The 115,343-nt window shown below is 63.8% G+C and carries 94 protein-coding genes and 1 pseudogene (2 of these 95 cut by a window edge); 49 read left to right on the top strand and 46 right to left on the bottom strand.

Going from position 1 to position 115,343, the window contains the following annotated elements; genetic code table 11:
* Positions 1-182 carry the 3' portion of a GntR family transcriptional regulator gene (locus HUK73_RS21855; protein ID WP_218036680.1) on the top strand. It extends 577 nt beyond the left edge of the window, so 182 of the gene's 759 nt are visible here — the last part of the coding sequence; its start codon lies beyond the left edge, outside the window; it ends in the stop codon at positions 180-182.
* 7 nt (positions 183-189) lie between these two features.
* Here HUK73_RS21855 and HUK73_RS21850 read toward each other — a convergent pair whose 3' ends face one another.
* From HUK73_RS21850 to HUK73_RS21825, 6 genes are all read right to left on the bottom strand, one after another.
* Positions 190-1,278, bottom strand: a complete 1,089-nt coding sequence (locus HUK73_RS21850; protein WP_176593919.1) for a CaiB/BaiF CoA-transferase family protein — start codon at positions 1,276-1,278, stop codon at positions 190-192.
* Between the two features lie 4 nt (positions 1,279-1,282).
* Positions 1,283-2,476: a CaiB/BaiF CoA transferase family protein gene (locus HUK73_RS21845; protein WP_369805594.1), complete on the bottom strand. Its 1,194-nt coding sequence runs from the start codon at positions 2,474-2,476 to the stop codon at positions 1,283-1,285.
* Entirely contained in the window at positions 2,473-3,642 is a 1,170-nt protein-coding gene (locus HUK73_RS21840) for an acyl-CoA dehydrogenase family protein (protein ID WP_176593917.1), read from the bottom strand. The genes HUK73_RS21845 and HUK73_RS21840 overlap by 4 nt, the downstream gene beginning before the upstream one ends.
* A 12-nt stretch (positions 3,643-3,654) precedes the next feature.
* A complete protein-coding gene (locus HUK73_RS21835; protein ID WP_176593916.1) occupies positions 3,655-4,164 on the bottom strand; it encodes a MaoC family dehydratase in 510 nt (169 codons plus the stop codon).
* Positions 4,157-4,987 (bottom strand): CoA ester lyase, encoded by an 831-nt coding sequence (locus tag HUK73_RS21830; protein ID WP_176594763.1) that lies wholly within the window; start codon positions 4,985-4,987, stop codon positions 4,157-4,159. The genes HUK73_RS21835 and HUK73_RS21830 overlap by 8 nt, the downstream gene beginning before the upstream one ends.
* An 86-nt stretch (positions 4,988-5,073) precedes the next feature.
* A complete protein-coding gene (locus tag HUK73_RS21825) occupies positions 5,074-5,754 on the bottom strand; it encodes a hypothetical protein (RefSeq protein WP_176593915.1) in 681 nt (226 codons plus the stop codon).
* Positions 5,755-5,886: 132 nt separating this feature from the next.
* Here HUK73_RS21825 and HUK73_RS21820 point away from each other — a divergent pair, with 132 nt between their 5' ends.
* The 7 genes from HUK73_RS21820 to HUK73_RS21790 all read left to right on the top strand — a co-directional run bounded on the left by HUK73_RS21820 (position 5,887) and on the right by HUK73_RS21790 (position 14,642).
* On the top strand, positions 5,887-8,376 hold the full coding sequence (locus tag HUK73_RS21820; RefSeq protein ID WP_176593914.1) for a TonB-dependent receptor: 2,490 nt from the start codon (positions 5,887-5,889) through the stop codon (positions 8,374-8,376).
* 108 nt (positions 8,377-8,484) lie between these two features.
* Complete coding sequence (locus HUK73_RS21815; RefSeq protein WP_218036678.1) at positions 8,485-9,732, top strand: MFS transporter; 1,248 nt, start codon at positions 8,485-8,487, stop codon at positions 9,730-9,732.
* A 1-nt stretch (position 9,733) separates the two neighbouring features.
* Positions 9,734-11,293, top strand: a complete 1,560-nt coding sequence (locus HUK73_RS21810) for an FAD-binding oxidoreductase (RefSeq protein ID WP_176593913.1) — start codon at positions 9,734-9,736, stop codon at positions 11,291-11,293.
* 4 nt (positions 11,294-11,297) lie between these two features.
* The gene (locus HUK73_RS21805) at positions 11,298-12,353 is read left to right on the top strand and encodes a nitrilase-related carbon-nitrogen hydrolase (RefSeq protein ID WP_176593912.1); all 1,056 of its coding nucleotides are present in this window, start codon (positions 11,298-11,300) and stop codon (positions 12,351-12,353) included.
* Positions 12,350-13,549, top strand: coding sequence for a class I SAM-dependent methyltransferase (locus HUK73_RS21800; RefSeq protein ID WP_176593911.1), 1,200 nt, complete (start codon positions 12,350-12,352; stop codon positions 13,547-13,549). The genes HUK73_RS21805 and HUK73_RS21800 overlap by 4 nt, the downstream gene beginning before the upstream one ends.
* Positions 13,546-13,911 carry a hypothetical protein gene (locus HUK73_RS21795; RefSeq protein WP_255326490.1) on the top strand — a complete coding sequence of 122 codons (366 nt, stop codon included), beginning with the start codon at positions 13,546-13,548 and terminating at the stop codon, positions 13,909-13,911. Before HUK73_RS21800 ends, HUK73_RS21795 begins: the two co-directional genes overlap by 4 nt.
* Entirely contained in the window at positions 13,911-14,642 is a 732-nt protein-coding gene (locus HUK73_RS21790; protein ID WP_176593910.1) for a hypothetical protein, read from the top strand. The genes HUK73_RS21795 and HUK73_RS21790 overlap by 1 nt, the downstream gene beginning before the upstream one ends.
* 62 nt (positions 14,643-14,704) lie before the next feature.
* On the opposite strand, the gene HUK73_RS21785 is transcribed toward HUK73_RS21790, so the two are convergent.
* Complete coding sequence (locus HUK73_RS21785; RefSeq protein WP_176593909.1) at positions 14,705-16,138, bottom strand: aldehyde dehydrogenase family protein; 1,434 nt, start codon at positions 16,136-16,138, stop codon at positions 14,705-14,707.
* The gene (locus HUK73_RS26960; RefSeq protein WP_255326487.1) at positions 16,135-16,269 is read right to left on the bottom strand and encodes a hypothetical protein; all 135 of its coding nucleotides are present in this window, start codon (positions 16,267-16,269) and stop codon (positions 16,135-16,137) included. The genes HUK73_RS21785 and HUK73_RS26960 overlap by 4 nt, the downstream gene beginning before the upstream one ends.
* An 85-nt stretch (positions 16,270-16,354) precedes the next feature.
* Between HUK73_RS26960 and HUK73_RS21780 the strand changes: the two genes are divergently transcribed.
* From HUK73_RS21780 to HUK73_RS21745, 8 genes are all read left to right on the top strand, one after another.
* Positions 16,355-17,908, top strand: a complete 1,554-nt coding sequence (locus tag HUK73_RS21780; RefSeq protein ID WP_176593908.1) for an alpha/beta fold hydrolase — start codon at positions 16,355-16,357, stop codon at positions 17,906-17,908.
* Between the two features lie 13 nt (positions 17,909-17,921).
* Positions 17,922-18,422 (top strand): DUF3598 domain-containing protein, encoded by a 501-nt coding sequence (locus HUK73_RS21775; protein WP_176593907.1) that lies wholly within the window; start codon positions 17,922-17,924, stop codon positions 18,420-18,422.
* A gap of 120 nt (positions 18,423-18,542) precedes the next feature.
* On the top strand, positions 18,543-19,058 hold the full coding sequence (locus tag HUK73_RS21770) for an RNA polymerase sigma factor (RefSeq protein WP_176593906.1): 516 nt from the start codon (positions 18,543-18,545) through the stop codon (positions 19,056-19,058).
* A complete protein-coding gene (locus HUK73_RS21765) occupies positions 19,036-19,974 on the top strand; it encodes a FecR domain-containing protein (RefSeq protein WP_176593905.1) in 939 nt (312 codons plus the stop codon). Before HUK73_RS21770 ends, HUK73_RS21765 begins: the two co-directional genes overlap by 23 nt.
* A 118-nt stretch (positions 19,975-20,092) precedes the next feature.
* Positions 20,093-23,302 carry a TonB-dependent receptor gene (locus tag HUK73_RS21760; RefSeq protein ID WP_255326604.1) on the top strand — a complete coding sequence of 1,070 codons (3,210 nt, stop codon included), beginning with the start codon at positions 20,093-20,095 and terminating at the stop codon, positions 23,300-23,302.
* Positions 23,303-23,442: 140 nt separating this feature from the next.
* Positions 23,443-26,430, top strand: coding sequence for a TonB-dependent receptor domain-containing protein (locus HUK73_RS21755; protein ID WP_176593903.1), 2,988 nt, complete (start codon positions 23,443-23,445; stop codon positions 26,428-26,430).
* Between the two features lie 72 nt (positions 26,431-26,502).
* On the top strand, positions 26,503-27,393 hold the full coding sequence (locus tag HUK73_RS21750; RefSeq protein ID WP_176593902.1) for a glycerophosphodiester phosphodiesterase family protein: 891 nt from the start codon (positions 26,503-26,505) through the stop codon (positions 27,391-27,393).
* A gap of 84 nt (positions 27,394-27,477) precedes the next feature.
* On the top strand, positions 27,478-29,046 hold the full coding sequence (locus HUK73_RS21745; RefSeq protein ID WP_176593901.1) for an alkaline phosphatase: 1,569 nt from the start codon (positions 27,478-27,480) through the stop codon (positions 29,044-29,046).
* Positions 29,047-29,202: 156 nt separating this feature from the next.
* Here the strand turns inward: HUK73_RS21745 and HUK73_RS21740 are convergent, their stop codons facing one another.
* Both HUK73_RS21740 and HUK73_RS21735 read right to left on the bottom strand, forming a co-directional pair.
* Positions 29,203-29,787: a TetR/AcrR family transcriptional regulator gene (locus HUK73_RS21740; RefSeq protein ID WP_176593900.1), complete on the bottom strand. Its 585-nt coding sequence runs from the start codon at positions 29,785-29,787 to the stop codon at positions 29,203-29,205.
* Positions 29,788-29,829: 42 nt separating this feature from the next.
* Positions 29,830-30,717, bottom strand: a complete 888-nt coding sequence (locus HUK73_RS21735) for a LysR family transcriptional regulator (protein WP_176593899.1) — start codon at positions 30,715-30,717, stop codon at positions 29,830-29,832.
* An 84-nt stretch (positions 30,718-30,801) separates the two neighbouring features.
* Here HUK73_RS21735 and HUK73_RS21730 point away from each other — a divergent pair, with 84 nt between their 5' ends.
* Positions 30,802-31,512, top strand: coding sequence for a CoA transferase subunit A (locus HUK73_RS21730; RefSeq protein ID WP_176593898.1), 711 nt, complete (start codon positions 30,802-30,804; stop codon positions 31,510-31,512).
* Positions 31,512-32,165: a CoA transferase subunit B gene (locus HUK73_RS21725; RefSeq protein WP_176593897.1), complete on the top strand. Its 654-nt coding sequence runs from the start codon at positions 31,512-31,514 to the stop codon at positions 32,163-32,165. The genes HUK73_RS21730 and HUK73_RS21725 overlap by 1 nt, the downstream gene beginning before the upstream one ends.
* Positions 32,166-32,194: 29 nt before the next feature.
* On the opposite strand, the gene HUK73_RS21720 is transcribed toward HUK73_RS21725, so the two are convergent.
* Complete coding sequence (locus HUK73_RS21720) at positions 32,195-33,109, bottom strand: LysR family transcriptional regulator (protein ID WP_176593896.1); 915 nt, start codon at positions 33,107-33,109, stop codon at positions 32,195-32,197.
* Between the two features lie 112 nt (positions 33,110-33,221).
* Between HUK73_RS21720 and ilvD the strand changes: the two genes are divergently transcribed.
* Positions 33,222-35,075, top strand: a complete 1,854-nt coding sequence (gene ilvD, locus HUK73_RS21715; RefSeq protein WP_176593895.1) for a dihydroxy-acid dehydratase — start codon at positions 33,222-33,224, stop codon at positions 35,073-35,075.
* 258 nt (positions 35,076-35,333) lie between these two features.
* Here the strand turns inward: ilvD and HUK73_RS21710 are convergent, their stop codons facing one another.
* A complete protein-coding gene (locus HUK73_RS21710; RefSeq protein WP_176593894.1) occupies positions 35,334-35,765 on the bottom strand; it encodes a MarR family winged helix-turn-helix transcriptional regulator in 432 nt (143 codons plus the stop codon).
* Between the two features lie 78 nt (positions 35,766-35,843).
* Between HUK73_RS21710 and HUK73_RS21705 the strand changes: the two genes are divergently transcribed.
* The 5 genes from HUK73_RS21705 to HUK73_RS21685 are packed head-to-tail and all read left to right on the top strand — an operon-like array spanning position 35,844 to position 42,257.
* The gene (locus HUK73_RS21705) at positions 35,844-37,010 is read left to right on the top strand and encodes an HlyD family secretion protein (protein WP_176593893.1); all 1,167 of its coding nucleotides are present in this window, start codon (positions 35,844-35,846) and stop codon (positions 37,008-37,010) included.
* Positions 37,007-38,566: a DHA2 family efflux MFS transporter permease subunit gene (locus HUK73_RS21700; protein ID WP_176593892.1), complete on the top strand. Its 1,560-nt coding sequence runs from the start codon at positions 37,007-37,009 to the stop codon at positions 38,564-38,566. Before HUK73_RS21705 ends, HUK73_RS21700 begins: the two co-directional genes overlap by 4 nt.
* Positions 38,567-38,577: 11 nt before the next feature.
* A complete protein-coding gene (locus tag HUK73_RS21695) occupies positions 38,578-40,029 on the top strand; it encodes an efflux transporter outer membrane subunit (protein ID WP_176593891.1) in 1,452 nt (483 codons plus the stop codon).
* Positions 40,030-40,081: 52 nt separating this feature from the next.
* Complete coding sequence (locus tag HUK73_RS21690; RefSeq protein ID WP_176593890.1) at positions 40,082-41,371, top strand: HD-GYP domain-containing protein; 1,290 nt, start codon at positions 40,082-40,084, stop codon at positions 41,369-41,371.
* A 46-nt stretch (positions 41,372-41,417) separates the two neighbouring features.
* Complete coding sequence (locus HUK73_RS21685; RefSeq protein WP_176593889.1) at positions 41,418-42,257, top strand: class I SAM-dependent methyltransferase; 840 nt, start codon at positions 41,418-41,420, stop codon at positions 42,255-42,257.
* Here the strand turns inward: HUK73_RS21685 and HUK73_RS21680 are convergent.
* On the bottom strand, positions 42,254-42,655 hold the full coding sequence (locus HUK73_RS21680; protein ID WP_255326486.1) for a DUF2147 domain-containing protein: 402 nt from the start codon (positions 42,653-42,655) through the stop codon (positions 42,254-42,256). The two genes, HUK73_RS21685 and HUK73_RS21680, sit on opposite strands and share 4 nt — an antisense overlap.
* A gap of 60 nt (positions 42,656-42,715) precedes the next feature.
* Here HUK73_RS21680 and HUK73_RS21675 point away from each other — a divergent pair, with 60 nt between their 5' ends.
* Positions 42,716-43,414, top strand: a complete 699-nt coding sequence (locus HUK73_RS21675) for a methyltransferase domain-containing protein (protein ID WP_176593888.1) — start codon at positions 42,716-42,718, stop codon at positions 43,412-43,414.
* On the opposite strand, the gene HUK73_RS27085 is transcribed toward HUK73_RS21675, so the two are convergent.
* From HUK73_RS27085 to HUK73_RS21660, 3 genes are all read right to left on the bottom strand, one after another.
* Positions 43,344-44,507, bottom strand: a complete 1,164-nt coding sequence (locus tag HUK73_RS27085; protein ID WP_304413759.1) for an NAD(P)/FAD-dependent oxidoreductase — start codon at positions 44,505-44,507, stop codon at positions 43,344-43,346. The two genes, HUK73_RS21675 and HUK73_RS27085, sit on opposite strands and share 71 nt — an antisense overlap.
* The gene (locus tag HUK73_RS21665) at positions 44,504-45,568 is read right to left on the bottom strand and encodes a type III polyketide synthase (protein WP_176593887.1); all 1,065 of its coding nucleotides are present in this window, start codon (positions 45,566-45,568) and stop codon (positions 44,504-44,506) included. The genes HUK73_RS27085 and HUK73_RS21665 overlap by 4 nt, the downstream gene beginning before the upstream one ends.
* Before the next feature lie 124 nt (positions 45,569-45,692).
* Positions 45,693-47,588: a potassium transporter Kup gene (locus tag HUK73_RS21660; RefSeq protein WP_218036677.1), complete on the bottom strand. Its 1,896-nt coding sequence runs from the start codon at positions 47,586-47,588 to the stop codon at positions 45,693-45,695.
* 290 nt (positions 47,589-47,878) lie between these two features.
* Between HUK73_RS21660 and HUK73_RS21655 the strand changes: the two are divergent.
* The 5 genes and pseudogenes from HUK73_RS21655 to HUK73_RS21635 all read left to right on the top strand — a co-directional run bounded on the left by HUK73_RS21655 (position 47,879) and on the right by HUK73_RS21635 (position 54,582).
* Positions 47,879-48,977, top strand: a pseudogene (locus tag HUK73_RS21655) (glycosyltransferase family 4 protein).
* A 114-nt stretch (positions 48,978-49,091) separates the two neighbouring features.
* Complete coding sequence (locus tag HUK73_RS21650; RefSeq protein WP_176593886.1) at positions 49,092-51,320, top strand: amylo-alpha-1,6-glucosidase; 2,229 nt, start codon at positions 49,092-49,094, stop codon at positions 51,318-51,320.
* 136 nt (positions 51,321-51,456) lie between these two features.
* Entirely contained in the window at positions 51,457-52,563 is a 1,107-nt protein-coding gene (locus tag HUK73_RS21645) for an endonuclease/exonuclease/phosphatase family protein (protein ID WP_176593885.1), read from the top strand.
* Positions 52,563-53,717: a TonB-dependent receptor domain-containing protein gene (locus tag HUK73_RS21640; RefSeq protein WP_176593884.1), complete on the top strand. Its 1,155-nt coding sequence runs from the start codon at positions 52,563-52,565 to the stop codon at positions 53,715-53,717. The genes HUK73_RS21645 and HUK73_RS21640 overlap by 1 nt, the downstream gene beginning before the upstream one ends.
* Before the next feature lie 46 nt (positions 53,718-53,763).
* Positions 53,764-54,582 carry a hypothetical protein gene (locus HUK73_RS21635; RefSeq protein WP_369805591.1) on the top strand — a complete coding sequence of 273 codons (819 nt, stop codon included), beginning with the start codon at positions 53,764-53,766 and terminating at the stop codon, positions 54,580-54,582.
* Between the two features lie 104 nt (positions 54,583-54,686).
* Here HUK73_RS21635 and HUK73_RS21630 read toward each other — a convergent pair whose 3' ends face one another.
* On the bottom strand, positions 54,687-56,396 hold the full coding sequence (locus tag HUK73_RS21630; RefSeq protein WP_176593883.1) for an ATP-binding protein: 1,710 nt from the start codon (positions 56,394-56,396) through the stop codon (positions 54,687-54,689).
* Positions 56,397-56,658: 262 nt separating this feature from the next.
* On the opposite strand from HUK73_RS21630, the gene HUK73_RS21625 reads away from it, so the two are divergent.
* Genes HUK73_RS21625 through HUK73_RS21615 form a run of 3 tightly spaced genes read left to right on the top strand, consistent with a single transcriptional unit; the run spans position 56,659 to position 60,892 of the window.
* Positions 56,659-58,572, top strand: coding sequence for a TonB-dependent siderophore receptor (locus HUK73_RS21625; protein WP_255326485.1), 1,914 nt, complete (start codon positions 56,659-56,661; stop codon positions 58,570-58,572).
* Positions 58,560-59,144, top strand: a complete 585-nt coding sequence (locus HUK73_RS21620; protein ID WP_255326484.1) for a YfiR family protein — start codon at positions 58,560-58,562, stop codon at positions 59,142-59,144. The genes HUK73_RS21625 and HUK73_RS21620 overlap by 13 nt, the downstream gene beginning before the upstream one ends.
* Positions 59,141-60,892 (top strand): ATP-binding protein, encoded by a 1,752-nt coding sequence (locus HUK73_RS21615; RefSeq protein ID WP_176593882.1) that lies wholly within the window; start codon positions 59,141-59,143, stop codon positions 60,890-60,892. Before HUK73_RS21620 ends, HUK73_RS21615 begins: the two co-directional genes overlap by 4 nt.
* Here the strand turns inward: HUK73_RS21615 and HUK73_RS21610 are convergent.
* The 15 genes from HUK73_RS21610 to HUK73_RS21540 form a co-directional block, all read right to left on the bottom strand.
* Positions 60,885-62,186 (bottom strand): transporter, encoded by a 1,302-nt coding sequence (locus HUK73_RS21610; protein ID WP_176593881.1) that lies wholly within the window; start codon positions 62,184-62,186, stop codon positions 60,885-60,887. The two genes, HUK73_RS21615 and HUK73_RS21610, sit on opposite strands and share 8 nt — an antisense overlap.
* A 1-nt stretch (position 62,187) precedes the next feature.
* Positions 62,188-62,850 carry a hypothetical protein gene (locus tag HUK73_RS21605; protein WP_176593880.1) on the bottom strand — a complete coding sequence of 221 codons (663 nt, stop codon included), beginning with the start codon at positions 62,848-62,850 and terminating at the stop codon, positions 62,188-62,190.
* A 14-nt stretch (positions 62,851-62,864) separates the two neighbouring features.
* The gene (locus HUK73_RS21600; RefSeq protein WP_255326482.1) at positions 62,865-63,575 is read right to left on the bottom strand and encodes a C39 family peptidase; all 711 of its coding nucleotides are present in this window, start codon (positions 63,573-63,575) and stop codon (positions 62,865-62,867) included.
* A complete protein-coding gene (locus HUK73_RS21595) occupies positions 63,556-63,903 on the bottom strand; it encodes a hypothetical protein (RefSeq protein ID WP_176593879.1) in 348 nt (115 codons plus the stop codon). The genes HUK73_RS21600 and HUK73_RS21595 overlap by 20 nt, the downstream gene beginning before the upstream one ends.
* Before the next feature lie 82 nt (positions 63,904-63,985).
* Complete coding sequence (locus tag HUK73_RS21590; RefSeq protein WP_176593878.1) at positions 63,986-64,642, bottom strand: hypothetical protein; 657 nt, start codon at positions 64,640-64,642, stop codon at positions 63,986-63,988.
* Positions 64,643-64,832: 190 nt separating this feature from the next.
* Positions 64,833-65,828, bottom strand: coding sequence for a helix-turn-helix transcriptional regulator (locus HUK73_RS21585; RefSeq protein ID WP_218036676.1), 996 nt, complete (start codon positions 65,826-65,828; stop codon positions 64,833-64,835).
* Between the two features lie 282 nt (positions 65,829-66,110).
* Positions 66,111-67,168 (bottom strand): IS630 family transposase gene (locus HUK73_RS21580; RefSeq protein WP_176592120.1). Its coding sequence is split into 2 segments (ribosomal slippage): positions 66,111-66,680 and positions 66,683-67,168, totalling 1,056 coding nucleotides; the frame shifts between segments, so codons are not numbered across the junction.
* A gap of 180 nt (positions 67,169-67,348) precedes the next feature.
* Positions 67,349-69,037: an FAD-binding protein gene (locus HUK73_RS21575; RefSeq protein WP_176593876.1), complete on the bottom strand. Its 1,689-nt coding sequence runs from the start codon at positions 69,035-69,037 to the stop codon at positions 67,349-67,351.
* Between the two features lie 163 nt (positions 69,038-69,200).
* Complete coding sequence (locus HUK73_RS21570) at positions 69,201-70,001, bottom strand: SDR family NAD(P)-dependent oxidoreductase (protein WP_176593875.1); 801 nt, start codon at positions 69,999-70,001, stop codon at positions 69,201-69,203.
* A 10-nt stretch (positions 70,002-70,011) separates the two neighbouring features.
* Positions 70,012-70,572, bottom strand: a complete 561-nt coding sequence (locus HUK73_RS21565; protein ID WP_176593874.1) for a carboxymuconolactone decarboxylase family protein — start codon at positions 70,570-70,572, stop codon at positions 70,012-70,014.
* 46 nt (positions 70,573-70,618) lie between these two features.
* Entirely contained in the window at positions 70,619-71,404 is a 786-nt protein-coding gene (locus HUK73_RS21560) for an SDR family NAD(P)-dependent oxidoreductase (RefSeq protein WP_176593873.1), read from the bottom strand.
* Between the two features lie 34 nt (positions 71,405-71,438).
* Positions 71,439-72,692: a CynX/NimT family MFS transporter gene (locus tag HUK73_RS21555; RefSeq protein ID WP_255326481.1), complete on the bottom strand. Its 1,254-nt coding sequence runs from the start codon at positions 72,690-72,692 to the stop codon at positions 71,439-71,441.
* A 191-nt stretch (positions 72,693-72,883) separates the two neighbouring features.
* Positions 72,884-75,232 carry a membrane-bound PQQ-dependent dehydrogenase, glucose/quinate/shikimate family gene (locus HUK73_RS21550; protein ID WP_176593872.1) on the bottom strand — a complete coding sequence of 783 codons (2,349 nt, stop codon included), beginning with the start codon at positions 75,230-75,232 and terminating at the stop codon, positions 72,884-72,886.
* A 179-nt stretch (positions 75,233-75,411) separates the two neighbouring features.
* A complete protein-coding gene (locus HUK73_RS21545; RefSeq protein ID WP_176593871.1) occupies positions 75,412-76,437 on the bottom strand; it encodes a zinc-binding dehydrogenase in 1,026 nt (341 codons plus the stop codon).
* A 171-nt stretch (positions 76,438-76,608) separates the two neighbouring features.
* Positions 76,609-78,336, bottom strand: coding sequence for an amidohydrolase family protein (locus HUK73_RS21540; RefSeq protein ID WP_176593870.1), 1,728 nt, complete (start codon positions 78,334-78,336; stop codon positions 76,609-76,611).
* A gap of 253 nt (positions 78,337-78,589) precedes the next feature.
* On the opposite strand from HUK73_RS21540, the gene HUK73_RS21535 reads away from it, so the two are divergent.
* On the top strand, positions 78,590-78,997 hold the full coding sequence (locus HUK73_RS21535) for a heme-binding protein (protein WP_176593869.1): 408 nt from the start codon (positions 78,590-78,592) through the stop codon (positions 78,995-78,997).
* A gap of 37 nt (positions 78,998-79,034) precedes the next feature.
* On the opposite strand, the gene gdhA is transcribed toward HUK73_RS21535, so the two are convergent.
* From gdhA to HUK73_RS21515, 4 genes are all read right to left on the bottom strand, one after another.
* Positions 79,035-80,384, bottom strand: coding sequence for an NADP-specific glutamate dehydrogenase (gene gdhA, locus HUK73_RS21530; protein WP_176593868.1), 1,350 nt, complete (start codon positions 80,382-80,384; stop codon positions 79,035-79,037).
* A 174-nt stretch (positions 80,385-80,558) separates the two neighbouring features.
* Positions 80,559-80,969 carry a nucleoside diphosphate kinase regulator gene (gene rnk / locus HUK73_RS21525; protein ID WP_176593867.1) on the bottom strand — a complete coding sequence of 137 codons (411 nt, stop codon included), beginning with the start codon at positions 80,967-80,969 and terminating at the stop codon, positions 80,559-80,561.
* A 265-nt stretch (positions 80,970-81,234) separates the two neighbouring features.
* The gene (locus tag HUK73_RS21520) at positions 81,235-82,530 is read right to left on the bottom strand and encodes an O-acetylhomoserine aminocarboxypropyltransferase/cysteine synthase family protein (RefSeq protein WP_176593866.1); all 1,296 of its coding nucleotides are present in this window, start codon (positions 82,528-82,530) and stop codon (positions 81,235-81,237) included.
* A 68-nt stretch (positions 82,531-82,598) separates the two neighbouring features.
* Positions 82,599-83,213, bottom strand: a complete 615-nt coding sequence (locus HUK73_RS21515) for a TetR/AcrR family transcriptional regulator (protein ID WP_176593865.1) — start codon at positions 83,211-83,213, stop codon at positions 82,599-82,601.
* Between the two features lie 159 nt (positions 83,214-83,372).
* Between HUK73_RS21515 and HUK73_RS21510 the strand changes: the two genes are divergently transcribed.
* The 4 genes from HUK73_RS21510 to HUK73_RS21495 all read left to right on the top strand — a co-directional run bounded on the left by HUK73_RS21510 (position 83,373) and on the right by HUK73_RS21495 (position 90,188).
* A complete protein-coding gene (locus HUK73_RS21510) occupies positions 83,373-85,709 on the top strand; it encodes a TonB-dependent receptor (RefSeq protein WP_176593864.1) in 2,337 nt (778 codons plus the stop codon).
* 25 nt (positions 85,710-85,734) lie between these two features.
* Positions 85,735-87,000 carry an MFS transporter gene (locus HUK73_RS21505; protein ID WP_176593863.1) on the top strand — a complete coding sequence of 422 codons (1,266 nt, stop codon included), beginning with the start codon at positions 85,735-85,737 and terminating at the stop codon, positions 86,998-87,000.
* Between the two features lie 81 nt (positions 87,001-87,081).
* Positions 87,082-87,588: a DUF2141 domain-containing protein gene (locus HUK73_RS21500; protein WP_255326480.1), complete on the top strand. Its 507-nt coding sequence runs from the start codon at positions 87,082-87,084 to the stop codon at positions 87,586-87,588.
* A gap of 32 nt (positions 87,589-87,620) precedes the next feature.
* The gene (locus tag HUK73_RS21495) at positions 87,621-90,188 is read left to right on the top strand and encodes an MMPL family transporter (protein WP_176594751.1); all 2,568 of its coding nucleotides are present in this window, start codon (positions 87,621-87,623) and stop codon (positions 90,186-90,188) included.
* A 101-nt stretch (positions 90,189-90,289) separates the two neighbouring features.
* Here HUK73_RS21495 and HUK73_RS21490 read toward each other — a convergent pair whose 3' ends face one another.
* Together HUK73_RS21490 and HUK73_RS21485 are read right to left on the bottom strand one after the other, a co-directional pair.
* Positions 90,290-91,222: a VacJ family lipoprotein gene (locus tag HUK73_RS21490; RefSeq protein ID WP_176593862.1), complete on the bottom strand. Its 933-nt coding sequence runs from the start codon at positions 91,220-91,222 to the stop codon at positions 90,290-90,292.
* The gene (locus HUK73_RS21485; RefSeq protein ID WP_176593861.1) at positions 91,219-91,818 is read right to left on the bottom strand and encodes an ABC transporter substrate-binding protein; all 600 of its coding nucleotides are present in this window, start codon (positions 91,816-91,818) and stop codon (positions 91,219-91,221) included. Before HUK73_RS21485 ends, HUK73_RS21490 begins: the two co-directional genes overlap by 4 nt.
* Before the next feature lie 187 nt (positions 91,819-92,005).
* Here HUK73_RS21485 and ispH point away from each other — a divergent pair, with 187 nt between their 5' ends.
* Both ispH and hpnH read left to right on the top strand, forming a co-directional pair.
* The gene (gene ispH / locus HUK73_RS21480) at positions 92,006-93,004 is read left to right on the top strand and encodes a 4-hydroxy-3-methylbut-2-enyl diphosphate reductase (RefSeq protein WP_176593860.1); all 999 of its coding nucleotides are present in this window, start codon (positions 92,006-92,008) and stop codon (positions 93,002-93,004) included.
* Positions 93,005-93,012: 8 nt separating this feature from the next.
* Positions 93,013-94,158, top strand: coding sequence for an adenosyl-hopene transferase HpnH (hpnH, locus tag HUK73_RS21475; RefSeq protein WP_176593859.1), 1,146 nt, complete (start codon positions 93,013-93,015; stop codon positions 94,156-94,158).
* Here hpnH and HUK73_RS21470 read toward each other — a convergent pair.
* Genes HUK73_RS21470 through hpnA form a run of 7 tightly spaced genes read right to left on the bottom strand, consistent with a single transcriptional unit; the run spans position 94,155 to position 101,811 of the window.
* Entirely contained in the window at positions 94,155-94,811 is a 657-nt protein-coding gene (locus HUK73_RS21470) for a phosphorylase (RefSeq protein WP_176593858.1), read from the bottom strand. The two genes, hpnH and HUK73_RS21470, sit on opposite strands and share 4 nt — an antisense overlap.
* The gene (gene shc, locus HUK73_RS21465) at positions 94,808-96,745 is read right to left on the bottom strand and encodes a squalene--hopene cyclase (RefSeq protein WP_176593857.1); all 1,938 of its coding nucleotides are present in this window, start codon (positions 96,743-96,745) and stop codon (positions 94,808-94,810) included. The genes HUK73_RS21470 and shc overlap by 4 nt, the downstream gene beginning before the upstream one ends.
* Before the next feature lie 9 nt (positions 96,746-96,754).
* Positions 96,755-98,011, bottom strand: a complete 1,257-nt coding sequence (gene hpnE / locus HUK73_RS21460) for a hydroxysqualene dehydroxylase HpnE (protein WP_369805590.1) — start codon at positions 98,009-98,011, stop codon at positions 96,755-96,757.
* Entirely contained in the window at positions 98,008-98,835 is an 828-nt protein-coding gene (gene hpnD, locus HUK73_RS26950; protein WP_255326479.1) for a presqualene diphosphate synthase HpnD, read from the bottom strand. The genes hpnE and hpnD overlap by 4 nt, the downstream gene beginning before the upstream one ends.
* Entirely contained in the window at positions 98,832-99,668 is an 837-nt protein-coding gene (gene hpnC, locus HUK73_RS21455; protein ID WP_176593855.1) for a squalene synthase HpnC, read from the bottom strand. The genes hpnD and hpnC overlap by 4 nt, the downstream gene beginning before the upstream one ends.
* The gene (locus tag HUK73_RS21450) at positions 99,668-100,810 is read right to left on the bottom strand and encodes a glycosyltransferase (protein WP_176593854.1); all 1,143 of its coding nucleotides are present in this window, start codon (positions 100,808-100,810) and stop codon (positions 99,668-99,670) included. Before HUK73_RS21450 ends, hpnC begins: the two co-directional genes overlap by 1 nt.
* Positions 100,807-101,811 (bottom strand): hopanoid-associated sugar epimerase, encoded by a 1,005-nt coding sequence (hpnA, locus tag HUK73_RS21445; RefSeq protein WP_176593853.1) that lies wholly within the window; start codon positions 101,809-101,811, stop codon positions 100,807-100,809. Before hpnA ends, HUK73_RS21450 begins: the two co-directional genes overlap by 4 nt.
* Positions 101,812-101,941: 130 nt before the next feature.
* Here hpnA and hpnI point away from each other — a divergent pair, with 130 nt between their 5' ends.
* The 7 genes from hpnI (at position 101,942) to HUK73_RS21410 (ending at position 110,030) form a co-directional block, all read left to right on the top strand.
* A complete protein-coding gene (gene hpnI / locus HUK73_RS21440) occupies positions 101,942-103,099 on the top strand; it encodes a bacteriohopanetetrol glucosamine biosynthesis glycosyltransferase HpnI (RefSeq protein WP_176593852.1) in 1,158 nt (385 codons plus the stop codon).
* Positions 103,096-104,541 carry a hopanoid biosynthesis associated radical SAM protein HpnJ gene (gene hpnJ / locus HUK73_RS21435; protein ID WP_176593851.1) on the top strand — a complete coding sequence of 482 codons (1,446 nt, stop codon included), beginning with the start codon at positions 103,096-103,098 and terminating at the stop codon, positions 104,539-104,541. Before hpnI ends, hpnJ begins: the two co-directional genes overlap by 4 nt.
* 8 nt (positions 104,542-104,549) lie before the next feature.
* Complete coding sequence (gene hpnK, locus HUK73_RS21430; RefSeq protein WP_176593850.1) at positions 104,550-105,395, top strand: hopanoid biosynthesis-associated protein HpnK; 846 nt, start codon at positions 104,550-104,552, stop codon at positions 105,393-105,395.
* Positions 105,392-106,300: a ferritin-like domain-containing protein gene (locus HUK73_RS21425; RefSeq protein ID WP_176593849.1), complete on the top strand. Its 909-nt coding sequence runs from the start codon at positions 105,392-105,394 to the stop codon at positions 106,298-106,300. The genes hpnK and HUK73_RS21425 overlap by 4 nt, the downstream gene beginning before the upstream one ends.
* Before the next feature lie 23 nt (positions 106,301-106,323).
* Complete coding sequence (locus tag HUK73_RS21420; RefSeq protein WP_255326478.1) at positions 106,324-107,286, top strand: lysylphosphatidylglycerol synthase domain-containing protein; 963 nt, start codon at positions 106,324-106,326, stop codon at positions 107,284-107,286.
* Positions 107,287-107,351: 65 nt separating this feature from the next.
* Positions 107,352-108,452 carry a helix-turn-helix transcriptional regulator gene (locus HUK73_RS21415; RefSeq protein ID WP_176593848.1) on the top strand — a complete coding sequence of 367 codons (1,101 nt, stop codon included), beginning with the start codon at positions 107,352-107,354 and terminating at the stop codon, positions 108,450-108,452.
* Positions 108,453-108,539: 87 nt separating this feature from the next.
* Positions 108,540-110,030 carry an NAD(P)/FAD-dependent oxidoreductase gene (locus tag HUK73_RS21410; protein ID WP_255326477.1) on the top strand — a complete coding sequence of 497 codons (1,491 nt, stop codon included), beginning with the start codon at positions 108,540-108,542 and terminating at the stop codon, positions 110,028-110,030.
* Positions 110,031-110,117: 87 nt separating this feature from the next.
* Here the strand turns inward: HUK73_RS21410 and HUK73_RS21405 are convergent, their stop codons facing one another.
* Positions 110,118-112,412, bottom strand: a complete 2,295-nt coding sequence (locus HUK73_RS21405) for an arylsulfatase (protein WP_176593847.1) — start codon at positions 112,410-112,412, stop codon at positions 110,118-110,120.
* 165 nt (positions 112,413-112,577) lie between these two features.
* On the opposite strand from HUK73_RS21405, the gene HUK73_RS21400 reads away from it, so the two are divergent.
* Complete coding sequence (locus HUK73_RS21400) at positions 112,578-114,947, top strand: arylsulfatase (RefSeq protein WP_255326476.1); 2,370 nt, start codon at positions 112,578-112,580, stop codon at positions 114,945-114,947.
* A 69-nt stretch (positions 114,948-115,016) separates the two neighbouring features.
* Positions 115,017-115,343: the beginning of a TetR/AcrR family transcriptional regulator gene (locus tag HUK73_RS21395; protein ID WP_176593846.1), read on the top strand. It continues 873 nt past the right edge of the window; only the first 327 of its 1,200 coding nucleotides appear in the window; the start codon lies at positions 115,017-115,019; the stop codon falls past the right edge of the window.

Raw genomic sequence — 115,343 nt, 5'->3', positions numbered from 1 at the left:
AGGATATCCAGGCGGTAGCCGCCAGCGGCACGGTCGCGGCAGAACTGGGCGTGCCCCGTCGCAGCCCCTGCCTTCGCATCCTGCGCTGCTATCTCGACGCCGAAGGCCGCATCATGGAGATTTCCGCGAGCCACCATCCCGGTGACCGCTTCGCCTACACCATGCATATCGACGTCGAGTAACAAGGGTTCAGCCATCGGCGCCAAGCTCCGGCGCCGATGTCGGGACCCAGGGATTTTCCCCCGCGAAACGAATGGGCGGCGCGATATGATGCGCCCCATCGGCTTCGACGATAAGCCCGCGTTCCGCGATATGAGGCTCCGAAAAAGCCTCCTGAAAATCAAGCACGGGGGAGAAGGCGACATCCTTGTCCGCAAACCAGGCAACCCATTCGTCGCGCGTCCGCGTGCGGAATATCTCCCGCAGAAACCCGACCAGCAAGGCCTGCTCCTCACCGGGCGCCGCCGCGCCGAGCGCAATGAGATCGGGCCGATCCAGCGCGTTCAGCAGGTTGGCGACGAACTTCAGTTCACGCCCGCCTAGCACGACATGCTTTCCATCCGCCGTCGCATAGACATTATAGAAGGCCGCGCCGCCCAGCGACCGCTGGCTGGCCGATCGCGGCGGCTCGCCACCGGCGATCGCCGCGCCTGCGATGTGCGCGCACCAGGGCAGCATGGAATCGAACATGGCGACATCCACATAGTCGCCCCGGCCGCTCTTCTCCCGGCCGATCAGCGCCATCAGCACGGCCGACAGCCCGGTCAGCCCCGCCGCCATGTCGGCCGAAGGTGCGCCCGGCACGACCGGCATGCCATCGGGACCGTCATTGACCGAAAGGAAGCCCGCCATGGCCTGAACCGCCATGTCGTGCGCGGGATGATGCGCCAGCGCCCCAGCCTGCCCAAAGGCCGAGATCGAGCAATAGACGATGCGCGGATTGCGCGACGACACCGCATCATAGCCAAAGCCCAGCCGCGCGACGACGCCCGGCCGGAAACCTTCGATGAACACGTCCGCCTCATCGATCAGCGCCCAGAGCGCATCGCGCCCCGCATCGCTCTTGAGGTCGAGCGCGACACTCTTCTTGCCCCGATTGAGGTTGCGAAACCAGATCGACTGTCCCGCCTCGAAAGGGGCCTGTTCGCGGGACGGCTCGCCGCTGAGCGGCTCGACCTTCACCACCTCGGCCCCCTGATCCGCCATCATCACCGACAGCATCGGCCCCGGCAGGAACTGCGACAGGTCGACGACCTTTAGCCCCGAAAGCTTGCCCATGGGATCAGACCACTCCCTTTGCCTTGAAGGAGGCGATTTCCTCTGCGCTAAAGCCGGCCTCCGCCAGCACCGCTTCGCTGTCGGCGCCCAGCAACGGGGCCGCACGGTTGGGCAAACGCTCCCCATCCATGCGGATCGGGTTGGCGAGTACGCGCAGCGCATCCCTGTCAGGATGCGACACCGTATCGATCATGCCGGTTTCGCGGAGATAGGGGTTGTCGAGCGCCTGATCGAGGCCATAGACCGGCGACACCGGCATGTAACCGGCAAGCCGTTCGACCCAGTGCGCCACCGGCTGCTCGCTGAAAATGCCATCCAATAGGGCGGTCAGCGCGTCGCGGTTGGCCAGCCGATCGGCCGGCGTCCCGAATCGGGGATCGGCGGCGAGTTCGCTGTGACCGATGCGATCGACCAGCACGTCCCAGAATTTGGGAAGCTGCGCCATTACGAACACCCAGCCATCTGCCGCGCGGAACATCTGGCTCGGCGTGACGGACGGGTGCGCCGAACGCTCGACACGCTCGGTGACGTCGCCTTCGTTCAGATACCAGACCGCCGGATAGCTGGTTTGATGGATGGCGGTGGACAGCAGGTCGACATCGACGTCCCGGCCAACGCCTGAACGTTGCGCATCGACAAGCGCGCCCAGCAGACCAATGGTCATGATCGTGCCGGTCATGAAATCGACCAGCGACAGGCCCGCACGCGTCGGCGGGCCATCCGGTTCGCCCGTCAGCGACAGCCAGCCTGCCTCCGCCTGCATCAGATAGTCATAGCCCGGCCAGCGCGCCCGCTCATTATCGCGCCCATAGGCGGAAAGATGAGCGCAGACGAGCGCGGGATTGACGTCCTTCAACTGCGCATAGGTCAGCCCGATCTTCTCGGGCAGGTCGCCTCGCAGATTATTGACGACGGCGTGACTGGACGCGGCCAGCCGATGCAGGATCTGCTTGCCCTCGACCGAATTGAGATCAAGCGTCAGCGAACGCTTGTTGAGGTTGAAGCTCTGGAAATAGAGGCTTTCACCCTTGCGCAGATAATGCGGGCCCACGGCGCGGGCCGTGTCTCCGGCCTTGGGCGGTTCGATCTTGATGACCTCCGCCCCCATCTGCGCGAGAAACATGGTGCCGTACGGGCCGGCACCATATTGTTCGGCGGACAGTATCCGATATCCTTCCAGGGGAAGTCTTCGCGTCACGCCGGGTTCCTTTTCAGCCATTGCTTGGCGATGATCATCCGCTGCATTTCATTGGTGCCCTCGCCGATGCACATCAGCAGAGAGTCACGATAATAGCGCTCGATCTCATATTCCTTCGAATAGCTGTAGCCCCCGAAGATGCGCATGGCTTCTTCCGAATTGCGGACGGCCGCCTCGGACGCGAAATATTTCGCCATCCCCGCCTCCATGTCACAGCGTTCGCCGCGATCATAGGCCCGGGCCGCCTGGCTGACCAGCAGCCGCGCCGCCTCGGCACGCGTCACCATCTCACCCAGTTTGAGCTGGATCGCCTGATGCTGCGCGATCGGCTTGCCCATCGTCTTGCGAAGCTGTGCATATTCGGTGGCCAGCCGCAGCGCCCCTTCCGCCAGTCCGACACCACGCGATGCAACATTGATCCGACCCAGTTCGAGCCCGCCGGTAGCCTGGAAAAAGCCCTGCCCTTCAACGCCACCGATCAGGTTCTCGGCCGGAATGCGATAATTGTCGAAGACCAGTTCCGCGGTATCGATCGACTTGTAACCCAGCTTGTCGAACTTCTTGCCGACGGTGAAACCTTCGCCCTTCGGCGCGATGAACAGGCTCATGCCCTTATAGCGCGGCTCGGCCTGGGGATTGGTCTTCACCAGAAGCGCGATGCAACTGCCCTGAATGCCGTTGGTGATCCATGTCTTGGTGCCGTTGATGACATAATCGTCGCCATCGCGCACCGCATGGGTCCGGATCGCCTGAAGATCGGTGCCCGCATCGGGTTCGGTCAGCCCCAGCCCGCCACGGATTTCCCCGGTGGCGAATTTCGGTAGCCATTTCTGCTTTTGCGCTTCGGTACCGAAACGCTCGACTGCCGCCGCCATCATCAGATGCGAATTGACGATGCCGGTAATCGCCATCCAATAGGATGAAATGCGCATGATGATCCTGGAATAGGTCGTCGCCGGCAGGCCGAGACCGCCATATTCCTGCCCAATGGTGGCGCCGAAAAGCCCCATATCTTTCATCTGCTCCACCAGTTCGGCGGGCCAGATGTCGTTATGATCATGATACATGACCACCGGACGAACATCCCGTTCGATCCAGCGGTCAATGGTTTCCAGCAGAGCAGCTTCATCGTCGGGATCGATATGCCGCTGAATATGTTCAGACATTATACTCTTACCTCAATCGTCGACGGGACCGAAACCACGCTTCCAGATCAGCATGGTCCGGTTAAAAGTGCAGACGATATCGCCATGCTGGTTCTTGCCTATCGTCTTGACGGTGACGATGCCCTGTTCCGGTCGAGAACTGGACTCACGCTTCTCAATGACTTCGCTTTCGGCGTAGATTGTGTCGCCGGGGAACATCGGATGGGTCAGGCGGATATTGTCCCAGCCCAGATTCGCCACAGCCTTCTGGCTGACGTCCGAAACGCTCATGCCGACCATCAGCGCCACGGTCAGCGGCGAACAGACCAGCGGCTTCTTGAATTCGGTCTTCTTGGCGAATTCATAGTCGAAATGCGCCGGATGCGTGTTCATCGTCAGCAGCGTGAACTGCACATTGTCGGCATCGGTAATGGTGCGTCCGGGGCGATGCTCATAGATATGGCCGACCACGAAGTCTTCATAATAGCGTCCGAAAGTTTCACGGAAGCGCCCGGGGCTGACTTCTACAACGCCTTCACGCATCTTGCTTGCTCCGCATTGCCAATATCCTTTGATATCGCCGCATGATCGGTGCTTCGAGCATGCGGCCGTTGAAACGAATTGCAGCACCACCGGCTGCGTCAAAAACCCTTTGCGCCTCTTCCGCCTCGGCAATCTCTTCGACCGTCGGACGGAATGTCGCGTTGATGATGTCGACCTGAGCGGGATGGATCGCCGCCTTGCCGGTAAAGCCGAGCGCCTTTGCGGCCTCTGCCTCGTCGCGTAGCCCCTGCTCGTCATCGAGCGCGATGAAGGGCACGTCGATCGCCGGAACCCCCGCCCCGGCACAGGCCATCACGAAGGCGCCACGCGCCGAACGCAACGGCTCCCATGCCAGCGCGACGCCCAGTTCGGCGGCAAAGTCGCCGCCGCCGAACATCATCGCCACCACGCCCGGTGCGGCGGCGATTTCCGGCGCCACCCGCAATCCCTTCACGGTCTCGATCAACGGCACGATTCCGGGCGTGCGTTTACCCAGAACCGACGCGATGATCCTGATCTCCACCGCGCTTTCCACCATGGGCACGAAGAGCAGCGCGGGAAGCACCGACGCATCGGCGAGCGCGAGCAGATCTTCCAGACCCGCCCGCGTCGTCATGCCGTTGATCCGCAGGACAAGCCGTGGATCGCCCCCGTCGATCGCCGCTACAGCCACCCCGCGCGCCTGACCCTTGGCCGGCTCAGGAACCGAATCCTCCAGGTCAATGCAGACGGCGTCGGCATTGCTGGCCAGCGCCTTGCCATAGCGTTCCGGCTTGGACCCGGGCACGAACAGCAATGTTGAAAGGCTGATGGGTGCGTTCACCAAGGAACCCCTCCTGTTGACGTCCACTTAAATTTGTCCGGACAACTTATAAGTCAAGCACAAAAGCGCCAACCCCCATTTTTCCGTCAGAATGGCTTCACCGTCCCAAGGTAGGAGGTGACAATCAGCAGTCCATAAACGATGAACACCCACACACGGGTCCGGTCCATGGTGCGGCGCAGCGGCACCTCCGTCTCATCGCTGGAACCTTCCTTCAGCAGGCGGCCAAGTTGCGGCCCCACCGGCTTGAACGCGACGTCGATCATGATCGCGGCGACGAAAATCAGCCCGAACAGCAGCGCCTTGGACGCAAGCCATTTCTCGGCCAGCGGCGCACCCGTCGCCAGCGACACGATGCCAAGGCCCAGATAGCCGACGGTGATCACATTTTTGAGCCAGAATTCGATCTTCCGGTTGCGCGCCGCACGCGGGGTCATGTCATGGAAATGCGCGTCCCAGACGAGCCAGAGCCAGAACAGCCCCGCCAGCCAGGCCCCCGCCAGCACCAGGGACGGAACCGCCCAGTAACCGCCCAGCGTCACCACCGAAAGCGACACCGGCACCATCAGCGCCCATGCCGTGCGCGGCGTCATGTCGATAAGGACGAGCAGCTTCAGCAACGCGATTCGCTGGTCCAGCGTGTAGAGATGACGCTTGCGGAAATGCTGCCCTGCCAGAAAGACCCCGACGTCGCCGCCGAGCCACAAAACAAAGAGAATCAAGTGAAAATAGACAAGGCTTGGGTAAGCCAGATCAGCGAGTGCCATCTAATTTTTCTCCTCCGTGGCTCAGGGCCGCTTGACAGCCTCCTGCTTACATGAAAATTTGTCCGGACAAATTAGAAAAAACGTCCGCAGGCAGAACTGCCATTTCCGGAATCAGAAAATAGGGAGAATAATATGAAGCGTCTTCTGCTCGTCGCGACGACCGCGCTCAGCGCAGGCATCGCGGTCGCGCCCTTGCACGCCCAGACGACGGCCAAGGCCGAAGACCAGTCGAGCGGTGGTGTTCAGGAAATCGTCGTGACGGCCCAGCGCCGTTCGGAAAGCCTGCAGAATGTGCCGATCGCCGTTTCCGCTTTCTCGGCCGATCAGCTCCGCAGTCAGGGCGTTTCCAACACGCTCGAACTGGGCCGCTTCGTTCCCAATCTGGTGTCGATGAACAATACCGGCGTGGGTTCGGCCAATGCCTTCTACCTGCGCGGCCTTGGCAATACGGAAACGATTCCGACCTTCGACCCGCCGGTTGGCACCTATGTCGACGAAATCTATCTCAGCCGTCAGAATGCCAATAATATCAATCTGTTCGATGTGGAGCGGGTCGAAGTTCTGCGCGGTCCGCAGGGCACGCTGTTCGGCCGCAACACCACCGGCGGCGCCGTCAACGTGATCCTGAAGGAGCCGGGCAAGGAATTTGGCGGCTTCGCGGAAGTCGGCTATGGTCGTTACAACAAGAAAATCGCGCGCGCTTCGGTCGACGTGCCTCTTGCCGACACCCTGTCTGTCAAGCTCAGCGGCTATTGGCAGAATGACGATGGCTATGTGAAGGACGTCACCACCGGCCAGCGCCTCAACGACGATGACGGCTGGGGCGCCCGCATCGGCATCCACGGCGAATTGAGCCCGTCAGTCCGCTGGAACGGTTCTTATGCGCATATCGTCGCCAATGGCGAGAATATCCTGAATTTCCAGTGCAACCCGGCAAATCCTTCGGACTGCAATGGACGTTTTGCTACCACCGGTATTCCAGTGGGCAAGAGTTCGTCCAATTCTCCCTTCGCTTCTCTGCCAATCAGCGGCCGGAAGAAATATTTCCTGATGGGGAATTATACGACAACCAATCTGATCACGTCGAACTTCGAAGTCGATCTGGCCGAAAAGATGACGCTGAACCTGATCACGGGCTTTGTCAGCCAGGACCAGCAATATGCGCTCGACTTCTATGACGGTCGTAGCGGTCCTTCGCTGGCCAATCCGAATCCGGTCGTCATGGGCTATGCGCGGGGCGGCTTCGCGATCCTGAACGACGGCACGCATCAGCAGTTCAGCCAGGAAGCCAAGATCAACGGCAGCGTCGCCGACGGCCTGATCGACTATGTTGCCGGTGCCTTCTATCTCGTGGAGCGCAACCGCACCGATTTCGCCGACACCTTCACGCTCTCGCCGACCAGCACGCTGATCCTGGCGGACCGCATCCTGCGCAACAAGACGGAGGCGCTGGCCGGCTACGCCCAGATCGACGTCAACCTCACCGACCAGATCAAGCTGACCGGCGGCATCCGCTACACCGACGAAACCAAGACTCTGCAGGTCCAGGACAATCGCGCAAGCTGTAATGACGGTACAATCGAAGCGACCTGCCTCGACACCTTCAATCTTGTCGGGCCTTCCGGACTGAAGATCCCCGACAAGCTGAAGACCAAGCAGTGGACGCCGCGCTTCGCGATCAATTACAAGGTCAATAACGATATCCTGCTCTTCGCCTCGGCGACACGTGGATTCAAGTCCGGCGGCTGGAATGCCCGCGCGACATCTGTAACGTCCTTCCTGCCCTTCGGCCCTGAAAAGGTCTGGAGCTATGAAACCGGTATCAAATCCGAATGGTTCAATCGCCGTCTTCGTGCGAACCTCACCTTCTTCTACATGGACGTGAACGATCTCCAGACGCCTTCCGCGCTGGTCAACCCCAATGGGTCTGCCACCTTCATCACCCGCAACTTCGCGGACATGACGAACAAGGGCATTGAGGCCGAATTCACCGTCGTGCCGGTCGAAGGGCTGAACCTCTACGTCAACGCCGGTTATCAGGACGCCAAGTTCAAGATCAATCGCAACGCGCCCGATTATGACGAATATGGCATCCAGTCGGTCAATGCGCAGCAAAAGGCGTGTCAGGCCCTGATCGCTGCGGGCAATATTCCGGGCGGCACCGGCACCACCGCCGCCTGCGGCGTCGGCATCGTCACGCCCGACGGCAGGATCGCCGATCCGACGCGCACGCCCAAATGGACGATCGCCGTGGGCGGCAATTATACCGTGCCCCTGGGCAGCAGCGGCCTATCGCTGGTCCCGTCGATCAACGGCAGCTATCGCACCAGCCAGGAAACCAACGCCGCCAACTACACCATCTATTCGGGGTCGATCACCGGCACCAACGGCACCTATCCGGCCAATCCCTATGGTGGCGAAGAGATATTGAACGGTTCCTTCTCCCCAGCGGCCTGGTTCGTCAATGCGAGCCTGGCGTTGAACGGAGCGGACAAGAAGTGGCAGCTTTCGGTGTCCTGCACCAACTGCCTGAACAAGACGGCGGCCAACACATCGCTGGCGAACACGCGCTATATCGACCCGCCGATGATGTGGGTGGCGCGCGCTCGCTACAACTTCTAGTAACTTCCCGCCCGGCGGGGATGCGATCCGCATCCCCGCCGGGCGGCAGCTTGGAATGGCTCTGAGATGTCGCGTTTTGACACTGCAATACAAGGGAATGGTCCAGGCATGACAATCGCCTCCGGCGCGCGCTCGGAATTCAGGCTGGGCGCGAAGCCGCTTGCGGCAGCGTTGATCGGGGTGGCCTGCGGTGCATCCCCTCTGCCCTTCAACGTCCTGCCGCTGGTCATGGGGCCAGTCAGTACCGAATTCGGATGGGATTTCGCCGCCACCAGTGCGGGCGTCACTGTCTTCGGCATCATCGCCGCGCTGCTCGCTCCCCTTTACGGCGCCTTGTCGGACCGCTTCGGCGTTCGCCCGGTGGTGCTCTGGTCGCTGTTCCTGTTCGGCATCGTCTTCGGTTCCTTCTATTTCCTGCCCGCGTCGAAGATCGGCTATCTGCTCTTCTGGGCGGTACTGGGCGCGATCGGCATCGGTTCGACCCCGGTCACCTGGAGCCGCGCGATCAGCATGTGGTTCAACCGCCATCGCGGGCTTGCGCTGGGCATCATGCTGCTGGGCACCAGCCTCGCCGCCATGGTCGTGCCGCAGATCGCGCAAAAGGCTATCGCTATGGGCGGGTGGCGCATGGCGTTCCCGATCGTGGCCCTGCTGCCCCTGCTCGTCGCCATTCCCATTGCCTTCCTCTGGTTTCGCGAACCCCGTCCCGACGAACGCCCCGAAGGCGTCGCCGACCCGAGCGGCACGATATTCGGCATCCCGCTGAAACAAGCCATGGGCGGCCATCGTTTCTGGATCCTGTTCACATCGATCCTGCTGACTGCCTTCGCCTATGGCGGCGCACATATCCACATCGCCCAGATCGTCGGCCTGCACGGCTTTTCTGCGGAGGTCGCCGCCAGTGTGCTGGGCGTGGTCGCCATCGGCATCCTCGTCGGGCGACTGCTTGTCGGTTATATGTTCGACCGTTTCTGGGCACCGGGCGTCGCCTTCCCCGCGCTGCTGCTGCCCGCAGCCGCCTGCTGGCTGCTGATGGGCACGGACGCAACGCTGAGCCATGTCATCGTCGGCGGCTTCCTGCTTGGCTTTGCCGCCGGCACGGAATCCGACATCATCGCCTATCTCGCCTCGAAATATTTCGGCATGGCGCATTATGGGCGCATCTATGGTGTGCTCTACATGCCCTTCGCCATCGGCTCCGCCATCTCCCCGATCGTCTATGGCATGGTGCGCGACCGCACCGGCAGCTACGACCTCATCCTTGGCGTGGCGATGGCCATGTTCGCCATCGGCGGCGTGCTGCTACTGGCACTGGGCCGCTATCCCGACCTCAAGACAAGCCATTCAGGAAATTGACGTGGAAACCCTTGTTCCCCAAGACGATATCGCCCTTGCAGCGATCACCGCAGCGGTCGGCGCGGAAGCCCTGATCACCAACGCGGCGGAACGCGCCTATTATTCGCAGGACGTGTTCAGCACCGGCCCGACCGTCCTCGCCGTCTTCCGCCCCACCGACAAGGAGATGCTGGCACGCGGCATTGCGGCGGCAACTGCGGCGGGCGTGGCGATCATCCCGCGCGGCGGCGGCATGAGCTATACCAGCGGCTATCTCGCGCCGGAAGCCGGGGCGCTGCTGATCGACACCGCATCGATGAGCCGCATCCTCAACATTAATGAAGAGGACATGACCGTTACCGTCGAAGCCGGCTGCACCTGGGACAAGCTTCAGCGGATGCTCAAGCCCAGGGGGCTGCGCGCACTCGCCTGGGGCACGCTGTCGGGCATCAACGCCACGGTCGGCGGCGGCATGAGCCAGAATGGCGTATTCTGGGGCGCGTTGGGCGGCACGGTGGTCGACGCGGCGCTCAGCTTTGAGGTGGTACTGGCCGACGGATCGATCCTGTCCACGGGCAGCAATTTCTTCCGCCCCTTCGGCCCCGACATCACCGGGCTGTTCGCTGCCGATTGCGGCGCGCTGGGCGTCAAGGCCACTATCACCCTGAAGCTGGTGCGCGAAGGCACCGCCTTCTCCTATGGCTCCTTCTCCTTCCCCGACGCCAATGCCTTCTTCAGCGCGATGAGCGCCATCGCCCGCGAAGGGCTGGCCTCGGAAAGCTTCGGCTTCGACCCTTATCTTCAGGCCCAGCGCATGAAGCGCGACAGCCTGGCCAAGGACGCCAAGTCGCTCGTCAACATGATGAAGGCGCAAGGCTCCGTACTGAAGGCGCTGAAGGAAGGCGCGAAGGTCGTCGCGGCCGGCCGATCCTTCCTCGACGACGTGCCCTTCTCGCTGCATCTGATCTGCGAGGGCCGCTATCAAAGCGCGGTCGACGCCGACATGAAGGCGATCGAGGCGATTGCGGTGAAACATGGCGGCAAGGCCATCGAAAACACCATTCCCAAGATCATGCGCGCCAATCCCTTCCCGCCCGTCAATTCGATGGTCGGGCCAGAGGGCGAGCGCTGGGTTCCCGTCCACGGCTTCCTGCCCCACAGCCGGCTGATCGAGGCATGGGGCCGCATCCAGGCCTTGTTCGAAGCGAACAAGGCCGAAATGGAAGCGCAGGGCGTCGCCGCCGGCGCCATGCTCGCTGCGGTCAGCCGGTCGACCTGCCTGATCGAGCCGGTCTTCTTCTGGCCCGACGCGCTGGAGGAACTGCATTGCCGCTCGCTGGAAGCATCCCATCTCGCCAAGCTCAACCGCTTCCCCGCCAATGCGACGTCGCGCGCCGTGGTCGACCGGCTGCGCGGGGAAATCGTCCGCATTTTCCGGGATCTGGGCGCAACCCATCTTCAGGTCGCCCGCACCTACCCGCTGGAAGAAGCCAGCGATCCGCGCGCCTGGACCATGCTGAAGGCGATCAAGCAGACCGTCGATCCCAGGGGGCTGATGAACCCCGGCAGCCTGGGGTTGTGACAGGATGAGCATGATCAAGCCCTATGCCGCCCTCGCCCTTCAGATAGCCGCCCGTTCGGTCGAGCGGCTGCCTGACCGCGCCGCCGCAAGCGTCCAGATGCTGGCGATGATCGAGGAGATCGGCGTCAAGCTGCGCGCCTCCTCCGTCTTCATCCAGCAATATGGCGGCAGCCCCGTGCACCTTGCGGTGCTGCCCGAATATTTCCTGACCAGCTACCCCGGCCGCATCTCCATTCCCGCCTTCGCGGAAAAGGCGGCGCTGGACATGGACGGCCCTGAATATGAGGCGCTGGGCAGGATCGCCACTGCGCAGAACCTGTTCCTTGCGGGCAACGCCTATGAACGCGATCCGCATTTCCCCGGCCTCTATTTCCAGACGAGCTTCGTCGTCGCCCCATCGGGCAAGGTCGTGCTGCGCTATCGCCGCCTCAATTCGATGTTCACGCCGACACCGCATGACGTCTGGTCGAAATATCTCGACATTTACGGGCTGAACGGCGTGTTCCCCGTCGCCCGGACGGAGATCGGCAATCTGGCCGCCATTGCGTCCGAAGAAATCCTCTACCCCGAAATCGCGCGTGCCCATGCCCTGCGCGGCGCGGAGATTTTCGTCCATTCCTCTTCGGAGGTCGGATCGCCGCTCGCCACGCCCAAGCAGATCGCCAAGCGCGCCCGCGCGTTCGAGAATATCGCCTATGTCATCTCCGCCAACACGGCCGGGATCGAAGGATCAGCGATGCCGCTGGCGTCCGCCGACGGCAATTCGATCGTCATCGACTATAAGGGCAATCCGCTCGCGGAATCGAGCCCCGGCGAAACCTTCACCGCCTTTGCCGATCTCGACATCAACGCCCTGCGCGCCCAGCGGCGGAAGCCCGGCATGAGCAATTTCCTCGCCCGCCAGCGGCTGGAGCTTTTCGCCCCCATCTATGGCGGCCAGGCGCCCCAGCCCGCCAACAGCCTGATCGCCGACGGGTTGGTAAAGGTACCCGACCGTGACCATTTCCTGAAGGTGCAGGAACAGGTGATCGACCGTCTTTCGAAGGATGGACTGATATGAAACAGGATGTACCCCCGCCCTATACCGCCGTCGCCCAGCATGCGGTGTTCCCCAAGCCCACTCATGATGAAGCGGCGCGTTATAATTTTCTGACGGCGTTCAACAAATATCTGTCCGGATCGATCGGAGCAGGCAACAGGATCGCCTATGACACGCGCGTCCTGCCCGCTTTCCAGGCGGAACATGGCCGCGACCCGCAGGACCGTTTCGAGATCCGCGACGCGATGAACCAGGACCCCTGGCATCGCTATTGGTCGGCGCTGAAGCGCAATTCGATGGAAATGCGCCAGCAGAACGGCCGTTCGATCACGCTGCGCCAACTGGCTGAGCTGAGCGCTATGGTGCGCCAGTATAATGAGGGCCGGGGGACGCTGCAGCTCGATCCGTCCCTCCCGATCCCGCATTATATGGATGCAGTCGACATCCATTGCATGCCCGGCAATTATCAGGGGGAGGAACGCCCCGGCGACATGTCGGCAGGCGCCAATTATGACAGCGGCCTGTTCGCCACCACCGCAGGCGGGCTTGGCGCGCTGTCGGACGGTGGCGGGCAGGCGCTGGTCGAATGGGTCCGCAAGGAACGCCCCGACTGGAAACCCCGCCGCATCCTCGATCTGGGCTGCACCGTCGGCCATAATATCGTGCCGCTGGCGCTCGCCTTCCCCGATGCGGAGGTTATCGCCATCGACACGGGCGCGGCCGTACTGCGCTATGCCCATGCCCGCGCCCAGTCGCTGGGCGCGACGAACATCCGCTTCATCCAGATGAATGCCGAGGATATGAGCCGTTTCCCCGACGGCCATTTCGACTGGGTGCAGACCACCATGTATCTGCACGAACTGTCGGGCAAGGCCCTGCCCCGGATCATCCGCGAAAGCGAACGCGTGCTGGCGCCGGGCGGCCTGATGTTCCATCTGGAACAGCCGCAATATAGCGACGACATGCCGCTTTATGAGCAGTTCATCCGCGACTGGGACGCTTTCAACAATAATGAGCCCTATTGGTCGGCCATGCATGCACTGGACCTGAAACAGGTGATGGAGGAAGCAGGCCTGCCGCGCGACTGCCAGTTCACGGCGCGCGTGCTGGCCGTCGTCGACCGCACCATCTTCCCGGCCGCCGCGGAGGGCGCGGAGGAAGATCATGGCCGTGCCGCCGCCTGGAATGCCTATGGAGCGTGGAAACCCGAAGCATGAGTGACAAGAGCGTAGATTATATCGCCCGCGCGGGCACGCGGGCCAAGGGCAAGCGCCCCGACACCCTGCATGATTTCAATGCCGAACGGACGCTGTCCATCCTGATGGCGGTCGCGGGCGAAGTGGCCGTACTGAAGGAACGGCTCGACACGGTCGAACGTCTGCTGGACGCCAAGGGCACGATCAGCCGCGCCGATATCGAAGCCTATCAGGCGACGGGCGAGGCCGCTTATGAACGCGCCCTTTCCACCAAGGAATATGTCGCCCGGATCATGCGCGGCGTGCAGCAGGAAATGGAAGCGATGCAGGCAGCGCCCGAACGCCCCACGGCCGAAATCAGCATCGAGCTGAAGAACAGCTGATGCAGCACCGCACCGTCATCGGCCGCATCGGCTACACGTCGAAAAAGCCGGACATGCTGGATCAGGAGCGCGGGCGCGAATGGTTCAGCTTCACCCATCATGGCGATGGCAGCACCATTTTCCGTGCCCGCTGCGAGATTGAGGAACCCGCACCCACGGTACTGCGCGACATCGTCTATGTGCTCGACAGCCAAGGGCGGCCGCAGGATCTGCACGTCCATCTGACCGTGGGCGACGCCTATATGGGATCGGGCTGGCTGCATCACACGCCCGGCGATGAGGGTGGCCTCATCGAATGCGAAAGCTACGGGCCATCCATCGGGCGCATCTCGCAGAAAATGCCCTATGCAGGCCTCATTGACGGCTTCGGCACACATCCGATTGCGGGCGACGGCTATACGACGCGCTGCATGGATGTGACCAAGGGACCCCATCGCCGCAAGATCCGGGTTTTTATGCCCTCCCCCGATCATCGCGGCGCCACCCCACCCCTGATCACGGAGGTCGAAATCGGCCTGGAATATGTCCGCGACGAAACCGTCACCGTGGCGGCGGGCACGTTCGACTGCCACCATTTCCGCTTCGTCGATGATGAAGGCCCCGGCATGGGCGGCGTGCCGCATCCCCATTATGATGTGTGGGTCACGGCCGACGCGGATGCCATCTTCGTACAGGGCGGCGTCGGCGGCTATATGCAGACCTGGTACGAACTTCTCGAACTGGAGCGCTAAAAAGCATCGCTCTTAGCGTTCCAAGCCGGGGGCGCCGCACCCGCCCCCGGCTTCATGCTGGATCAGCCGCCCAGCGCTTCCTCCGAATAGGCGGCAAGCGGCAACGCGTTGCCCGACTGACGGATCAGCGCCTGCCTGCGGAAGAAACGCAGCAAACCGCTTTCCCCCATGCGCGACGGCCCAAGGCCGCTTTTGCCGAAGCTCGATTTCTCGGCCTCCCAGACCAGTCCAGTCAGCGACCCATCGTTGATCGACACCCCGCCGACGTTGAGCCGCACAGCAACCGCTTCGGCTTCCTGCGTGCTTCCGGCGATCACGGCAGCGGACAGCCCGAAAATGCCGCTATTGGCATGCGCCACAGCCTCATCCTCGGTATCGAACAGCGACACCGGGATGACCGGGCCGAAGGTCTCCTCCTCCATGATCGCCATGCCGGGCGTCACGTCGACCAGAACCGTCGGGCGCAAATATTGGCCGCCGCCCAGCGTCTCGACCTGTCCACCGGCCAGTATCCGCGCGCCCTTCGCCACAGCATCGTCGATCTGCGCCTGCACGATGACGGCCTGTTTGCCGAAGATGAACGGTCCGATATCCCCCGCATGGACATCGGGATAGTTGAGCCGCGCCGCCTGCGCCTTGCGCGCCAGCGCCACCAGAAACGGCTCGGCTATGGCGCGGGCGACATAGACCCGCTCGATCGACTGACAGGCCTGCCCGGTGTTGAGTACCGACGCGCGCAGGGCGATGTCCGCCGCCTTTTCCGGATCGGCACTGGCAAGGATCAGCATCGGGTCCTTGCCGCCCAGTTCCAGGCTCGCGGGGATGAAGGCCCGCGCCGCCGCCTCGCCCACCTTGCGCCCGGTCGCGACCGATCCGGTGAAGGCGATGAAGTCGACATGATCGACCAGCGCGGCGCCGGTCGCGCCGTCCCCTTCGATCAGGGTCAGGACGCCCGCGATGTCCGGAACCTCGGCAATGGCCGCCATCAGGGGACGGATGAAGCGCGGCGTCACCTCGGAAGGCTTGATGATCACCGCCGATCCAGCCGCCAGCGCAGGGATCGCGTCGATCAGCGCCAGCGTCAGCGGGAAGTTCCACGGGCTGATCACGCCCACCAGCGCATAGGGCACCAGCCGGGTCGTGGTCGTGATGGCGGGAATGCCGGTCGGCCGGTCCTGCACCTGCGCCGCCCTGATGATCGCGGGCGCGCTGTCGGCCCAGCGGATCAGCGCCCGGGTCATGGCATCGACTTCTATCGCGGAGATCGCCGCTCGCCCGGTATCGTTGGTCAGCGCCTCGATCAGCGCCGCGCGATGATGTCCCATGGCTTCGGCAAAGGCGCGCAGCGCAGTCGCCCGCTGCTCCGCCGGCTGCTCCGCCCATCCAACCTGCGCCCGCCGCAATGCGGCGGTCTGCTGCGCGATTTGAGCTTCATCGAGCGGGGTGATGCTATAATCCACCTGCCCCGTGCGCGGATCGATAACGGTCAGGCTCATGGCCGCCCCTCCCGGCTGTTCGCTTTGTCCTTACCGGGCATGAACCGGACTTCGGGACTCGCCATCATTTCCGCGAAAATCTGTCGCGCAGTCCACCCGTCACAGACCATGTCCGCACCGATCAGCACCATCTCAAACTCCTGCAAAATCGTGATTCGTACAGTAGTTTGCAAAAAAGACTTGTCGAGTGGAATTTGTCCGGACAAATTAGGCGACATGACGATCACCCGCCACTTCATCCGCGTCGGCAACCGCCGCGTCCACTATCGCAAGGCAGGCTCGGGACCGACCCTGCTGATGGTCCACCAAAGCCCGCGCAGCTCGGCCGAATATGAGCCGCTGATGCGCAAATGGGCGCAGCATTTCACCTGCATCGCGCCCGACACGCCCGGCTTCGGCCAGTCTGACCCGCTGCCCGACAATCCCGATATAGAGGCCTTTTCCGCCGCGCTGGTCGAACTGCTGGACGCGCTGGGCATCAGCAAGACGGCGGCCTATGGCTTCCATTCAGGCGGCATCATCCTGGTCAGCGCGGTCAAGCGTCATCCGGAACGGTTCACCGCGCTGGCGACCGGCGGCTACGCCGTCTGGACGCCGGAAGAGATGGCGATCTTCGACAGGGATTATCTGCCGCCCTTCCAGCCCAGCGGCTATGGCGAACATCTGACCTGGCTGTGGAACCGCATCATCGAACAGACCTGGTTCTTCCCCTGGTTCGACGTGCGCGACGGCGCGCGCATCAGCGTCGCCCATGACGATCCGGTCAAGACCGACGCGGTGATCCGCGACATGCTCGACAGCGGCGATGCCTATCGCGCCGGCTATGGCGCGGTGCTGCGCGCGCCGCGCGACATCCCCGCGACCGATGCGGAGACGATCCCGGTGCTGATCGCTGCCTATAATGGTGATCCCTTGCAGGCCCATATCGCCCGCCTTGGCGCCATGCCGCCAAGCTGGCGGGCCGAAGCGGTGGCGACCCCCGCCGATCTGGAAGACGCCTGTCTGGCGCATCTGCGCGCCACGCCGGTCCTGCCATGCCCCGTCATCGTGGAAAGCCGGGACGGCGGCTTCATCCCTGTCGAAAGCGCCGGTTTCAGCGGACTGATCCACTGGCAGGGCAATCCGCAGGCCGATACGATGCTGATCCATGCACCCGGCCGCGCCGCCGAACTGTTCGACATTGGCGACGCGCTGGCGATCGATCTACCCGGCCATGGTCTGTCGGACGACTGGCAGCCGGGCTTCGCACCCGACATGGAAAGCTGGGCGGCAATCGTGGCGGCCACCATCAGCGGGATCAGCAAGGCAAAAACATCGGTGATCATCGGCGAAGGCTTTTCCGCGCTGCTCGCCGCAAAGGTGGCAGCGCAGGTCGGAGCCCGTGGCTGGGGCGCGGTCGACGCGCATCTCCCGCTACCCGAAAATTCGTTGATATGGGCCGACAGAGCCATTCCGGACCAGACCCCCGACCGCCACGGCGCCTATCTCAACGCCGCATGGAACGCCGTGCGGGCCGGCCATTTCTTCTGGCCCTGGTTCGAAGCGAAGGCCGCCAACGCCATTCCCTTCACCACAGCGGACATCGCGTCGGAAACGCTCGCCATTGAGCATCGCAGCCTGATTCGCGCCCGCGCGGGCCGCGCGCTGCTGACCGTGCTGGCATCGGTGGATCGCGACGCTCTGATCGCCGCCGCGCCCGCGCCGCTCAGATGGGAACGCGCCGACTGGGCGCAGGCACGCACCGACATCTGGTTGCCACGAGGGTTTTGAAAGGGAGTATAAAATGGGAATTCGCGAAGACATGCCACTGCTCGCGCGCCATGAAGGCGTGTGGGACGGGGTCTACACCTATTATAATGCGGCAGGCGAGAAGATTGACGAGCACAAGTCGCGCCTGTTCTGCCGCTTCCCTGAAGACGGCGAGTTCCCCTATCATCAGACCAACCACTATCTGTGGGACGATGGCCGCACCGAAGTCCGCGATTTCCCCGCCGCCTATCGCGACCAGCGCATCTGGTGGGACAATGAACTGATCCAGGGCTGGGCCGCCGAGGTCGGGCTGGACGAATATAACCGCACCGTCATGCTCTACTGGCAGCGTCAGGGCGACCCCAGCCTCTATCTCTACGAGATGATCCAGCTTGCGGACGACGGCCGGACGCGCTGCCGCACCTGGCACTGGATCCGCAACGGCCTGCTGGAAACGCGCACCGCGATCCAGGAAAAGCTGGTCAGCCGCAACTGGGCAGCGGTGGAGAAGGAAATGGAGGCTCAGACGGCCTGATCCCCGGACCCTGTCCGGCAAAATCCGGGACCGGCACATCGTTGCCGGTCTCGCCCGCAATGCGGAGTTTCTGGCGATCGCAATCTGATTGTCACATCATGCCCCTAGGCGTCGAGCGCGATGCGATCCGATGATTCAGAGTGGCGCGTTCACCGCTTCGATCTGCTGCGCTATGTGGGGCGGCGGGTGGACGATGTCGCGCTCCGCGATGACATCGTTCAGGAAGCCATCACCCGACTGCTGGTCTATCAGGCCAAGCCCGGCATTACCGTGGCGAATATCGCTGCCTTGCTCCGCCGCATCTCGCTTGACCTGACCCGCGATCATTTTCGTCGTGCCGGTCGAAACCGCAGCGTCGCTCTGTCGGATGAACTCCTCTGCCCGCAGCCGTGCATACAGGAACGGCTCGAGCAGCGGCAGCTTGTTGCGATTGTGGCCGGGGTAGTGAAGGCCATGCCGCGCCTTCGCCGGGAAGTGTTCTTCCGCCGTCGTGTGGAAGGACAGTCGGCGAAGGAAGTCTCCCAAGCATTGGGGATTTCCCCCGGCGCGGTCGACGCGCATATAGCCAGAGCGGTACTGGACCTGCATCTGGCGATGGAAAAGATCGAAAAGCGTGGCGGAATTGTCAGAGGATAGTTCGGCGGAATGGGAAGCGGCCCAGTGGGTTGCCCGCCAGATGGGCAACGAACCTTTCGACATGGAAGGTTTCAACGCATGGCTGGCCGCTGATTCCCAACATAAGCCCCTGTTCGACACCATGTGGCATCGCATCATGGGACCGGCCATGGATCAGGCCCTGAACAGCTATGGAACGCAGGCGCGCTCCAGGCGCAACAGGCTGGCGGCCGGTGCAGTCGGGCTGCTGGCGCTGGCCGGGGGATATGGGGCCTGGCCGTCGGTTGAACTGTTCATGGCGCAACCGCAGGATTATGCGGCTGCCGGCGGCACCATCCGCCAGATCTCACTGGAGGACGGGACGCGCCTGACTCTGGCTGGCGGCGCTGTCGTCCGGGTTCGCTACACGCGGCGCGATCGGTTGGTGGAACTGACCGGCGGCACGATTTTCGCCGATGTCGTACATGACGAAAATCGGCCGTTTCGCATTGATACCGGCGACGCCCGCATCACCGACCTCGGCACGCGGTTCGAGGTTTCCAGTAAAGCCTCGTCCGTCCGGGTGACAGTCGAATCCGGGGCCGTTCGGCTCGGCGCGAAAAGCTGGTTCGGGAAACGGATAGATCTCTTCGCCGATCAGGCCGGCATCATGGCCGGGGCCGAGCCGCGCAGGACGACCGACGTCAGCCGGGACAGCATCGCGCGCTGGCGAAACGAGTGGGTGGAATATCGCGACGCACCCCTGTCGCAGGTGGTCGGGGATCTGGAGAGCGTGTCGCCGCTGCCGATCCGCATTGCCGACCGGACCCTCGCCAATCTGAGGGTCAGCGGACGCATTCGTCTGACCGACCCGCTCAGACAGGTCGACAACCTGTCCTTCATCCACCATTTCACCGTTCAGCGGGGCGAGGACGCCGTCATCCTGTCTCACCAATAGGCCGGATGCGCAGATGAAGCGGTCGGCTTCTGCGGCGATGCAATACAAATGAAACAAACAGCCTGCAACGGCTCGGGAACCGGGCGTTCCGGTCCGCAGAGGGGAAATCAGGGTGTCCATGTTCCGTGGCCCGCTTCATGCGAGCGTTGCGGCCATTGCATTGGCCTTCTCGCCGCCTGCTGCCGCCCGGACTCCCGCCAGCCTCGCCTTGCCGCGTGCCGCTCTGGCCGATTCGCTCAATGCCCTGTCACGGGGCGCCGGTATCGAGATATTGGCGGACCCGGCCCTGTTGCGTGGGAAAAGGGCGCCCGCGGTGGGAAGCGCGTCCTCGGCCGAAGCCGCGTTGATCCAACTGCTGCAGAGGTCGGGACTGACTTATGAAAAGCGGGGCGGAACCTTCCTGATCGTTCAGGGGAGCCATCCGCGCCCACGCGACGGTGCCAGCCGGACAGGCGGACGCCCCTATGCCCGTCCGATTGCGCGCCCCCGACAGGAGGCCGAACGCCCCGGCAGTGAAGGAGGCAATGGGGCACCGCCCGCCGCCATTATCGTGACGGGGACACATATCGCCCGGCCCGAACTGGAATCGACCATGCCGATCAGCATTATCCAGATGGCCGATGCCCGGACCTATGCCCGCGACACGGTCTATGATGCCTTGCTGCTCCATCCCGCGATCGGGCCGGGCCTGGGCGACTCCAATTCCCAGGGGCAGGAATATGATACCGGCGTCGCCAATATCAACCTGCGCAACATGGGCAATAACCGCTCGCTGGTGCTGGTGGATGGGCAGCGCTGGGTGTCGGGCGGCGCGCGGATATCGGCGGTCGATCTCAAGACCATTCCCAGCGCGATGATCGACCGGCTGGAGGTCGTGACCGGCGGCGCCGCGGCGATCTATGGCGCCGATGCCGTGACGGGCGCGGTCAACATCATCATGAAGAAGACTGTCACCGGCCTGCATCTGTCCGTGACCAACGGCATTTCGCAGCAGGGAGACGCCAATCAGTTGAACATCTCGGGCACCACCGGCTTCCAGTTCGACGGCGGACGGGGCCATTTCGTGATCGGCGGCGATTATACCGATACCGCACCGCTGGCATGGTCCGATCGCTATGACCGTCGCCAGAGCTATTATGCCAATCCCGCCAATACAGGCCCAAATGACGGCATAGCCGACAATATCCTGGCTTATAATTTCGGGTCTTTCTATCGGTCCGCCGTCCCGAGTTTTTACGTCAATGGCCAATGGTATCAATATCGGGAGGGGGCCGTCACACCCGTCGCCTATACCCATCTGGTCACGGCCGGCGAAACGGGAACGGGCGACGGTGGCCCCGTCACCACCGGCTTTGAAAACCATCTCCTGCGCAATGCCTCGCGGACGGCTTCGCTCTATGCACATCTTTCCTATGAACTGGCGCCGGCGCTCATCTGGAACGCCACCTTCAATGCCGCGCACAGCCATACCCGCGCAGTGCCGGAATGGCCCGAAGTCCGCACCGATGCCCGGCCGACCAACTGGTGGGGCGGCACCACGGGCGAAATCGCGACGCTGACCAATCCCTATCTGCCCGATGCGATCCGGCAGTTCATGGTCGCCCGGAACCTGACCGCGCTCCCGCTCGACCGCAGTTATTTCAACCTGCCCCAGGCCTTCGAAATCCACGATCGCAACAATGTCACGCTGGGCACCGATATCGGCGGCAAGCTGGGGAACGGGCTGAACTGGTCGGCCTTCCTGCGCTATGGGCAGGTGACGGACCGGATCGTCACGACCAACATGATCGGCAAGGCCGAATGGCTCCAGGCCCGTGACTCGATTGTCGATCCGATGACGGGACAGGTGGAATGCGCCGATGCCGCCGCGCGCGCGGATGGCTGCGTGCCGCTCAATTTTTTCAGCACCGATGGCTATAGCCCGGCGCTCCTCGCCTATATCGAAAAAAGCCGCCATGAGCGGACCAAAAATTCGCTGCTGAATTCCGGCCTCACGCTTCAGGGCAGCGTCCTTGCCCTGCCCTATGGCGATGTGTCCTTCGCGGCGGGGTTCGAGTGGCGGCGTGAGACGTTGCATACGCGTGACGATCCCGACACCGCCAAGCTCAGCGACATCATCATTTCCCCCGGCTCCGACTATGCCTTTCATCCCGCGCTCGACGCCGCCCGCGACGCCGCCGAACTTTTTGGCGAATTTGAGGTGCCGCTGCTGAAGGACCTGCCCTTCGCCCGGCGGCTGGACATCGAAGGCGCCTATCGTTTCTCGCGCTACAGCGACAATCCCGACACCCATGCCTGGAAAGCCGGTGCGACATGGGAACCCTTTCCCGGCATTGCGCTGCGCGGTGTGTTCTCGCGCTCCGTTCGCGTGCCCAATTTCGGTGAGCTTTTCTCCCCTGTCGGCCATGCGGTCTATGGGCATATCGACGACCCCTGCCAGGCTGGGACCATTCTCCAGAACGCAAACAGGATAACGAATTGCGCGGCCCTCTTACCGGGCCTGCCCTTGCCGCTGGCCAATCCCAATCTCAACGCGCCCATCATCTATAGCGGCGGCAATCCGGAGCTGATGCCGGAAACATCCAACAGCTTCACGCTGGGCGCTGTGGTTCAACCGAAATTCCTGCGCGGTTTCGACCTGACGGTGGATTATTGGGACATCCAGATCGACAACATCATCACGTCCCTCTCCTATATCACGATCCTGAACAACTGCGTTGATGGCAATAATGGTCCCAATCAGATCTATTGCCAATTGATCCAGCGCAACGCCGACGGAACGGTCAACTCCGTCCAGGCGCAATATGCCAATCTCGCCGGGCAACATGCGCGCGGCATCGACTTCGGCGCCACTTATCGGGTGCCTTTGCACGGCGGGTTGCTGCGGCTTGGCTTCAACGGCACCTATTTGCTGGAACAGACGAGCATCGCCCAGATCGGCAACGCCCCCATCGACTATGCGGGCCAGTGGAACTATCCGCGCTTCAAGGCCACGCTGATGGCCAGCTATTCCATCGGCACGGTCAGTTTCGGGCTGAACAGCCGTTTCATCAGCCGCAGCGTCTATAGCGTCCTGGACGCGTCGCCCGAAACACGGGACCCCAACCATGTGCCGGCCTATCTTTGCACCGACCTGATGCTGCAAACCCGCCCGGCTGACCAATTCAGCCTGAGCATCGGTGTGAAGAATATCAGCAATGTCGGCATCTTCGCGCCGCTCAGGGATACGGCCCCCGGGCCTCACGGATCGGGCGGCGTCCCGACCGGCGCGGCCTATTATGATGCTGTCGGCCGCTATTTCTTCGGCAAGGTCGAAGTCAATTTCTGACCGGATGAAATCAATTCCATCCAGGTAAATCCCAGACTCATTTATCGCAATAAAAGTGAAACAAAAAACTTTGTAAGATTTCGTCACCGGCGACGGCTTTCCCCCAAACTGTTTTTGCTCATCCGCAAGGGGGATTATCAATGCTCACAATCCGTCGTCCGCTTCACGCGGGCGTAGCAACTTTCGCACTGGCGCTCGGTACTCTTGCAGGGTGCACAGCCGCCTATGCCCAAAATGCCTCGCCGCCCTTTTCCACTCCGTCCGATGATGGCGGACAGGCCAGCGGCGAGATCATCGTCACCGGCACGCATATCGCCCGGCCCGAGCTGGAATCCGCCATGCCGATCCGCGTCACCAGCATGGAGGATGCGAAGAATTTCGGCCGCAACACGATCTATGACGCGCTGATGCTCAACCCCGCCGTCGGGCCGGGCCTTGGCGAAATGAACTCAGGCGGCCAGGAATATGACCAGGGCGTCGCCAATATCAATCTGCGCCAGATGGGCGCGAACCGCTCGCTGGTGGTAGTCGACGGCCATCGCTGGGTATCGGGCGGCGCACGGACTTCGGCGGTCGACCTCAACACCATCCCCACAGCGCTGATCGACCGTGTCGAGGTGGTGACCGGCGGCGCCGCGGCAATCTACGGCGCGGACGCGGTGACGGGCGCGGTCAATATCGTCATGAAGAAGAATGTCACCGGCCTGCATCTGACCGCGACCAACGGTATTTCCGAACAGGGCGATGCACGCCAGTCGGACATTTCGGTGGCCACAGGTTTCGATTTCGGCGGCGGGCGCGGCCATTTCGTGATCGGCGGCAACTATAGCGATACCGCACCTCTGGCCGAGCTGGACCGCTGGAACAAGCGCTACACCTATCAGCCCAATCCGAAGAATACCGGCCCCAATGACGGCATAGCCGACAATATTCTGATCGACTATCACCAATTCTACCGCTCGCACTATCCGACATTCTGCATTTACGGCACGGCGGGCATGTGCGGCACCAATAACGGCAATTGGTATCAGCTGATCGACAACTCTGTCGTGGCGATCCCCAAGGACAGCTACACGGTGGTGACGAGCGGCGATACCGGCATCCAGAATGGCGGACCGGACAGCGCCTTTGGCATTTACGATCTGACCTTGCTGCGCGCCAAGTCGGCCAAGGCCTCGACCTATGCGCACGCTTCCTATGAATTGACGCCTGCCCTCACCTGGAACGCCGTCTTCGGTTATGCGCACAGCTACAACCGCATGAATCCCGAATGGCCGCAATATCGTGACGATGCCCGGCCGACCAACTGGTGGGGCACCAATGGCGTCGGCACCACAGGCGAAATCGCGCGGTTGACCGATCCCTATCTGCCCGATTCGCTGCGCAGCTTCATGATCGCCAATAATCTGAAGCAGATCTCGCTCGACCGGCAATATACCAATATTCCGACCTCCTGGGAAATCCACGAGCGCGACGCCTTCACGCTGGGCACGGACCTTGGCGGCAAGCTGGCAGGCAAGCTCAACTGGCAGACCTTCGTCCGCTACGGCCAGATCATCGACAATATCACCACCACCAATACGGTCGGCCGGGACGAATGGCTCCAGTCGCGCAATGCGATCGTCGATCCGGCAAGCGGCCAGATCGTCTGCGCCAACGCCGCCGCGCGGGCGGCGGGCTGCGTGCCCTTCAACTATTACACCACCGATGCGCCGAACCAGGCCTGGATCGACTATGCCGAAAAGGAACGGTATGAGTGGACCAAGAACAGCATGCTGAACGCCGGCGCCAATATCGACGGCAGCCTGCTGCCCCTTCCCTATGGCGACCTGTCGATTGCCGCCGGTTTCGAATGGCGGCGCGAGACCCTGCACACCCGCGACGATCCGGACACCGCCAAGCTTGCCGACATCATCTGGTCGCCGGGCATGGACCTTGCGCTGCATCCCGCGCTTTCTCACCGCCGCGACACGACGGAGCTTTACGGCGAAGCGGTGATCCCGCTGCTTCGCGACCTGCCCTTCGCCCGGCGGCTGGAAATCGAGGGCGCCGTCCGCTATTCGCACTATAGCGACAACCCCGACACCACCACATGGAAGGCTGGCGGCAGCTGGGAGCCGGTACAGGGCCTGACCTTCCGCGGCACCTATTCCCATTCCGTCCGCGTGCCCAATTTCGGTGAGCTGTTCTCCCCCGTGGGCATGGTGACGCTGGGGCATATCAGCGATCCGTGTCAGGACAAGCTCATCACCCAGGACAATGACCGCGCGGCCAATTGTGCAGCCACCGTGCCCAACTGGACCGGGCCGCTACCCAATCCGAACCTCAATGCGCCCCGGGTCTTTAGCGGCGGCAATCCCAATCTGACGCCGGAAACCTCCAACTCCCTCACCGTCGGCGCGGTGTTCCAGCCCCGCTTCCTGCAGGGGTTCGACCTGACGATGGATTATTGGGACATCAAGATCGACAATGTCATCACATCGCTGGCCTATACGACGATCCTCAACAACTGCGTGAACGCCACCGGCGGGCCGGACATGGCCTATTGCCAGTTCGTTCACCGCGACCCCGTCACCGGCGAGGTCGACTATGTTCAGGCGCAATATGCGAACCTCGCCGGACAACGGGCGCGGGGCATCGACATAGGGGCGAATTACCGTATTCCGCTGGGCAAGGGTCAGGTCCGGATCAACTTCAACGGCACCTATCTGCTGGAACAGACGACCATCTCGCAAGTCGGCACCCCCGGCATAGACTATGCGGGCCAGTGGAACTATCCGCGCTTCAAGGCGACGCTGCTGACCAGCTTTACGCTGGGCCGACTGACCCTGGGCGTGAACACGCGCCTGACCGGCAGCGCCAAATATAATGCCACGGCCCAGTCGGATGAAACCTATGAAATCCCCCGTATCCCGGCCTATGTCTATAATGACGTGACGGTCAACTTCCGCCTGAACGAGCAATATGCCTTCAGCCTGGGCGTGAAGAATATCAGCAATACGGCCCCGCCGCTTACCCTGCGGGATGTCGCCATCAGCCCGCATCAGAGCGCGGGCACCAACGCCGGTGGCGCCTATTATGATGCGATCGGGCGCTATTTCTTCGCCAAGATCGACGCGAATTTCTGAAAATAGCCAAGCTTGAAGGTGCGCTTCCTTCCCCGACCGGGAACGAAGCGCGCCAGCAGGAGGAGTTCCATCATGAAAATCCCTTCTCTGACCTCATCTGTCCGCATCCTGCTGGCCACCTGCGCCATGGTGGCCGCCACCGCAGCACCGGGAGCGGCGCAGCACAGGCCGCTCGTCGTCGCTCATCGCGGCGGTGCGCTGCTGATGCCGGAAAACACCCTGCCGGCCTTCGACAATGCGGTCCGACTGGACGTCGACATGCTCGAATTCGACATGGTCATGACCGTTGACGACCAGTTGGTGATCCAGCATGACCCGACGGTCAACGCAACCTTCTGCAGCGCGCCATCCGATTCCGGCCTTGCGCCCGGCCCGATCCGCGCAATGAAGCTTGCCGATGTACTGAAATTCGATTGCGGCTCGCGGCATCGGGCCATCTATCCCACCCAGAAAGCGGTGCCGGGCACGAAGATGCCGACGCTGGACGCCTTTCTGGCGCGCTACAAAAATACAAAGCCGCTCTTCTTCGGCGAAACCAAGATGCCGGGACCGCAGGATGGCGATGTCGACCCGACGGCGTTCGCCCGGCTGGTCGACACGGCCGTGCGCAAATATAGGCTGGAGGACCGTTTCATCCTTCAGTCGTTCGACTGGCGCACCATCGACGCCATGCACGCGATCAATCCCCGCATCCAGACCTGCCTGCTGGGCGTATGGCGCGAAAAGACGGATTATCTGGAACTCGCCCGACAACATCATGCCATGTGCATGCTGCTGAGATTACAGGATGCCGACGCGGCCGAGGTCGGACGGCTGCGCGCCGCAGGGGTGAAGGTCTTTTCCGATGTCGACGATACAGCGGCGGGCTGGCGGGCCTATCTTGCCCGTGGGGACGACGCGCTGTTCACCAACGATCCGCTGGGACTGATCGCGTTCCTGAAGCAGGAACAGACCGCGCACTGAAGTCGTCACGCGAGCGGCATGGCGCGCAAAAGAGTCACAAGCACCCTTTAGACAAGCCGTCTCGCCAGACTGAAAGGGATCGACATGTTCACCGTAAATCGTCGCCAACTCATCCAGGCTGGCGCAGGCCTTGCCCTGATCACCGGGGTTTCGCATTCACCCCTGTTCGCCGCGCCGCTCGGCGCCAACCCCTTTACGCTGGGTGTCGCGGCGGGCGACCCATGGCCCGACGGCTTCGTCATCTGGACCCGGCTGGCGCCTCGTCCACTGGACGAGCATGGCGGCATGCCCGCCGTTCATGTGCCCGTCCGGTGGGAAGTCGCTGAGGATCAGGGCTTTACGCGCGTGGTTCGCAAGGGCGAGGCCGTGGCCATGCCGGAGCTCGCGCATTCGGTCCATGTCGAAGTCGACGGGCTGCGACCGCATCGTCCCTATTGGTATCGGTTCGCCGTCGCAGGTTCGGACAGCAGCCCGGTGGGCATGGCACGAACCGCACCGGCGGCGGACGCAGTGGTCGATCGGCTGCGGATCGGGGTCGCGGGCTGCCAACATTATGAAATGGGCTTCTACGATGCCTGGCGTCATCTCGCCGCCGAACCTGATCTCGATCTGATCTTCCACTATGGCGACTATATCTATGAAGGCGGCGCGACGCCGCTCGGCCCACGGGACAAAGGCTGGACCGCAGTGCGCCAGCATGTCGGCAATGAGATCTACAGCATCGATGATTATCGTCGGCGCCACGCCCAATATCGGAGCGATCCGAATTTGCAGGCGGCCCACGCAGCCTGCGCTTTTGCCGCCTCGTTCGACGATCATGAGGTCGACAATAATTGGGCGAGCGACTTCGACCAGGACGGCACCGATCCGGCGATCTTCGCCTTGCGCCGTTTCATCGCGCTTCAGGCCTGGTATGAACATATGCCCGTCCGCAAGGCGCAGTTCCCGACGCCCGCCGGGCTGACGGCCTATCGCCGCCTCGACTATGGACGGCTGATGCGGATGCATGTGCTGGACACGCGTTCCTATCGGTCGGACCAGCCCTGCGGCGACGATTCCGTGAAGAACCCCTGTCCGCCTGCGGCCCGCATGCAGCCGGACATGCTGGGCAAGGCGCAGGAAAACTGGCTGGACGAAGGGCTGGGCAATGGCGCTACATGGAATCTGCTGGCGCAGCAGATCATGGTCATGCCCATCGACCTGCGTTCCGCAGACGCGCGGGAACCGCTCTATGCCACCGATCTGTGGGATGGATATCGTCCGGCCCGCGCCCGATTGATCGACTCCAGCCGCAAGCATCGGCTGACAAATGTGGTCATTGCGTCCGGCGACCACCATAAGCATGTGGCCGGCACCGTACCGGCCCGCGACGACGATCTGGATGGCGAGAAAATCGCCGTCGAATTCCTGGCTACCTCCATCACGTCGGGGGGCAATGGGGACGGCGTCGCCGGGTTGGAGCATATCGTGCGCAACAATCCCCAGATCGACCTCTATACCGATCAGCGGGGATATCAGCTCTTCGACATCACGCCGAAACTGTGGAGGACAGACGTCAAGGTCATGGATCGGGTCGAAAGCCCCGGCGGCAGCCTCAAGACATTGGCGAGCTATGCCGTCACGCCGGATCGATCCAAACTTCATCGCTCCTGATCGCGAAGGCCGGTCATCCCGGCCTACAGTCCGCCGGCAACCAGCCGATATAAACGGAAAGCTGCTGCGCCTCCGGTCCCGGCATGCAGGAACCGCTCCTTCGCGACCAGTCGCGCGTGGCTTGCCATGAGCGGCATCGGATGGCTGGGCGAAAGGCTATTCGTGCCGGAAGATGGCGACGATCTGCGCGGCGATCCCCGCTGGCGGCAGGCCGCCTTCGCGATACCAGTCCGCCGCCGAATTCAGCTGGGACAACAGCAGGTTGCGATAGACGGATCGGTCGATCTGCTGAGGCAGCGGCAATTCCGCCACCAGCGAACGAAACTGCTCCTCGAACCGATCGCGCCGTGCGATCAATTGCGCGCGAACCTGCTCGGGCACTTCGCGAAAGTCGTTCATCATGGGGGTCGTCAGGGAATCGGGCGCCAGTTGAATGTCCAGCAGGGCCGCGCAGGCCGCCTCCAGCCTGCCCCAGGGATCGTCCTTCCGTTCAACGGCATCCCGTATCCGGTCCGCCGCGCCGTCAAGCGCCGCATTATGCAGTTCTACGAACAGCGCATCCTTTGACTTGATATGATGGTAAAGCGAACCGCCCAGCACGCCCGCCTGCTCGCCAATGTCACGCATCGACGTGCCGCGATAGCCTTTCCGGGCGAAGAGTTGCGCCGCGATGTCCAATATCTGGCGGCGGCGGCTCGACCCCTCGTCATTCGAACCGGGAGATGTGGCTGGCTTCGTCATCAATGTTCGCGCTAGCACAGACTTGTCCGGCCGCGAAGCCGGTCAGGCCAGGCTTAACGCGCTGGCGCGGTCGAATATGGCATGGGTCACAGGCTCATGGTCGGATGCCCGCCTCGCCACATGAAATTCGACCGGGGCCAGCGCGGGCATCCCCTCCAGCTCGACCAGGGCGCCGCTAGCCATTTCCTCCCGCGCCATGGATTCAGGAAAAATGCCGATCCCGCCCCCCTTCCTGGCAATGTCGATCATGATCCGGGCATTGTTGCAAAGGTTGAGCAAGCCGTACGCAATCTGCGAAGCGGCAATGGCTTCGCGCATGCGCCCATGGATCGGAGAATGGCTGGCAAGCGACCAGACCGGGACGATGCGATCCGATTTCCCCGCGCAAAAGGCATCCGCCACATCCGGGCTGGCGAGCCAGACCAGATCCACCGAACCGATTGGGCGGGAGATCAGCGCCGGATGCGCAATGGGTCCAGCGGCAAAGGCCATGTCGGTGCGTCCGGTGAGCAGTTGCTGGATCAGATTGGCGGTCAGGTCGATCTCGATTTCCAGGCTGACGAACGGCATGGCTTTTTTGAGATCGGAGAGGAAGGCGGGAAGGCAGCTTGCCGCGACGATTTCACCCGTGCCGATGCGGATGACGCCGCTCGCCTCGCCAAAGCCGCCGCAGCGCATGAGCACGGCCTGAAGATCGCCCCAGAGCGGCCCGCAATCGCGCACCAACTGCCGCCCCGCCGGGGTGAGCGACATGGTGCGGCCTTCGCGGCGGAACAGGCTGGCGCCCAGATGCGCCTCCAGTTCCCGCACCCGCGCCGAAATGGCGGGCTGGGTCGTGTTCAGCCGGTCGGCGGCGGCGGCAAACGTGCCCAGCCGGTCGATCCAGAGCAGCGTCTCAAGATGGTAAAGTCCAATGCGATTGATAGCCATTGTTTATGCTTATCGTAAAAAACAAATCATTGGAAATAATCAATGATATCGCACACCCTTCCGCCCGAGAGGAGAGGCTGGCCTATGGCGAACAAAATTTATCCGAATGCTGCATCCGCGTTGGAGGGTCTTCTCTTCGACGGGATGCATCTGTGCGCGGGCGGTTTTGGGCTGTGCGGCATTCCGGAGCGGCTGATCGACGCGATCCGGGATTCGGGCGTCAGGGACCTGACCATCGCCTCCAACAATGCCGGGATCGATGGCGAGGGGTTGGGCAAGCTGCTGCGCACGCGGCAGGTGAAGAAGATGATCTCCTCCTATGTCGGGGAGAATAAGGAATTCGAGCGGCAATATCTGGCGGGAGAGCTGGAGGTCGAATTCTGCCCGCAGGGCACGCTGGCGGAACGCTGCCGCGCCGGCGGCGCGGGGATTCCGGGCTTCTACACCAGGACGGGCGTGGGCACCGCCGTGGCCGAGGGCAAGGAAGTCAAGACTTTCGACGGGCAGGATTATATCCTGGAACGCGGGATTTTCGCGGACGTGGCGATCGTCAAGGGCTGGAAGGCCGATGAGAGCGGCAATCTGATCTTCCGCAAGACGGCGCGCAACTTCAATGCGCCGATGGCGACGGCGGCCAAGATCTGCGTCGCGGAGGTCGAGGAAGTGGTGCCGGTCGGCAGCCTCGATCCCGACACGATCCATCTGCCCGGCATCTATGTGAAGCGCATGATCATAGGCAGCCCCTATGACAAGAAGATCGAATTCCGCACCGTTCGCCAGAGGGAGACTGCATAATGGCCCAGGAATCCAAAGGCTGGTCACGCGATGAGATGGCCGCCCGCGCGGCGAAGGAACTGCAAGACGGTTTCTACGTGAACCTGGGCATCGGCATTCCGACGCTGGTGGCGAACCATATTCCCGCAGGCGTGGAGGTGACGCTCCAGTCCGAGAACGGGATGCTGGGCATCGGCCCCTTCCCCTATGAGGGCGAGGAGGATGCCGACCTGATCAATGCGGGCAAGCAGACGATCAGCGAATTGCCCAATTCGGCCTATTTCTCCAGCGCCGACAGTTTCGCGATGATCCGCGGCGGGCATATCGACCTGACCGTGCTGGGCGCGATGGAAGTGGCGGAAAATGGCGACATCGCCAACTGGATGATCCCCGGCAAGATGATCAAGGGCATGGGCGGCGCGATGGATCTGGTCGCGGGCGTCAAGAAGATCATCGTCGTCATGGAGCACACGTCCAAGGACGGCAGCCCCAAATTCATCCCCGCCTGCACCCTGCCGCTGACCGGCAAGAATGTGGTCGACATGATCGTCACCGACCTGTGCGTCTTCCAGCGGCCCGACCATGACAGCCCGTTCCGGCTCGTCCAACTCGCTCCGGGCGTGACGGCGCAGGAAGTCGCCGCTAAGACGACCGCGCATTTCACCATCGACTGAAACCCCGCAATGGCGGAGAGCTGAACCAATCAGGGTCCGGACGGCTCCGCCAGTTGCAGCGCAATACGGATCAGGGCGCGTAGCGTAGGCGCCTCATCCGTCCGGCGCCAGGCCAGGCCGGTTTCCAGCACGGGCGCACCGTCCGCCAGCGGCAGATAGCGCACCCCCGTGCGCGCCAGATTCTGAAGCGATGCCGGCACCAGCGCCAGACCCATTTCCGCCGAGACGAGGCTGATGATCGTCTGCATCTGGATCGCGCGCTGGCGGATCGATGGATGATGCCCCTTGGCCCGGTAATGGTCGAGAACAAGGTCGTGGAAGGTGGGCGAGACATGACGGGGAAAGAGCAGCAGCGGCTGGTCCATCCAGCCCTCCCCCGCCAGCCTGTCCTGATCGAGTTGAAGGCGCCCGTCTTGCGTCCAGCCTTCCGGCACCGCCGCGACCAGAGGCTCGCGCAGCAGCGGTCGATATTCGATCGCTGCGGGCAGGCCCGATTCCGGCGGGATCAATATGCCCGCATCGATCCGCCCCTCCACCAGCGCCTCGATCTGCACGTCGCTGGTCGCTTCGGCCAATGTCATCTCGACATCGGGTACGGCCGTGGAATAGCGCCGGACCAGCGCGGGCAGGATGCTATAGTCGGCAGAGCTGACGAAGGACAAGGCCAGCCGCCCGACCGTCCCCTCCCGCAGCCTTTCCGCCATGGCTTGCAGGTCAGCGACGGCGCCCACCGCCGGGCGTACATGCTCCAGCCATTGCTGGCCAAAGGAGGTCAGCGCGACGTTGCGCTTGGTCCGGGCAAAAAGGGGCGCGCCCAATTCCCGCTCCAGCGCCATGATCGACTGGCTGAGCGGCGGCTGGGTCATGCCGAGCCGCTCCGCCGCGCGTCCGAAATGCAATTCCTCCGCCACCGCAATGAAATGATTGAGCTGACGCAAATCCATCTATCATTCATAACATGACTTTATTGGATCAGAGAAATATATTTCACAACCTGATCCCAAGGGCGTAAACTGCCTCGCAAAATTCCGACAGAAGCCAAGGGTAGTCAGACACATGCCGCATTATCGTTCCCGCACCAGCACCCACGGCCGCAACATGGCCGGTGCCCGCGGCCTCTGGCGCGCCACCGGCATGAAGGACGAGGATTTTGGCAAGCCGATCATCGCCATCGCCAACAGCTTCACCCAGTTCGTGCCGGGCCATGTCCACCTTAAGGATCTCGGCCAGCTGGTCGCACGGGAAATCGAGGCGGCAGGCGGCGTCGCCAAGGAATTCAATACCATCGCGGTCGATGACGGCATCGCCATGGGCCATGACGGCATGCTCTATTCGCTGCCCAGCCGCGACCTCATCGCCGACAGCGTCGAATATATGGTCAACGCCCATACGGCCGATGCGCTCGTCTGCATCTCCAACTGCGACAAGATCACGCCGGGCATGCTGATGGCCGCGATGCGCCTCAACATCCCCGCCATCTTCGTATCGGGCGGACCGATGGAGGCGGGTAAGGCGGATATCCACGGCCAGACCATCGCGCTCGATCTGGTCGACGCCATGGTCGCCGCCGCCGACGAGAGCTACACCGATGAAGAAGTGAAGGTCATCGAGCGCTCCGCTTGCCCGACCTGCGGCAGCTGCTCGGGCATGTTCACCGCCAATTCGATGAACTGCCTGACCGAAGCGCTTGGCCTCTCGCTCCCCGGCAACGGCTCGGTCCTCGCCACCCATGCCGACCGCGAGAAGCTGTTCCGTGAGGCAGGCCACAGCATCGTCGACCTCGCGAAACGCTGGTATGAGCAGGAGGACGCCTCCGTCCTGCCGCGCTCCATCGCCAGTTTCGCCGCCTTCGAAAATGCCATGAGCCTCGACATCGCCATGGGCGGTTCGACCAACACGGTACTCCATTTGCTCGCCGCCGCCTATGAAGGCGGGGTCGATTTCACCATGGCTGATATCGACCGGCTGTCACGCCGTGTTCCCTGCCTCTGCAAGGTCGCGCCCGCCAAGCAGGACGTCCATATGGAGGACGTCCACCGCGCCGGCGGCATCATGGCGATCCTGGGCCAGCTCGACAAAGCCGGGCTGATCGACGCCAGCCTCCCCACCGTCCACAGCCGGACCATGGGCGAAGCGCTCGACCGCTGGGACATCAGCCGCACCGGGAGCGAGAGCGTGCGGGAATTCTTCAAGGCTGCGCCCGGCGGCGTGCGCACCACGGTCGCCTTCAGCCAGTCGAACCGCTGGAAGGAACTGGATACCGACCGCGAGGCGGGCGTCATCCGCAGCGCCGAACACCCCTTCTCCAAGGATGGCGGCCTCGCGGTGCTGTTCGGCAATATCGCGCCGGAAGGCTGCATCGTGAAGACGGCGGGCGTGGACGAGTCCATCCTGACCTTCCACGGTACGGCGCGGGTCTATGAAAGCCAGGACGCGGCGGTCGCGGGCATATTGGGCAATGAAGTGCAGGCGGGCGACGTGGTCGTCATCCGCTATGAAGGGCCAAAGGGCGGCCCCGGCATGCAGGAAATGCTCTATCCGACCAGCTATCTGAAGTCGAAGGGGCTGGGCAAGGCCTGCGCGCTCATCACGGACGGTCGCTTCTCGGGCGGCACGTCGGGCCTCTCCATCGGCCATGTTTCGCCCGAAGCGGCGGAAGGCGGGCTGATCGCCCTCGTCAACACCGGCGACCCGATCGTCATCGACATTCCCAACCGCATCATCAAGCTCGACATCGACGAGGCGGTGATCGCAGAGCGCAAAGCGGAGATGGAAGCGCGCGGCGCCAAGGCGTGGAAGCCCTTCGGCCGCAAGCGCAATGTCTCGCCCGCGCTGCGCGCCTATGCCGCGCTGACGACCAATGCCGCGCGTGGTGCGGTGCGCGACGTCAGCCAGATCGAGAAGGATTGATCGACCATCAAAAAACCTCCGTCGCGCAGGGCGGCGGAGGTTCCAAATCCCCTATCCCTGAAGGGGAAGCTTACCTCAGCAAAATATACAGAGTGCCGGTCAGCGTAAGAGCCGACGCGCTGCACAAGGCCAGCAGACCCACGCTGCACTGGCACATGTTATAATGGATACGCTCCACTTGCATCTCTCCATTACCGCCGACTTTTGATGCCGGTCAATGAAGCGATGATAACAGAGAAAATGGGTGGAAGCAAAGGGTCAGCCTGTCGGCAGCCGCTCCAGTATTTTCCGCAATGCAGCATGAAATTGCCGCTGTTCGGACGGTTCCAGCGCTTCCACCACCTGCTCGCTGAGCTTGCGACGCAAGGGCTGCGTCAGGCCAAGAGCCTCTTCACCCGCGCTGGTGATCGTCAGCCGTTTGACCCGGCGATCGTCCGGATCGGCCGCCCTTACGATCCGCCCTTCCCGCTCCAGCCCGTCCAGCGCCTCGGTCACGGTGCGCGGAGAAATCCCCAACGCCTCGGCAATATCGGCCGCTCGCGCCGTTCCGGGCATCCCCTTGATACACATCAGCACCTTGGTCTGGGCAAGCGAGGCACCGCAGGCCAGCATTTCCCGGTCGAAGGATTTGCGCAGCAGCGTGACGACGCGAAACAGATCGGCGACCAACTCTTCCTTGGAGGTATTCATGAGGTCCCTCAATAAATGGTATTGCGCGATACTGCAAGAGCGAGCATAGGGATCGTCCCAGCGATTGATGAGTTTCCCATGCCTTCCCACACAGCGGCGTCCCCATCCTTCCCGGCAGACGACTCGGGCCAGAACGGCTCCTCCCGTCTCAAAAGTCCGCGCGCGCGGCTCATCCTGCTGCTGGTAATGCTGGCGCTGATCATCAGCGCCATATTCTGGTTCATCCGCTTCGAAACCTTCGGCAAATATCAGGAATCGACCAACGACGCCTATATTCAGGCCGATTCGATCACGATCGCGCCCAAGGTGCCGGGCTATGTCGACCGCGTCTTCGTCGCCGAGAATCAGGATGTGAAGGCAGGCCAGCCGCTCGCCCAGATCGATCCCCGCGATTATCGCGCCCAGGCGGCGCAGTCGGTTGCCCAGATCGACGTGGCCAAGGCCAATGCCGCAGGCGTCGCGGCGCAAATCGCCGAACAGCACGCCGCCATCGACCAGGCGGAGGCTGACCTCAATGCCGCCAATGCCAATGCGGTCTTCGCTGCGAGCGAGGTCGAACGTTACCGCCCACTGGCGGCAAGCGGCGCGGAAACCCGCGAACGGCTGTCCGAACTTCAGAATCAAGCCACGCAGGCCCGGGCCAAGGCCGCCGCCGCGCAGGCGGTGCTGGCCAGCGCGCAGAAGCGGATCGCCACCCTCGAAGCGCAGGTAAAGCAGGCGCAGGCGCAGGGCGAGGCCGCCCGCGCCCAGCTTTCCGCCGCCAATACCGATGTGGAGGCCACCATCCTGCGCGCCGCTGTGGATGGGCGCATCGGCGACAAGAGCGTGCGTCAGGGCCAGTTCGTCCAGGCCGCCACCCGCCTGATGACGCTGGTGCCCAAGGCCAGCCTCTATATCGAAGCCAATTTCAAGGAAACCCAGCTTGGCCTGATGCGCGTCGGCCAGCCGGTGAAGGTGACAGTCGACGCCCTGCCCGGCGTCGAACTGCTGGGGCAGGTGGCCAGCTTCGCGCCCGGCACCGGCGCGCAATTTTCCATCCTGCCGCCGCAGAACGCCACCGGCAACTTCACCAAGATCGTCCAGCGGGTCCCCGTCCGCATCGCCATCAGCGCCGGTCCCGAAACCCGCAAGATGCTGATCCCCGGCATGTCGGTCGAGGTGTCGGTCGACACCCGCTCGGCCAAGAATGCTTCGGAGCAGATCCGCCGCGAACAGGAGCAGCATAACGCCCGGATCAATCGATGAACGCCACCTTCGCCGCCTCACCAACCCCAGCGGTGCCGGAACGCGCCGACGCTGCTGCCTGGCTGGCGGTCGCGGCGGGTAGTCTGGGCGCGATGATGGCGACGCTGGACGTTTCCATCGTCAATTCCGCCCTACCCACTATCCAGGGCGAAATCGGCGCCAGCGGGACGGAGGGCACGTGGATCGCGACATCCTATCTGGTCGCGGAAATCATCATCATTCCACTGGCGGCCTGGCTGGAACGATTGCTGGGCCTGCGCACCCTGCTGCTGATCGCGGCCTTCCTGTTCACCGCCTTTTCGATGCTGTGCGGCGTCGCTGAGAATCTGACGACCATGATCATTGGCCGCGTCGGACAGGGCTTTACCGGCGGCGCGATGATCCCCACCGCCATGACGATCATCGCCACCCGCCTGCCCCGGTCCCAACAGCCCATCGGCAATGCGATGTTCGGCGTCACCGCAATCCTTGGACCGGTATTGGGACCGCTGGTCGGCGGCTGGCTGACGGAAAATATCAGCTGGCACTATGCCTTCTTCCTCAACCTGCCGGTCGGCATCATATTGGCGACCCTGCTGCTGGTGACGATGCCGCATCAGAGACCGCATTGGCGCGAATTCTGGCAAGCCGACTGGCTGGGCATCGCCGGCATGGCGCTCGGCCTTGGCGGCCTCACCATCGTACTGGAGGAGGGGCAGCGCGAACAATGGTTCCAAAGCCATGAAATCGTCATCCTGTCGATCGTCTCGGGCGTGGGCTTCATCTCGCTGTTTGCAGGGCAGTTTCTGGCCCAAAGGCCGGTCATCCGCCTGAAGCTGCTGCTCGACCGGCAATTCGGCGCGGTGGCGATGATGGGCGTGGTGATGGGCATGATGCTGTATGGCACGGCCTTCGTCATTCCGCAGTTCCTGGCCGCGATTGCCGACTATAACGCCTTGCAGTCGGGCCGCATCGTGCTGCTGTCCGGCATCCCCAGCCTGATGCTGATGCCGCTGACGCCACTGCTGATCCGGCATCTGGACATCCGCATCGCGGTCAGCATCGGCCTGCTCGTCATGGCGACAAGTTGCTGGATCGATACGACGCTGACCAATCAGGCGGTCGGCCATGATTTCATCGAATCGCAATTGCTGCGCGGCGTCGGCAGCGTCTTTGGCTTCCTGTTCCTCAATCAGGCCGCCATCGCCTCTGTCCCTCGGGAAAATGCGGGCGATGCGGCCGGGCTGTTCAACACGGTTCGCAATCTCGGCGGATCGCTGGCGCTGGCGGGCATAGCCACCATTCAGGACCAGCGGACATGGTTCCACAGCCGCCGCATGGAAGAAAGCCTGAGCGCCAACAGCGTGCATGTGCAGGATTATATCAACGGCCTCGGCCATGCGCTGGGCGGTCATGATGCGGCGCTGCGTTCCCTGGCGGGGACGATCCAACGGGAAGCGCTGATCATGACCTATAACGACATATTCACGATGCTGGCGGTCGGCATCATCGCTGTCCTGCCGCTCGTCCTGTTCCTGCGCCCCTTGCCCAAGGGGCAAGCGGTTGCGATGCACTGAGGCCACCGTCAATGCGTTCCCTTCTGATCGCCCTTCCCCTGTTCGCACTGGCCGCCTGCACCGCCGGGCCGGATTATCATGGACCCGGAACCGCCAGGGCCGCCCGTCCCGAAGCGCAGTTCGTGCGGACGGCGGACGGTGCCAGTCCGCAGGCGCCTGCGACCGCGACATGGTGGTCCTCGCTGGGCGATCCGGTGCTGGATGGGCTCGAAACCCGCGCACTCGCCGCCAATCCCGGCGTGGCCGTTGCGCAGGCGCGGGTCCGGCAGGCCCGCGCCTCACTGCGTTCGGAACGCGCCAATGCCCTGCCCAGCGCCAACGCCTCGGCCCTGTATGTCCATGCCCAGATTCCGGGCCTTGACCTCAGCGGATCGAACGGCAGCAACGCCTCCGATGGAAGCCAGTCGAGCAGCGGCGGCAGCCAGTCCCTCAATCTTTACAATCTGGGCTTCGACGCCAGTTGGGAGGTCGATCTGTGGGGCGGCAAGCGGCGCGGAGTGGAGGCCGCGCAGGCCCAGCTCGGCGCGGCAGAGGCCAATGTCGCCGACGCGCAGGTCAGCCTGACCGCCGAAATCGCGCAGACCTATGTCAATCTGCGTGACCGGCAACAGCGCATCGCTCTGGCGCAGGACAATATCACCCGACAGCGCGACACGCTGCTCCTTACCGAACAGCGCCAGCACCGGGGCACCGCCTCCGCGCTGGAACTGGAGCAGCAGCGCAATCAGCTCGAACAGGCCGAAGCCGCGATCCTGCCCCTGAATGCGGAGCGTGACGCCTATCTCAACGCATTGGCCACATTGGCTGGCGAAGCGCCGGGCGCACTCGACGCCATGCTTGGGCCCCCGGCCGCCATTCCGCTGCCCCCCGCCAGCGTCGCCATCGGCGATCCCGCCGCCCTGCTCCAGCGCCGCCCCGATATCCGCGCGGCGGAGCGTCAATATGCCGCCGCCACCGCGAAGATCGGCGTGGCACAGGCCGCGCGCTTCCCCAGCCTCAGTTTCATGGGCCTGATCGGCATCGGCGGCACCAATCCGGGCGACGTCTTCGATTTCAACAAACTCGCCGCCATCGCCATGCCGCGCCTTAGCTGGAGCTTCCTCGATTTCGGCCGCAACGCTGCCCGCGTGGAGCAGAGCAGGGGCGCGCAGGACGAAGCCGCCGCTCAATATCGCCAGGCTGTCCTCAATGCCCTGCGCGATAGCGAGGACGCCCTTTCCCGCTTCGGCGCCCGGCGGCTGGCCGTCGCCAGCGCCGCCCGGTCCAAGGCGTCGGCCGACCGCAGCGCCGCGCTGATACGCCAGCGTTTCGAAGCCGGCACCGCCACGCGCATCCAGCTTCTGGACGCGGAACGGCAGAGCATCGCCGCAGCCCAGACGCTTGTCCAGGGCACGGCGGCAATGACCGCCGACTATATCGCCCTGCAAAAGGCGCTCGGCCTCGGTTGGGAAGCGCCGCGTTAACTTTTTGGCAAGTGCTCTCCGGCGAAATGCCCGCTTAAAACGGGGCGTACCTATGTTGAAAAGAATCCGTACCCAGGATGTCGAACTGGGCATGTTTCTCCACAAGCTGGAAGGGTCGTGGTTTTCCCATCCCTTCTGGAAGAGCAAGATGTTGCTGGACGATGCCGATCAGCTGGCGACGCTGAAGGCCAGCAAGGTCGCCTGGGTCCAGATCGACACATCGCGCGGCGCCGATCTGAAGCCCAGGGACGTGTCACCGCCCGCGCGCGCGGCGACGCCCGCCCCGGACCAGCGCGACCGCCCCTTCGGCCGCGCCGGCGCGACCATCGCCCGGCGCGCCGCGCCCGCCCCTGTCAGTCGCCCCTTCGACCCGCTGTCCAAGGAGCGGACGTCGACCAAGGCGGAAATGGTCCACGCCAATCGCCTCGCCCGCAAGTCGGTGCGCGCCATGCAGAAGATCTTCGACGATTCCCGGCTGGGCAATGCGATCAAGCTCAACAAGCTGGAAACGATGATCGAGGAGATTTCCAGCTCCATCCAGCGCAATCCCCATGCCTTCATGGCGGTGACGCGGCTCAAGAACACCAGCGAATATCTCTACCTCCACGCGCTGTCGGTCTGCGCGCTGATGATCGGCCTTGCCCAGCAGCTTCGCCTCTCGCCCGAGGAAGTGCAGCAGGCGGGGCTTGCCGGATTGCTGATGGACGTGGGCATGGGCCATGTGCCGCAGGAAACCTGGGACAAGGACAGCCCGCTGACGCCGGAGGAATGGGAGGTGGTGAAGAGCCACACCACGCTGGCGCATGAATTTCTGGCGCTGGGCGGGGAGATGCCCGACGCCGTCCTGGACGTGTGCCTGCATCATCATGAGCGGCTGGACGGCAGCGGCTATCCCCATGGGCTGAAGGGCGAGGAGATCGGCCAGTTCGCGCGCATGGCGGCGATCTGCGACACCTATGATGCGATGACCTCCAACCGTATCCACCGCCATGGCGAGGACCCGTCCCGCGCCCTGCTGATGCTGGACGAAGCGCAGACGCTCTACGATCCGGAGATTTTCCAGGCGTTCCAGCGCGCCGTCGGCATCTATCCGATCGGGTCGCTGGTCCGGCTGCGCTCGCATCGGCTGGCCATCGTGGTCGAACAGAACCGGGACGATCTGACCCTACCCGTCGTGCGCCCCTTCTATTCGCTGAACGACCGCAGCTTCGTGAAGGCGGAGGATATCGACCTTTCCAACTGCTTCGGCGCAGACCAGATCATCACCCGCGAAACGCCCGAGGGATGGGACATGGCGGAATGGCCGACGCTGAGCGCCAAGTTGCTGGCGGCGGCAGGCTGATCCGGCATAGCTTGCCGGTAGCCACGGGCAGGTAGATAAAGCCCGCATGATCGTGCCGAAGCGTCCCTCGACCGCGGCTGGCGTCGCGATGCACTATGATGAACTGGACCTTGCCTACCGGCGGATCTGGGGCGAACATGTGCATCATGGCTATTGGCGAACCGGCCGCGAAAGCCCGGCCGAAGCAGCAGACGCGCTCGTGGAGGAGGTGGAGAGGCGGCTGGCGCTGGAACCGGGCCAGACGCTGTGCGACATAGGCTGCGGCTATGGTGCCACCGCTGCCCGGATCGCCGCGCGGCATGATGTCAGCATTATCGGCCTGACCCTCTCCTCCGCGCAGGAGAAGGTCGCCAACGCCCGCCCCCCATCACGCTTCACCTGCCTGCAACGCGACTGGCTGCACAATGACCTGCCCGATGCCAGCTTCGACCGCGCCTATGCCATCGAAAGCTCCGAACATATGGTCGACAAGGCCCGGTTCTTCCGCGAAGCCGCCCGCGTGCTGCGCCCCGGCGGGCGGCTGGTCGTCTGCGCCTGGCTGGAAGGAAAGGACGCGCACCAGTGGCAAATCCGCCATCTGCTCGAACCCATTTGCCGCGAAGGACGGCTTCCCAGCATGGGCAGCCGCGCCGATTATGAGGCGCTCGCCGTCGATGCCGGCTTCATTCTTCGCGACTATGAGGATGTCAGCAGCCGCGTCCGCCGAACCTGGACGATCTGCCTGCGCCGGTTCGCCGGACGGATGATCACCGATCCCGCGCTGCGTCGGCTGGCGCTCAGTTCCCAGACGCGGAATCGCGACTTCATCTTCAGCCTGCCGCGCCTGATCCTGGCGCTACGCACCAGAGCGATGCGCTATGGCATTTTCGTCTGGAGCAGGAATTAATTCACCCGCGTCCAGCGCTGGCTCTCACACAGGAACAGCACGCATCCCGTGACCCTGAGCGATCCATCCGGATTCAGCCCCAATGTCGCCCGATAGCTTCGCCCCGATTTGGGATCATAGGCCCGTCCGCCCTTCCATATCGCGCCGTCGCGGCGGAAGCCCGATAGGGTGAGCAACCCCATGATCGGTTGGCCGCGCCGCTTCGGATCAGGATTGTTGATGTCGGTCGCCGGCACATTCGGTCCCTTGTCCAGCACACGGACGATATGCCCGCACATCTGCGGACCGCAGGGCGCGATCTGCACCACGCCCTTCCGGTCGTCGGTCAGCCAACTGCCCTCCACACCGTGTGGCATGGCCCCAGCGGCGATCAGCAACAGCACGGAAAAGGCCGACATGGCATTACCTCCTCATTCATCAGAATATGCTATGATCCCCGGAAAAGAAGAGAGGGCATCATGGCCGACCTTTCGATCCGGTCGCGGCAGGAAGAGCAGATGGACGCGCCGGACCTGGACCCGGCGGTTTACGAGCGCGTGCTGCACGATCTGGCGCGGGTCAATCGTTGGACCTTCACGGCCTGGCCGACCATCGCCTTTCTCAACCGCGCCATCGGTTCGGCGGGGCATTTCCGCCTGCTGGACGTCGGCTTCGGCGATGGCGACGTCCTTCGCGCCGTCGCCCGCTGGGCCAGAAAGCGCGGCATCGAGGCCGAACTGATCGGCGTCGACCTTAATGAAAAAAGCCTTCAGGCCGCGCGCCACGCCACCCCGCCCGATCTTGCCATCGACTATCGCGCCGGGGATTATCTCGACCAGCCGGAGCGGTTCGATTTCATCATCTCCAGCCAGGTGACGCATCACATGACGGACGCGCAGCTGATGACCTTCCTGCGCCATATGGAGGCCAATGCGCAGAGGGGCTGGCTGATCTGCGACCTGCATCGGCATGGCTTTGCCCATTGGGGTTTCCCTCTGCTCGCCCGGCTGCTGCGCGTTCATCGCATCGTGCGGGAGGATGGGCAGCTTTCCATCGCCCGCGCCTTCCGCCCCGGCGACTGGGCGGACCTGTTGCCCACGGCCGGGATCAGCCTGGATCATGTGCGGATCGTGCGCCGCTTTTCCTTCCGCCTGTGCGTGGAGCGGATATTCGGGTGAGCAATGCGGCCTGCGCGCCAAGCCCCGGCATCCAGTGCAGCAACTGCATCATCATTCCCCGCCCCAACGCCCCTGCCGCACCATGACGCAGCGCCTCCGCCATGCCGATCGGACGGCGGTTGCGCTGGTGCATCTGCCTTTGCCAGTCCACCGCCGCCTCCGCCCCGCCGCCAAGCCAGGCCTGCGCCGCGCTGACCCCGCTGCTGAGCGCGATGGCGATGCCGTCCCCGGCCAGCGAGGCAATCACCGCGCCCTGATCCCCGATGCGGAAGATGCCCGGTACGGTTTCCGCCGCCCGCCAGCCATAGGGCACCCCCGCCACCGCCTCCCACTGCGCGGGGATCGCTCCCCCCAGACGGTCCGCCAGGCGCGGCGCCTCCGCCATGATCTCCGCCATGAGTGCGGGCACGCCGTCCGACATCCGCTCACGCGCGACGGAGAGGCAGAGGTTGGACGTCCCATCCTCCTGCAACAGCAGGCCCGCATAGCCCCGGTCGAACAGGTGCAGCTCGATCATGCCCGTCAGATCGCGCGACCGGGCGGCATGGGCGGGCAGCACCGCCCGCAATCCGACGGAGGGCACCTCCTTCCGCCCGCCAAGATCGCGCGCCAGCCCCCGCAGTTCATGCTTGCCGGTCGCCAGGAACAAGGTCCCGCCCGCCAGCTCTTCCCCATCATCGAAGCGAACGGATCGCCCGGCCGGGTCCGCCGCCCGCACCGCCCGCCCGCGCAGGAGCACCGCCCCCGCATCGCCCGCCAGCGCGATCAACGCTTCATCCAGCACCCGCCGCGACAATCCCGCTGCCTGATGCGGCAGGGCCAGCTCAATGGCGCGCTCCCCCACCAGCAATCGCAACCGTCCAATGGGCCGCGCGCCCAGCACAGCCACGTCCAGCCCCAGATCGCGCAGGATCGCCAGTGCGTCCCAGCCCAGAAAACCACCGCAGACACCATCATGCGGCCCATCATGGCGATCCACCAGATGCGCACTGACCCCCGCCCGCGCGAGCGTGATCGCCGCCGCCGCCCCGGCCGGCCCACCGCCGACGATCAGCGCGGGCACGGGCGGCACGGGCATTGAGGGGCGCGTCATGCGATCCCTTCGAACCGGAATCCTTCGGCCGCCACCCCCGGCCCGAAGGCCAGCGCCACCCCCTGCCGCGCCTGCTCCGCCATATCGTGCAGGATGAACATCAGCGTGGAGGACGACATATTGCCGAACCGCGCCAGCACGCTGCGCGAGAACGCAAGCGCATCCTCGCCCAGCCCAAGCCCATATTGCACCGCATCCAATATGGACCGCCCGCCCGCATGCACCGCCCAATCGTCGATCAGCGCCGGGTCGTCGTCGCCCCACATCCGCCGCCGCACCGCCGGATCGCCCAGCATCGTCTGAATCCGCCCTGGCACTTGCCCTGACAGATGCATCACAAAGCCGCGATCCCCGATCTCCCACCGGATCAACTCCGCCGAGTCCGCCAGATTGATCGAGAAAGGCCGGTCGATGGCGATCCCGCTTCCCTCCGCCGTCACCAGAGCCGCCGCCGCCCCGTCCGCGAACTGGAGCATCATCAACAACCGCTCGATCTGCCGCTCAAGCTGGAAATGCAGCGAGCAGAGCTCGACCGTCACCACCAGCACCCGCGCCTCCGGCTCCGACCGCACGATATGCCGCGCCGTCCGCAGCGCCGCAACCGCCGCATAACAGCCCATGAAGCCCACCAGCGTCCGCTCGACCCCTTCCAGCCCCAGCCGATCGGCAATGATCTGGTCGATGCCGGGCGCGACGAAGCCGGTGCAGCTGGCCACCACCAGATGGCTGATCCGGTCGATCGCCACCTTCTCCCGCAACCGCGCTATCGCCTCCAGCGCCAGCACGGGTGCATGCTCGGCATAGCGCTGCATCCTGATCGAGGTCGGCGGCATTTCTCCGCTGTAGAAGCCGCCCGGATCGACCGGCGTTCCGCCCTCGGCGGTCCGCGGCAGGACGCACCAGCGATGATCGATACCCGACCGTTCCGCCATGCGCAGGAAAATCTGCCTTTCGCGCGGATTGTCCAACCGGCCGCCTGCCCACTGGATGAACGGAGCGTGGATGTCCTGCGCAGGGACAGCACAGCCGATGGCATTGATGCGGGCACGCGTTCCAGTCATCGGGTCGGCTTATCTCCTGTCTTTGGCGGAACATCCCATGTCCGGGAGCTTGTAGGGTTTCGGTGCCTTGCCAAGCGCAAAAGGTTCAAGAGGGAGATGATGGAGAGAGCCCGCGCTCAAAGCGTTAAATCTCCACCTGGGATCCCAGTTCCACCACCCTGTTCGTCGGCAGCTTGAAGAAGTCCATCGGCGTCACGGCATTGCGCATCATCCAGGCGAACAGCTTTTCCCGCCAGATCGCCATGCCCGGCTTGTCGGACGGGATCAAAGTCTCGCGGCTGAGGAAATAGCTGGTCTGGCTGATGTTGATCGGCCCGCCGCACCCGTCCACCGCCTTCATCGCGACGGGGATGTCGACCTCCTCCATAAAGCCATGGCGCAACACCACGCGATAGAATCCCGCGCCCAGCTCGCTCACCTCCGAACGTCCGGTCAGCGGGAGATGTGGCACGCCTTCCGTCCGCACCGTCACGATGATCACCCGCTCATGCAGAATCTTGTTGTGCTTCACATTATGCAGCAGCGCGGGCGGCACGCCCTCGATGCGGGAGTTCAGGAAGATCGCCGTCCCGGGTACGCGCTTCAGCGAATGAGAGACGGACTGGATGAACAGGCCCACCTCCATCGCCCCTTCCATCAGATAGAAGTTCATGATCTTCCGACCCGTCGACCAGGTGGTCAACACCACGAAGACCACCGCCGCCACCAGCAGCGGGAACCAGCCGCCATCGGGAATCTTGGTCGCGTTGGACAGGAAATAGGCGCCATCGACCAACAGGAACAGCCCCGTCACCCCCCCGGCGATCAGCGGATGCCAGCGCCACACGCTGAAGGTCAGTACCCCCATCATGCAGGTGGTGATGACCATGGTGCCGGTCACGGCAATGCCATAGGCCGCCGCCAGATTGCTCGACGAATGGAAGCCCAGCACCAGCAGGACGACCAGACACAGCAACGCCCAATTGACCAGCGGCACATAAATCTGCCCCTGCGCCGAAGCGCTGGTATGGGAAATCTTGAGCCGGGGCAGGAAGCCCAGTTGCACGGCCTGCTGCGTCACGGAGAAGGCGCCGGAAATCACCGCCTGGCTGGCGATGACCGTCGCCACCGTGGCCAGGATCACCAGCGGCAGCCGCGCCCAGTCCGGCGCGAGCAGGAAAAAGGGATTTTCCGCCGCTTCCGGCTGGTGCATCAGCAACGCACCCTGCCCCATATAGTTGAGCAGCAGGCAGGGAAAGGCGGCGTAAAGCCAGGCAATGCTGATCGCCTTGCGCCCGAAATGCCCCATGTCCGCGTACAGCGCCTCCGCCCCCGTCACCGACAGCACGACAGAACCAAGCGCCAGAAAAGCGAGATTTGGATCAAGTGCGAAAAAATGCACCGCCCACATCGGATTGATGATGGAGATGATCGCCGGATGCCGCGCGATGTTAAAGATGCCGAGCGCTGCGAGCACCAGGAAATAGACGGCCATGACCGGCCCGAACAGCGCGCCGACCCGTGCCGTGCCATGTTTCTGGATCAGGAACAGGCCGATCAGGATGACGATGGCGATTGGCACGACGAAGGGCGCGAAACCATCATTCACCGTCTCCAGCCCCTCGACCGCCGACAGCACGGAAACGGCGGGCGTGATAATCGCGTCGCCATAGAAGAGCGCCGCCGCCAGCACGCCCAGCATGGCGATCGTGGGCGTCCACCGGCTTTCCCCCAGCTTGCGGGCAATCAGCGCGAGCAGCGCCATGCTGCCGCCTTCGCCATGATTGTCGGCGCGCATGATGATGAACACATATTTGACCGTGACGATCAGCGTCATGGTCCAGAACACCAGCGACAGCACACCAAGGATATGGGCCGGATCGACCGTCAGCGGATGATGGCCGACGAAGCTTTCCTTCAGCGCATAGAGCGGCGAAGTGCCGATGTCGCCGAACACCACCCCCAGCGCTCCCAGCGCCAGAAGGGGCATCTTCCCCTGCGGATGGCCGTGGCCCGCCCCCTCACCCGCTTTGTCCGTCATCCGTGCCTTACCCGTTGTTATCGGCTCCGCCCATCGCACGAAGTCGCATGGCTTTTCCAGTGCCGCTTTGCCCGATCCGCGCAAGATGGATCGAATCTGCCCCAATCCTGTGCGATTTCAACGGAAATAACAGTCTTCCGCTCGCGAGCGGCCACGACAGGGGCCTGTCTGGACCAGCCGATGACGCTTTCCGCCCGGTGGGAACGACAATCAGGGTTCAGCGCTTATACCGCTACAGCCTGCCGCAGGTCGGGGCACGGAGGGCTTCTTTCTTGAAAGAGGATGCCTGCATGAAAATCGCACAAATCGCTCCCCTGGCCGAAAGCGTACCGCCACGGCTCTATGGCGGCACCGAACGCATCGTTTCCTATCTGACCGAAGAGTTGGTGCGTCAGGGGCATGACGTGACCCTGTTCGCCAGCGGCGATTCGCGCACCAGCGCGAAACTGGTGCCCATCACCGACATGGCGCTGCGCCTCAATCCCGGCGTGGTCGATCCCATCCCCTGGCACATGATGCTGCTGGAGGCGGTGCGCCGCCGCGCCGACGAATTCGACGCACTGCATTTCCATATCGACATGCTGCACCTGCCGATGATCCAGGATTTCATCGGCCGCACCGTCACGACGCTGCACGGCCGACTCGACCTGCCCGACCTGCCCGCCTTTTACCGCACGTTCGCCAACCATTGTCTGGTGTCGATTTCGGATCATCAACGGCTGCCAATGCCACCGGTCAACTGGGGCGGAACCATCTATCACGGCCTGCCCGCCGGCCTGCTGCCGCCCCGGCTGGAGGGACGGGGCGGAGGCTATCTGGCCTTCCTCGGCCGCATATCGCCCGAAAAAACGGCCGGACCGCGCCATCCGCATCGGCGCGCGGTCGGGCATGCCATTGAAAATCGCGGCCAAGATCGACGCGGTCGACCGTGCCTATTGGGAGCAGGAGATCGCCCCGCTGATCGAACATTATCCCAATGTCGACTATATCGGCGAGATCAATGAACAGCAAAAGGCCCGGTTTCTGGGTCAGGCCAGCGCCCTGCTTTTCCCCATCGACTGGCCCGAACCCTTCGGCCTGGTGATGATCGAGGCGATGGCCTGTGCCACGCCGGTCATCGCCTTCCGCTGCGGATCGGTGCCTGAAGTCATCGACCATGGTCTGTCAGGCTTCATCGTGGAGAGCGAGGATGAAGCCGTCGCCGCCGTCGCGCAATTGCCGCATCTCGACCGGGCCCGGGTGCATGGCGCGTTCGACGCACGTTTCACGGCGGAGCGGATGGCAGCGGACTATGTCGCATTGTATCATGACCTGCCCGGCGCGCGTATCGAGGCGGCACGGTTGCGCCGACAGCGCGGCGAGGAAGCTGAACTGCATATCGTCGCCTAGAGTGGGCGCGTTGCGGCCGGAACCGGAACGACCGCTGGATTGTTCCTTGCTTTCCATGGCTTCCGGCCTGGCGAACGATGTTGCCGGCCTTTGCATCATGAGGAGGGAGACGCCATGTCGCTGATCCAGTCCCAGCCCGAAACGACTGACCCTGAAAGCGGGATAGAGGGAGGACAGGCGCTCTCCAACGCGCAGACCCAGTTCTTCATTCCTGCGACGTCCTCTCTCCATGAACGCAGGCCGCGCACGCTAAAGCATGGCGACAGCTTCGCCGTGTTCGACCATAGCGGCGACGCCATTTCCGGGCCGGGCAGCCCGGAGGGTCTCTATCATCGCGACACACGGCATCTTTCCCATCTTTACCTCACCATCAACGGGATGCGGCCGATCCTGCTCAGTTCCGCATTGCGCGACGACAATGCGATGCTGACCTGCGACCTCGCCAATCCCGATTTCATCGGCGAGGACGGGCGGGTGGCGGTGGAGCATGACCTGATCCATTTGCGGCGCACCCGTTTCCTGTGGAAGGATGGGCTTTACGAACGCCTCACCATCCGCAACTTCGACACCGAAACCCGCACGGCGACGCTCAATCTGGCCTTTGCCGCCGATTTCGCCGACCTGTTCGAGATTCGCGGGATGACCCGGCTGCGGCGGGGCACGATGAACCCGCCGCAGGTCGGCACGGCGGACGTGCTGCTCAGCTATCGCGGCCGGGACGATCGCGAACGGCAGACCCACCTGCATTTCGATCCGGTGCCGACCATGCTGACCGACAGCAATGCGCGGGCCGACATCACCGTGCCGCCGGGCGAAAGCCGCGCCTTCTTCGTCCGCATCTGCTGCCGGAAGGCCGAGGCCCGCGATCCGCTGCCCAAGCAGTTCCTGAAATCGCTTCGGGAAGCGATGCAGGCGCTCCGGCTGGCGCGCAAGCGCGGCGCCAGCATCCATTCGTCCAACGACCTGTTCAACGAAGTCGCCCGCCGGTCGGTTGCCGACATCTCCATGCTGTCGACCGACATGGAATATGGTCCCTATCCCTATGCGGGCATTCCCTGGTTCAGCACCATATTCGGGCGCGACGCGATCATCACCGCGCTGGAAACGCTGTGGATGGACCCTGCGGTCAGCCGGGGCGTACTGGGCTATCTCGCCGCCCATCAGGCGACCGCTTTCGATCCCGCCGCCGATGCCGAGCCGGGCAAGATCCTGCACGAAGTCCGCCATGGCGAGATGGCGGAACTGGGCGAGGTGCCGTTCCGCCATTATTATGGCAGCATCGATTCCACGCCGCTGTTCGTCATGCTGGCCGGCGCCTATCTGCAACGGACAAACGACACCGCCTTTCTGACGACGATCCTGCCGAATATCGAGGCGGCGCTGGAATGGATCGACAGCCATGGCGACCGCGACGACGACGGCTTTGTCGAATATGGCCGGCAGACCGATCAGGGCCTGCAGAATCAGGGCTGGAAGGACAGTCATGATTCCATCTTCCATGCCGATGGCACGATCGCGCGCGGTCCGATCGCCCTCGCGGAGGTGCAGGCCTATGTCTATGGCGCCTGGCAGGGGGCGAGTGCCCTGTTCACGGCCATCGGAGATCCGGGCCGTGCGGCCTGCTATCGCGAACGCGCCGAGGAGTTGCGCGACCGCTTCGACGCCATTTTCTTCGACGAGGCGCTGGGCACCTATGTGCTGGCCCTTGATGGGGACAAACAGCCGTGTCGCGTCCGGTCCTCCAATGCCGGCCATGTCCTCTATACCGGGCTGGCGCTGGAAAAGCGGGCCGAGGCGGTCGTGCGCACGCTGATGGCGCCCGCGTCCTTTTCCGGCTGGGGCGTGCGCACCATCGCCTCTACCGAGAAACGCTATAATCCGATGAGCTATCACAACGGATCGATCTGGCCGCATGACAATGCGCTGATCGCAGCCGGATTTTCCCGCTACGGCTACAGGCGCGAGGCCGCGCAGATTTTCGAAGGGCTGTTCGCCGCCGCCACCTATGTCGACATGATGCGCCTGCCCGAACTGTTCTGCGGATTCCCGCGCCGCCGGTCGCAGGGGCCGACCTTCTACCCCGTCGCATGCAGCCCGCAGGCCTGGTCCGCCGCCGCGCCGCTGGCGCTGATCCAGTCCAGCCTTGGCCTGGGCTTCGACGTCGCCGCCGCGCAGATCAGCTTGCAGGAACCGACCCTGCCGCATTTCCTCGACCGGCTGACCATCCGGCATCTGGGCATCGGCGCGGCCAGCGTCGACATCGCGTTCGACCGCATGGGCGACAAGGTGGTGGTGAAGCCGCTCGGCCGCGACGGCAGCGCGCGGGTCGTCACGATTGCCTGATCGACCGACCCATGATGACGAACCTGTTGCAATTTGATGAAGGAATCGCCTCGAAAATTTAACCCTAATGCAGCGTGATCGCCACCGGCCTGACCCAATAGGACGCTAATCGCGCCGCCATTGGGGGGTCATCGTCATGTTCAAGGCTTTTCAGCCGCTGCTCTTCGCCGGCCTGGCGACGCTTGCAACTTCGGGGGCAGGCCGCGAAGACGCGCGCCACCTGCCCGCAAAACCGGCCGCGATGTCGGTGCAGGACAATGCGCTTTCCGTCATGACCTATAATATCAAGGGGCTGCCCTGGCCGCTTGCCTTGGGTCGCGACGATGCACTGGCGCAAATCGGCCAGCGGCTGGCGGCCATGCGGCGGGAGGGACAACAGCCGCATATCGTCCTGCTTCAGGAGGCTTTTTCCGCACAGGCCATCGCCACCGCGCGCCGGGCCGGTTATCGGCATGTTGCCTTCGGTCCAGACAGCGCCCTGCGAAGCGGGTCTCGCGCGGACGCCGCCGACATCGCCTATCTGGAAAAGGCACGCTGGGACCGGGGCGAGCGGATGGGCAAGTCCCTCGACAGCGGCCTCATGATCCTGTCCGACTATCCGATCAGCCGGATCGACCGGATGGCCTTTCCCGATTTCGCCTGCGCGGGGATAGATTGCATGGCAAACAAGGGCGTGCTGATCGCGCATCTCGCCGTGCCGGGCATGGGGCCGGTCAGCATCGTCAACACCCATCTCAATGCCCGAACGGCGGCCATGGTGCCTGTCGAACGGTCGCAGCGGGCCTTTGGCCGACAGGCCGCACTGATGGCCCGCTTCATCGCCAGCCATGTGCCGGATGGACAGGCGATGATCCTGGGCGGCGACATGAATATCGGCAGCGACAGGCTGCGTCAGGGCGCCTTTTTCACCAGCTTCCACCAGTCCGGCCTGCCCTTCGTCGCCCCTGCGCTCGAGGGCGCGCGCCAGGCACTGGCCCGGTCGGCCACCGACCGGGGGGCGCGGCCCGACCTGCTCCACGCGGTCGAACATGGCAAGGACTGGATCTTCGCCCGCAACGGCGATGGCGCACCGATGGCCGTGGTTCAGGCGCATGTGCCCTTCGGTTCCGAAGGGGCAGGCGAACCGCTGTCCGATCATTTCGGCTATGTCGTCCATTACCAAATGCCCGTCCGGCAGACCCAGGCGCCGGTCCGTTTCGCCAGCCGCGATCCCCTGCCCGGCCGCGCGGCGGATCTGCGCTGATGGTCCGCCACGCCCTTGCGCTCGCGCTGGCCGCGACGCTGATCGCCGGACATGACCCGGCCGCCGCACAGATGCTGTTGCAGCATGAAGGCACGCCCTTTTCGCTGAAGCCGCGATCCGGCCTGCCCGGCCTGCATACCGGCTTCGTCCCGGCGCGAACGACGCGGGCGCGCATCGACCGGCTGGATATCATCCCCGTCGACGATCGTGCGGACATGGTGGAAATCATGCTGCGGCGGCAGAAGCTGGCCTTCACCGGCAGCGACGACAGGTCACCGACATTCGCCCCGCGCAGCCGCATGGTTCTGCTGACCGTTCAGGATCGCCTGTCCATCCGCGACAATCTGAGCGCGGTTCTGGGTTTTCAGGGCATGAAGCTCATCAACAATGGCGCCAATGTCACCGCCGTGGGGCGGGATGGGCGGCTGCGCGTCCGCGACTGGTTCCTGCCCCGCGCGGCCATCGCCTTCACCCCGCGCGATGATCTCGCTTTGGCATTCAGCTACCGGGAAATCGCACGCGGTTTCGGGGAAACCGGGCGATCGGGACCGATGGGCCTTGCCCATGAGGATTTTCGCGCGCTGGCACGACGCCTCCAACCGGAAAGGCACAGCCGGCTGCGCCTCGACGCCGATTGGCAGGCGACGCCCGAACTCAGCCTGGCGATGACCGCCTATCATGGCCAGATCAGCGACCGGCTGTCCTTTCTCGACCGATCCGCCCTGCCGCTCAACGGCGGCTCCGCGACGATTGAGGGCGTGCGCATCGGCTTTCGTCACCGCCTGTCGCCGCACTGGTACTGGGCCATGCGCTATGGAGAGGCCCGTCTCAACAGCGCCGCCGATCATGGCAGTTCGGAACATAGCCTGACACTGGAAACGGGCTGGACCCATGGGCCGCTGAAGGCGACGATGCGCGGCACCAGCAGCAGCCTGCCTGCCTTTGCCAGCGATGCGCGATCATTCGGCCGCCGCTTCCGGGTCGAGGCGGACATCCGCTACCAGCGCCCCAGCGCCCCGCTTGCGCTGTCGCTGCGCCTGACCGATCCCGACCGCCTCGCCAGCAGCGCTCTGGCGAGCGACGCACCCTCAGGCCCGGTTCTTGCCGCCGACCGGGCGCGCGGGCTGGTGCTGGGGGTCAAACTCAACTGGTAGGCGCGACTTCAAACTGTCAAACAACGGCCATAATCGGCAAGACTGCATGAAGCTCACCCCTCTCCTCTGCGCCATCCTCCCTGGCATCGCCATGGGCAGCATGGCGACTGCCCAGCCCGCCGAAGCGCCGTCGCCCGCTCCCGCGCCCGTGACGCTGCGGCTGACCGCCCCCGAAGCCCATCAAGGCGCGGCGTCGGACGGCCGTTTCATCTACGCCATCGACAATGACCGGATCGGCAAATATCGCATCGCCACCGGCGAACGCGTCGCGCAATGGCAGGGCGAAAGGCGGCTGTTCCCGCATATGAACAGTTGCACGGTGGTCGGGCGCGAACTGGTCTGCGCGGCGTCCAACTATCCGGTGGTGCCCCAGACCAGCGCGGTCGAATTTTTCGACACCGGCACGCTGCGCCATCTGCGCACGGTCAGCCTGGGGTTCGGCCCCGGTTCGCTGACCGCGCTGGACCGGCACGATAACGCATGGTGGGCAGTATTCGCCAATTATGCGGGCAAGGGCGGCGAACCGGGCCGCGACACCCGCTATACCCTGCTGGTTCGCATGGACGACCAGTTCCGGCAGGTTGCCGCCTGGACCTTCCCGCCCGAAATACTGGCCCGCTTCACGCCTTATAGCTGTTCGGGCGCCAGCTGGAGCGCGGATGGCCGGCTCTATGTGACGGGGCATGATCGGCCGGAAATGTACGAACTCGCCGTGCCGGAGGCCGGTTCCACACTGGAACTGCGCCGCACCGTCAGCATTGCGACGCCCGGTCAGGCCATTGACTGGGACCCGGTGCAGCCGGATCGCCTCTGGTCGATCGACCGGGCGAGGAATGCAATCATCGCCAGCCGGATCGCTCCCTAGACTAGAGCGGTTTGCGATCGGATCGAACCAGATCGACCGCCATATTGCTTTGTTTTACCACGATTTCTTGACCGCCAGATGATGCCATCTGACTGGAAATCGCTCTAGGCCGCCTGCGCGCGCGCTGCGGCGATGCAGGCCTGCAGATGCTTGTGCCGGAACGGCTTTGACAGGCGCGGAATATCGGGTGCGATCAGGTCGATCCCTTCATAGCCCGATATGATGAGCAAGGCGATGCGCGGATGATCGACGCGCATCCGCAAAGCCAGTTCCACGCCGGTCATGCCCGGCATGATATGATCGGTGATCAGGATGTCGGGCCGTTCGCCAGCCTCAATCATGCGCAGAGCATTTTCGGCGCGGTCCGTGTCCACCACCTCATAGCCCATGTCCGTCAACATCTCGCGCGTGCTGCTGCGCACCAGATCATTGTCGTCCACCAGCAGGACCTTGCCTGGATGCGCTTTCCCGCCTTCGTCCCGTACCGGGGCCTTCGCCTTCGGGCCCATGACCTGCTCGACCGGCAGCCAGAGCCGGATGCGCGTGCCCGCGCCGATCGCGCTGTCGATTTCCAGCGTGCCGCCCAACTGCCCGGCAAGGCCGTGGACCATGGAGAGGCCAAGGCCGGTGCCGTGCCCGGAGGATTTGGTCGTAAAGAAGGGCTCCGTCGCCGCCGCCCTGACCGCCGAAGTCATGCCAGTGCCCGTATCCGCGATGGTCAGACAGACATATTGGCCGGGCGCCAGGACTTTGGGCAGCCGCATCCGACGGACCTCGCCCGATATGATGAAGGCACCGCCATCGGGCATCGCGTCACGGCTGTTGACGGCGAGGTTGAGGATCGCGATCTCCAGCTGATGGGCATCGGCATGGACGGCGGGCAAGGTCGCCGGGACATCGATCGACAGATTGATCCGCGGCCCCAGCGTGCTGCCAAGCAAGGCCTGCATCCCCGCGAGCAGGACGGACAGGTCGACCGACTGCACGGCCAGCGACTGGCGACGGGCGAAGGTCAGCAGCCGCTGCACCAGCGTCTGCGCGCTTTCCGCCGCCTGCATGGCGATGGCGGCATGGCGTTCGATCGCTTCGGCCGTCCGCTTTCCCGACAGGATCAGGTCCAGCCCGCCGACGATCGGCATCAGCAGATTGTTGAAATCATGGGCGACATGTCCGGTCAGTTGACCCAGCATGTCCAGTTTCTGGACCTGACGCAGACTGTCCTGCGACTGCTCCAGTTCCTTTGTCCGCTCCCGCACGCGCTGGTCGAGCTGATCGTTCAGCGTTTCGAGCGATGCGAAGAGTCGCCCATTTTCCAGCGCGGTGGAGGCTGCACGGGCCAGCGCTTCCAGCAGGGCGATCTCATTGTCGGTCGGCTGTCCGAATTCCGACCAATAGGCGCCGACTGCGGCAATGGGGTCGATCCGGCCGATCGGCACCATCAGCATGGACCGCACGAAGGTGGTGCGATACGCCTCGACCGGCACGCGCGGATCGTCGAAAATATCCGCGATCACGGCGGTCTGCCGATGCTCCATGGCCCAGCCGGACACGCAGTTCTCACTCGGGAACCGTTGGCCCGCCCAGAGCGGTTCCATCGAATCCTCGGCGATATAATGGCATTGATCTTCGTCGCGCAGCACGATCGCGATGCCATCCGCCCCCACGGCGCGGCGCGCGAAGGCGCGCAGCACATTGGTCACGGCATCCAGCGAGCGCGCACCGGCCAGAGCCTCCATCGCTTCGGCCGCGATGCTCCATCGCGCCGCCAGCGCCTTCTGTTCGGAATCGCGTTCGCTTGCCAATTTCTTATCCATCGACAGCCTTCTGCATCGAAATCCGCGCCTCTTCGTATCATCGGAAGGGAATGATCACAAAGCGAATATGATCAACGGCTTAGGATGCCGGGCTGGCGGCGTGCCCTTCAACCAACGGTCAATTCATCCTTAACCCTGCGCCAGAAACCGAATGGGCGGGCTTTTTGGCAAATTATGACATTCGCCATGGAACTTTTAGTATAGCATCGCGTAACGATCTGGCACGCAAGGGGAAATAATGCGGGCGCAGGGGGGACAGCAGATGACGTCAAAGGGCGCAACCGCCTGCGCAACAGGCCTGATGATCGCTGGCTTGCTGGCCTTTTATGCCCTTCCCGTCCAGGCGCAAAGCATCGAAGAACTGCGCGACATGCCGATTTCCGCGCTGTCGAGGCTGGATGTCACGTCCGCCACGCGCTCCACCGCGTCACTGGCGGATGTTCCGGCCTCTATCTATGTCATCACACATGACGATATCGTCCGGTCGGGCACGCTGACCCTGGCGGGAATATTGCGGCTGGCGCCCAATCTGCAAGTGATGCGCGGCGGCCCGAACGATGTCGTCATCGCGGCGCGCGGCATGAGCGGCAATGGGGACGCGCAGAATTTCTCCAACAAGCTTCTGATCCTGATCGACGGGCGAAGCGTCTATTCTCCGCTCTATTCCGGCGTGTACTGGGACATGCAGGACGTCCTGCCCGAGGATGTCGACCGCATCGAAGTGATTTCCGGCCCCGGCGCGACCCTTTGGGGGTCGAATGCCGTCAATGGCGTCATCAACATCATCACGCGCGACGCGGGCGCTTCGCAGGGCCTTTATGGCACGGCGGTCGGCGGCAACCGGACCTATGATCTGGGCTTGCGCTATGGTGGGCAGGCAGGCGGCGCGGTCAATTATCGCATCTTCGCCAAGCGCCACGAAAATTTCGAAAGCGCATCGGGCCGCGACGACGGCAGCCGCCGCACGCAGATCGGCTTTCGTGCCGACTGGGTGCCCTCACCCCGAACGGCGCTGATGGTTCAGGGCGACGCCTATTATGGCTCCCGGTCGCAAGGGTCCCAGCCGAACGAAGCCTATTATGGCTATGACATCCTCACCCGCTGGAACCGCAGCATGGCATCGGGCGCCGCCCTCCAGGTGCAGGCCTATTACGATCACAGCGCGCGCGAAGTCGACCATGACGGCGGGCGGTTCGCGCTCGACACCTTCGATGTGGAGGCCCAATATTCCTTCTCGCCGACCGGTGGCCATGATGTGGTGCTGGGCGGCGGCGCCCGGATCAGCCGTTATGAGATAGAGGATATTCCGGGCCTGCTTTTCGTGCCGGACAGGCGTACATTACGGTTGGCCAACATCTTCGCACAGGACAGCATCGCCATCGACTCGACCCTGACCGCGACCGTCGGCGTCAAGGTGGAGAACCGCACCTATACCGGCTTCACCCTGTTGCCCAGCGCCCGGCTTTCCTGGAAGCCGGGCGGATCGACCCTGCTGTGGGGCGCGGTTTCCCGCGCTGTGCGATCGCCCACCCCATTCGACCGGGACGTGGTGGAAACGATCGGGCAGACCGTGATCCTGACGGCCGTTTCGTCTTTCCGCTCCGAAAAGCTGACCGCCTTTGAACTTGGCACCCGGTTGACGCCCTCGCCCGGCCTTTCGCTGTCCATCTCCACTTTCTACAATGTCTATGACGACCTGCGCACGGTCGATCCCGCGCCAAGCGGCTTTCTGCCGTTGCGATGGGGCAATGGCATGAAGGGCGACAGCTATGGGCTGGATGCCTGGGCCGATGTCGGGCTGGCCGACTGGTGGCGGCTGAAACCGAGCTATAGCCTGCTTGTCCAGAAATTCCGCTTCAAGGACGGCGCCACGCCGCTTCTGCCCGCCACCCAGGCAGGCAACGATCCCCGCCACCGCGCCTCGCTGCGGTCCTCCATGGACATCGGGCGCACCATCAATTTCGACATGGACATGCGCTATGTGAGCGCATTGCCCGATCCGCATGTGTCCGGCTATGTCGAACTGGGCGCGCGGCTCGGATGGCTGCTGAACGACCGGACGGAACTGTCCCTGTCGGGTTTCAACCTCCTCCACAAACGCCATCGGGAGCTTCCTGCCTCACAAGCGAACCCGGTCGGGCGCAGCGTGTTCGTGGCGTTCAAATGCACGCTCTGAAGGCCTTCCGGCATCGTTGCCGCAACGGACTTTTGGGTCGGATGGCGCGGCTGTGCCTGCCGCTGCCCCTACTGTGCGGCGCTATGCCCGCTCCGCCCCCCAACCGGCCCGCCTCGCTCGAACAGGCCGTGAAGGCGAGCTTTCTCTTCAAATTCGCCCCCTTCGTGGAATGGCCATCCGTCGCTTTCTCCGCCGCGGACAGGAATTTCCTGATCTGCGTCATTGGCGACGATCCCTTTGGGGCCGCGCTGGATGAGGTCGTGCGCGGCGAAAAAATGGCCAACCGGCCCGTGAGCGTCCGCCGCCTCAGCCCGGCGGACGATGCGGCGGGTTGCCAGATCCTGTTCGCGGGTCATTCACCCGAGGCCGGCTACACCCCCTTTGCCGCGCTGGCGGGCAAGCCCGTCCTGACCGTATCGGACAGGGACGGCGGCCCGCCGGGCGCCATGATCCAGTTCGTGATGCAGGCCGGGCGTGTCCGTTTCCAGATCGACGACAACGGCGCACGCGCAAGCGGCCTCAAGATCAGTTCCAAGCTGCTGGGCCTTGCCCTTTCGGTGGACAGAAAATGACGACCGGACCCGAAGCGAAAACCCTGTTCCATCCCGCCACCAGCAGGATCGTCGCGCAAATGGCGACCCCTCTGACGGCGGTCGTCATCGCGATCCTGTTGCTGCTGGCCGGGATCGCCTTCGCCCTGCAACTGGAACAGATCGGCAGGACCGAAAAGCTGCGCCAGATCACCGTGCAGGCGCGAACGCTGGCCAGCGGTATCGCCGCACCGCTTGCCTTTGACGACGATGTCGCGTTGCGGGAATATCTGAACGCCCTGCGCGCAGACCCACAGATCGTCGCTGCGGCCGCCTATGATCGCGACGGCGATTTCGTGGCGGGCTATGCGCAGCCGGGTGCGGCCTATCCGGAACGCGGCACCCTGGGGGAGCCAAGAACTGCCGGTAACGCCCTGATCGTGACGGCCCCGGTGATGCAGGGCAATGTCCAGTTGGGGTCGGTCTATCTTCATTCGACCCTCGACAGCCTGTCCCGGCGGCTGACGCGCTATCTGGGCATTGCGGTGATCGTGGTCATGGCCTCGCTTCTGATCGTCATTCTCGCCGCCTCCTATTCCTCCCTGCGGGCGGCACACCAGACATTGCAGGCGGAAATTGCGGGCCGGCAGCGGGTGGAAGAGGCCCTGCGCCAGTCGCAGAAAATGGAAGCCCTGGGCCAGTTGACCGGCGGCGTGGCGCATGATTTCAACAATCTGCTGATGGTGGCTTCCGGCGGCCTCGACCTGATGGAGCGGACCAGCGATCCTGTGAAGCTGGAGAAGTTAAAGGCGGGGATACGCCAGGCGCTTGACCGCGGCGCCAAGCTGACGCGCCAGTTGCTGGCCTTTTCCCGCCGCACCCCGCTGAAGCCGGAGGTCATCGACCTGCGTGAGCGCATCCAGAATATGGACGCCCTGCTGGAACGCTCTCTGGGGGAAAGCATCACCGTCGCCATGCATCTGTCCCCGGACCTCTGGCCGGTGGAGGTGGATGCGTCGGAACTGGAAGTCGCGATCCTCAACATGGCGCTCAACGCCCGCGACGCGATGCCAAGGGGTGGGATCATCTCCATCGAGGCGGCCAACATGCCCGGCGGCGGCGAAACCGGCGATCGGGTCCGCGTCGCGATAACCGACCGGGGAACCGGCATCGCGCCCGATCTGGTCGACAAGATTTTCGAGCCCTTCTACACGACCAAGGCGGTGGGACAGGGTACGGGCCTGGGTCTGAGCCAGGTCTATGGGTTCGTGCGGGCTTCGGACGGCGCGGTGGAAGTGGACAGCGTGCCCGGCAAGGGAACCGCCATCGCCCTGCTGTTTCCGCGATCCCTGCTGGCGCCGGCGAAGCAGGACGGACCGGTCGATGCCGTGATCGCGTCCGGCAAGCAGCATATCCTGCTGGTCGAAGATGATGATACGGTTGCGGCTACGGTCGGCGGCATGCTGGACGAACTGGGCTATGCGATCGACCGGGTCGGCGACGGCGACACCGCGATGCGCCGGATCGAACAAGGCGCGCGCTATGCCCTGATCCTTTCCGACATGATCATGCCGGGCGATGTCAGCGGCATAGACTTGGCGCGTCAGGTCAGGCAGCGCTGGCCAAACCAGCCGATGATGCTGATGACCGGCTATAGCGCCGCCGCCGCATCAGCCGCCAAGGAAGGGGTACGGCTTCTGTCCAAACCCTTTTCGATAGAGGATCTGTCGGTCCAGATCGCCGTGACGATCGAGCGGAATGAAGGCGGGCAGGGACACCCGCTCATTTGATCTCGAACGGCACACGCAGCGTCGTCCGCAGATCCGGGGCGTCTTCGGTCGCGCCCACCTCCACGATCCAGTCCAGCGTCGTCCGCTGGCTCGCGCGATAGCTGAGGCCGAACAGCAGCCGCCCGATCTGAAGGTCGCGCGTCTTGCTGGTGATCGGCTCGCCCAATGTCTCGATGCCGTTCATAATGCTGATCGGGCGGATGCGGCTCTTCGTCCCGAACTGCCAGTTATGGGCATAGGCAAGGCTCATGGACAGTCGCGGGTTGAGCGAGATGCCAAGGCCGACCGTGGCGTTGGGGGCGCCGCCCGGCTCGACGCGGTCGATCTGCGCCGTGCCGATCCGGGTGTCAACGTTGCGCCCGAAATTATAGGTATAGCCCAACACGGCGAACAGGGTCGCGGGATCGCTGGGCATCAACATCGTCAGGCTTGGCTGAACCGCCCAGAATCCCGATCCGGTCGCTGATTTTTCGGCATTGCCCAGCGCGTCGCGCGGCAGGCCAAAGGGGTCCGATCCGGTCGGCGCGATGACCTGCATCCCCGCGATCATATAGGGCCAGCCATGACCGGCGCTGGTCAACTGGTAGCGCGCCTGCAGTTCGATATCGCCCAGCCCCGATCCACTGGTAGAGGTGTCGACGGTACCGACTCCCGATTCCGGCGGGTTCTGCACCAGCGGCACCAGCACGGCCGTATCGCGGCGGAATACCCAGGGCAGACGCGCCGAGATTTCGAACCGGCTGGTCAGGCCGTAACGGATCGTGGCGCCAGCGGTGAGGATGTCCTGATGGCTTTCGTTGATGTCGAACACGCCGACCAGCACCGATTGCGGAATTTCAATGCCACGGAACACGAAGCGGTTGCGGTCGGAGCGGAGATATTCAAGCGTCGGCTCAATCACCAGACGGCCGGGACGGGACAATATGCCCTGATCGGCGATCACCGCGACATGGGGGGGCGTGTCGCTTTCCGGCGGTTTGATCCCGACCTCCGGCGCGGGCGGCTGGTTGCCGACAAATTGACTGCCGTCGATCATCGGCGTCAGGGGCGAGGTTATCGGCAATCCTTCGGCGCGCATCCGGTCGAGCAGCGCATCCTCGAGGATGTTGAGGCGTTGTTTCTGCGCATCCAGCGCGCGCTGCTGCACGTCAACCGCGCGGCGTTCATCGGCGATCTGGCGACGCAGCAGCATCATGTCAACGGCCCGCGAATCGGAAGGCATCGGATCGGCCCGCGCCATGTCCGGCGCCAGAGTCAGGCAAAAGGCTGCAAGGACAGGAAACAAACGCTGCATGTCAAAACCCTCCCCGTGTCGCCGCGCCGGCCAACAGATTGTCCAACCGCAACATCATCGCGGCGGTCGGTATTGCGGAATGACGGACATCCAGATCGACCGTGACCGTGGTGTCGATCACCCGGTCGTTGGCGGTGTTGGCAACCAGAGCCCCGGTGACCGCGCCGATCATCTGGCGAAGCTGCAACCCGTCGCCCTGCAGATAGACGGTCGACTGGCCATCCGACTGCACAAGTTGCACCGTACCCCATGGCGTCTCGACCGGCGCGGCGTTGGGCAGGACGGCCAGCGGTTGCCCCCCGCCATTGCCCGGCACGGACGCGTCGCCCTGCGTGATGCGGACAAGGGTGGAACCATTGGCGCCCGGCACCAGAAGCTGGGTCGTCCCGCTCTGCTGCTGCACATCTCCGCCCGTATAGACAGCCATATGGGAGGCGTCGTCGAGCGTCATCACGGTGCTGAGCACCCTTTGCCCATTGATCAACGTGTCGACGGTGATGCCAAGCAGAATGTCCATGCCGTTGGGCAGCAGGAAGCCACCCCGAACGGTGGCGAGTCTTTCATCCTTCACTATCGGCGCGCTATCGAACGGGGCTGCCTTTACCGCCACCGGCGCGACGGAGAGGAAGGTCAGGATGCCAAGCAGCCAGATCGGTCTGAACATGCTTCATCTCCCCTTTACATCTCGATCGGGAAGGGCGGGGCGCGGACCAGCGAGAGCGTCTGCAGGCTCACCGGTTCCATCGCCAGCGTCGCGCGGCTGCGCGCGACCAGTGCCCATTCGGACTCACGGCCAAAGCTGTTCTTGCCATGATCGACCTCATCGACCAGCGCGAACAAAATGCCGTTCCACATCTTTGCAAAGCTCTTGCTGTCGATCAGGCGAATACCGAGCGAAGGGTCGCCGACCAGCACCTGCCCGCCCTCCACGCCCTTCACGACGACGAAATGCCGGTAGCCGCGCACATCGATCAGGGCGATGCCGGGAACGCGCGTGCGCGCCACGTCGTCCAGCGTCACGACATAGCCTTCCGCGCGAATGCCGCGTCCGTTCAGATAGCGCTTCATGTCGAGCAGCGAAAAGCCGAGACGGCGGATCTGCTCGCGGTCGCCCCTCTGCCACATGCCCATGAACACCGACTGTTCACTGGCATTGTCGCCATAATGGAAGCGGAGCAGGGTGGCGAGGGCCGCCGAACCACAGCTGAAGTCGTAGCGCTGATGCACCACCGTCAGGAATCGCCGCTCGGCCACGCTGTGGACCGGCACGGCATAATCACCCGCCGTCAACGACAGGGTGCGACCGGGCGCATCGCTGATCGCGGCGCTACAACCGCCCAACATCATCGCCGCGCCCACGGCCATGATCCTAGGGTTGAATCGCGACATTGACCGTCATCGAACTGTTGATGGCGACATTATTGCCCGTATTGATGCTGAACAGCGCCAGCCCGTTGAAATTGTCGAGCGCGCCATTGCCCAGATTGACCATGCCGGTCGTGAAATCCCCGGTGATGCTGTTGCCCTGAACCGAGCTGCTGTTCTGGGTCGTCGCGGTCTGTTCGACGATCCGGATGTCTGCCATGCCGCGCGCCTGCTCCAGCATGCTGTCGGCAACCGGTACCGCACCGGGAGGCTCCGGCTCGGCATAGGCCGGAACGGCGACCAGCCCATGGAGGAAGGCGACGCCCATCGTCGCCGCGATCAAGCAGTTCACGGCCGATCTCCCTTTTTACACTGCTGTTGCGTGGAAAACGCGACCGGCCGCTCCAGGGGGGAAGAGCGGCCGGTCCCGCAGGTCACCGCGTCAAAGTCAATGTTCCGACCGACGCGCTGACGTTCACATTGGCATTTTGCGATGCGTAGAAGCCCGTGTTGACGGTCATCGCATTGAGGCCCGCAAAGTTGGAGAAGGCGCCGTTGTTGAATTCGGCATCCCATGTCATCGTTTGCGACCCCGCGCCTGCGCCGCCCGATCCGGCCGCACCGCCGTTCGCCCCTGCGCCGCCTGCACCACCTGCGCCGCCGCTCGCGTTACCGCCATTGCCGCCCGCGCCGCCGGAGCCGTCGCCGCCGCTTGAGCCGCCGCCATTGCCGCCGGAACCGCCGCCCGTGCCAGATCCGCCGGAACCGCCGGAACCAGCAGGCGCCCAGTTATTGAGATAGACCTCACCGCCCGTCACCGTCGCGGCCAGATTGCTGGGCGTGGTCATGGTGGTATAGGTGTAGGTGGCCGTGCCGCCATTATTTGCCGATCCGATGCCGCTGGAATCGCTGTTGTTCGAATTATCGGTCGGCGTGCTGGTGGTTGTGGTGGTTGTGGTCGGCGTGCTGGTGGTGGTGTTCGTCCAGGTCAACGTCGACCCGTTGTCGGCGGTTATATCCTGGGCCAAAGCCGGCGCGGCTGCCAGCGCGAAAGCGCCGAACGCAATGCCACAATATAGGACGCGCTTCATGACATCTCCTCCTTGCGGATAGGGCTATCACGCACATCGCCGATGACCCGAGGCGGGATTCACGGGAAAGACGATGTCGTGACGCGGCTATATAAACCGTCACGCCGCGCCGCACTTAGCCCCAGACAGGCGCCGCCGCGCTCCCCATATGCGGCAAATCGCTACGCTCAAATGGGGGGAGCGGGCGAAATCAATGGATGTGAATGATGCCGCTCAGGATCGTGCGCACCAATTCGGCCTGCCGATGCGTCCCTGTCTTGGCGAAGACCTGTTTCAGATAAGCCCGCGCCGTCTGCGTCTGGATGCGCATGCGGCCGGCCGCATCCTCGATGGTCGCGCCGCTGACGAGGTGCATGGCGAGCGCGGATTCGGTCGCGGTCAGGCCATGGACTCGACAAAGGGCGGCCACCATCGCCTGCGAATCCTGGTCAGGATCCAATATATAGAGGGCGATGGCCGTCTTTCCCCATATGTCCTGCTGATTGCCCAGGGAGGCGACGACCGCGATCAGCGGGCGATGGCGCACACGATGCAACAACATGACGTGAAAGCTGTTTCCGCTGCCCGAATCAGAGCGAATCGCCGCCTGAAGCCGGACCGCATCATCGAAATCGGTGGCCGCGATCGCATGGCCTGCGCGCCTTATGCCGTCGCCCACGTCCAGCAGACGCTCTGCCCGCGCACTGACAAATACAGGCAATCCGTCGGCATCGAGCAGGATGATCCCGAAATCGAATCGATCGATGGCCCTTGCCAGCCCGTGCCGTATGGCCTGCTCCTGTTCCGATTGCCAGAACATGGCCAGGAACGGCTCGATCCAGGCCTGGAGTTCATGGCAGAGATTGTCGTCCCTGAAACTGGCGTCAGCGCCGGTACTGCACGCCGTCAGGGCCAGAACGCAAGACGGCGCGGCCCGGCAGGGGAAGGTCAGTCGCGTGATGGACTGGCGGGTGGACGGAACGACCGACGGCAAGCGCCAATGGGAATTTTTGGCTCGGGGCACGGCCAGTTCCTCATCGACCACGGCCGCCATGGCCGAAGCGACGCTTTGGGGCATGTTGACAGCCGTGAGGACGCGCGGCGGATCGCCATTCGGACCATGGAGCGTCAACATCCCCATGGACGTGCCCAATCGACCGATGACCAGTTGCAGCAGGATATCCGCCTGAGCATTGGGTCGATGCATATTGGATAGGGAATCCACCTCACCCCCCTTTTACGGCCGGCGCAAGTTAATCTCGCCGCAACGCAAAATATAGGACCCATCGGACCGGAGGATGACTTTTACGGATTAGTCGAAGGGGCGATAATCCGGGAACAGCGCCTCCTTCAGGACGCGTCATTTCATACCCATGTCATGTGCATTCGTACCGATCGCAGCCGATACCTTGGCTGATCAGGCCCGACCACTATCTACCACACCCACCGAACTCTTTGATTATTATGGTGTAATACCAAGATTCACTGATCAGAACCCCTGGGCCCAATCGCGCAGGCCGATCGACATGATGCGCCCGGGCTGTTCGACGAGCCTGTTCCAGGCGTCGCAACAGTGATCGACGATGTCCTCGTGGGAGTTGAACACGCGGTTCGACAGCCAGTTGTCACGCAGGAACTGCCAGATATTCTCCTGCGGGTTGAGCTCGGGGCACTTCGATGGGATCGGGATGATCGAGATATTACCGGGCACGTTGAGCTTGGGCGTCAGATGCCAGCCAGCCTGGTCCATGAGCAGCACGGCGTGCGTGTCAGGAGCGACGGCCAGTGAGATCTCGGCCAGGTGCAGGTTCATTGTGTCGGTGTTGCAGAACGGCAGGATGAGGCCTGCAGCCTTGCCTTCCTGCGGGCAGATCGCGCCGAAGATATAGGCGGAGCTGGTGCGCTGATCATGCGGCGCGGATGGTCGCGTCCCTCGTTTGGCCCAGCGCCGCGTGATCTTGTTCTTCTGTCCGATCCGGGCCTCGTCCGTGAACCAGATTTCTATCGGTGTGCCCCGCGGGAGGCACGCTTTGACCTTGTCCAGCTCGGCGGCAAAGCCCCCCTTTTGAAGGCCTCAATTGCCTCTGGATCCTGGGCATGATGTTTGGGCCGGGCTGACAACTTGCGGTAGCCCAGCGCCCGCAGCTCACGGCTCAGTGTCGGCCTCGAAACCGAGACGGAAAACTCGTCCCATAGCCACTGAGCCAGATCAATGATCCGCCAGCGCACCACGCCGTGCACGGCGGGGATCGGACCCCGTTCGACCATCTCGACGAGGGCTGCGCGGTGGGCAGCGCTCAGGCGCGAGGGCTGGCCCGGCGCCTTCCGGTCGATCAATCCATCGGGTCCGGCCGCGTTGAACCTCAACACCCAGTCGCGGACGATCTGCAGCGTCACCCCGCCGATCCGTGCCGCCTCGGTACGGCTCGACCCCTCATAGATCGCCGCCAGCGCCAGTAATCGCCGCGCTTGCGCGCCATCCTTCGATTTACGGGCCGCGGCCCTCACCAGGGTAGCGTCAAAGTCGGCGCGAAGCGGGATCGGCATGACAAACTCCAGCTCGTTTGCCACCTTGAATCAGCACCGCTCGGACATGGCAACCCCTTATGAGTCAGGCTTTCCGGACGTTGGTATAACTTATCCGCCCTGAACATGGGGAGGCAGGGGAACGGCATGCGTTTCCCCCGGCCTTGGCGGCTGGGCCAATCCGGCTCGATCAGGCCCTCTTCAGGCATTGCCCCCTGTCATGTGCCGGACCGCGACATAGCCGAAGGTCATCGCCGGCCCCAGGGTGACGCCTGCCCCCGGATAGCTTTCGCCCATGGCCGATGCCGCATTATTGCCCACCGCGTAGAGCCCGGAAATGACGTTGCCCTCCTGGTCGACGACCTGCGCTTGGGCGTTGGTCATCAGCCCGCCATTGGTCCCAATATCGCCCGGATAGATGGGCATGGCATAATAGGGTCCCTTGTTCAGCGGACGCAGGCACGGATTGGGGCCATGGCGGGGATCGCCATACATCTTGTCATAGGCCGCTTCACCCCGGTGGAATTCGGGGTCTTCGCCCTTCGCCGCATGGCTGTTGAAGCGCGCGACCGTCGCGGACAGCGTTGCCGGGTCCATGCCGATCTTGGCGGCCAGTTCCTCGATCGACCGCCCCTGCTTCAAAATCTTCCGCACGCCGCTGCCCTGCAGGAAGGTCGGCATCAGCGGATAGAGAGGCCCCATGGGGAATTTATGCCGATATTCATGGTCGAAGATCATCCAGCTGGGCGAGGCATCACCATGCTCGGCCTGACGCCGCGCCATCTGCTGGCCCACGATATGATAGGACGCCGCCTCGTTCAGATAGCGCTGGCCCTGCTGGTTCACCATGATGCAGCCCGGCAGAGCGCGCTCTATGGTGCACAACCGCCCGCGATCCTCGCCCGGCACGTAAAAGACCGGCGCGGCCCAGGCCGACTGCATGTTGAGCGTCCCTGCGCCCACCGCCTCACCGGCCCGGATGCTGTCACCGGTATTGCTGGTCACGCCCCCGGAATATTGCGCGGTGGGATAAAGCGGCGCGTTGTCGTCGCGCATCGCCTGATCCTTGTCGAAGCCCCCGGCAGCCAGCACCACGCCCTTGCGCACGCCGATCCGGTAAGGCTTGCCGTCCCTTTCCACGACCGCGCCCGTCACCTTGCCGTCTTCGCGCACCAACTCCTTGAGCGGCGTTTCCAGCCAGAGCGGCACGCCCTGCCGGTTGAGCGCCATGCGCAGCCCACCGGTCAACGCATTGCCCAGCGTCAGCCGCCGATCCTTGCGCGACGTCAGGCGGAAGGGCAGGTCCAGCCAATATTTCGCCATGTTGACGACCAGATTCTTCATCCACCCCTTGCTGCGGTACAGCAGTTCGTAGGTTTCGGTGAAATGCCAGTTCAGATAGCCGAACAGGCTGGCCGCGGGCGACGGGAAACGCTGTGTACGGATATCTGCGCCCAGCGACTTGCCGTCCAGCGGCTGGGGCAGGTGGGTGCGGAAACCCTGCGCCGATCCGCCCGGATTTTCGGCGTGATAATCGGGATAGGGAAAGGCCATATATTGTACCGGCGTATGATCCATCAGCCAGCGCAACATCGGCGCAGCATTGTCGACATAGGCCCGGATATTCGCATCCGGCACATTATCCGCCGACAAGGCCCGCAAATAGCTGAAGGCATCGTCCAGATTATCGTCAAATCCCGCCGCCTTCGCCGGAGCGCTGCCGGGAATCCAGATGCCGCCGCCTGACGTGGCCGACGTGCCGCCCCATAGGTCCGCCTTTTCGACGATGAGGACATCGGCTCGGCTATGAGAACCCACCAGCGCCGACATCATGCCGCCCGCGCCCGACCCCACCACGAGGATATCGACTTCCTTGTCCCAATTGGTCATGCTTGCCCGCTTCCGAATCCTGTCCAGTCCCGCGGATCGAAGACAGCCACGACCCTCTCCCGCAATATTCACGCATAATGCGGCGCTACTGGCCAAAAAGTCAACTTCATGCGTAGTTATCTAGCAAATATTCTACGATGCACGCCACATCCAGCGGGTTCAATCAGCTGTCAGGCCCCAAATCAGGGACCCAGTTGACGCCGTTGATATGGCCGCCACCGTCCACGAACAGCGTGTTGCCGGTCAGGTAGCGCGCGTCTTCGCTGGCGAGGAACAGGGCGACGCCGCCGATATCCGCTTCAGGATCGCCCATCCGCCCCATCGGATTGGCAGCGGCCGTGGCGGCGGCGACGGCAGGCGCCTGCTCCTGAAACCGGCGATAGCTGGAGGAGACCGCCGCCGGGCACAGGATATTGGCGCAAATGCCATAGCCCGCCCATTCGCGCGCGGCGGTGCGGGTATAGGCGCGCAAGGCTTCCTTGCCCGCATTATAATCGGCGGTGCCCATATGGGCATTGACGCCGTTCAAGGATGCGACGTTGATGATCCGCCCCCAATGCCGTGCGCGCATATGGGGAAAGGCTGCCTCCATCGACCATTTCGCGGCATAGAGGCACATGGCCATGCTGTTTTCGAATATGTCGTCCGACTTGGCTTCGATGCGGCCATGACCCGATCCGCGATAGGCATTGTTCACCAAAATATCGATGCTGCCGAAACGATCGACACAGGCCGCCACTGACCCGGTCACGTCCCCCTTCTTTGTCACGTCAGCGTGGAAGAACGCGGCCTGAGCGCCCATGGCGCACAGATCAGCGGTCACCGCCTCACCCTTTGCAGCGTCGAAGTCGACCACCATCACGGCCCCGCCCTCCCGCGCGAAGCGCCGGGCCATGCCTTCCCCAATGCCGTCGGCGGCGCCCGTGATCAGCGCCGCCCTCCCGGCCAGTCGTCCTTCAGCCATTCGTCATTCCTTATTCCACCCCTGCCATGAAGGGCAGGCAGACGCTGTCAAAGCCCAGGACATGGGCCACGCGTCCCAAACCCGTCCACGCCGCGACACTGTGCGCCAGATCGACGATTTCCGCGTCGGAAAAATGGGCGTGGGCGCGCTCCCAGAAGCCCTCGTCATCGGCGAGGACCTTCGGCTCCTCCGCGAAGCGTTCCGCAAATTCGATGGCGATCCGCTCGCGCGGGCTGAACAGCGGCGACGTGCGCCACTGTTCGACGGCATCGTAAAAGGCCTCGTCAGGAGCGGGTCCATTGTCGGACACCAGATGACCGGGGCGCACGCCGGTCGCCGCGAACATTGACGGCGCATCCTTTGCCGCGCGGAATTGCTGACACACGACGCAACCGTTGATCTGCGCGATGCGCGACCGGGCGCCCTCGAACTCGCGCAACGACAGAATGCTGTGCTGATACACCGCCTTGGAAAAGGCATCGGCAGCAGCCATGATTTCCCGCCCATGTGCGCGGGCGGCATAGCCATGGGGATTGGCCGCCTGATCGGCGGGAATGTCGATGCGGATCATGGACATGCTCCTCTTTCCATCAAAAATATTTGCGCGGGTCGCTCCGTCAGGAAGATACCCCCGGCGCACCCGGAAGACCTTCATAATAATGCCCGGTCAGCATACCGCCATCGACGGCGATCTCCGCCCCAGCCAGATAAGAAGCATCGTCGCTGGCCAGGAACAGGGTCGCCTTGGCCACCTCTTCCGGCCCGCCGACGCGTTGCAGGGGAATGTTGCGGAACCTCTCGCTGACGCTGTCCCGGCTGCGGCCTTCATGGTTGGTCATCACCGTGTCCACGCCGCCGGGATGCACCGAGTTGACGCGAACGCCCCGATGCCCCAGCTCCAGCGCGGCAACGCGGGTCAGGCCGCGAACGCCCCATTTGCTGGAAGAATAGGCGGCCAGACCATTGGCCCCCTTCATCCCATCGACCGAGGAGATATTGACGATCGACCCATTGCCGCGCGCGATCATGCCCGGCGCGACCGCCTTGATGCCCAAGAATTCCCCGACCAGATTGACGTTCAGAACCTTCTCATAGTCCTCCAGCGTCGTATCCAGCAGGGTGCGGAACAGCAGGATGCCCGCATTGTTGACCAATATGTCGACGGGGCCAAGATCCGCCTCGACGGCTGCGACCAGATTTGCCCAGCCTTCCTCGCTGGTGACGTCGTGATGATAGAAACGGGCCGCATCGCCCAGTTCAGCAGCCAGCGCCTCACCCGCTTCATCGAGCAGGTCGGCAATGGCGACCTTCGCGCCTTCCGCCACGAACAGGCGGCTGGTCGCGGCCCCCATGCCACGCGCGCCGCCGGTGATAATGGCGACCTTGTTATGCAAACGATTCATGATTGTCCTTTCCTGAATATTCAATTCATCCCGTTCAGCCGACCGGCACGGGCTGGGTCGCGTCGGCAGGCACCGTCCGGCGCCCCATCGTCATGAACATCAACGCGACCATGGCCGTCCCGCCGATGATGATCCCGACGACCGGGCCATATCCACCCACGGCATCATGCAACACCCCCGCCAGTGGCGGCAGGCAAAAGATCAACGGCAGGGTGAAAAGGCCGAAAAGCCCCATGACGCGCGGCAGGGACGCCTGCCCGAACAAGCGCCCGGCCAGCATGTTGACGGCCGGAAACACCCCGGCTCCGCCGGCCCCCATGAGCAATGCAGCGATCGCCATGAATATGAAATTCAGCGTCGTCGAGAGAATCAGCCAGCTAAGGCAAACGACAATGGCGATCAGCGCCAAGGTGCGCGCCGCACCCAACCGACCGCACAGCAGACCGGTGGCCAGGGCCCCGAGCATGGCAGCCCCCCCCATGATCGACAGCAGCAACGCAGCATGGTTCGCCGCCACGCCCTTTTCAGCCGCGAACGCGGCCAAATGCGACACGCCGGTGATACCCGCCGCATTGATGTACCCCGCGCCGAGACACATCACCCAGAAGGCGGGCCGACCCAATACCGCGCCGGTCGGCAACATGCCATGCGCGGCATGATCGTGGACGGAAGGGTGATGCTGATCCACCGGACCATCCGCTATGGTCAGCATGAAGGGCAGCGCCAGCAGGTGCAGCACGGCGAGCATCAGATAAAGAGCGGTCAATCCATGATCGCGGATCAGCACCGACCCGATGACCGGCAACAGTGCTACAAACAGCGGTACATTCGCAACGCCCAGGGCCGGCCCCGGATTGCTGGGAAACCAATTGCTCGCCAGCACGCTGGAAGGAAAAGGTCCGAACATGGCCAGTCCCACACCGATCGGCAGGGCATAAAGCAGCAGCACCGCCGTCATGCCGGGCGTAACCGCCAACAACGCATAGCCTGCGGCGGACAGCAGCGTGCCGATCGTCATCAGCCAGCGCAGGCCGATCCGCCCGATCAGCGTGCCGGCCACAGGACTGGCAGCCCCCATCATCAGGACACACAGCGCCAGTGCCAGCGTCGCGCCGCCCCGGCTCGCGCCGAATTTCTCCTGCAAGGGAAGAACGGTGACGCCAAAGGCGCCGAAGGCGCATCCCACCGCGACATTTTGCGCCAGGAAAGCACGGAACACCATGCCATACTCCCGCCGCCATCGCAGCGTGGCTGGACTGGCGTTACCGCTGTCGGGGGTTGCAGCCATATCCTCTCCCTTCTTTCAAGAATGAGCAGTCCTACACCGCGAATCGATTCGCGCTTCTCATGTTTTTTCTCTCTCCATAATTGAAATGCGTAGCCGTTGGACGCAAGAGGCGATTGCCATCAAGCCTGACAGGGTGCCGGGGAGGCCTCAAAACCTCACCGGCGCGGCAGGCCCTCAGCACATTTCCGGTCTCAGTCCTGCAGGCTGTAAGCGACGACATAGTCGCCGATGGTCGTATGCATGAACGCATGCCCACCGGCCGCGATGACGACATATTGTTTGCCGGTGCGGGGCGAGACATAGCTCATCGGCAGGGCCTGACCGCCAGCCGGCAAGCGCCCCTTCCACAATTCCCTGCCGCTCTTCAGATCGAAGGCGCGCAGATAATTGTCCATCGCCGCGCCAATGAACGCCACCCCGCCGCGCGTCACCATCGCGCCGCCCTGATTGAACACGCCGGGAACCGGAATCCGCAGCGGCGCATGATCCGCCGTCGTACCCAACGGCCGCTGCCACAGAATCTGCCGCGTCCTGAGGTCGATGGCGGTCAGGCGACCCCATGGCGGCGCGTTGCAGGGCAGCCCGATCGGCGAGACGAAGGGACGCTCGGTACGGACCGCATAGGGCGTTCCGCTCATCGGTGAGATCGCCCCGCGCCCGTCGAGAACGATCTCGCCCGTTGCGGGCGCTTCCTTGCGGGGAATGAGCTTCAGGGTCAGCGGCATGTAGGATGTCGGCACGATCATGAGCTGGCGCTCCGCATCCACCGCGACGCTGCCCCAGTTCATGATGCCGTTATTGCCGGGGAAGATCAGGCCGTTGTCCAGTGAGGGCGGCGTGAACCGGCCCGCATAGTTCAGCCTGCGGAACGCGATGCGGCACCATAGCTGGTCCACCGGCGTCGCCCCCCACATGTCGGCCTCGCGCAGCGGCGGCGGCACCAGGCTGGGGAAAGCGAGCGAAACAGGCTGGGTGGGCGAATAGCGTTCGCCCGGCACATGCCCCTGCGGTACCGGCCGCTCCTCGACGGGCGCCAGCGAACGGCCGGTCCGCCGGTCGAGCAGGAAGATCTCACCCTGCTTGGTCGCCTGGACCAGCGCCGGAACAGTCCGCCCGTTCAGCGGCATATCGACCAGCACCGGCTGCGAGGCGACATCATAGTCCCACAGGTCATGATGCACGGTCTGGAAGGACCAGCGCAGCTTGCCGGTCGCTATATCCAGCGCCACCACCGAACTGCCATAACGGTCCATGTCCGCGCTGCGATGTCCGCCGAAATGGTCGGGCGACGGATTGCCGGTGGGGATGTAGACCAGACCCAGCTTCTCGTCCGCGCTGAACAGGCTCCAGGCATTGGGCGATCCATGGACATAGGTTTCACCCGGCTTGAGCAGCGCATTGGGGTCGTGCCGCCCGGCGTCCCAACTCCACAGCTCCCGGCCGCTGCCGACGTCGAAGGCCCGGACAACACCCGAAGGATTGCCCACCCCCATATTGTCGAGCACGAAACCGCCGACGACCGCGATATTCCCCATTATCGTCGGCGGCGAGGTAACGAACTGGACCCCGGGCTTGACGGAACCCAGGCCGACATGAAGCGAGATTTCGCCGTTGCGCCCGAAATCCTGACAGCGCTGCCCGGTCTGCGCGTCGAGTGCGATCATGCGTCCGTCGATGGTTCCGACCAGGATGCGGCTACGGCACGCCTTGATCGCCGGATCGGCCGCCTGATGATAGGCGACGCCGCGGCAGGCGAGGGTGTAGACGCCCTTGGCATCCACCCTGGGATCGTGCCGCCAGCGTTCCTTGCCGGTGTCCGCGTCCAGCGCGATGACGATGTTATGCCCCGTGCAAAGATAGAGCGTGTCGCCAATCTGGAGCGGCGTCGCCTCAAACATCTGCGGTTGGCGCGGGTCCTTGGGAAGATCCCCGGTCCGATAGGTCCAGGCGACCTTCAGCCGCCCGACATTGGACGGTGTGATCTGACTGGCGGGAGAAAAGCGCTGGCCCGCCTTGTTACCGGCATAGTCGGACCAGTTGGTCGCGGCCTGCGGTGCGAGCGGATCGGACGATTGCGCCGCCCCCGTCCCCCAGTGCAGCGTCAGCGCGGCGCCGCCGATCAGAACCAGCGCGACCGCTGCGGCGGCAACGGCCCGCGACCTTGGGCGCGCCTTGCCCGACTGCTCTGCCCGCGTCCGTTCAGGGCCAAAGGCATGTCGCACCCAGGGCGTCATCATGTAGAGTCCTAGCACCAGAGGCCCGCCGAGGCGAGGCAGCAGCAGCCAGAATTGCAGACCGACCTCCGCCAGTGCCCAGATCAGCGTCGCCGCGATGACGATCAGATAAAGCCACAGGCCAAGCCTGTTGCCGCGGCAGATCAACAGGCCCGACAGCAGACATACCAGCCCGGTCGGCAGATAATAAAGCGACCCGCCAAGCAGCGCGAGCCAGCCACCGCCTCCGGTGAGCAAAAGGCCGATCAGCACCAGCAGAATGCCCAACGGCCACAAGGCCAGTCGCCTCTTCATCACGTCCGTCATCCCCTCTCACCTGCCCGCGCTAGTGTGGTGGATTTGAAATACGCCTCATGATAGCGGCCAGGTGGGGAGCGTATTTCAAATCCATAAACCACACTGGAAGCATATATTTGCTAGTGACCCTGATGAATCTGAAGTTCGTTCAGCGCCTGCCCAATAGTGTGACGAACTTCAGATTCGGGTCACAAGGTCGGATCGATCAGCACCTTGCATTGGCCCTCAGCCGTGCGCAGGGCTTCGAACGTTTCAGGAAGTTCGGCAAAACCCACGGTCTTCGTGTGCAAAGGACGGGCCTTTGCCTCGCCGCGCGCGATCAGATCGATCACCTGCTCGAAATTGCGTTCGGTGTAGCATTGAGCGAACTGGATGCTGACTTCCTTGCTCAGCCCGACCAGCGGCGTGATGCTGTCCTCCCCGAAGCATACGCCGGCAACCACCACCCGGCCACGAATGCCAGCCAGTTGGACCGCCTGCTGCAACAGCCCCGGAATCCCCACGCATTCGAACACGACCTGCGGCGAACGCCCCGTGATGGCGCGGAACCGTGCACCGATATCGTCCGCCCGAGGATCGATCGCGCCGGTCGCGCCGACCTCCTGCGCCAGCGCCCTGCGTACATCGGATGGCTCGCTGACGACGACATGCGCGGCACCCGCCAGCCGGGCAAACAGCGTCACGGCCGCGCCGATCGGTCCCGCACCGATCACCAACACCGCGTCGCCCTTGTTGATCCGGGCCAGTTCAACAGTGTGATGCGCCACCGCCAACGGTTCGACCATGCCGCCTTCGTCGATCGACACACCCGCAGGCAGGCGCTGAAGCAGGGAAGCCGGGCTGGCAACGAACTCCGCATAGGCGCCGGGCCTCTGCAACAGGGTGCCGGTGAACTGGGCCTCAGCGCAAAGGGCGGGCAAGGCCATGTCGCAGGCCTCGCAATGATGGCAGGCATGAAGGGGCAACGCCGTCACCCGGTCCCCGACGCGCCAGTCACCCCCGACGCCAGTGCCTAGCGCCACGATCTCGCCAGCAAATTCATGCCCCAGGATCGTTCCGGGGGCCGCCGCGCCATATTGGGTCACATGGAGGTCGGACCCGCAGATACCGGCGCGCGCCACGGCAATGATCACCTCTTCGGGCGCGGGCGTCGGATCAGCGGTGGTGCCCAGTTCAAGCGGCTGTCCCGCTTTCTGGAAAAAGGCTGCACGCATGGCTTATCCCCCCTGTCCCTGGCGTCGATGCATTCCGCCGCCATGCCCTCCCCCCATAGGGGTCGGGTAGCCGACGCGCATCCTGCATATGGATTACGCAAAGTAACAAATTTCTTATAACAATGTCCAAAAGAGCGTATATTTATCGCCAATAAGATATGAATTTCGCGATCATGCCGCAGCAACGGGGGCTGGCTGCGCGCCGCGAACGAGCCGACCCGGCAACGCGCCTGTGGGTTCGCCTTTGCGAGAGACGATTTGGCCAGCCAGCATGGTAAGCCGGTAGCCATCCGCGCGCTGCATGAGGCGGCGGCCTCCGGCGGGCAGGTCGAAGACGACTTCCGGGGCATGCAGGCGGAGATTTTCCAGATCGATCACATTGATGTCGGCCCGGTATCCCTCTGCCAACACGCCACGGTCGCGAAGGCCGACCAGCTCGGCGGTATCGCGCGTCATGGCTTTGATCGCGCGCGGCAACGGCACACGGCCGCGCTCACGATCCCGCACCCAATGCGTCAGCAGATAGGTTGAATAGCTGGCGTCGCAGATGGCGCCATAATGCGCACCGCCATCGCCCAGCCCCATCACCGAGTCGGGATGCATGATGATCTGCCCCATCCCATCCAGATTGCCTTCCGCATAATGGGTGATGGTGATGTAGAGCTGACGCTTGCCATCCTTTTCCAGCAGCAGGTCGTAGGCCAGCTCGGCGGGCGGCATATCCAGCGCCCTGGCGCGCCCGGCCACGCTATCGGCGAGCGACGGTTCATAATCGGGATTGTCGCCCAGCGGGAAGATGCGGTCGAAATTGAAGACGAAGTCGGTCAGCGCATTACCGGGGTCCGGCGTCAGCGGGTCAGCCAGAATCGCGGCCTTGATCTCCGGCCGCTGAAGCCGGGCGATCTTCTCCTCAAATGGCAGATGCGCCAGCGACTTATAGGTGGGACTGGTGCAGAAGGGATGCAGCGTCAGCTGGTGGCCCATGATCGCGCCGGTCGGGCGCCCCAGCACCTGCACGCCAATGCGTTGCCCGGCCTGATTGGCGGCGCGGACGCGCGCGAGGAGATGGCTGCGCGCCGGGTCCCTGGCCGTCCCGGCCGCCGGGAATGTGATCGGCCGGCCCGACCGCTCGGCGATCCGCAATATCATGTCGAACTCGGCATCCTCGTCCGCAAAGTCACTGACGAACTGGAACGTGCCGCCGCCCGCGGCGGTCATCGCGTCGGCCAATGCCTGCAATTCGGTTTCCTCAGCCGTCAGCGTCGGGATCAGATGGCCGTCGATGGAGCGGTGGAACATGGTCCGCGACGTGCCGATGCCAAGCGCGCCGGCCTTTACCGCTTCGCAGACCAGCGCGGTCATCCGGGCGATGTCCTCCTCCTTGGCCGCTTCCCTCGCTTCCCCTCTCTCCCCCATCACATAGACGCGCAGCGCCGCATGGGGCAGCAAGGCCGCGACATCCGCGTCAAAGGGCTTGTCGGCAATGCTGTCGAGATAGTCCGGAAAGCTCTCCCAGTTCCAGGGCAGCCCCTCGGTCAGGACCGGGTTCGGGATATCCTCGACACCCTCCATCAGGCGCACCAGCATCTCCCGCTGCTCGGGTCTGCACGGCGCGAAACCGACGCCGCAATTGCCCATGAGGATCGTCGTCACGCCATGGCTGGTCGATGGACGCAGATGGTTATCCCAGGTCACCTGCCCATCATAATGGGTATGGATGTCCACAAAGCCGGGGGTGACGATCAGGCCGGTGGCGTCGATCTCCTCCGCGCCGGGTGCCAGATCCCTGCCGATGGCGGCGATGCGGTCCCCGACGATTCCCACATCGGCAATCCATGGATCACCGCCCCGCCCATCGACGACGGTGCCGTTGCGGATCACGACATCAAAGCGGCTCATAACCGACATCCTCTTCTTTTCAGCCCGTGCAACCAGCCCACGGCTATTGAGGAAACATGCTGGTCGAAGGGCCCAAACCTGTCTTCATCAATTTGAATGACGGCGCGGAATTTATGCCGATGCGGTCGCAGATCGCGAAGGCGCAGCTGCCGGAACGGAAAAATTGAGCTTCGCCCTTTTTTTCCCTAAGCCGCGCATCCCACCCTCAGGGCCGCCCGGAAATGCGCCCGGCAGAAGAAACGGAATTAAGAGAATGAAGATCAAGCAAAGCCTGGAAGCCAGCGACGTAAAGGCCATTCTTGCCGCGGCGGAGGCTGAAGCCCTCGCCAATGGCTGGGCGGTGACGATCGCCGTCGTCGATGACGGCGCGCATTTGCTCGGCCTGCTGCGGCTGGACGGCGCGGCGGCCAGCACCGCGCAAATGGCCCCGGCCAAGGCGGTGTCATCGATTCTGGGACGCCGGGAATCGAAGGTTTACGAGGATCTGATCCTCAATGGCCGGATATCCATGCTGTCCGCGCCGGGACTTCAGGCCATGCTGGAAGGCGGCGTGCCGATCGTGGTCGATGGCGATTTCGTGGGCGCGGTCGGCGTGTCCGGCGTCAAGTCGGAACAGGATGTCCAGATCGCCCGTGCGGGCATTGCAGCCATTCTGGCATAGGGAATGAGTGGGGGAGCGGCAACGCTCCCCCACCGCATCAGATGACGCCCATGGCCTGCATCGCTTCGGCCACCCGGACAAAGCCGGTCACATTGGCGCCCAGCACATAATTGCCCGGCGCGCCGTAGAATTCGGCCGTCTCCGCGCAGCTGTCATGAATGCGGCGCATGATCATGGCCAGCCGGGCTTCCGTCTCCTCGAACGTCCAGCTGTCGCGCGAGGCGTTCTGCTGCATTTCCAGCGCGGACGTCGCCACGCCGCCGGCATTGGCCGCCTTCGCCGGACCGAAAAGCACATTGGCGTTCTGGAACAGACGGACGGCTTCCGGCGTGCACGGCATGTTCGCGCCCTCGCCCACGGCGACGACGCCGTTGCGGATCAGCGCCGCTGCATCATTGCCGTTGAGTTCATTCTGCGTGGCCGACGGCAAGGCGACATCGCACGGCACTTCCCACACCGTACCCTGCTCGACGAAATAGGCGCCCGCGCCCTTCAGACGCGCATATTCGGAAATCCGGTCGCGGCGGACCAGCTTGATCTCCTTCAGCAAATCCAGGTCTATTCCGGCCTCGTCGACGATGAAGCCAGACGAATCCGAACAGGCGACAGCCTTGCCGCCAAATTCCTTGATCTTCTCGATCGCGAAAATGGCGACATTGCCCGATCCCGAAACAATGGCCCGCTTGCCCTCAAGGCTCTCGCCCCGGGTCTTCAGCATCTGGTCGACGAAATAGACCGTGCCATATCCGGTCGCCTCGGTCCGCGCGCGGGACCCGCCATAGATCAGGCCCTTGCCGGTCAGGACACCGGCTTCATAGCGGTTGGTCAACCGCTTGTACTGGCCAAACAGATAGCCGATCTCACGCGCGCCGACGCCGATATCGCCCGCCGGAACGTCCGTATATTCGCCCAGATGCCGGTAGAGTTCGGTCATGAAGGATTGGCAGAAACGCATGATCTCGCCATCGGAGCGGCCGCGTGGATTGAAATCGGACCCACCCTTGCCGCCGCCGATCGGCAGACCGGTGAGCGCGTTCTTGAAGGTCTGCTCGAAACCCAGAAACTTGATGATGCCGACATTGACCGACGGGTGGAAGCGCAGGCCGCCCTTATACGGCCCAAGCGCGGAATTGAACTGGACGCGGAAACCGCGGTTGATGTGGGTATGCCCCTTGTCGTCGACCCAGGGGACGCGGAAGATGATCTGCCTTTCCGGTTCGCAGATCCGTTCGATCAACGCATTGTCCATATATTCAGGATGTTTGGCGACGACCACGCCCAGACTTTCGAGCACTTCCTCGACGGCCTGATGGAATTCGGTTTCACCGGCATTCCGCCTCAGCACATCTTCAAAGATCGGCAGAAGTTTTTCGTCTATCCGGGGCATGTCATGACTCCTTTGTCAATTGAACGGAATATCCTGTCAGGCCGCGGACAACGGCTACAAAGTCGCTGGTTCCAAGGGAGCATCGCGCACAAAGATGGGAAACAGTCTTGCGCAAAAACGATGCGATAATGAAGAACCGGAGCGCGCATCCTGCGCCCGGTCGGACACGGCGCTTCAGATGCGGGTGGGTTGCGTCACCTTGACGATGGTCAGCTTCCGCTCGCGCCCCTCACGATCCGGCCAGCTGATCGACTGCCCTTCGCGCAGCCCGATCAGCCCGGCGGCGATGGGGGTCAGGATGGAGATCCGGCCAGCGGCGATATCCGCCTGGGCCGGGTAGACGATCTGCACGGTACGGTCGACACCGCTCGCCTCGTCGACAAATTCGACCGAGGAGTGCATGGTGACGACGTCCGGCGGTATCCGCTCGGCCCGATGGGTTTGCGCGCGGGCGATTTCGTCCAGCAGCAGTTCGCTGACCTGCGGCATGGTGTCGGCGATCCCGAGGGCAAGATTGGTCAGCCCTTCAGCTTCAATGTCGATAAGATGAACGGGCGGCTTGGCCCGGTTTGGCATTCTGGTCATGGCGCTGGCTCTCAAGAGGAATGGGCGCGCATCGGAATGGCGTGCCCCATCTGTCGATTTGCCCCGAGCCCGGGGCGTGAAGCGCCGGCACCCGGGGCTAGATGCCCGCGAGAAGCTGTCCCCCCTGGTAGCGGAAGCGTACATGATCGCTGCGTGAATGCATGACAGCTTCATTGCACAGGCGCGCCGCCTGAGTCAAACAGGCAGGAACGGACCTGTGGCAAGGCGGCTCCATGCAGGATAGCGCACGGAGCCGCCGGCTGTTTCAGCTGGCCGCCGCGAGCGCCTGATCGACATCGGCCAATATGTCGTCGATGTGCTCGATCCCGATGGACAGCCGCACATAGCCCGGCGACACGCCGGATGCGCGCTGCTCCGCCTCGTTCAGCTGGGAATGGGTCGTGGAGGCAGGATGGATAGCCAGGCTGCGCGCATCGCCGATATTGGCGACATGATAGAAAAGCTGCAACGCATCGATGAAGCGGCGCCCCGCTTCGATCCCGCCGGCAAGCTCGAAACCCACAAGCCCGCCCTGGCCTCCCGTCAGATATCGATCCGCCAGCGCCCTGGCGCGACCGTCCTGCTGTGAGGGGTGGATGACCCTGGTGACGACGGCATGGCGCGACAGATGCTCGGCCACCCGGACGGCATTGGCGCAATGCCGTTCCATCCGCAGCGCCGCCGTTTCAATCCCCTGGATCAGCTGAAACGCGTTGAAGGGCGAGAGCGCGGCGCCAAGATCACGCAGCAGGATAACCCTTGCCCGAAGAATATAGGCGATGGGACCAAGAGGCTTTGCCGCCTCTGCCCAGATGGCGCCGTGATAGGAGGGGTCCGGCGTATTGAGCAGCGGCTGACGCCCCGAATGGGCCGTCCAGTCGAAATTCCCTCCATCGACGATCAGACCGCCGATCGACGTACCATGGCCGCCCAGATATTTGGTCGCGGAATAGACGACGATCGCCGCGCCATGATCGATCGGGCGGCAGAGCAGCGGTGCAGCCGTATTGTCCATGATGAGCGGAATGCCCGCCTCCCGACCAATGGCGGCGACGTCCGCGATCGGGAACACCTCCAGCTTCGGATTGGGCAGGGTCTCGGCATAATAGGCGCGCGTCCGGTCATCGGTGGCCCGGCGGAAATTTTCCGGATCGGACGGATCGACGAAACGGACCTCGACCCCCTGATCCTTCAGCGTGTTCGCGAACAGATTATAGGTTCCACCATAGAGCGCCGTCGAACTGACGATATTGTCCCCGGCCCGCGCCAGATTCTGGATCGCATAGGCCGAAGCCGCCTGCCCCGAAGCGACCGCCAGCGCGGCGGCACCACCCTCCAGCGCGGCGACGCGCTTTTCCAGGACATCGGTCGTCGGATTCATGATCCGCGTATAGATGTTGCCCATTTCCTGGAGCGCGAAGAGCGATGCCGCATGCTCCGCATCGCGAAACTGATAGGACGTCGTCTGATGGATCGGCACGGCGACCGACCCGGTCGTCGGATCGGCCCGCCAACCTGCGTGAATGGCAAGGGTTTCGGGCTTGAACTTGTTTTCAGACATGGAAACTCCCCTGTATCGGCAAACGCCGTGACGGTGGCTTCGAAGCCGGGGAAAAACAAGTCAAGGGATCAATCCCCGCCTGTCCCGATTCCCCGCTCGATCAAGCCATTGGCGATCGCCGCCACCTCTTCGGCGGGGCGACTGTCGTCCCACACGCCGAAGCGCAGGCCCAGAAACACGTTCATCCCCATAATGGCCCAGGCATGCACTTCGTCCAGCTCGCCCCTGACTTCACCACGGGCGGCCGCCTCGCGCAGCCGGGTCATGATGCGGGCCACCGTGCTTTCATAATGGGTCCGATAGGCGGCCTGATCGACGAATTCCGCCTCGTCGATGATGCGGTAGATTTCCTTGTGCCCCCGCGCGAACTCCAGAAAACTCAGAAGCCCCAGCCGTTCCGCGTCGATCCCGTCGCGAGCCTTCGCGATGCGCGGGCCGACATAGTCCCTGACCTGCCCCGACATGTCCGCAACCAGCGCCCGGAAAATATCGTCCTTGCTGTCAAAATAGGTGTAGAAGCTGCCCAGCGCACAGCCCGCCCGCCGGGTAATGCCGCTGATCGACCCTTCGTGAAAACCCTTCTCACCGAACTCCTCGGCCGCCGCCGACAACAGCGAGCGGCGGGTTCGCTCCCCCCGCGCCGTGCGCGGCGTCTTATCCTTTTCGCCCGCCGATCCGGTCATCCTCATCCTCGCAATCTGTGCTCTTTTTGCCGCAGCGGGCCTGTGCCTGTCACGCCTTCTTATTTGAAGTTGAAAGTCGGTTCAACTTTCATTATCGAAACAGCAGAACAGTTTCGCGACCCGGTTTACCGGGCGTCATTCCAGGAGAGGAACCGTCCAATGAAGGCTCGTCATTCCCTGCGTATCATCGCTCTCGCCTCCGCCGCATGGGGCGGCGCCGTCGCGCTTCCCGCCGCCGCGCAAAATGAAGCGGCCGCCGCCGATAGCGCCAGCGACGTCATCATCGTCACCGCCCGGCGGCGGGAGGAAAACATCCTCGACGTTCCGGTGTCCGTCACCGCCATCTCCGCCGACGCCATCACAAAGCTTCAGGCGAACGACATGTCGGGCATTCAGGGCGCGGTGCCGAACGTCAATCTGGTGCAGGGTCGCGGCTCCACGTCCAATTCCAACTTCTTCATTCGCGGCATCGGCCAGCCCGACGCGCTCCAGACCTTCGACCCAGCGGTCGGCACCTATGTCGACGGCGTCTATTTCAGCCGCATCCAGGGCGCGCTGGTGAACCTGTTCGATGTGGAGCGGGTGGAAGTGCTGCGCGGCCCGCAGGGCACGCTCTATGGCAAGAACACCATTGGCGGCGCGGTCAATATCGTCAGCCGCAAGCCCAGCACCACCGATTTCAAGGCCATGGGCAGCCTGACCTATGGCAGCTACGACACCTGGCTGGCGAATGGCTATGTCTCCGCGCCGCTGGTGCAGGACAAACTCGCCCTCAGCATCGCGGGCGTCTATGACAAGCGCGACGGCACTGTCACCGATCCGCTGACCGGCCGCAAATATAATGACCGCAACACGCAGGCCGGTCGCGCCATCCTGCGCGCCACGCCCAGCGATCGGGTGGAGCTGATCCTGTCGGGCGACTATACGCGCCAGCGGACCGCGCCGACGCTGGGCTATGCCACCGCGCCGCTGACCAACGTGCTCTACAATTCCAGCTTTCAGGTGATCGGCGTTCCGGTGGTGAAGCCCGCCTATCCCTATGGCAAATATGATTACAAGGCCTCGACCAGCCTCGCGCCCGGTCAGGGCCAGCGGCTCGACCATTGGGGCCTGTCCTTCACCGCCAATGTCGAACTGAACGATGCGCTGACGCTGACGTCCATCACCGGCTACCGCAAGCTGCGCCCCGATTATTATATCGATTTCGATGCGACCGAACTGGAAGTCGCGGACGCCTTTGTCGGCGTGCACCAGAAGCAGTTCAGCCAGGAATTGCAGCTCAAATATGACAGCGGGCCATTGTCGGGCGTGTTCGGCCTTTATTATCTGAACGAGACGATCAGCTCGCATCAGGAAAGCTATGACGACAATTATCTCCGGCTTCAGGTGGTACCGGGCCTTGTCCTGCCGCTCACCTTCACCCGCTATATCGACGATCATCAGAATGTGAAAAGCTACGCCGCCTTCGGCCAGATGACCTATAATCTGACCGACAAGCTCTCGATCACAGCGGGCCTGCGCTACACCAAGGAGCGCAAGCGGTACAACCGTTCCACCTATACCGTCCTGGCGGGTGCGCAGTCGGCGCCCTATCTGTTCCCCGGCAGCCTGCCCGCACCCTATAACGACCTCGACCATGTCGATTTCGACGCATGGACGCCCATGGCGACCCTGTCCTATAAGCCGACCCGCGACACCCTGCTCTACGCATCGGCTTCGCGCGGCTTCAAGTCGGGCGGCTTCAACGGCCGCGTCAACGGCCAGAGCGACGTCACGCAGGTCATCAACGGCGTTCCCACCATCGTTCCCTATTTCAAGCCGGAAACGGTCTGGAGCTATGAGGCAGGCGCCAAGGGCAGCTTCCTGGGTGGCAAGGTGAACCTGTCGGCGGCGGCCTTCTATTCCGATTACAAGGATTTCCAGGCCCGCGTCGGCGGCGACAATAGCGGCCTGACCAGCGGCTCCTTCCCGGTCATCAACGCGGGCAAGCTGCGCATCTGGGGTCTGGAATTCGAAGCATCGGTCAAGCCCGTGCGCAACCTGAACCTCGCCGCGTCGGTCGGTTATCTCAATGCCGAATATAAGGAATTCAACGACGGCCGCCGCGCCCCGGCCTTCTCCTGCAACCCGACCGGCCATGCCATCGTCTGCAAGCCGCCCTTCGCCCCGCCGATGACGCTGCGGCTGGCGGCGGATTACACCGTGCCGCTGGGCAGCGCGTCGCTGACCTTCGGCGGGGACATGCGCTTCGTCGACAAACAGTGGCTGTCGGTGGACAACCGCCCCGGCCTGTATGAAGACGGCTACACCATCGCCAACGCCTATGTTCAGGCCGATTTCGCGCAAGGAAAATATTATCTGCGCGGCGCGGTGAAGAACGCCTTCAAGGAACTGTACAAGACCGACGGGCAGGAATTTTCCAGCGTGGGCAATATCCAGACCGTCTATTATGGCGATCCACGCACCTGGACGATCACTGCAGGCTTCCGCTTCTAAAACGCCAAAAGGGGGCAACAGCAGCATGACAGGACAGGCGCGGGAAGCGGCAGGCAGCGGCTATCGTGCACTCGTCCTTGCCATGCTGCTGCTGGTTTACACCTTCAACTTTCTCGACCGGCAGATCCTCGGCATCCTCGCCGGTCCGATCAAGGCGGAACTGGGCCTTAGCGACACGCAGCTTGGCGCCCTGGGCGGCATCGCCTTCGCGCTGCTCTATTCGACGCTGGCGATCCCGCTCGCCCTGCTGGCTGACCGCGCCAGCCGCACCTGGGTCATCACCGTCAGCCTTGCCCTGTGGAGCGGCTTCACCGCGCTCTGCGGCATGGCGGGCAGCTTTGCCCAGATGTTCCTCTTCCGCATCGGCGTCGGCGTGGGCGAGGCAGGCGGCGTCGCCCCCTCCTATGCCGTCATTTCCGACTATTTCCCGCAGGAACAGCGCGCCCGCGCCCTGTCCATCTATTCGCTCGGCATTCCGCTGGGTTCGGCGGGCGGCGTTCTGCTGGGCGGCTATATTGCGCAAACTGTCGAATGGCGGACGGCCTTCATCGCCGTCGGGCTGGCCGGCCTGCTGATCGCCCCGCTCTTCCGCCTCACCGTACGCGAGCCTGCCCGTCCGGCGATGCAGGGTGACGCCATTCCGGTGTCCGCCGTCTTCGGCATATTGGCCGCCAAGCGCAGCTTCTGGCTGCTCGCTCTGGGTGCGGCCTGCTCGTCGCTATGCGGATACGGCGTCGCCTTCTGGCTCCCCAGCCTGTTGATGCGCAGCTTCCATCTCGACCTGATCGGCGCGGGCCAGTTTCTGGGCGCGCTGCTCCTGATCGGCGGCGTGGCGGGTGTGCTGTTGGGCGGCTGGCTGGGCGATCGCCTGGGCAGCCGCGACAAGGCCGCCTATGCCTGGGTTCCCGCCATCAGTTATATTGTCGGCATGCCGCTGTTCGTCATCGGCGTGCTGTCGGACAGCGTCACCTTCGCCTTTTGCCTGTTCCTGATCCCGCAGGCGCTGGTCTATGTCTGGCTGGGCCCGGTCCTGACCGCCGTCCAGCATCTTGTCCCCGCGCATATGCGCGCCAGTGCATCGGCGACCTTCCTGCTCATCAACAATCTGGTGGGGCTGGGGCTAGGCAGCTGGTGCGTCGGCGCGCTGTCCGACACCCTGACGCCGCAGTTCGGCAATGAAGCGCTGCGCTACGCCATCGTCGCCGCATTGGGCTTCTATCTGCTGGCCGGGCTGTTCATGGCGCTCGCGGGCAAGGCGCTGCGCAAGGACTGGATCACGGCAGGAGAGTGATTCCTGTGGCTTCCGCCCGTCAGTTGCTTTAGCTGTCCGACAGCGCGCCGTGCAGCCTGAACATGCGGGGAAGCCAAGTTTATGATGCCGAAACAGAGCCTTCCTGGTCGGACGGACGGGCTCGCCAATCCTTCATTCCCCCGCCTCGCTTTGCTGTCCTGCCTCGTTCCCGTGCTGCTTGCGGCTGGCGCGCCCGGCACCGGCGCACTGATCATCGACGTCGGCAATATTCGCGTCGGCAAGGGCCGGGTGCATGTCGACATCTGTCCGGAAAGCCGGTTCCTGAAGGACGATTGCCCCTATTCGGCGGACGCCCCGGCCAAGGTGGGCGTCACCCGCGTCATCGTGCCGTCCCTCCCCGCCGGACGCTATGCCGTACAGGCTTTTCTGGACGAGAACGGCAATGGCAAGGTGGACCGCGCCCTGTTCGGCATCCCCAAGGAAGGCGTCGGCTTTTCCAACGACGCCAAGATCGGTTTCGGACCGCCCAAATTCGCCGAGGCGGCGTTCAGCCATGATGGCGGGGGGCAGACAATCCATTTCAATCTCCGCTATTTCCTGGGCGCGAAAGGGCCGGCCGGCCAGTGAGGGCGACGCGTTTTTCGCCCTCCGCGCTCGTCATGGCCAGCATCCGCCGGCCATGGCTGACGCTATTGCTGGGGCTGATCGTCAGCGGGTTGGCATTGTTCGTCATGACCGATCGGATCGCGATGACGACCGATACGGCAGCGCTGATCTCCTCCAAGGTCGGCTGGCGCGCGCAGGAACGGCGCATGGAGCGTGCCTTTCCACAATTGCGCGACAATATGCTCATCATCATCGATGGCGAGACGCCGGAACTGGCGGAGGATGCGGCGGCCCGACTTTCGGCTGGCCTCAGCGCGGACAAGGCGCAATTCCGGCTGGTCACGCGCCCTGATGGCGGCGATTTCTTTGCGCGCGAGGGTCTGTTGTTCGGATCGATCGAGGATGTCCGCAGCACGACCGGCGCGATGATCGACGCGCAGCCGATGCTGGGGCCGCTCGCCGCCGACCCCAGCCTGCGCGGTGTGACGACCGCCCTTTCGACCATGCTGGACGGCGTCGAAGCGGGCGAAATTCCCTTGAGCCGCATCGACCGGCCGCTCGCTGCGCTGAGCAAGGCCATCGACGGCTCGCTAGCGGGCAGGAAGCCGCATTTTTCGTGGCAAAGGCTGTTCGCGGGCGAGGGCAAGGCACTCAGCCCGCCGACCAGGCGCCTGATCCTGACGCAACCCATCCTTGACCGTGGCGCGCTGATGCCGGGCGAAGCGGCAAGCGACGCCGTGGCCAAGGCCGCCAAGACGCTCGCCATTGACGAAGCGCATGGCGTCCGGCTCCGCCTGACCGGCGAGGTTCCGCTTGCTGACGAGGAATTTGCGACGCTTCAGGACAATATCGGGCTGGTCGCGCTGGTCATGCTGGGCGCCATGCTCCTGACATTGTGGCTCGCCACCCGGTCGGTGCGACTGGTGGCGGCGATCTTGCTGACCATCATCTCGGGCCTGATCGTCACCAGCGCCATCGGACTGCTGGCCATCGGCCGGTTCAACCTGATCTCGGTCGCCTTCATTCCGCTGTTCGTCGGGCTGGGGGTGGATTTCGGCATCCAGATCTGCGTGCGCTTCAATGCCGACAGGGCGGCGGGGGCGGCACCCGACGCGGCTCTGCGCCAGACCGCCAGTGCGCTGGGCGCGCCGCTGTTGCTGGCGGCGGGCGCCATTTTCCTGGGCTTCGGCGCCTTCCTGCCCACCGCCTATGTCGGCATTGCCGAACTGGGGGTGATCGCCGGATTGGGGATGGTCGTGGCGCTGCTGTTCAGCCTGACGCTGCTGCCTGCGCTCATCCTGCTCCTGCGCCCCGGCAAACCCCGGCGCGAGGTCGGTTTCAGGGCGCTCGCCCCGGTCGACCGCTTTCTGGAACGCAGGCGCCGCGCCATATTATGGGCCTTCGGCATCGCCATGGCGGCGGGCATTGCGCTGCTGCCATGGGCCAAGTTCGATTTCAATCCGCTGAACCTGCGCGATCCCAATGCGCCCGCGATGCGCGCGCTCGGCGACCTGACGCGCGATCCTGACCGGACCCCCAATGTGATCGACGTGCTTGCCGCCAATCCGGCCGAGGCCCGTCAACTGACGCAGCGCCTCTCCGCCCTGCCGCAAGTCGCGCATGTCGTCTCACTCGACAGCTTCGTGCCGGAACAGCAGGAAGCCAAACTGGCGCTCATCCAGGATGCATCGCTCTTGCTGGACCTGACGATCAACCCGTTCGATATCGCGCCGCCCCCGACCGATGCCGAATTGCGGGATGCCATTGCGGGCACGGAGACGAAATTGCGCGCGGCCATCGCCGGGCGTCCGGGCGCCGAAGGGAGTGCTGCACGCCGTCTTGCGACATCCCTCCACCGGCTGGGCATGGCGTCAGCAGCGGAACGGGCCGCCGTCAACGCCATGCTGTCCCGCCCCCTGACCGTCATGCTCGACCAGATCAGGCAAGCCTTGCAGGCAGGCCCGGTCACGCGCGAGACGCTTCCGCCCAATCTGGTCCGTGACTGGGTGACGCCGACCGGCCTCACACGGCTTCAGCTATTCCCGAGCGGCAATGCCCATGACAATGACGTCATCCGGCAGTTCCGCGATGCCGTCGCCACGGTCACGCCCGCCATATCGGGCCTGCCGGTCGCGACGCAGGCCGCAGCGGGGACCGTCGCAGGCGCCTTCGTACAGGCAGGTGTGCTGGCCTTCCTACTGGTCAGCGTCCTGCTGTTTCTTGTCCTGCGCGACGTGAAGGAAGTGGCCTTCACCCTCGCCCCCGTCATCCTCTCCATCTTCCTGACGCTGGGCAGTTGCGTTCTCATCGGCCAGCCGATCAATTTCGCCAACATCATCGCCTTCCCCTTGCTGTTCGGAGTGGGCGTGGCGTTCCATATCTATTTCGTCATGGCCTGGCGCGGTGGCGCGACCGGCCTGCTGCAATCCAGTCTGGCGCGGGCAGTGCTGTTCAGCGCCTTCGCCACCGGCACCGCTTTCGGCAGCCTGTGGCTGTCCCATCACCCCGGAACCGCCAGCATGGGCAAAATCCTGATGCTCTCGCTCATCTGGACGCTGATCTGCGCCCTGATCTTCGAACCGGCGCTGCTGGGGCCACCGCGCAAGGCGAAGGAGAGCTAGAGCATTTTCAAAGCAGGTGGAATCGCCTGCTGACTCGGAAAATGCGTCAAATCAAAAAACTCCAGAGCAGTCGAGCCGATGCAATCGGATCGGAATCTGCTCTAGTTCACAGCGGGATCAGCCATGGGGTCCTGCAATTCCGGCGCATCGGACGGCACGGGATCGGTCAATGGCTCACTCAGTTCGGGCAGATCGCCGGCTTTCTTCCGTGCATGCCTGCCACGGATCTCCTCGATCTCCGCCGCGCGATTTTGCAGATAGACTGATCGCAGCGTCGCATAAGGGTCGACGGCATCCCCGAACAGGGCGCGCAATTCCGGGTCCGCTTCCGCCCGCATATCGAGACCACCGACCAGCCCGGTCGAAAGCTGATATTCCCAGGTCGAAAACGGCCTGCCGACAGCCAGCGGCAACAGGCCGTCATCGGCAGGCTTGCCCAGCACATCGCGCAGCGTCGTCGGACCGATGAGGGGCAGGAACAGATAGGGTCCCGCCTTCACGCCATAAATGGCCAGGGTGGTCCCAAAGCCATTGGCCCGGTGCGGCAGGTTGAAGTCCTTCCGTTTCGCGATATCGAACAATCCGGCAATCCCCAGCGTCGAATTGACGATGAAGCGCGCGAATGTCTCCACCGCCTTGCCCGGTTTACCCTGCAACAGGAAATTCACGAAGATGAAGGGTTCGCTCAGATTACTGATCGCATTGCGCGCGCCCGACCGGATCGGCTTTGGCACCACCTTTTTGTAGCCCATCGCCACCGGCCGCAAAATCGCCTTGTCCACTGTCTGGTGGACGCCGAACATCGCGCGATTGAAGCCCTCGAGCGGGTCCTTCTCGACCTTGACCTCATCCGCGCCGATCTCGTCCTTCGCGCCCGTCATCACAGGGGACGAAGCGGCATCGGCAGGGACGACAACGGCCTGCGACGAAGGCGGAACGACCAGAACGGGCTGGCTGCCCGCAGCCTCGACCGGCAAGGGGGTTTCCACCTGCGCCGCCATCAGCGCAACCGGAGCGATCAGCGGAAGGATCAAAATTTCTCGCCCTTGGCCGCTATGGCATCCATATGCGTCGCCAGCGCTGTCGCGCCGCCCTTTTGCAGCACCGCCGCGAAGTCGGACCGGCGCGTCGCGATCTGGCTGATCGAATTGCGGTAGAAGACATCGATGATCTTCCACGCGCTCCCGCTCTGCCTCAGGCGATAGCTGATGGCGACAGGCGCCTGCCGGGGCACGTTCAGCGTCGTCCGCACCAGCCTGTCACCGCCGCGCTGCTGCACCTGCGGGTCCAGGGTGAAGCTTTCGCCCGACCAACTGTCGAAATTGCGCGCATATTGGGAAATCGTCATGCGCCGGAAGCTGCGCAGCAGCGCCTGCTGATCCGTAGAGGTCAGCTTCGTCCAGCTCGGCCCGACCGCCAACCGCGTCATCAGCGGCAGGTCGAACGCCTGGTCCAGCGCGGGGGTCAGCGCCGCCGTGCGCGCCTGCACCGTGCCGCCGGCCTTCATCACCCGGATCAGATCGTCATCCAACTGCTGAACGGTCGTGCGCGCCGGATCGGCGGTCTGCGCGACCGCAGCCACAGGGGCGAGCGATAACAGCAGGTTAAACGTTAAAATCGGATGGCGCATGCATGAACTCCGTCAATGTCGGCTCGCAATCCCCTCTGCGCCGACCGTGGTGCACCATCCCCGGCCGATATGGCAAGAACCAGCAGCACCGCATCTCCAACTTCTTTCTTTTTTGTAATGAAGCCGCCCCTTTCCCCAGCGACGTTAAAACATTATCAGGGCTGAGGTGCCCAGTCCCATAAGGGAGATGTCGGTGGTGACGGATAGTCCGAATTCCAACCTAGGCGGACCGTTGCGGATCGTGCTTGCCAATCCGCGCGGCTTCTGCGCGGGCGTTACCCGCGCCATTGAAATTGTCGAACGCGCGCTCGAACGGTTCGGCGCGCCCGTCTATGTCCGGCATGAAATCGTTCATAACAAACATGTGGTCGACCAGTTGAAGGCCAAGGGCGCGGTGTTCGTGGACGAACTGTCCGAAATTCCAGCCGGCGCCATGACGATCTTCAGCGCGCACGGCGTCGCGCGATCGGTCGAGGAAGAGGCGCGGGCGCGCAATCTGCCGACCATCGACGCCACCTGCCCGCTCGTGACCAAGGTGCATTTCCAGGGCCGTCATTATGCCAAGGCGGGACGGACGCTGATCCTGATCGGCCATCCCGGCCATGCGGAGGTGATCGGTACGATCGGTCAGATCGATGCGCCGATCCACCTCGTCTCGACGCCCGAGGATGTGCACGCACTGCCGATCGCCGGGGATGTTCCGGTCGCCTATGTGACGCAGACCACGCTCAGCGTCGACGATACCCGCAATGTCATCGCCGCGCTGCAAGAGCGCTTCACCGACGTCGCCGGGCCGGAGGTCAACGATATCTGCTATGCCACGCAAAACCGGCAGACGGCGGTGCGGGAACTGGCATCGGTCAGCGACCTGCTGCTGGTCGTAGGCGCGCGCAACAGTTCCAATTCCATGCGGCTGCGGGAAATCGGCGCGGAAATGGGTGTGGAAAGCCATTTGATCGACGATGGCAGCGCCATCGACCCGCAATGGCTGAACGATGTGCATACGGTAGGCATCACCGCCGGCGCCTCCGCGCCTGACGAGTTGATCGACAGCGTGATCGCGGCGCTGCGTCGTCTTCGTCCCGTCACCGTGTCCGAACTGGAGGGAGTGAAGGAAACCATCCAGTTCCGCCTGCCCGCCGCATTGCGCCATCCGGCTGCCCCAACCGCATCCGCCGCCGAGTAGGAAATATCATGGGCCTGCCATTATCTTCACTGGCGCGGATCGGCGCCTATACGCTGAAACAGCATATCAGGGGCGGGAAATATCCGCTCGTCCTGATGCTGGAGCCGCTGTTCCGCTGCAACCTCGCCTGCCCCGGCTGCGGCAAGATCGACTATCCCGACGCCATCCTCAACCAGCGCCTCAGCTATGACCAGTGCATGGCGGCAATCGACGAATGCGGCGCGCCCGCCGTGTCCATCGCCGGGGGCGAGCCGCTGCTGCATCGGGAGATGCCGCAGATCGTGCAGGGCTTCCTTGAACGGAAGAAGCTGGTCATCCTGTGCACCAACGCCCTGCTGCTCAAGAAGAAGATCGACGATTACCAGCCCTCGCCCTTCTTCACCTGGTCGATCCATCTGGACGGCGACCGGCAGATGCACGACGAAGCCGTGGATCTGGAAGGCACCTATGACGTGGCGGTGGAGGCCATCCATCTCGCCAAGGCAAAGGGGTTTCGCGTGCAGGTGAACTGCACCGTGTTCGACGGCGCGGACCCGGCGCGGCTGGCGACCTTTTTCGACAAGATGGAAGCACTGGGCGTCGAGATCACCGTCTCTCCCGGCTATGCCTATGAACGCGCGGCGGATCAGGACCATTTCCTCAACCGCGAACGGACCAAGCAGTTCTTCCGCGACGTGTTCAGGCGGGGCAAGGGGGGCAAGGCGTGGACCTTCACCAACTCGCCCCTGTTCCTGGATTTCCTGGCGGGCAACCAGAGCTATGAATGCACGCCCTGGTCGATGCCGCTGCGCACCGTCTTTGGCTGGCAGAAGCCCTGCTATCTGCTGGGCGAAGGCTATGTCGACAGTTTCGCGGAGCTGATGGAGGGCACCGACTGGGAGCAATATGGCGTCGGCAAATATGAAAAATGCGCCAATTGCATGACTCATTGCGGCTTTGAAGGCACCGCCGCCACCGATGCGATCCGTCATCCGCTGAAAATGCTGTCTGTGGCACGAAAGGGCGTGCGGACGGAGGGCGCCATGGCGCCCGACATCGACCTGTCCCGGCAACGGCCGGCCGAACAGGTCTATTCCTCCCATGTCGAACGGGAATTGGCGAAGATAGAGGCCGCCGATCCCGCTGCGGCCAAGCGTGTGGCGGGCCGGCGTTAAATCGAAGCTGCCGCCGGTTCCAGACGGTCGAACTCCGCGCGCATGAGTATGTCGAAGGCCTGCGACAGGCTGCGCAGCGCCCGATCCGCCTGCCGTCCGGTACGGATCAACGCCCCCAGCTGACCGGGCCGCCGCGCCAGCGAAAGCAGGACGGCGCCAAGGGCCAGCCCGCCATCGGGCCGCATCCCGACCAGAGCGGCGGGAGGCAGGTCATCATCGGCGCAATCGGCAATGGCCCGGATTGCCACGAAGGGAAGCTGCCTGCGAACTGCCACCCGCCGGGCAACATGGCTCTCCATGTCCGCTGCGATGGCGTTAGAGCGTCCGGCCAGATCCCGCTTCACCCGTGCGGTAGCAATAATGGCGTCGCTGCCGAAGACTTCGCCGGAAATGGCATGGGGCAGGTGCTGCCGCAGACGAGCCACCAGCCCCGCATCGCCATCGACAACCAGATCGCCAGACCGCAGCGAAGGCGCCAGCGCGCCCGCAATGCCGCAGGACAGGATGATGGCGGGAAAGGCTTTGGCCCGATCGTCCAGTTCCTGCTCCAGCCGCGCGCTATCCCCGCCGCCCGCCACGACGAACAGGTCGCGGCCCGGCCGGTCGAGCAGCCGCGCCTCCCGCTTCAGCCCGCAAGCGACGATCAGCGTCACATGCCGACCGTGACGCGGCGCAGATTGGAGCGCTTGAGATTGCGGTAGCGCGCCATCGCCCAGAGCGGAAAATATTTGGGATAGCCATGGTAGCGCAGATAGAAAACGCGCGGAAAACCGCCGCCGGTATACTGTTCCTGCCCCCAAAGGCCGTCCGCTTCCTGACGATCGGCCAGCCATGCCGCGCCGCGCTCCACGGCGTCGCTATCCACCTCTCCCACAGCCATCAGCCCCAGCATCGCCCAGGCCGTCTGCGATGCTGTAGAGGGCGCCGGGACATGGCCCTTGCGATCCAGCGCATAGCTGTCGCAATCCTCGCCCCAGCCGCCATCCTCATTCTGGATGCGCTTCAGCCAGCCGACCGCCCGCGCCACCGCCGGATCGCTGGCGTCCAGCTCCGCCGCGTTGAAAGCGCAAAGCACAGACCATGTGCCGTAAATATGGTTGACGCCCCAGCGGCCGAACCAGCTTCCTTCCGGTTCCTGTTCCCGGCGCAGATAGTCGATGGCCGCAGCCATGCGCGGGCTGTCCAGCGGCTCACCCAGCTGCGCCAGCATCGAAACGCAGCGCGCCGAAACATCGGCGGTCGGCGGGTCGAGCAGCGCGCCATGGTCGGCAAAGGGCAGGTTGTTGAGATAATCATAGGCATTGTCGGCGTCGAACGCCCCCCAGCCGCCATTTTTCGACTGCAGGCCCACGGTCCATTCGACGCCCCGGTCGATCGGCCTGCGGTCCGCGACCTGCGCGCGATCCATTGCCATGACCACGACCGCCGTATCGTCCAGATCGGGATAATGGTCGTTATTATACTGAAACGCCCAGCCGCCGGGCCGCACGCCGGGCCGTTCCTCCGCCCAGTCACCTTCCACGTCCAGAATCTGGCGGGGCGTCAGCCAGTCGAGGGCCGCCTCCGCCCGCGCCTCATTCGCCTCTCCACCCGCTTCCATCATGGCATGGGCCGCAAGGGCGGTGTCCCACACCGGCGAAACGCAGGGCTGGCAATAGGCCTCCTCTTCATGGATCACGAGGAGATTTTCGACCGACTGACGGGCGATGGCGCGATGCGGATGATCCGGCGCATAGCCCAGCAGGTCGAACATCATCACACTGTTCGCCATGGCGGGATAGATGGCGCCCAGCCCATCTTCACCGTTCAGCCGCTCTGTCACCCAGGCCGTGCATGTCTCGATGGCGCGCCGTCGCAGCTTGCGGGGCCACAGGCCATCGACCAGCTTCAACAGCCTGTCCAGACCGTTGAAACCCATGGTCCACATCCATTTAGGGTCAGCCGCCTGCGTCTTTCGGTGGGCGGGCCTGCCGGTATAAAGCTCGTCGACCTTGATCCCCTTCGCGTTCCGAGCCACCGGCTTCAGCGCGCACAGCACCAGCAGCGGCACGACCACGGTCCGCGCCCAATAGGACATTTTGGACAGGTGGATCGGGAACCAGCGCGGCAGCAGGATGATCTCCGGCGGCATGGTCGGCACGGCGGACCATGGGCCGGCGTCGAACAGCGCGAGCTGGATGCGGGTAAAGACATTGGCCGCCTCCCCCCCGCCCGCCTTCAATATGGCGGCCCGGGCACGGGCCATATGCGGGGCCTCCCCATCGTCCCCGATCATTTTCAGCGCATAATAGGCCTTGATGCTGGCGCTGACATCGAAGGCTCCGGCGTGGAACAGGCCCCAGCCATGATGATCGGCGGACTGGATGCGGCGCAGATAGCGGCCGATCCTCGCCTCCAGCACGCTGTCGACCGGCTCGCCCAGATAATGGCGCAGCAGCACATATTCGGCTGGAATGGTGCAGTCCGCCTCCAGTTCGAACACCCAATGCCCATCCGGCCGCTGGGCCCGGACAAGGGCCGCCGCGGCGCGATCGACCGCCGCGTCGATGGCCGCGAGAGGCGTGGCGGAAACGGGGAGCGTCGCCATGTCGGTCTCCTATACCCTGAGCCATTTGATGGCCATATGCGCGGCCGTTTCGCCGGACCGGATCGCGCCCTCCATGGTCGCGGGCAGGCCCGTCTGCGTCCAGTCGCCCGCCAGAAACAGGTTCCGCGCGGGCGTCCGGGCGCCGGGGCGGCGGGCGTCCTGTTCGGGCGTGGCGGAAAAGGTCGCCCGCTTTTCCTTCACGATCTGCCAAGGTGGCATGGACGCGGAAAAGCCATAGGCCCGCTGAATATCGTCCCAGAAGCACCGTGCCAGCGCTTCGCGATCCATGTCCACCAGCGCGTCGGCGGCCGAAACCGTGACGGAAATGCGGTCGGAAAAGGCGAACAGCCATTGCGCCGTTCCGCCCAAAACACCCAGCATCGGCGGCGCATCCGCAGGCGGCGGGACCGCGAAATGCGCATTGACGATGGCGTGGAAAGCATCGGGCACGGTCAACCCCGGCAACAGCACCGCCGCGACAGCCGGGGGAACGGCGAGCACGACGATCTCATCCTCCCGCACGACCTCTGCCCCACGGCCCCAGTCCAGCGCCGCGACCCGATCCCCTTCCATGCCGATGGCGCGGAGACGGCGGCCCAGCGCCACCACCGCCCCCTGCGCCGCCAGCCAGTCCAGCGCCGGATCGATGAAGGCCGCCGCCAGACCGGGATGGGCGATGCGCGGCAGGCTCGCCCGCCCGCCGCGCAGCAGCGATTCCTGCAGGACGGCGGCGGTGAGTTTCGCCGAACCCTTCGCGGACGGCGTATTGAGGATGGCAAGCAGCACCGGATCGATCAGGCGGGACCACAGGGTTCCTGCGGCACTGATCCGGTCGCCGACTCTGTCCCCCGCCGCACCGCAGAGCAGCTTGGCGAGCGCCAGATAGTCCTTCACCCCCGTATCCGGCACGCGCCGGTTGCGGGACAATATCCACCAGGGGAGCGCGCCGTCATTGATGCGGACCGTCCATCGCGCGTCACGGGCAAGGTCGACGAAGCGGAAATCGGCATGGTCCGGCCCGGCCAGCGGTTCCCGGGTGCCGATCCTTTCGCGAAAGCGCCGCACCGCGTCATTGCCGGCAAGCACCAGATGATTACCATTGTCGATGGTCAGGCCGATCTGCGGATCATGATAGGATCGGCAGCGCCCCCCGGCCTGGCCGGCGGCCTCCATGACCCGCACGGCTACCCCCGCCTCCGCCAGCCGGACAGCAGCGGACAGGCCTGCCAGACCCGCGCCGACGACAATCGCCCGGCCAGCCTTCACCCGGTCACCATCAATCGCGCGACCGTCAGGATCAGCCTCAGCTTGTTGGTGCGCACCCTTTGCCGGGGCGGCGCCCAGCCGGTGCGGATCATCCGCGTCAACAGCCGGGCATAGGCGATTTCCATCAGCCGGGGCGCGATCAGCAGCCCTCGCGGCTGGTCGGCCAGCAGCTTGCCCGCCTGATTGAAATGCCTCTCGGCCCGGGCGGCAAGCCAGCGGCCGGCCACGTCCATGCGCGGATCGGCCGCCACCTGTTGCGGCGTGGCAGGCACGATCCCCGCCACCGCCAGGGCCTCGGCAGGGATATAGACGCGGCCAATGGCGGCGTCTTCGTCTATGTCGCGCAGGATGTTGGTCAGTTGCAGCGCCCGGCCGAGATGGTGGGACAGGGCCAGGCCCGGCTCCCGCTCCATGCCGAAGACCCGCACCGACAGGCGCCCGACGGCGGAGGCGACACAGTCGCAATAGAGGTCCAGTTCCGCTTCGCCGGGCCAGCATATGTCGCGATCCACGTCCATCGCCATGCCGTCGATCACCGCTTCGAAATCGCGGCGGTCAAGGTCGAAGCGATCCACGGCGGAACGCAGGAAATTCGCCTGTCCCGCGTCGCGCCCGGCATAGAGCGCGTCGAGATCGCGGCGCCATTGGTCCAACTGCGCGGCCCGCGCCGTGCGATTGCCCTGCTGGTCGTCGGCGATGTCATCGACGATCCGGCAGAAATCGTAAATGGCGAACATGGCGTGCCGCTCAACCTTGGGCAGCACGCGCATCCCCGCGTAGAAGGAACTGCGCGATGCGCCCGCTGCCACCGCCGCCTCGCTCATGCCGCCCGCCGGAAAAGCGCGGGAAGCGCGGCGCCCGTGGCAAGGAAGAGCGCCTCCATCCTGCCGTGATGCACCCGCTCGCTCAAGGGATCGCGCCTTTCCAGCCGATAGGTCAGGCTGCGGGCGAGCCGATGGATGACCGCCACCTCCGCCGCCAACCGCCGGTCGCGGATCAGCGCCGCGAACGCCGCCGACTGGTCGAGCAGGTCGCGGGTCCGCCGTGCCAGACCGGCGATAATGGCGCGCAACCTTTCGCTGGCCCGGTCGCCTCCCAGTTCAGCGACATCCAGCCCGGTATCGAGCGGGATGTAGACCCGGTCGAGCGTCCGATAATCCTTGCCGCAATCCTGAAGATGATTGACGATCTGCAACGCGGCGCACAGCGCGTCATTGGCGGGCCATAGGCCCCTGTCCTCACCATGCGCGTCCAGCACAAAGCGCCCCACCGGCATGGCCGAATAGCGACAATAGCCGATCAGATCGTCCCAGTCGGCATAACGCCCCACGGTCACGTCGCGCACGAAGGCGTTCAGCAGATCATGCGCATGGACCGGATCGATGCCGCGCGCCGCCATCGCCTGCCGCAGCGCCATGGCCTCCACCGTCCCGTCACCGTCCAGCCCCCCGCGCATCCGGGCGAGCAGGGCCAGCTTTTCCTCCGCCGTGGCGGAAGGATGGTCGGCAATGTCGTCCGCCGCCCGCGCGAAACGATAGAAGGCCATGATCGGCGGGCGATATTCCGCCTTGATGAGCAGGCTGGCGACGGGGAAATTCTCGTCGCGATGCCCCTTCCCCGATGCCAATGGGCCCGATGCCAGTTCTACCGCGTCCATCAGCTCCCCGCTCCCGCTTGCGCCCGCCCCTTCCACATGCCCCCGCGACCGCGTGACTGCTGCCACGCTGATAGCAGGGTGCATCCGGCGTAAAAAGCCGCGATCACCGGCAAAGCCGCGCCCCAGAGCGGACTGCGGCAATAGAAGCGCAGCATGGGCTGGAAGGACAAGGCCATCGCCAGCCACGCTGCCAGCCCCGCCCAGCGCGCCAGCCCCTGTCCAAACAGGGTCAGCAAGGGCGGCGCGGCATAGACCAGCATCATCCCCGCCAGCGTCGCCGCCAGCAGCCAGGGCGAATAGCGAAGCTGCGCATAGGCCGACCGCGAAATCATCGCCGCGACCGAGGCGAAGTCCCGATAGGGCCGGATGCTGACCGAACGGTCGGTGAGGCCCAGCCAGACTGGCCCCTGCCGCTTGAGCAGCGCGCCCAGCGTGCAATCGTCAATCAGCGCGCCCCGGATCGCGCCGATCCCGCCCGCCTGCTCCAGCACCGTCCGCCGCACGAGCATGCAACCGCCCGCCGCCGCGCCGAGACCACCCGGTCGGTTCACCCGTCCGAAGGGATAGAGCATCTGGAAAAAGAAGACGAAAGCCGGCACCAGCATCCTTTCCGCAAGGGTATCGCAGCGCAGCCGGGCCATCAAGCTGACCAGCGAAAGCGCCCGCTCCTGGCCTTTAGCCTCCCCCCGCGCCACCAGCGTCCGCAATGTGTCCGGCGCATGAGCGATATCGGCATCGGTCAGCCACAGCCAGACCGGCGCCGGGCCGGCATGGGCGATGCCCTGATGCAACGCCCAGAGCTTGCCGGTCCAGCCATGGGGCAGGGGCTGGCCGGTCAGCACCTCCACCTTTTCCGATCCCAGCGAACAGACGATGGCGCCGGTGCCATCGCTGCTGCTGTCATCGACCAGAAGGATGCGGAACCGGCCCGGATAGTCCTGCGCGATCAGGCTGCCGATGGATCGGGCGATGACATCCGCCTCATCGCGGGCGGGGACGACCGCCGTCACATCGGGCCAGCGCTGCAGCGATGGCGGCAGGTCCCTGTCGTCCCGCTCCCGCGCCAGCCAGAAGCCGTCACGGCCCAACAGCAGGCCAAGCCATATCGCCAGCACCGCCATGCCAAGGCCCGGCGCGATCATCGGATCATCCCCGTCTGGCGGAACCAGTCGATGGCGTCGCCGATCGCCTCCTGCCAGGGGCGGGCGGCATAGCCCAGCTCTCGCGCCGCCTTTTCCGAACTGAAGAACATCCGGTGCCGCGCCATGCGCAACGAATCCAGGGTGAGGAAGGGATCGCCCTTACCCGACAGCCGGGCCAGCCCTTCATTGACCCATGCCAGCGGCATGAGCGGCGCGCGCGGCAGGCGCAGGCGGGGCGGCCTGCGCCCCATGCGGACGGCGATTTCGGCCAGCATGTCGCCCAGCATCACATCCTGCCCGCCCAGAATATAACGCTCCCCGACCCCGCCCTTTTCCAGTGCGAGGAGATGTCCTCTGGCAACATCGTCGACATGGACGAGGTTGAGGCCGGAATCGAGATAGGCGGGCATCCTGCCGTTCGCCGCCTCGACGATGATCCTGCCCGTGGGCGTCGGCTTGACATCGCGCGGGCCGATGGGGGTCGATGGCTGGACGATCATGGCGGGCAGCCCCTCCTGCGCGACCATCTGCTCCACCAGCCGTTCCGCCACCACCTTGCTGCGCTTATAGGCGCCGATCGCTTCGGAAGGGGCCGCCGCTGCCCGTTCATCGACCGCACCGGCATCGGAGGGCTTCAGCGTGGCAACGCTGCTGGTATAGACGATCCGTTCCACGCCCGTTTTCAGCGCCGCGCGCATGACGCATTGCGTGCCGGCCAGATTGTTGCGCACGATCTCCTCGGGATCAGGCGCCCAGAGCCGGTAATCGGCGGCAACATGGAACAGCGTGCCGACGCCCCTTAGGGCACTTTCCATGGCGACGCTGTCGCGCACATCCCCCTCGACCAGCTCGCCGGGGAAATCCACGAGGTTCACCGGCGAACTGCTGGCCCGGACAAGGCCGCGCACCCTGCACCCACGGCCCGCAAGCGCCCGGGCAACCGCCGAGCCGACAAAGCCCGACACGCCGGTCACGAGAATCAGGCCGCTGGATTCAAACATTTCCGACCGAACATCCGCACGCTTGCCCACAGTTCATGCTATTCCTATTCCCGCAGACGGAACTGGCAAGTATCTCCCGCATGTTCCCGAATGTTTTTACCGTGTCCTGCCCGGTTCTGGAAGGAAGGCCATGCTGACCATCATGCTGTCCGCGATCGGATGGGCGCTGCTGCTGCTGGCGGGGATCGGCATGCTGTACATGGCGGTCGCGACCTTCACGCTGAACCGATTTCTGGGAACAAAGGAACAGCCGCCACCGGGAAACGAGGCCGTCACCATCCTCAAACCCCTGCACGGATGGGAACCACGCCTCACCGACAATCTCGCGAGCTTCATCGAACAGGATCATGCGGGCGCGATCCAGTTGCTCTGCGGCGTGCAGCGGCCCGACGATCCCGCTATCGAAACCGTGCGGATGCTCCAGACCCGCTATCCGGGCGCCCGCATCGACCTGATCGTGGATGAGACCCGCCATGGGTCGAACGGAAAAATATCGAATCTCATCAACATGATGCGCCATGCGGCCCATGATGTGCTGATCCTCAGCGACAGCGACATGGCGGTCGGCCGTGACTATCTGTCCCGGCTGCTCGCCGCGCTGCGCCGGCCGGGGACGGGCGCCGTCACCTGCCTTTATGGCGGGCGGGGCGACAATGGCTTCTGCTCCCGCCTGGCCGCTGCGGGAAGCAGCTATCAGTTCCTGCCCAGCCTCATCTTTGCAAAAGTCCATGGCATGGCGTCGCCCTGCATGGGATCGACCATCGCCCTGCGGCGCGAAACGCTGGACGCCATGGGCGGCTTTGCCCGTTTCGCGGACATATTGGCGGACGACCATGCAATGGGACAGGCAGTGGAGCGGCTCGGCCTTTCCATCGCGGTGCCGCCCATGCTGCTGACCCATGCCTTCACCGATGCCCGGCTGCGTGACCTGTGGCGGCATGAACTGCGCTGGGCAGCGACGGTGCGTGGCCTCGCCCCGGCGGGCTATGCCGGGTCGTTCATCGCCTTCCCGCTGCCGCTGGCGCTGGCGGCGCTGCCCCTTCATCCGAGTCCCGCCCTGGCGGCGCTGGCCGCGACGCTGATCGTTCGATTTTACACGAAACGGGCAGTCGACCGTCATGCCAGGGTCATCTCGGCGTCATTCTGGACCTTGCCGCTCCGTGATATGTTGAGTTTCGCGATTTTCATCGCCAGCTTCTTCGTCCGATCGGTTGATTGGCGCGGAACGGCGCTTAATATGGTAGGCGACGGGCGCGTCACGTCTTCTACGGAGACTGCCAGAACATGATGTCTACGTTATTTCTTCAGGGGCCCTCCTTCGACGGGTACGACGGCGGCGCCGGCGCCCGTTATCAGATGAAGCGCGAGGTGAAGTCCTTCTGGTACCCCACATGGCTGGCCCAACCCGCCGCGATGGTGGAGGGGTCGAAGCTGATCGACGCCCCCGCGCACGACCTGTCATGGGACGATATCGCGCATGAGGTGGACGGCAGGGATCTGGTGATCCTGCACACCTCCACCCCCAGCTTCAATCAGGATGTGCGCACCGCCGAACTGGTCAAGGCGCGCAACCCCAGGGCGCTGGTCGGCATGATCGGCGCGAAGGTGGCGGTCGAGAGCGAAAAGGCGCTGAACGCCAGCCCGGCGATCGATTTCGTCTGCCGCAACGAATTCGACTTCACCATCGTGGATGTCGCCAACGGCATGCCGCTGCGCGAGGTGGAGGGGATTTCGTGGCGCGATTCCGACGGCGCGATCATCCACAACAGGGACCGCAAGATCGTGGAGGACATGGATTCGCTCCCGTTCGTCTCTCCGGTCTACAAGCGCGACCTGACGATCGAAAAATATTTCGGCGGCTATCTCAGGCACCCTTATGTCAGCTTCTATACCGGCCGCGGGTGCAAGAGCCGCTGCACCTTCTGCCTGTGGCCGCAGACCGTGGGCGGCCACAACTACCGCACCCGCTCGATCCCGCATGTGATCGAGGAAGTGAAATATGTCATGGAGAACATCCCCCAGACCAAGGAGATATTCTTCGACGACGACACGCTGACCGACAATGGCCCGCGTGTGGAGGAACTGGCGATCGCACTGGGCAAGCTGGGCTTTGGCAAACCGGGTTTCCCGATGAGCTGGAGCTGCAATGCCAAGGCCAACGTCCCCCGCAAGACGCTGGAAGTGCTGAAGGCCAATGGCCTGCGCCTGCTGCTCGTCGGCTATGAAAGCGGCAACCAGAAGATATTGCACAACATCAAGAAGGGCCTGCGCGTCGACGTTGCACGGCAGTTCACGAAGGACTGCCACGAACTGGGCATCGTGATCCACGGCACCTTCATTCTCGGCCTTCCCGGCGAAACCGAGGAGACGATCGAGGAAACGATCAACTACGCCAAGGAGATCGATCCGCACACGATCCAGGTTTCGCTGGCCGCGCCCTATCCGGGCACGTTCCTCTACAAGCAGGCGATGGACAATGGCTGGTTCGACGGCACCGATCACCTGCTGACCGATGGCGGCAACCAGATCGCACAATTAAGCTACGAACATCTGCCCGCGCCGCTGATCTTCGACAAGGTGGAGGAATTCTACAGGCGCTTCTATTTCCGTCCGTCCAAGATCGGATCGATCCTGTGGGAAATGATCCGCGATTGGGACATGATGAAGCGCCGCCTGCGCGAGGGCCTGGAATTTTTCGAATTTCTGCGCAAGCGCAAGGAAGCCGCCTGACGGTTCCCGTGAAACGGCTGGTCGTTACCGCCGACGATTTCGGCGCGTCGCTGGAAGTCAACGAAGCCGTCGAACGGGCACATCGGGACGGCATATTGACCGCCGCCAGCCTGATGGTCGGCGGGGCCGCCATGGACGATGCGATCGAACGGGCAAGGCGGCTGCCATCGCTCGGCATCGGCTTGCATGTCGTGCTGGTCGATGGACGGCCCGTGTTACCGCCGGACCGCATCCCCGCTTTGGTCGATGCGCGCGGCGATTTTCGTACCGACATGGTGCGCACGGCCCTGCGGATCTTCGCCTCTCCAGCCGCACGCCGCCAACTCATGGCGGAGATGGAGGCGCAGTTCAGCGCCTTTGCCGCCGCCGGCCTGCCGCTCGATCATGTGAACGCGCACAAGCATTTCCACCTGCACCCGACCATCGCCACCACCCTCATGACAGTAGGCAAGGCCCATACCATGCGGGCGGTCCGGGCGCCGGTCGAACCGGCTCTGGTCCTGCGCGCGGTGGACGGCACGCGCGCCTCCTCCGCGATGGAGGACATCTGGGCAAGGCGGGTCCAACGGCGGATGCGGGACGCTGCCCTTACCACGCCGGATCAGGTCTTCGGCCTCGCATGGTCGGGGGCGATGACCGCATCGCGCCTCCATGGCCTGCTAGAGCATCTGCCCGACGGCCTCACTGAAATCTACGTCCATCCCGCGACCGGTCCCTATGCCGGATCGGCTCCCGGCTATCGCTATGCGGAGGAACTCGCCGCACTGACCGCCCCTCTTGCCAAACAGGCCGTAGCGCGCAATGGCATCATCCTCGGACGCTTTACGGATTTCATCGAAGGAGAGCGCGCATGACACTGGCCCGCTCCTGGGGCGATTATGACGAGACGGTCCCCCTCCCCATCGGCCAGGTGAAGCACGGCAGTCCCGATCATCTTCTGCTGATGAGCCGGACACTGCTCGACACCCATGATCCCTATCGCCCGGCTCTGATCGACTGGCCGAGACTGGACGAGGCGACCCGCGACAAGATCGTCTCCCTGCCGATCTGGGACATCGCCGTCGCGACCGAGGGGCGCGCAGGCATGAACGTCAAAACCTATGCGGAGGGCGTGCGTGATCCGCTGCTCAAGGCGGCGGTGGAGATGAACGGGTTCGAGGAATCGCGCCACAAGCTGGTCCTGTCCGACATGGTGCGGGCCTATGGCATCGTACTGGCGCCGGAGCCGGACTATAAGCGGCCCACCGACCCCGAATATGCCTTCATGCGGACCGGCTATTCGGAATGCATCGACAGCTTCTTCGGCTTCGGCCTGTTCAGGGTGGCGAAGGATTCAGGCTTCTTCCCGCCGGAACTGGTGGATACATTCGAACCCGTGATGCGGGAAGAAGGGCGGCATATCCTCTTCTTCGTCAACTGGGTCGCCTGGTGGCGGCGCAACATGCCGATCTGGCGGCGGCCCTGGTTCGAGCTCAAGGTCATTGCCGTCTGGCTCTACCTGATCTGGGAACGGATCGACATGGCCAAGGGCATGGGCAAGGACAACAGCCGCGCGCAGGAGAATAATTTCACGCTCAACGGGTCGAAGGAACTGGGCGTGGAGATCAGCTTTCCCGAACTGGCGCGCATCTGTCTGGCGGAAAATGACCGGCGGCTGGCGCCCTATGACACACGCCTTATCCGGCCCCGCTTCGTGCCGGGCATGATCCGTTTCGTCCTGCGCTTCATGAAGGGGCCAAAGGCGGGAGAGATGAGCTGAAACACTGGGCCCGGATCGGAATATTGCTGGCGACCGTAGCGGGCCTGATGGTCGCCGTCTGGACGATCGGCGCGACCGGCCTCAAGGATGTTCTGGCGACGGCGGGGCGCATGGGGCTGACGGGTTTCTTGGCTTATTGCCTCTGGTCGCTGGGCGTCTTCTTCCTGCTGGGCGCGGCCTGGCTGGCGGCGGCCCCCGGCGAACAGGGCCGGTCCCTTCCCCTGTTCGCCTGGGCGCGCATGGTACGCGAGGCGGTGTCGGACCTGCTGCCCTTTTCGCAACTGGGCGGCATCATCGTCAGCACCCGGACACTGACAGCAGCGGCGCTGCCATCCAGCCGGGTCCATGGCTCGCTGGTCGTCGACCTGACCACCGAAATGGCGAGCCAGCTGGTCTACACGCTGTTCGGCCTCGCGCTGATGGGCTCTCTGCTGATCGGTGACGGTGCGGCGGTCCATCTGCGCCCGGCTATACTGGGCGGCACGCTGGTCATGGTCGTGATCATCCTGCTGTTCTTCACCATGCAGCGGGCCGCGCTGGACTTTGCCACGCGCATGGCCGGCCGCTTCCTGCCCGGATCGACCGCCATGGCGGGCATGCGGTCGGAACTGGCGCGCATCTATACGCGGAAGGACCGCGTGGCACTGGCCTTCGGCGCCAATCTGGTGGCCTGGGTGGCCAGCGGGATCGGCGCCTGGCTGGCGCTCAGATGGATGGGCACCCACGCATCGGTGTGGGACATATTGGCGCTGGAAAGCCTGATCTTCACGCTGCGCAGCATCGCCTTCGTCATTCCCGGCGCGCTGGGAGTGCAGGAGGTCGCCTATGCCTTCGCCGGTCCGCTTTTCGGCCTGCCGCCGGAAACCGCCCTTGCCCTTTCGCTCGCCAAGCGCGCCCGCGACATGGCGATCGGGTTGCCGACGCTGCTTCTTTGGCAGATCAACGAAATGCGCCATATGGCAGGTCAAGGCGAACAGGCCCTGTAGCGGAAAGCGATCGCTGCTACGCCGGTATCGGCAGGAAAAGACGGATTTGGGGAGAGAGAGACGCAGTGCCGAACCATGATCTCGATCGCGAGAATTTGCTCAACATCCTCTATGACAGCCTGTCCGGCACACCCGCATGGCATGAATTTCTGGTGGCATCGAACAGGACGTTCGGTTGCGCCTACGCGTCGCTCGTCCTTGATGCGGGGGGCTTTGGCGACAGCGCCGATCCCGTGGTCATGCTGAACATCGACCATATCAGCGAAGCGGTGAAGGCGCTCCATCGGTCCGGCTTTTTCAAGGCGAGCGGGGATGATCGGCCCGACCAACGCGGCGAGGTCTCCCTGCCGGGCGGCGCGTCGCTGATCGCGGAAGGGGTAGCGCGAACGCTTACCCTCTCGCTCGATTGCCGGGAACATGGCATGGCCCATTTCACCCTGTGGAAGGACCAGGCCACCGGTCCCTTCGACGATCGGACGCACCGGCTGCTGGCAGAGCTGGCACCCGCGTTCAGGCGGGCACTCAAGCTGTTTTTCCAGGGGGTCGGGCTGCAAAGGCGGCTGCTCATGTCCACGGCCGCGCTGGAAACGAGTGGCATCGGCGTCATTCTCGCCACGCCGGACGGCACCATGCTGATGACCAATGCCATCGCCGACGCCATTCTGGCGGAGGGCGCGGGCATGGGCCTGTCGCGCGGCAAGCTGAAGGCGACGAATCCCGAGGACACAGCCCGCCTGCTGACCGAATTGCGCAAAATGGCGGCTGAGCAGCAGGCCGAAGCGGATTGGCGGGTCTACGCCCCGCTGGCGCTGCAACGGCCGGGCAGCGTCCTGCCGCTGACGGTGATTATCCGCCCCGGCCCCGCCTTCCATCCGCTGAGAAACCCGTTGCAGCGCACTGCCCTGCTGATCCTGCGCGATCCCGAGCATCGGCCGATCATCCCGGCCAGCACCCTTTCCCACCTGTTCGGACTCACCCCGGCCGAAGCCTTGCTGGCGAGCGAAATGGCGCGGGGCGCGAGCGTCGAGGAGGCGGCGAACCATATCGGCATCAGCCGGAACACGGCCCGCAGTCAGCTCCAGTCGGTGTTCCTGAAAACCGGCACCAACCGTCAGGGCGAACTGGTGCGCATGCTGCTGAGTTCGGCGGCCTCTCTCTCCACATAAGGGAACCGCGCGGACCCTAATCCAATTGGGTGATGCGCGCCCCACGGAGCGTCGTAGACTTGCCTCATCAGCTATCAGGAGAGTGCATTGTCTACCGCATATGAACGCAAACGCCTTCGCTACGCCGTGATCGGCGCGGGCATGGCCGGCATCCTGGCCGGTATCAAGCTCAACGAAGCGGGCGACGATTTCACCATCTATGAAAAGGCGGACCGGCTGGGCGGCACATGGCGGGACAATCGCTATCCCGGGCTGACCTGCGACGTGCCGGCCCATGCCTACACCTACAGCTTCGCCCCCCATGCCGAATGGGAAGCCTATTATGCGAAGGGCGAGGAAATCCGGAGCTATTTCGAACTCACTGCGACCAGGCACGGCATCATGCCGCATATCCGGTTCGGCTGTGAAGTCGTATCCTGTATCTGGGACGATGGCGAAGCCTGCTGGACATTGGGCCTTTCGACCGGAGAGCATGTGAAGGCCGATGTCGTCATCGCGGCTTCGGGCGTGCTGCACCATCCCCGGATGCCGGATATCGAGGGCATCGACAGCTTCGCTGGCCGGATTTTCCACAGCGCCCGCTGGGAGGATGACGCTCCGGTCGACGGCGTACGCGTCGGCGTGATCGGCAATGGCTCGACCGGCGTTCAGATCATCACCGCACTGCACGACCGGGCCGACAGCCTGGTGCATTTCCAGCGCTCGCCACAATGGATCATGCCTGTTCCCTATTTCCGGTACAGTGAAGAGGAACGGGAGGCATTTCGGCGCGATCCGGCGCTGATCGACGCGATCCGCTATGACGAGGAATATTGGAGCAACATCCACCGCTTCACGCGGGCGATAACGGAGGTCGACGGGCCGGACATCGCGATGGTCGAGCAGCTGTGCCTCGACAATCTGGAAAACAGCGTGCGTGACCCCGAACTGAAGGAAAAGCTGCGCCCCGACTATCGCGCCGCCTGCAAGCGCCTGATCTACTCATGGTCCTATTATGACGCCGTGCAGCAGCCCAATGTCATCGTCGAACGGGAAGGCATTGCGCGGATCGAACCCGAAGGCGTCCGGTTGAAGGACGGCCGGTTGCAGCCGCTGGATACGCTGGTACTCGCCACCGGCTTCCAGGCCGACCGCTTCATTCGCCCGACGACGGTGCGCGGGCGGAACGGGGCGTCGCTGGACGACGCCTGGTCGGTGCGGCCGACCGCCTATTACGCGATCTCGATCCCGGAATTTCCCAATTTCTTCATGCTGAACGGGCCGACCAGCCCGGTCGGCAATTTCTCCCTGATCGACATCGCCGAACGCCAGTGGGACTATATCGAACAGTTGCTCGAACCCCTGCGGCAGAACAAGGCGCAGTCCGTGGAAGCGAAGGCCGAGGCGCTTGTCGCCTATGACGAACGGCGGATCGAGGCGGCCCGCACGACGATCTTCGGTTCGGGCTGTTCCAGCTGGTATCTCGACGCCACCGGCGTCCCCGCCAGCTGGCCGTGGAGCTATGAGGCCTTTGCCGACGCGATGACCGCTCCGGTCATGGAGGATTATGCGCTGACGGCCGCGCTTGAAGCGGCCTGATCAAGGCAGGCAATAGAAAGCCGGGCGGGACCCTGTCGTCCCCCCCGGCGTCCCGGTCCGAAAGTACGGGCCGGGCTAAACTTCTGTTTATCGCAGGTCGATCGTCACCTTGCCGATACGACCGCCCTGATAACGGTAGCCGACCGGCGCCTCCTTCGGATAGGCCGCTACCGGCGAGCCCATGTCGACCCCAACGTTGAAGGTTTCGTCGATGGTGAAGAAACTTGCAGGGGTCATAGGCAATGTGTCCGTCGCAACCTGCTTGCCGTCGACCATCAGCTTCAGCGTCCCGCCCTTGGCATAGCCCGGCCCGTCATAATCGAAGTCGACCCGCAGCTTGGCCGCGCCCGGCGTCAACGGTTGCCCGACCAGATTGGCGGTCTTCATGTCGAATGCGCGGTAGGTGAAGACGGGACGACGCTGGGGGTCGATATAGAGCGACCAGCCCGCCGCCGAGCCGCCAACAGCCGCGATGACGCCCTGGGAAGCATTGCCGACAGCGACGTCGGACGACAGTGACCAGGATCGGTTCATCATCCTGGGCAGCGCCCTTTCGGCAACGCCCACCGTTCCTTCATAATAGGTGGCGCTTTTGGCACCCCCCGACGGGTCTGGCAGCCTCTGGTCGTCCAATTTCAGGCCGGAGAGCGGCAGCACCTGATTGGCGGCAGCCTCCTTCATGAAGAGCGCCTTCATTTCTTCCAGCCGGGCCGGATATTTGGCGGCAACATCGGTCGCCTGCGAATAGTCGGACCGCAGATCGTACAATTCCCACTTATCCTCCTCCATCGGTCGATCCGTCCTGGTGATGACCTGCCAGGGCAGGCGACCGTGAAAGGCCGACGCCATCCAGCCATCATGGTAGATCGACCGATTGCCCATCACCTCAAAATATTGCGTGCTGTGCCGTTCGGCCGCCTTGGCATCGTCGAAGCTATAGAGCAGGCTGGTGCCGTTCATCGGCTTCTGCGCGATGCCATTGACCTCCTTCGGTTCCGGGATGCCTGCCGCTTCCAATATGGTCGGCGCGATGTCGTTCACATGCGAGAACTGGCTGCGCAGCCCGCCGGGGTTATGGATCCGCTTCGGCCAACTGATCACCATGCCGTTGCGCGTGCCGCCCAGGTGGGAAGCGACGGTTTTCGTCCATTGGAACGGCGCGTCCAGCCCCCAGGCCCAACCGGCATTATAATGGGCATAGGCTTCAGCCGACCCGATCTTGTCGATGGAAGCCAGCTTCTGTTCGTCGCTTTCCTTCGCCCCCTGCATGGAGCCCAGATAGTTGAGGCTACCGCCAAGCCCGCCTTCCGCGCTCGCACCGTTGTCGCCGACGATGTAGACGAACATCGTGTTGTCATACTGGCCGCTATCCTTCAGCGCCTGAACAAGACGGCCAATCTGTTCATCGGTATGCGCCAGGAAGCCCGCATAGGCTTCCATCAGACGGGAGGCGACCTTCTTCTGGTCGGGTGTCAAACTGTCCCATGCGGGCATTTCCGCGGGCCGGGGCGTCAGTTTCGTATTGGCGGGAATCACGCCCAGCCGCTTCTGTCGCGCGAAAATCTCCTCGCGCAGCTTGTCCCATCCCTGATCGAACTTGCCGCGATAGCGGGCGATATATTCTTCCGGCACCTGAATGGGGGCATGGGTCCCGCCCGTCGCCAGATAGAGGAAGAAGGGCTTGTCCCGCGCCACCGACTTTTGCGCGTGCAACCACTGGATGGAGTGATCGACCAGATCCTCGGTCAGATGATAATGGTCGCCCGCCGGACGCAGCACGGGCGTGGTGCCGTCATACAATGTGGGTTCGAACTGGTCGGTTTCGCCGCCCTGAAAGCCGTAGAATTTCTCGAACCCCTCGCCCGTGGGCCAGCGGTCGAACGGGCCGCTCTGCGACACCTCCCAATCCGGCGTCTGGTGCCATTTGCCGAAGGCGGCCGTGCTGTAGCCGTTCTGGCGCAGGATTTCGGCGATGGTGGCCGTGTCCTTGGTGTGGAAACCAGAATAGCCCGGACGCGAATCCGCCGTGTTCATCACGGCGCCGATACCGGTCGCATGGGGATTGCGCCCGGTCAGCAGCGATGACCGCGTAGGGGAACAGATCGCGGTGGTGTGGAAACGATTGTAGCGCAGGCCCTGCGATGCCAGTTGATCCAGCGTGGGCGTGACCGTGGGTCCGCCAAAGGCGGTCGACGCGCCGAAGCCGACATCGTCCAGCAGCACGAGCACGACATTGGGCGCGCCGGCCGGTGCCTTGCGTTGCCAGGCTTCGTGCGGTGAAGGCGAAGCTGCAGTCTGCGCGACCACAGGGACACTGGCCCCCAGACTGATGGCAAGCGCCAACGCGCCCATGGAAATACCCTTTGCCCTGCTGAACCTCATGATCGTTCCTCTCTTTTAGCGGGTAAGCGTTGCGAGGTTGGTCACTGCAAACAAAAGACCTCACCTGTTTTGCGCATTTTTTGCCGTTGATCAGTACGAGATTATTCAGTACCAAAGTTGCAAATTATGCAAGTGAAATTTTGTTTTTGAGGAAGGATCGGGAAGATGACTGCTGTCGCGAAGGGCCATCGGGCTCGCTTGATGGGCCTTGCCCTTGGGTCGGCATTGGCCTGGGCAAGCGTCGCCGTCGCCCGGACGGAACCGACCGGACCGTCGCTTCCCCTGACGCCGCCGCCCTTTGCCGGCACCATCGGCAAAACCTACCTCGACTCGAAACCCGCCTTCACTCCGGCGACGACCGCGCCCAAGGGTGCGCCCAACATCATCGTCGTCATGACCGACGATGTCGGCTTCGGCGCGGCCAGCACCTTTGGCGGCCCGATCCCCACGCCGAACCTCGACCGGCTGGCGGCGCGCGGCCTGATCTACAACCGCTTCCACACCACCGCCATGTGTTCCCCGACACGCGCGGCGTTGCTGACCGGGCGGAACCATCATGCGGTCGACAACGGGATCGTCGCCAACCTGTCCACCGGCTTCCCCGGATATGACAATGAACTGCCCAAAAGTGCCGCGACCGTGGCGGAGATATTGCGCCAATATGGCTATAACACCGCAATGATCGGCAAGCATCACAATGCACCCGAGCATGAAGTGTCGGCGCAGGGGCCGTTCGATCGCTGGCCCACCGGCCTTGGCTTCGAATATTTCTACGGCTTCATGGGGGCGGAAACGAACCAGTTCTCTCCCGCTCTGTATCGGGGGGTGACGCCGGTCGATACGATCAGGAACGGCACGCTCGACAAGGCGCTGGCCGACGAAGCGATCGGCTGGATCCACAATCAGAAGGCGGTGGACCCTGCCAAGCCCTTTTTCCTCTATTTCGCGACCGGCTCCGCCCACGCGCCGCTTCAGGCTCCGCCCGAGTGGATCGCCAGGTTCCGGGGCAAGTTCGACCAGGGCTGGGACAAGGTCCGCGCCGACAGCGTGACGCGCATGATGCGCCTGGGCATGATCCCCAAGGGCACGCAAGTGTCGCCCCGTCCCGAAGGAATCAAGGGATGGTCGGACCTGTCCCCGGACCAGAAGCGGATCACGGCGCGGATGATGGAAGTCTATGCCGGCATGCTCGCCTATCAGGACAATCAGTTCGGGCGCCTGCTGGACGAACTCGACCGCATGGGTCAGACCGACAACACGATGATCGTCTTCATCGAGGGCGACAATGGCGCGGCCGCTGAAGGCGGACCGATGGGCAGCATGAACCCCATGTCCAATTTCGCCAACGGCACGAAGGAGGATGACGCCGCCCTGCTCGCCGGGCTGGACAAATTCGGCGGTCCCGAGGTGACTGGAAACTATGCCGATGGCTGGGCATGGGCGATGAACGCCCCCAATCCGTGGGTCAAGCAATATGCGTCCCATCTGGGCGGCGTGCGCAACGGGATGGTGATTTCCTGGCCCGGCCATATTGCGGCTCGAGGTATCCGGCCGCAGTTCAGCCACGTCACCGACATCATGCCAACGCTGCTCGACGCCGCCGGCATCGAAGCCCCCGCATCGGTCAATGGCGTGCGGCAACAGGCGATCGACGGCGTCAGCCTGACCTACAGCTTTACCGATCCCCGCGCGCCGGAACGGCACGACACGCAATATTTCGAAATGATGGGCAACCGCGCCATCTATCATGACGGATGGTGGGCGGGCACCACGCCCCGGCGGATGCCCTGGGGGGACGCGCGGCAGCAGTGGAGCGGCAGCCCCGAGGATTATAAGTGGGAACTTTACGATCTGAAGAAGGACCCGGCACAGGCCCATGACCTGGCCGCCAGCAACGGCGCGAAACTGGCCGAAATGCGCGAACTGTTCGACCAGGAAGCGCGGGCGAACAATGTCTATCCGCTCGACGACCGGATGAGCCTGGTCCGCTTCCAGGCGTCCGCCGCGCAGCATCCGAACCGGAACGACTATGTCTATTGGGGAAGCGGGATCAGCATTCCGGCCGTCCGCGCCGCGCCGATCCTGGGCCGGTCCTTCACCATCGACGCCGATATCGACCTGCCCGACGGGCAGAGCAGCGGCACATTGGTAGCGCTGGGCAGCCAATTCTCCGGCTGGAGCTTCCATCTCGACGCGGGCAAGCCGGTCGTCGTGATGGCCGCCAGCCAGTTGCCGGGCGACCAGTCCCGCGTCGCGGCCAACGCGCCTTTGCCCGCCGGACGCCAGCATCTGCAATATGAATTCCGCTATGATGGCGGGCGCAATGCCGGCGGGGAAATCGTCATCCGGGCCAATGGCGAGGAAATCGGCCGTGGCCGGATCGCGCGGACCATTTCGAAGCTCACGGAAATGACCGACACGATGGACATCGGTTTCGACGCCGACACGCCGGTCGTCGAGGGACCGGCCAGCCAGCCCTTCAGCGGCCGGATCGACAAGGTCAGCATTGCGCTTCCGCCTGTCGCTGCCCAATAAGCGGGGCAGACGGACAGGGAAAGGGCAAGTGCGCTGATGCGAAAGGAAACGGACCGCAGGGAAAGGATCATGGTGGAGGCTGCCGCCCTATTCCTGCGGGACGGGTTCGAACGGACCAGTATCGATCGGATCGCTGCCAATGCGCATGTGAGCAAACAGGTGATCTACGCCCTGTTCCAGGACAAGGAGGACCTGTTCGACAAGGTCGTCCGATCACGGCTGGAACAGGGAAGGTCCGATCCACAACCGCAACCGGAAGGGTCCGTCCGGCAAATATTGGAAGCCTATGCCGGCGACCAGTTCGACGGATTTGTCGACCCCGACAATTTCGGCCTGTTTCGCGCCAATATCGTGGTGGCGCGCACCTTTCCGGCGCTGGCGTCGGAACTGCATGAA

Origin of the sequence: Sphingobium sp. EM0848, from assembly GCF_013375555.1 — a bacterium.
Classification (GTDB): domain Bacteria; phylum Pseudomonadota; class Alphaproteobacteria; order Sphingomonadales; family Sphingomonadaceae; genus Sphingobium.
Note: the sequence above shows the minus strand (reverse complement) of the source record. Positions and strands in the feature narration are given on the sequence as shown.

Excerpts from the sequence above, each read along its gene's own strand:
- HUK73_RS21850 (WP_176593919.1), bottom strand. The coding sequence starts at position 1,278 with ATGGGCAAGCTTTCGGGGCTAAAGGTCGTCGACCTGTCGCAGTTCCTG.
- HUK73_RS21840 (WP_176593917.1), bottom strand. The coding sequence starts at position 3,642 with ATGTCTGAACATATTCAGCGGCATATCGATCCCGACGATGAAGCTGCT.
- HUK73_RS21835 (WP_176593916.1), bottom strand. The coding sequence starts at position 4,164 with ATGCGTGAAGGCGTTGTAGAAGTCAGCCCCGGGCGCTTCCGTGAAACT.
- HUK73_RS21825 (WP_176593915.1), bottom strand. The coding sequence starts at position 5,754 with ATGGCACTCGCTGATCTGGCTTACCCAAGCCTTGTCTATTTTCACTTG.
- HUK73_RS21820 (WP_176593914.1), top strand. The coding sequence starts at position 5,887 with ATGAAGCGTCTTCTGCTCGTCGCGACGACCGCGCTCAGCGCAGGCATC.
- HUK73_RS21815 (WP_218036678.1), top strand. The coding sequence starts at position 8,485 with ATGACAATCGCCTCCGGCGCGCGCTCGGAATTCAGGCTGGGCGCGAAG.
- HUK73_RS21805 (WP_176593912.1), top strand. The coding sequence starts at position 11,298 with ATGAGCATGATCAAGCCCTATGCCGCCCTCGCCCTTCAGATAGCCGCC.
- HUK73_RS21800 (WP_176593911.1), top strand. The coding sequence starts at position 12,350 with ATGAAACAGGATGTACCCCCGCCCTATACCGCCGTCGCCCAGCATGCG.
- HUK73_RS21795 (WP_255326490.1), top strand. The coding sequence starts at position 13,546 with ATGAGTGACAAGAGCGTAGATTATATCGCCCGCGCGGGCACGCGGGCC.
- HUK73_RS21790 (WP_176593910.1), top strand. The coding sequence starts at position 13,911 with ATGCAGCACCGCACCGTCATCGGCCGCATCGGCTACACGTCGAAAAAG.
- HUK73_RS21785 (WP_176593909.1), bottom strand. The coding sequence starts at position 16,138 with ATGAGCCTGACCGTTATCGATCCGCGCACGGGGCAGGTGGATTATAGC.
- HUK73_RS26960 (WP_255326487.1), bottom strand. The coding sequence starts at position 16,269 with ATGGTGCTGATCGGTGCGGACATGGTCTGTGACGGGTGGACTGCGCGA.
- HUK73_RS21780 (WP_176593908.1), top strand. The coding sequence starts at position 16,355 with ATGACGATCACCCGCCACTTCATCCGCGTCGGCAACCGCCGCGTCCAC.
- HUK73_RS21775 (WP_176593907.1), top strand. The coding sequence starts at position 17,922 with ATGGGAATTCGCGAAGACATGCCACTGCTCGCGCGCCATGAAGGCGTG.
- HUK73_RS21770 (WP_176593906.1), top strand. The coding sequence starts at position 18,543 with ATGCGATCCGATGATTCAGAGTGGCGCGTTCACCGCTTCGATCTGCTG.
- HUK73_RS21760 (WP_255326604.1), top strand. The coding sequence starts at position 20,093 with ATGTTCCGTGGCCCGCTTCATGCGAGCGTTGCGGCCATTGCATTGGCC.
- HUK73_RS21755 (WP_176593903.1), top strand. The coding sequence starts at position 23,443 with ATGCTCACAATCCGTCGTCCGCTTCACGCGGGCGTAGCAACTTTCGCA.
- HUK73_RS21750 (WP_176593902.1), top strand. The coding sequence starts at position 26,503 with ATGAAAATCCCTTCTCTGACCTCATCTGTCCGCATCCTGCTGGCCACC.
- HUK73_RS21745 (WP_176593901.1), top strand. The coding sequence starts at position 27,478 with ATGTTCACCGTAAATCGTCGCCAACTCATCCAGGCTGGCGCAGGCCTT.
- HUK73_RS21740 (WP_176593900.1), bottom strand. The coding sequence starts at position 29,787 with ATGACGAAGCCAGCCACATCTCCCGGTTCGAATGACGAGGGGTCGAGC.
- HUK73_RS21735 (WP_176593899.1), bottom strand. The coding sequence starts at position 30,717 with ATGGCTATCAATCGCATTGGACTTTACCATCTTGAGACGCTGCTCTGG.
- HUK73_RS21730 (WP_176593898.1), top strand. The coding sequence starts at position 30,802 with ATGGCGAACAAAATTTATCCGAATGCTGCATCCGCGTTGGAGGGTCTT.
- HUK73_RS21725 (WP_176593897.1), top strand. The coding sequence starts at position 31,512 with ATGGCCCAGGAATCCAAAGGCTGGTCACGCGATGAGATGGCCGCCCGC.
- HUK73_RS21720 (WP_176593896.1), bottom strand. The coding sequence starts at position 33,109 with ATGGATTTGCGTCAGCTCAATCATTTCATTGCGGTGGCGGAGGAATTG.
- ilvD (WP_176593895.1), top strand. The coding sequence starts at position 33,222 with ATGCCGCATTATCGTTCCCGCACCAGCACCCACGGCCGCAACATGGCC.
- HUK73_RS21710 (WP_176593894.1), bottom strand. The coding sequence starts at position 35,765 with ATGAATACCTCCAAGGAAGAGTTGGTCGCCGATCTGTTTCGCGTCGTC.
- HUK73_RS21705 (WP_176593893.1), top strand. The coding sequence starts at position 35,844 with ATGCCTTCCCACACAGCGGCGTCCCCATCCTTCCCGGCAGACGACTCG.
- HUK73_RS21700 (WP_176593892.1), top strand. The coding sequence starts at position 37,007 with ATGAACGCCACCTTCGCCGCCTCACCAACCCCAGCGGTGCCGGAACGC.
- HUK73_RS21695 (WP_176593891.1), top strand. The coding sequence starts at position 38,578 with ATGCGTTCCCTTCTGATCGCCCTTCCCCTGTTCGCACTGGCCGCCTGC.
- HUK73_RS21690 (WP_176593890.1), top strand. The coding sequence starts at position 40,082 with ATGTTGAAAAGAATCCGTACCCAGGATGTCGAACTGGGCATGTTTCTC.
- HUK73_RS21685 (WP_176593889.1), top strand. The coding sequence starts at position 41,418 with ATGATCGTGCCGAAGCGTCCCTCGACCGCGGCTGGCGTCGCGATGCAC.
- HUK73_RS21680 (WP_255326486.1), bottom strand. The coding sequence starts at position 42,655 with ATGTCGGCCTTTTCCGTGCTGTTGCTGATCGCCGCTGGGGCCATGCCA.
- HUK73_RS21675 (WP_176593888.1), top strand. The coding sequence starts at position 42,716 with ATGGCCGACCTTTCGATCCGGTCGCGGCAGGAAGAGCAGATGGACGCG.
- HUK73_RS27085 (WP_304413759.1), bottom strand. The coding sequence starts at position 44,507 with ATGACGCGCCCCTCAATGCCCGTGCCGCCCGTGCCCGCGCTGATCGTC.
- HUK73_RS21665 (WP_176593887.1), bottom strand. The coding sequence starts at position 45,568 with ATGACTGGAACGCGTGCCCGCATCAATGCCATCGGCTGTGCTGTCCCT.
- HUK73_RS21660 (WP_218036677.1), bottom strand. The coding sequence starts at position 47,588 with ATGACGGACAAAGCGGGTGAGGGGGCGGGCCACGGCCATCCGCAGGGG.
- HUK73_RS21650 (WP_176593886.1), top strand. The coding sequence starts at position 49,092 with ATGTCGCTGATCCAGTCCCAGCCCGAAACGACTGACCCTGAAAGCGGG.
- HUK73_RS21645 (WP_176593885.1), top strand. The coding sequence starts at position 51,457 with ATGTTCAAGGCTTTTCAGCCGCTGCTCTTCGCCGGCCTGGCGACGCTT.
- HUK73_RS21640 (WP_176593884.1), top strand. The coding sequence starts at position 52,563 with ATGGTCCGCCACGCCCTTGCGCTCGCGCTGGCCGCGACGCTGATCGCC.
- HUK73_RS21635 (WP_369805591.1), top strand. The coding sequence starts at position 53,764 with ATGAAGCTCACCCCTCTCCTCTGCGCCATCCTCCCTGGCATCGCCATG.
- HUK73_RS21630 (WP_176593883.1), bottom strand. The coding sequence starts at position 56,396 with ATGGATAAGAAATTGGCAAGCGAACGCGATTCCGAACAGAAGGCGCTG.
- HUK73_RS21625 (WP_255326485.1), top strand. The coding sequence starts at position 56,659 with ATGACGTCAAAGGGCGCAACCGCCTGCGCAACAGGCCTGATGATCGCT.
- HUK73_RS21620 (WP_255326484.1), top strand. The coding sequence starts at position 58,560 with ATGCACGCTCTGAAGGCCTTCCGGCATCGTTGCCGCAACGGACTTTTG.
- HUK73_RS21615 (WP_176593882.1), top strand. The coding sequence starts at position 59,141 with ATGACGACCGGACCCGAAGCGAAAACCCTGTTCCATCCCGCCACCAGC.
- HUK73_RS21610 (WP_176593881.1), bottom strand. The coding sequence starts at position 62,186 with ATGCAGCGTTTGTTTCCTGTCCTTGCAGCCTTTTGCCTGACTCTGGCG.
- HUK73_RS21605 (WP_176593880.1), bottom strand. The coding sequence starts at position 62,850 with ATGTTCAGACCGATCTGGCTGCTTGGCATCCTGACCTTCCTCTCCGTC.
- HUK73_RS21600 (WP_255326482.1), bottom strand. The coding sequence starts at position 63,575 with ATGTCGCGATTCAACCCTAGGATCATGGCCGTGGGCGCGGCGATGATG.
- HUK73_RS21590 (WP_176593878.1), bottom strand. The coding sequence starts at position 64,642 with ATGAAGCGCGTCCTATATTGTGGCATTGCGTTCGGCGCTTTCGCGCTG.
- HUK73_RS21585 (WP_218036676.1), bottom strand. The coding sequence starts at position 65,828 with ATGCATCGACCCAATGCTCAGGCGGATATCCTGCTGCAACTGGTCATC.
- HUK73_RS21575 (WP_176593876.1), bottom strand. The coding sequence starts at position 69,037 with ATGACCAATTGGGACAAGGAAGTCGATATCCTCGTGGTGGGGTCGGGC.
- HUK73_RS21570 (WP_176593875.1), bottom strand. The coding sequence starts at position 70,001 with ATGGCTGAAGGACGACTGGCCGGGAGGGCGGCGCTGATCACGGGCGCC.
- HUK73_RS21565 (WP_176593874.1), bottom strand. The coding sequence starts at position 70,572 with ATGATCCGCATCGACATTCCCGCCGATCAGGCGGCCAATCCCCATGGC.
- HUK73_RS21560 (WP_176593873.1), bottom strand. The coding sequence starts at position 71,404 with ATGAATCGTTTGCATAACAAGGTCGCCATTATCACCGGCGGCGCGCGT.
- HUK73_RS21555 (WP_255326481.1), bottom strand. The coding sequence starts at position 72,692 with ATGGCTGCAACCCCCGACAGCGGTAACGCCAGTCCAGCCACGCTGCGA.
- HUK73_RS21550 (WP_176593872.1), bottom strand. The coding sequence starts at position 75,232 with ATGACGGACGTGATGAAGAGGCGACTGGCCTTGTGGCCGTTGGGCATT.
- HUK73_RS21545 (WP_176593871.1), bottom strand. The coding sequence starts at position 76,437 with ATGCGTGCAGCCTTTTTCCAGAAAGCGGGACAGCCGCTTGAACTGGGC.
- HUK73_RS21540 (WP_176593870.1), bottom strand. The coding sequence starts at position 78,336 with ATGAGCCGCTTTGATGTCGTGATCCGCAACGGCACCGTCGTCGATGGG.
- HUK73_RS21535 (WP_176593869.1), top strand. The coding sequence starts at position 78,590 with ATGAAGATCAAGCAAAGCCTGGAAGCCAGCGACGTAAAGGCCATTCTT.
- gdhA (WP_176593868.1), bottom strand. The coding sequence starts at position 80,384 with ATGCCCCGGATAGACGAAAAACTTCTGCCGATCTTTGAAGATGTGCTG.
- rnk (WP_176593867.1), bottom strand. The coding sequence starts at position 80,969 with ATGACCAGAATGCCAAACCGGGCCAAGCCGCCCGTTCATCTTATCGAC.
- HUK73_RS21520 (WP_176593866.1), bottom strand. The coding sequence starts at position 82,530 with ATGTCTGAAAACAAGTTCAAGCCCGAAACCCTTGCCATTCACGCAGGT.
- HUK73_RS21515 (WP_176593865.1), bottom strand. The coding sequence starts at position 83,213 with ATGACCGGATCGGCGGGCGAAAAGGATAAGACGCCGCGCACGGCGCGG.
- HUK73_RS21510 (WP_176593864.1), top strand. The coding sequence starts at position 83,373 with ATGAAGGCTCGTCATTCCCTGCGTATCATCGCTCTCGCCTCCGCCGCA.
- HUK73_RS21505 (WP_176593863.1), top strand. The coding sequence starts at position 85,735 with ATGACAGGACAGGCGCGGGAAGCGGCAGGCAGCGGCTATCGTGCACTC.
- HUK73_RS21500 (WP_255326480.1), top strand. The coding sequence starts at position 87,082 with ATGATGCCGAAACAGAGCCTTCCTGGTCGGACGGACGGGCTCGCCAAT.
- HUK73_RS21495 (WP_176594751.1), top strand. The coding sequence starts at position 87,621 with ATGGCCAGCATCCGCCGGCCATGGCTGACGCTATTGCTGGGGCTGATC.
- HUK73_RS21485 (WP_176593861.1), bottom strand. The coding sequence starts at position 91,818 with ATGCGCCATCCGATTTTAACGTTTAACCTGCTGTTATCGCTCGCCCCT.
- ispH (WP_176593860.1), top strand. The coding sequence starts at position 92,006 with ATGTCGGTGGTGACGGATAGTCCGAATTCCAACCTAGGCGGACCGTTG.
- hpnH (WP_176593859.1), top strand. The coding sequence starts at position 93,013 with ATGGGCCTGCCATTATCTTCACTGGCGCGGATCGGCGCCTATACGCTG.
- shc (WP_176593857.1), bottom strand. The coding sequence starts at position 96,745 with ATGGCGACGCTCCCCGTTTCCGCCACGCCTCTCGCGGCCATCGACGCG.
- hpnD (WP_255326479.1), bottom strand. The coding sequence starts at position 98,835 with ATGAGCGAGGCGGCGGTGGCAGCGGGCGCATCGCGCAGTTCCTTCTAC.
- hpnC (WP_176593855.1), bottom strand. The coding sequence starts at position 99,668 with ATGGACGCGGTAGAACTGGCATCGGGCCCATTGGCATCGGGGAAGGGG.
- HUK73_RS21450 (WP_176593854.1), bottom strand. The coding sequence starts at position 100,810 with ATGATCGCGCCGGGCCTTGGCATGGCGGTGCTGGCGATATGGCTTGGC.
- hpnA (WP_176593853.1), bottom strand. The coding sequence starts at position 101,811 with ATGTTTGAATCCAGCGGCCTGATTCTCGTGACCGGCGTGTCGGGCTTT.
- hpnI (WP_176593852.1), top strand. The coding sequence starts at position 101,942 with ATGCTGACCATCATGCTGTCCGCGATCGGATGGGCGCTGCTGCTGCTG.
- hpnJ (WP_176593851.1), top strand. The coding sequence starts at position 103,096 with ATGATGTCTACGTTATTTCTTCAGGGGCCCTCCTTCGACGGGTACGAC.
- HUK73_RS21425 (WP_176593849.1), top strand. The coding sequence starts at position 105,392 with ATGACACTGGCCCGCTCCTGGGGCGATTATGACGAGACGGTCCCCCTC.
- HUK73_RS21405 (WP_176593847.1), bottom strand. The coding sequence starts at position 112,412 with ATGAGGTTCAGCAGGGCAAAGGGTATTTCCATGGGCGCGTTGGCGCTT.
- HUK73_RS21400 (WP_255326476.1), top strand. The coding sequence starts at position 112,578 with ATGACTGCTGTCGCGAAGGGCCATCGGGCTCGCTTGATGGGCCTTGCC.